The sequence below is a fragment of the Paraburkholderia kururiensis JCM 10599 = LMG 19447 genome, assembly GCF_003986935.1.
GTDB classification, from domain to species: Bacteria; Pseudomonadota; Gammaproteobacteria; order Burkholderiales; family Burkholderiaceae; genus Paraburkholderia; species Paraburkholderia kururiensis.
Window position 1 is genome coordinate 55,294 of the sequence record NZ_RJZE01000019.1, and the last position, 114,485, is coordinate 169,778.

Consider the following 114,485-nt stretch of genomic DNA (forward strand, 5'->3'; position numbering starts at 1 on the left):
GACGGCCATTATGCCGTGGGCGGTTTGTCGCTGCAGGGCAAGCTGCGCCTCGACCAGCTTGCGAACGGCTGACGGATCAACTGACTGAACTGCTGACTGCGCCTGACGTGCGCGGACACGACTGACACGGCTCATTGTCAGTCCGCAGCCGGCTACGAAACAATCATCCGGATGGCTGATGCGAGACCGGCACGCGACGCCGTTGCCGGCGGCATGTGCCGGGCACCTGCATTCAGAGATGCGACGACCCCATGCCGAAGATCCCGATGAGTCCGATGATGATGAGGTAGAGCGCCACGATGTAGTTCAGGAGGCGCGGCATGATGAGGATGAGAATGCCCGCGATCAGCGAAACGATGGGGCCCAGGCTCAGCGTGACATTCATGCAGACTCCCTCCCGGCGATAAGTTGGCGGACAGCGTCTGGCGGCGAGCGCCGGCGTGCACGGCGCAGCGCCTGCGCAATCCGGCGTGACCTTCTATACTTCGCCCAATAACCACAACGTGTCCAAGGCGCCTCGCAAACACATCTGGCCAACATTCCGTTAGCCGATTTGCCGATGTCTTTCCTTGCAGGCACGAGCGCACACTATATCCGCATCATTGCCGCTTGCGCTAACGGCCGCGCTGTAGACCAACCCGGCGACACCGTCAGAATCCAACAATCCGATGTCAAGGAGGTCCACATGCATCGTAGTGCCCGCGCCGCATCCGGCGTGCCCGCATCATCGAAAGCGTTCGTTGCCCAGCCGTACCGGTTCTCCCGTTCCTTTATCACGCTCATCAAGGGACTTGCCATCATGGCTTCCATTGCCACGACGCATGCACTCGCAGAAGAGTCGGCCGCCGTTCCCGCCGACGGCGTCTACGACCTGCTGATCGGCACCTATACCGGGCCAAAGAGCGAGGGCCTCTACGTCTACCGCTTCGATACGAAGACGGGCGACGCGACACGCGTTTCGGTGGCGAAGACGGTGAACCCCTCGTACCTCGTGGTGAGCCGCGACCGGCACTACGTCTATGCCGTGAACGAATTGCCCGGCGACAACGGGCCGGCCTCGCAGCGCGGCGGCATCAGCGCCTTTCGCTTCGATGCCGCGAGCGGCCAGTTGACCTTCCTGAACCGCGTCTCGTCGGAGGGCAACGACCCGTGCTATCTGAGCTTCTCGCCGGATGGGCGCTATCTGCTCACCGCGAACTACTCGGTGGCGGCGGACCCCGGCGGCAGCTTCGCCGTGTTCCCGATCCAGCCGGACGGCCAGCTGGGCAGCTCCGTGCTCACCGTGCATCATGAAGGCGGTGGTCCGGTGAAGGGTCGCCAGGACAACGCGCACGTGCACTCCACCGTGTTCTCGCCGGACGGCAAGTACCTGTTCGTTCAGGACCTCGGCGCGGACAAGATCTACGCTTACCACTACACGCCCGACGGCAGCCGCGGTCTTTTGAGCCCGACGCAGACGCGCTACATCCCCATGAAGGCAGGCAGCGGCCCGCGTCATCTGGTGTTCGGCACCGACGGCCGCTACGCGTATCTGACGAGCGAACTCGCGGCCACCGTGACGGTGCTTCGCCATGAGGACGGCAAGCTCGCGCCCGTGCAGACGCTGCCGCTCGCAGCGCCCGGTTTCAAGGGCAAGCAGGGCGCGGCGGCGATCCACCTGTCGCCCGATGGACGCTTTCTCTATGCGTCCAATCGCGGCGACGCGAACGAGATCGTGATCTTCGCCGTCGATGCGGCCAACGGCCATCTGAAAGAGGTGGGGCGGCAGTCCAGCCTCGGCCAGGCGCCCCGCGAATTCACGATCGACCCGACCGGGCACTGGCTCATCGTCGGCAACCAGAACAGCGATACGGCGTACGTGTTCCGCCGCGATCCACAGACCGGCCTGCTTGGGTCCGATCCGAAGCGCATCGACGTGGGTTCGCCGGTCGACTTCAAGCTGGTGTCGCCGTCGTGAGCGGGTGGCGGCGCATGTGAGGCAATGGTGTGCGGGCGCGCGCCTCGCGCGGCGCCCGCGGAGGGAAGGCCGCCGAGGTAGGGATCGGCGCAATCGGCAGGATGGAACGCGCGATGGGAGCGAAGCAGGCAAGCAGAACGTTCGGCGCGGCAGCGGGGCTGGCAACGCTTGCGCTGCTTTCGCCGCTCGCCGCGAACGAGGCGCACGCGAGCTGTCCGTCTTCGTCGGCGCTTCTCGAGGCCGCATGCAATCGTGCGGCGCGCGTGGCCGAAGAGGGTACGTGGGATCTCTATCTCACGGGCTATGGCTGGCACATCGACGGCTATAGCGCCGACGACCGCCGCCATCTCAACGCGCAGTCGTGGGGCGGCGGCGCGGGCAAGCACTTCACGGACACGAACGGCAACGAAGACATCCTGTTCGCGCTCGTCTTCATGGATTCGCACAACAACCCCGAACCCATCGCCGGCTGGGCGCGCCAGTGGTACACGTCGCCCGTGCTGGGCGGTCTTTCCGTTGGCGGCGGGTACTTTGCGGGCTTCACCGCGCGCAGCGACATCCTGCATTACCTGCCGGTGCCGCTCGCGCTGCCGGTGGCGTCCATCCGCTATGCGAAGGCGTCGGTGATGGGCGCCTTCATTCCGCGCATTCCGGGCGTGAGCAAGGGCGACGTCGCGTTCTTCTGGGCGCGCTACGAGTTTTGACTGCCTTGTGCCAACTGCTCGCTCAGGCGATGCGTCATTCCGCGGGCCCGGGCGCGAGCACTTCGCGGCTGCCGTTGACCCCCATCGGCGAGACGAGCCCGGCGGTTTCCATCTGCTCGACGAGCCGCGCCGCGCGGTTGTAGCCGATGCGCAACTGACGCTGCACCGACGAGATCGACGCACGCCGCGTACGCACCACGAAGGCGACCGCTTCGTCGTAGAGCGGGTCGGCTTCGGCGTCCGGCGCGTCGCCGAAGAGGTCTTGCTGGCCGCCTTCCGATGCCGGGCCGTCGAGAATGCCTTCCTCGTACTCCGGCTCGCCGAACTGCTTCAGGTATTCGACGACACAATGCACTTCCTCGTCGGCCACGAACGCGCCGTGCACGCGCTGCGGATAGCCGGTGCCCGGCGGCAGGAACAGCATGTCGCCCTGGCCCAACAGCGATTCGGCGCCCATCTGGTCGAGAATCGTGCGCGAGTCGATCTTCGACGACACCTGGAACGCGACGCGCGTGGGAATGTTGGCCTTGATAAGACCCGTGATGACGTCCACCGAGGGCCGCTGCGTGGCGAGAATCAGATGGATGCCCGCCGCGCGTGCCTTCTGCGCGAGCCGCGCGATGAGTTCTTCGATCTTCTTGCCCGCCACCATCATGAGGTCGGCGAGTTCGTCGATCACCACGACGATGAGCGGCAGCGGCGAGAGCGGCTCGGGTGCTTCGGGCGTGAGCGAGAACGGGTTGCCGATCTTCTTGCCCTTCGCGTCCGCGTCGCGAATCTTCTGATTGAAGCCCGCGAGATTGCGCACGCCCACGGCCGACATCAGCTTGTAGCGCTTCTCCATCTCGCCCACGCACCAGTTGAGCGCGTTGGCCGCGAGCTTCATGTCGGTGACCACGGGCGCGAGCAGATGCGGAATGCCCTCGTAGACCGAAAGCTCCAGCATCTTGGGGTCGATCATGATGAGCCGCACTTCCTCGGGCGTTGCCTTGTAGAGCAGCGAGAGGATCATCGCGTTGATGGCGACCGACTTGCCCGAGCCCGTCGTGCCGGCCACGAGCATGTGCGGCGCCTTGGCGAGATCGGCGACGACGGGGTGTCCCGTGATGTCCTTGCCCATCGCGATGGTGAGCTTCGAATGCGAGTGCTGATACAGGCTCGATTCGAGAATCTCGGAGAGGCGAATCATCTGGCGGCGCGCGTTGGGCAACTCCAGGCCCATGCATGTCTTGCCCGGAATGGTTTCCACCACGCGAATCGACGTGAGACCGAGGCCGCGTGAAAGATCCTTCATGAGACCGACGATCTGGCTGCCGCGCACACCTAGCGCGGGCTCCACTTCGAAGCGCGTGATGACGGGCCCGGCCGACGCGCCCACCACGCTCACCGGCACCTTGAATTCCTGCAGACGCTGTTCGATCAACTGGCCGGTTTGCGCGAGTTGGGCGTCGGATACGGGCTCGATGCTCGCATCGGCGGGCTCGAGCAGATCGAGCCCGGGCAGTTCGACCCGCGAGGCCGACGGCGCGCGGAATTCGAAGGTGGCGTGCGCGTGGCCGCGCAGCGGCGAACGGGTGGCAGAGGTGGCAGAGGCGGCAGATTCCGGTGTGGCGGCGGGGTCGCTCGTGGTTGCGGCTTGTGCCGTGGTGTTCCCTGACGCGGTGAGCGTGGCGGCGCTTTCCAAGGCAGGGCGGGTCACCGGAGCGAGCGTCGTGATGTCAGGCGCAGCGGGATGGCCCGGCGACGGCGCGGTCTGCCCGACCGGCGGCGTGACTTCGACGACGGTCGCGGCGGGCGCAGCCAGGGCAGCGGCAGGCGGCGCAAGGTCCAGGGCGACGGTACTGGCCGGCGCCCCGACCGCTTCGTGATGCCGTTCCGGTTCGGGCTCGGCGAACGAGAATGCCGGACGCACCGGTGCCGACGGCATGTCCTGCCAGGGCGCGAGCGCTGGCTCGGCGGCGACGTTGCCGTGAGCGATAGCGGGGCCGGGAAAGCGCACAACGTTGGACGAGACGGAGAGCGGCAACGACGCGGCCGAGACAGCCTCGTCCCCGGCCGATGCACTCGCCGAGACGCCGAGGGCCGGCGGGGCCTCGGCCGACGGCGATTGGGCGACGTCATTAGCGAGCACCGCAAGCGGGTTCGTCGTCGTGTCGGATGCGGGCGTGGCCGGCACCGGCGTCACGAGCGGCTGCGGCGCGGCGGCTGTGAGCGAGCGTTCCGTTGCGGCGGTAGTCGCCATGAGTTGGCCGGATGCGGCGGGCGCAAGCGGCGAGGGAACGGCTTGCTCCGCGACTGCATCGGTCGAGTCCATTGCAGTCGGCGCATCCATTGCACTCGACACATCTGCTAGCCGCGAACGTTGCTCCGCTTGCCCTTCGCTCTGCGGCTGCGGGGTTGCGTGGCCCGTGCCGTCGCCATTCACCGCTTCCACGTTCCCGCGACGCGCGAGACTCGCGCCGGCGAGCGAAGTCCATCGCGCGGTGTTCTCTTCGATGCTGCGCAGCGTTTCCTGCACCGTGGAGGAGAGCGGCTGCCGCTCGGATTCGTCGATGCGCGCGGGGCGCGAGTAAGCCGGCGCGGGCGTGCGGCCAGGGCGCGTGGGCGTGCCGATGGAAGGCGCGCTGGCGTGGGTAGTCGTGGGCATTGCGGTGTCGTGCGCGCCAGCCACCCAAACGGGTTGCGCTGACGACTCACCGGACGACGGAGACGCCGGGTCCGAAGCGGAACCCAACGCCGATGCAGACGCCGTGTCCAGACCCACGTCCGATGCAACAGCGCCTGTTGCCGCCACGCCGCTCGTGCTCGCTGCTTCACCTTGCGGCGCGACCGAAGACGACTGCCAGGGCCGCGTCCCAGGATGCTTCGCGTCCTGAATGGCCGGTCCTGGTGTGGCGGCGGTCGTCGGTTCGCGCCGCACCGGCCCATACGGCGGAATGCCGCGTGCGGCAAGCAGTTTCGAGGTGGCCGCCGTGGCACCCAGCGCGCTGCCCGCGCGTGGCGCCACCGACCCCGGCGTCGACATGACGGGGTTGTTCGCGAAGCCGCTCGCCGCCGCGCTTTGACTTGGGTTTGCGCTCACGCGCGACGTGGCGGACCGTGTTTCCGCGACGGTGGGATCGACAGTAGGGCGACGCGCAGGGGACACGTGACCCGGCGCTGTCTGTTCGCGCAACCGCCCGGCACTAGCAGGTGCAGACGGCGGAACTCGCGGCGGAACAGACGGCAAAGCGGGTGACGAGGCGAGCGAAGAAGCGGGTGAAGAAGCGGGCGACGAAACAGACGGCGAAGCGGACGCAGACAACGGGGCGCCCGGTACCCGAGACGCCGTCGCGCCTACCGCCCGCGCCGCAGGTGCAGCAGATACCGCAGATGCGGCAGTCGAAACCGCTGCCCCCGCAGCCGTGACGGTCTGCCGGGCGGGAGTCGGAATACCGCGCTCCATCGCAGCAGCGGACGGTGTGGCAACGGCGCCGGCCGTCACCGCCCCTGCAGACCCCGCGCCGCTCGCGGTCGAGGCTGCCGTCGCCGCACGTCCCGTCGAGGCCGGTCGCCAGACCGTGGGTCGCGCGTAGCGGCCGGTGCTGCGCGGCGCCATCGTGTTGACGGCGGGCGCGGTGTGCGAGGTGAGCGGTTCGTCAGGCTCGGCGCGTCGCATCCGTGGCTCTGCGCCGCGGCCTTCTCGCGTTCGTGGCTCACGCGGTTTGCGCGGTGCCCGGCTACCACCGAGGCCCAGTCCGAAAGCTGCGTCGGCCCAGGCAAACGCGTCGCGCCAGCGAAAGTCCAGCAGCCAAGGCAGGCTCGCGAGGAACAGCACCGCCATCGCAACCGGCGTGCCGATGTGGCCCAGCAGCTTTCCGAAAGCTCCGGCGAGGCCCTGGCCCAGCGCATCACTGCCCGCGATGCCGACAAGCGCCGCGTCGAGCGTCATGCTCGCAACCAGCACGCCCATGAAGCCGAGCCACAGTCGAATCGTTCCGGGTCCGCGCAGCCCGGCGCCGCCCGGCAGCACGGATTTCGCAAGACGCCAGAAAAGAGGGAGAAACCACAGGGCCGATGCGCCGAACCAGCCGAAAACCGTGTGCATGCCAGACATCAACGAATAAGGGGGAAACCAACTTGCCGAGTTTAACCGCTGAAGCCGGACGCTTCTGAGACAACCCGCGGCGAATCGCCGAAGCGTTGCGCCGCGGCGGCGCGACCACTGATATCACTGATACCGCTGATACCGTTAATACCCGCGCGCCTTACTTTGCGCGTCGCGCGAAGGTCAGCGTGCTGCCGTCGTCGAGCACGAGCATGAGTTGTTGCGGGTCACGCATCTGTACGCCCGAACGGTCGATGTGCGAGAGGGCAGCGAGGTACTCGCCCTCGATTTGACCGCCAGGCGTTGCGCAGGCCATGCGTGTGCCGGCGAGCGGTCCGAAGCCGAGCTTGCCGTCCTTCAGCGTGTAGGTGCCCATGTAGCGGTTGCAGCCGGAAAAGCCGCTCGCGTGGCGCTGTCCGGTTGCCGTCGAAAGATCGAGCGTGATGGGCTTGGCGCCTTCGCCCTGCGGAATGTCGCGTGCCGTGCCGTCCGCGTTCTTCCAGTTCGCGAGTTCCCACTGGGTGTCGTCGAGCAGTTGCGTTGCCGCAGGGTTGAACGGATCGGGCGCAGGTGCGGATGCATCGGGATGTTTGGGCAACGCGCAGGCCGCGAGCGCGACGCACACGACAGCGGCGAGCGCCGCCCTGCGCGACACGGTGGCCTGAACGGCCAGGCGCGCAACGCTTCGCGCGCGGAACATGGGGACCATGAAGCTGTTCCTCTTCGAACGGACGAAGGTGTAAGAGTACCCTGGCGGCCTCGCGGCACGCGAGCCGCACCCGTGCCGGAGCAGCGCGGGCGCCGCGCCGGACGGGCCAGCGCCGTGCCGCGCGGCGGACCATCGCACGGGTTTCGTGCGGGGCGCGCATGTTAACATCGGTGGCACTTTCTTTCACATCCGCTTCACACTCTCTGGAGACTTCATGCAGATCGGTCAACGGATCGGCACGCCGCTTTCGGCAACGGCCACGCGCGTCATGCTGCTCGGCGCGGGCGAACTCGGCAAGGAAGTGATCATCGCGCTGCAGCGGCTCGGCGTGGAGGTGATCGCGGTCGACCGTTATCCCAACGCGCCTGGGCATCAGGTCGCGCACCGCGCGCACGTGATCGACATGACGGACCCACAGGCGCTGCGCGCACTGATCGAGCGGGAAAAGCCGCATCTCGTGGTGCCGGAAATCGAAGCCATTGCCACAGACGCGCTTGCCGCCGTCGAAGCCGACGGTCTCGCGGAAGTCATTCCCACCGCGCGCGCCACCCAGCTCACCATGAACCGCGAGGGCATCCGGCGCCTTGCCGCCGAGGAACTCGGCCTGCCCACGTCGCCGTACGCCTTCGCCGACTCGCTCGAAGAACTGCGCGCCGGCATCGCGAAGGTCGGCTACCCGTGCGTCGTGAAGCCGGTGATGTCGTCGTCGGGCAAGGGGCAGTCGGTGCTGAGGAGCGACGCCGACGTGGAACCGGCCTGGCAGTACGCGCTGGCGGGCGGGCGCGTGAACCGGGGCCGGGTGATCGTCGAAGGCTTCATCGACTTCGAGTACGAGATCACGCAACTGACCGTGCGCGCCGTGGACCCGGCGACGCAAACCGTCAGCACGTATTTCTGCGACCCGATCGGTCACGTCCAGGTGGCGGGCGACTACGTGGAATCGTGGCAGCCGCAGCCGATGAGCGAAAAGGCGCTGGCGCGCTCGCGCGAGATCGCGCAGAAGGTGACGACCGCGCTCGGCGGCCGGGGCATCTTCGGTGTCGAGCTGTTCGTGCGCGGCGACGAGGTGTGGTTCTCCGAGGTGAGTCCGCGTCCGCACGACACGGGGCTCGTGACGCTCGCCTCGCAGCGCTTCTCGGAGTTCGAGCTGCATGCGCGGGCCATTCTTGGGCTGCCCGTGGATACGGCGCTGCGCGCGCCGGGCGCCTCGGCCGTGATCTACGGCGGGCTCGAAGAGCCGGGCATTGCGTTCGAGGGCGTTGCCGAGGCGCTTGCCGTGCCGGGCACGGACCTGCGCCTCTTCGGCAAACCCGAGAGCTTCGTGAAACGCCGTATGGGCGTGGCGCTGGCGACGGGCGCCGATATCGGCGAGGCGCTCGAACGCGCCAAAGAGGCTGCGGCGCGCGTGCGGCCGGTGTCGGGAGAGAGCAGTCAGTAAGCGGCTGCGCGCGGCGAACGAATGAGGCAGCAAGGCAGCCGTGCCCGCCAGGGCTGGGGACGAGGAGGGGAATCGATGAAGCAGGCATCCTGCAACGCCGGCGGCTATAGCCAACCAACTCGCCAACCAGCTCGCCAAATGACCCGCCGAACAGCTCCCCACGCGCCTCGCGTCCTGCGTTTTCTTCGCCTCGCCGGGCGCGCTGTGGCCTGTGCGGCGCTCGGCTTCGGGCTTGCGGCTGGGCTGGGTGGATGCGGACTCGCGGCGGCGCCGTGCCGCATCGCGTCCGCGGGTTTGAAAATCGTACCGGTGGTGGGGCATGCCGCAGCCGCGCCCACCGACGCATGCGCCGACGTCATCGATCCGTAACGATGGATGGCCACGGCATACAGGCGCCGCATTGGCGCGAGCGGGCGGAGAACGACATGAAGAAGAACCACAAGCCATCTGTAGCACGGGCCGCAGCGCTCGCGACCACGCTGGTGCTGACCGCCGCGAGCGGCAACGCCGTGGCCGGGCCGCTCAACATCGGCGAGATCCAGACCCAGGCACGTCATACGTTCCGCTACACCTGCTCGAGCGGGCGCACCTTCAAGGTCTCGTATCTGAGCGCGGCCAACGGACAAAGCTTCGCGGTTTTGCCGGTCAACGGCCGCGCCATGCTGTTCGTCAACACGCTCGCCGCTTCGGGCGCGAAGTACCAGGCCGACCGCTACACCTGGTGGACCAAGGGTCGGCGCGCCGATCTCTACGACGCCACGGCGGGCGAGAACGCGCCGCCCATACTCGCCGACTGCGTCACGATCCAGCGCTGACCTGCGCGGCCTCGAGGTTCGGCCTGGAGGTTTCGGCCGAGAGGTACCACCAGGCGGTAACGCCAGGAAGCCCACCCTGCCGCCCAACGCGCACCATTTCCCGCCCGGTAGTAATCTGTGACGCGCCGCGTGCCGATGCCAACCCGCATCGGCACGCGGCGCTGCACGGTTTTCTCCTTTTTCGATCGTCCGGTTGCGGACTCCCGGCGCGGGCATGGGCACGTGGACTGCTGCCTCCTGCGGGCGAACGCGCCGTCACTGACGCGAGACTCCCCATGAAAGCATCGGATCTGTTCGTCAAGGCACTGGAAGCAGAAGGCGTCGAGTACGTGTTCGGCATTCCCGGCGAGGAAAACCTCGACCTGCTCGAATCGCTGCGCCGCTCGAAAATCAGGCTCGTCGTGACGCGCCACGAGCAGGCGGCGGGCTTTATGGCGGCCACTTACGGGCGCCTCACCGGCCGCACGGGCGTGTGTCTCGCGACGCTCGGCCCCGGGGCCACGAACTTCGTGACCGCGGCCGCGTACGCCCAGCTGGGCGGCATGCCCATGCTGATGGTCACGGGCCAGAAGCCGATCAAGACCAGCAAGCAGGGGCATTTCCAGATCGTCGACGTGGTGCGCATGATGGAGCCGCTCACCAAATACACGCGGCAGATCGTTTCCATCGGCAACATCCCGGCGCTCGTGCGCGAAGCGTTCCGGCGCGCCGAGGAAGAGCGTCCGGGCGCCGTGCATCTCGAGCTGCCTGAAGACGTGGCCGACGAGGAAGGCGACGGCAAGCCCATTCCGAAGAGCTTCAGCCGCCGCCCGGTTGCCGAGGAAAAAGCGGTGACGCACGCGGTGAGCGCCATTGCGCAGGCGCGTCATCCGCTGCTGATGATCGGCGCGGGCGGCAACCGCAAGACCACGCGCAAGCAGTTGCGCGAGTTCGTCGACCAGATCGGCATTCCGTTTTTCACGACGCAGATGGGCAAGGGCGTGATCGACGAATCGCATCCGCTGTGGCTCGGCAACGCCACACTCTCGGACGGCGACTTCGTGCACCGCGCAATCGATCACGCCGACTGCATCATCAACGTCGGGCACGACGTGATCGAGAAGCCGCCGTTCTTCATGCGCAGCGTGGATGCGGGCGAGAAAACGGTGATCCACGTGAACTTCCTCGGCGCCGAAGTGGACCCGGTGTACTTCCCGCAGATCGAGGTGGTGGGCGACATTGCCAACACGCTGTGGCAGATGAAGGAGAACCTGAAGGCGCGGCTGGAACGCGGCGAGCCGCAGTGGGACTTCGCGCGCTTCGCCGAGATCAAGCAGCACTTCGAGGAACACCTCGTGCGCGGCCAGCACGACGAGCGCTTCCCGATGTACCCGGTGCGCGTGGTGCACGACGTCTACGAGACGATGCCGGTGGACGGCATCATCTGTCTCGACAACGGCATGTACAAGATCTGGTTTGCGCGCTACTACCGCGCGCACGAACCGAATTCGCTCCTGCTCGACAACGCGCTCGCTTCGATGGGCGCGGGGCTGCCTTCGGCCATCGCGACGAAGATCGTCCACCCCGAACGCAACGTGATGGCCGTGTGCGGCGACGGCGGCTTCATGATGAATTCGCAGGAACTCGAAACGGCGGTGCGGCTGAAGCTCGACCTCGTCGTGCTGATCCTGCGCGACGACGCGTTCGGGATGATCCGCTGGAAGCAGGAGAACATGAATTTCCCCGACTACGGCATGACGCTGCACAACCCCGATTTCGTCGAGTACGCGAAGAGCTACGGCGCGCTCGGCCATCGCATCGCATCCGCGGACGAACTCGCGCCGCTCGTGCGCGAGTGCTTTGCGGCGCCGGGCGTGCACGTAATCGACGTGCCGATCGACTACTCGGACAACGAGCGCGTGCTGAACCGCGAGATCAAGCGGCTGTCGGCACAGATCTAGGTGCAGATCAAGGCGTGGGGGCATCCCCACGCTGCTCCTTCAACCCAGGCGTCAAGGAGACATCGACCATGCTGAAACCGGCTTATCCGTATTACCTCGCCAACGAGGCGGTGGCGGCCAACACCGACCTCGAAGTCACCGACAAGTACAGCGGCGAAGTCGCCACGCGCGTCGCGCTTGCGGATGCGAAGGCGATCGACGCGGCTATCGGCGCCGCCGTCGCCGCGATGCCCGCGCTGCGCGCGTATGCGCCGTTCAAGCGCCAGGCGGTGCTCGAACATTGCGCGAAGCGTTTTCGCGAGCGCTTCGACGAACTCGCGATGGCGTTGTGCATTGAGGCCGGCAAGCCGATCAACGACTCACGCGGCGAAGTGACGCGGCTCATCGATACCTTCAAGGTGGCTGCCGAAGAGTCGGTGCGGATCGACGGCGAGATCGTGAATCTCGAAATCTCGCCGCGCGCGAAGGGCTACCGCGGCTACGTGAAGCGCGTGCCGATCGGTCCGTGCTCGTTCATTTCGCCGTTCAACTTTCCGCTGAATCTCGCCGCGCACAAGGTGGCGCCCGCGCTTGCCGCAGGCGTACCGTTCGTGCTCAAGCCCGCGAGCCGCACGCCGGTGGGCGCGCTCATCATCGGCGAAGTGCTGGCTGAAACAGACCTGCCGAAAGGCACGTTCTCGATCCTGCCCGCGCATCGCGATGGCGCGGACCTCTTCACGACCGACGAGCGCTTCCGCCTGCTCTCGTTCACGGGCTCGCCGGCGGTGGGCTGGGACCTCAAGCGCCGGGCGGGCAAGAAGAAGGTGATCCTGGAGTTGGGCGGCAACGCGGCGGCCATCGTGGACGCCGACCAGCGCGACAAGCTCGACTACGTGGTGGATCGGCTCGCCTTCGGCGCGTTCTACCAGTCCGGCCAGAGCTGCATCGGCGTGCAGCGCATCCTCGCGCACGATGCGATTTACGACGCGCTGCGCGAGAAGCTGATCGCGAAGACGAAGTCGCTCAAGATGGGCGACCCGAAGGACGAGCAGACCTTCGTCGGGCCGATGATCTCGGAATCCGAGGCGCGGCGCCTCGCGGGCTGGATGGACGCGGCCGTGAAGGGCGGCGCGAAGATCGTGGCGGGCGGCCGCGTGGACGGCGCGATGTTCGAGGCGACGCTGCTCGAGAACGTGGCGCGCGCAAGCGACCTCTACCGCAAGGAGGCGTTCGGGCCGGTCGCGATTCTGGAGCGCTTCCAGGACTTCGGCGAGGCGCTGGATACCGTGAACGACAGCGATTTCGGCCTGCAGGCCGGCGTGTTCACCGATTCGCTCGCCCATGCTCACCGCGCGTGGGACGCGCTCGAAGTGGGCGGCGTGGTGATCAACGACGTGCCGTCGTTTCGCGTCGACAACATGCCGTATGGCGGGGTGAAGGACTCGGGTCTGGGTCGAGAGGGTGTGCGCTATGCCATCGAAGACATGACCGAACTGCGGCTGATGGTGATGCGCGAGACGTGGTAAGGGCGGCGAGAGCGGTGAGCGCTGGAGAGGGCGGCAAGAGTATGGCAAGTGGGTGGCAAGCGCGCGGTGATTGCGGCATGGGCGCCGTCCGGGTCCACACGGGGCACCCCGAGCCGTAGGCGGACGGCTCGGCGCGACGACCGTGGGCCGGCGCCGCGCCCGCCGCCACAGCCGCCTCCCTTGGCCATCCGGCCAGGCGGTGGCACGCGCGCTGCGGTGCTACAATGTCGGCCTTTGAGCGTGCCTGCCGGGATCCCGGGGCCCCGGAGCCTCAGGCTCCGCAGAAAGGCCGCCGCCCGAAGCTTTCGGGCCACGCATGCGCGCTTCACATCCGATTCATGCCTGATTGGCCCGCGCGGGAATTTCGCGGCAGCGAACGGTTCCACCTTCATTCCGATGCTTCGAGCGGCTTCATGCCGCCACGTAGCGGCCGAGGCCCGAGCGGCCGCCGCGCGCCCAAAAGGGGCGCCTTTTTAGCGAAAGCCACCATGTCCGACACAGCTGTCCAGCCCAGCACCTCGACCTTCGACCAGTTCGGCCTTGCGCCCGACATCCTCAAGGCGATTGCCGACCAGGGCTACACGACACCCACGCCCATCCAGGTGCAGGCGATTCCGGTCGTGCTCGCCGGGCGGGACGTCATGGGCGCGGCGCAGACCGGCACCGGCAAGACCGCCAGCTTTTCGCTGCCCATCATCCAGCGGCTGCTGCCGTCGGCCAGCACGAGCGCGTCGCCGGCGCGCCATCCGGTGCGCGCGCTGATTCTCACGCCCACCCGCGAACTTGCCGACCAGGTGGCCGCCAACGTGCGCGCCTACGCCCAGCACACGCCGCTGCGCAGCGCCGTGGTGTTTGGCGGCGTGGACATGAATCCGCAGTCGGCCGAGCTGCGGCGCGGCGTGGAAATCCTGATCGCGACGCCCGGGCGCCTGCTCGACCACGTGCAGCAGAAGACCGCCAACCTGGGCCAGGTGCAGATGCTCGTGCTCGACGAAGCCGACCGCATGCTCGACATGGGCTTCCTGCCGGACCTGCAGCGCATCCTGAACCTGCTGCCGAAGGAGCGCCAGACGCTGCTCTTCTCCGCCACGTTCTCGCCCGAAATCAAGAAGTTGGCGGCCACTTACCTGCGCAACCCGCAGACCATCGAGGTGGCGCGCAGCAATTCGACGGCCACGAACGTCACGCAGATCGTCTACGAGGTCGCCGAGGGCGACAAGACGGGCGCGGTGGTCCAGCTGATCCGCGAGCGTGGCCTCAAGCAGGTGATCGTGTTCTGCAACAGCAAGATCGGCGCGAGCCGCCTTGCGCGCCAGTTGGAGCGCAGCGGCGTGGTGGCCACGGCCATTCACGGCGATCGCACGCAGAGCGAGCGCATGCAGGCGCTTGACGCCTTCAAGCGCGGCGAGATCGAAGCGCTCGTGGCCACGGACGTCGCGGCGCGGGGGCTCGACATCGCGGAACTGCCGGCCGTAATCAACTTCGACCTGCCGTTCAACGCCGAAGACTACGTGCACCGCATCGGCCGCACGGGCCGCGCGGGCGCGTCGGGCGATGCCCTGTCGCTGTGCAGCCCGAACGAGCGCAAGCAGCTGGCCGACATCGAAAAGCTCATCAAGCGGCCCATCGAGGTGCAGCGTCTGACCGTGGACGTGCCGGTTGCGCATCATGAGGAACGCGGCGGACGGCGCGAGCGCGATGGCCGCGGCGAACGGACGGGGCATCGGCGTACCGCGTCGTTCGACCGGCCTCACCATCGGCAGGCGGCGCCCGTCGATGACTTCTTCCTCAAGCCTTACGAGCCGCCGGCCTCTGCGAGCCAGCCCGAAGAGAAGCCGGCCCCGGCGCCGCAGAAGAGCGCGTCGAAGCAGCCGCTCGCCGCGCTGCTGGGCGGCTTCGGCATGGCGCGCAAGGGTTCTTCGTCCTGATCCTGAGATAGGGCAAAGCCGGATCACGTCGGCTCGCCCTGGTTTTTGCCGGCTTCATTCGTCGTGTGGTCCGGTCGTCACGCCGTTTACCAGCCACATGCTACCAGCCACATGCGGCGCGGCCGGCCCGAGAGCCGTCACGAGATCTTCATCAGCCGCGCCCACGCTGCCGTGGCGCCGGCCAGAAACGCCGCTGTCGATGCATAGCGCGTCTCGTCCAGATCCAGTCCCAGATGGTTTGCCGCCGCGTGCAGCGCGTCGAGCGGCCGGCTTGCGTCCAGCGCGGTGGCGCCGGTCTGCTTGCTGAGCTTTTCGCCTTCGTCGTTCGTGACGACCGGCACGTGCAGATACGCGGGCGTCGGCACGCCCAGGCACCGCTGCAGGTAGATCTGCCGCGCGGTGGAATCCAGCAGGTCGGCGCCGCGCACGATGTGCGTGATGCCTGCGTCGGCGTCGTCCACCACCACCGCGAGCTGATACGCCCATTGCCCGTCCGCGCGCAGCAGCACGAAGTCGCCGACTTCCGTCGCCAGATTCTGCGTTTGCAGCCCTTGCCAGCGGTCCACGAACGAGATCACGGCGGGGTCGTCCGCCATGTTTTTTTCATTCACCACGCTGGGTGCGCCGTCCGGCACACGCAGGCGCCACGCGCGCGGCGTCTTGCCGTGCAAACCTTGGCGGCAGGTGCCCGGGTAGATCAGCGTGGTGTGACGCGTATGGGTATGCAACTGCGAGTCGGCAATTTCCTTGCGCGTGCAGCCGCACGGGTAGACGAGTCCGGCTGCCTGCAACTGATCGAACGCCTGCTGGTAGCGCGCCGTGCGCTGGCTTTGCCAGACGGGCGGTTCGTCGGCGCGCATGCCGAATTGCGCGAGCGTGTCGAGGATGTCATCGGCCGCGCCCGGCACGGTGCGCGGCCCGTCCACGTCTTCGATGCGCACGAGCCAGGCGCCGCCGTGCGCACGCGCATCCGCCCAGCTCGCGAGTGCTGCCACGAGCGAGCCGAAGTGCAGCGGTCCGGTGGGCGACGGGGCGAAGCGGCCGCGGTAGGCCATGGTGCGGGCCGCTGTGGTGGGTTGTGGGCGGGTGCTCAACGCGCAGAAGGGGCTTGGCGGCTTAACGGACTCGACCGGCTAGACGGGCTCGGCTGGCTCGATAGGCTCGATAGGCTCAAGCAGCCTGCGAACGCTCACCGACAGTCGCCGCCGTGTGCGCCCCGGCTTGAGCGCCGCCGTTAGCACGCGCCGGATGGCATGCGGGACAGCTCTTGCCCGGCGTATAGAGCGGCGAGCGCTGATCCTCGGCGCTCACCACGGCGCGGCACGCGAAGCATTGCGCGATGTCGGCGGGCTTGAGCGCGGGGTCGAGCGCCGTGCGGTGGTCGAACACGAAGCAGGCGCCGTGATAGTGCGCGCCGCCCACTTCCTCGAAATACTTGAGGATGCCGCCTTCGAGCTGATAGACATGTTCGATGCCCGCTTCCTTCATGTGGATGGCCGCCTTCTCGCAGCGGATGCCGCCCGTGCAGAACGACACCACCGTCTTGCCTTCCAGGTCCGCGCGATGCGCCTCGATCACGGCGGGGAATTCGCTGAACTTCGCGATGCGGTAGTCGAGCGCGTCGTCGAACGTGCCCACGTCCACTTCGAACGCGTTGCGCGTGTCGAGCATCACGACCGGGCGGCCTTCGTCGTCGTGACCGCGGTCGAGCCATGCCTTCAACGTACGGGCGTCCACGGCGGGCGCGCGGCCCAGCTCGGGCTGGATCGCGGGCTTCTTCATCGTGATGATCTCGCGCTTGAGGCGCACGAGCATGCGGTTGAACGGCCGGTCCTCCGAGAAGCTTTCCTTGAACTGCAGGCTCGTGAACTTGCCTTCGAAGAGCGGGTCGTGGCGCAGGTAATCCATGAACGCGCGGGCGTTGTCGGGCGTGCCGGCGACGAACAGGTTGATGCCTTCGGGCGCGAGCAGGATGGTGCCGCGCAGGTCGAGCGCCTTGCAGCGTTCGAGCATGAGCGGGCGCCATTCGGCGGTCTTGTCGAGCGTGACGAAGTAGTAGGAAGCGAGATTCAGGATGGACATGGCGTTCTGCGATAAGACAGGCCTGCGCAGCGGTGCGGCGGCGAGGTTGCCGCGACGGCGTTACAGCTGCCGGACGCAAGCGGCGCGGGCGCAAACCGCTATTATCCCTCAACTGCGAAGGGGCTCTTCTGCATCGGCCTGGATGCCCCGGGAGCACCTCGTGAGGCCTGTCCGCCACGCAGCTTTTCGCCTCTCTCGCCGCCCCAAATTAGCCGAAGGCCGCAGGCGCCCGGTTGTACAATGTCGCGCATGTCAGATCCCCGCTTCGTTCACCTCCGCGTCCACTCGGAATTCTCGATTGCCGACGGCATCGTGCGCCTTGACGACATCGTCGCGGCGGCGGCCAAAGACGGTCAGGGCGCACTCGCGCTCACCGATCTCGGCAACGCCTTCGGTCTCGTTCGTTTCTACAAGGAAGCCCGCGGCAAAGGGGTCAAACCCATTGCCGGCTGCGACGTCTGGATCATGAATCCGGACGACCGCGACAAGCCTTCGCGTCTTTTGCTGCTCGTGAAGGACCGACGCGGTTACCTGAATCTCTGCGAGCTGCTCACGAAAGCGTGGCTCACGAACCAGTACCGCGGCCGCGCCGAAGTGGATGCGGCGTGGCTCGAAGGCGAGCTTGCCGAAGGGCTGCTTGCGCTGTCGGGCGCGCAGCACGGCGACATCGGTCTTGCGCTTGCCGCCGGCAACGACGAAGCGGCGAAGCGCCATGCCGAGCGTTGGGCCAAGGTCTTTCCGAACGGGTTCTACATCGAGTTGCAACGTGGCGGCCATCCCGGCGCGGAAGCCTATGTGCAACAGGCGGTGACGATCGCGGCGCAACTGAAGCTGCCGGTGGTTGCCACGCACGCCGTGCAGTTCATGACGCCCGACGACTTCACGGCACACGAGGCGCGCGTCTGTATTTCGGAAGGCGACATCCTCGCCAATCCGCGTCGCCCGAAACGCTTCACCACCGAGCAGTACTTCCGCACCCAGGACGAGATGGCGAAGCTCTTCGCCGACATTCCGTCCGCGCTCGCCAACACCGTTGAAATCGCGAAGCGCTGCAATCTCACGCTCGAACTCGGCAAGCCCAAGCTGCCGCTCTTTCCGACGCCGGATGGCCTCTCGCTCGACGACTACCTCGTGCAGCTCTCGAAAGAAGGGCTCGAGAAGCGCCTCGTGCAGCTCTATCCGAACGAGGCCGAGCGCGAGCAGGAACGCGAGCGCTACTACCAGCGCCTCGACTTCGAGTGCGGAACCATCATCAAGATGGGCTTTCCGGGCTACTTCCTGATCGTTGCGGACTTCATCAACTGGGCCAAGAACAACGGCGTGCCGGTGGGGCCGGGCCGCGGTTCGGGCGCGGGCTCGCTCGTCGCTTACGCGCTCGGTATTACCGACCTCGATCCGCTGCGCTACAACCTGCTGTTCGAACGCTTCCTGAATCCGGAACGCGTGTCGATGCCTGACTTCGACATCGACTTCTGTCAGCACGGCCGCGACCGCGTGATCCAGTACGTGAAGGAAAAGTACGGCGCGGACGCCGTCTCGCAGATCGCCACCTTCGGCACCATGGCGGCGAAGGCGGCGGTGCGCGACATCGGCCGCGTGCTCGACCTCGGCTACAACTTCACGGACGGCGTGGCGAAGCTCATTCCGTTCAAGCCCGGCAAGCACGTCACGATTGCCGACGCGATGAAGGAAGAGCCGCTGCTGCAGGAGCGCAACGACAACGAAGACGAAGTACGCCAGCTGCTCGAACTCGCGCAGCGCGTGGAAGGCTTGACGCGTAACGTCGGCATGCACGCGGGCGGCGTGCTGATTGCGCCCGGCAAGCTCACCGACTTCTGTCCGCTCTACACGCAGGGCGACGAAAGCGGCGTGGTGAGCCAGTACGACAAGGACGACGTGGAAGCCGTCGGCCTCGTGAAGTTCGACTTTCTGGGTCTCACGACGCTGACCATTCTCGACTGGGCGGAGCGCTACATTCGCCGGCTCGATCCGTCGAAGGAGAACTGGTCGCTCGCGCAGGTGCCGCTCGACGACCCGGCGTCGTTCTCGATCCTCAAAAAGGCCAACACGGTTGCCGTGTTCCAGCTGGAAAGCCGCGGCATGCAAGGCATGCTGAAAGACGCCCAGCCCGACCGCTTCGAAGACATCATCGCGCTCGTGGCGCTGTACCGTCCAGGCCCGATGGACCTGATCCCCAGCTTCTGCGCGCGCAAGCACGGCCGCGAGATGGTGGAGTACCCGGACCCGCGCGTCGAGCCCGTCCTGAAAGAGACCTACGGGATCATGGTCTATCAGGAGCAGGTGATGCAGATGGCGCAGATCATCGGCGGCTACTCGCTGGGCGGCGCCGACCTGCTGCGTCGCGCGATGGGCAAGAAGAAGCCCGAAGAGATGGCGCAGCACCGCGAAATCTTCGCCGAAGGTGCCGCGAAGAACGGCCTCTCGCGCGCGAAGTCCGACGAAATCTTCGACTTGATGGAGAAGTTCGCGGGCTACGGCTTCAACAAGTCGCACGCCGCGGCCTACGCGCTGCTCGCGTACTACACCGCTTGGCTGAAGGCGCACCATCCCGCCGAATTCATGGCGGCCAACATGTCGCTCGCGATGGACGACACGGACAAGGTCAAGATCCTGTTCGAAGACTGCATCGCCAACGGCATGACGGTGCTGCCGCCCGACGTCAACTGCTCGGCCTATCGCTTCGAGCCGGTGGGCGAGCCCGACGGCAAGCGCGCGAAGACCATCCGCTACGGCCTTGGCGCCATCAAGGGCAGCGGCCAGAACGCGATCGAGGAAATTCTGCGGGCGCGCGAAGACGGTCCCTTCACGGACCTGTTCGATTTTTGCGCGCGCGTGGATCGCCGTATCGTCAATCGCCGCACGGTGGAGGCCATGATCCGCGCCGGCGCGTTCGACGCGCTGCACGCCAATCGCGCGCAGCTCATCGCGTCGGTGCCGCTCGCCATGGAAGCGGCCGAGCAGGCCGCCGCGAATGCCTTGCAGGCCGGCCTCTTCGACATGGGCGACGCGCCCTCGCAAGGCCACGAACTCGTGGACGAGTCGGCGTGGCCCGAAAAGCGCAAGCTTCAGGAAGAGAAGGGCGCGCTGGGCTTCTATCTCTCGGGCCACCTCTTCGATGCCTACAAGGACGAGGTGCGCCGCTTCGTGCGGCTCAAGATCGGCGAACTGAAGGAGGGCCGCGACCGGCTGATTGCGGGCGTGATCGCGTCACTGCGCACGCAGATGACGCAGCGCGGCAAGATGCTGATCGCACTCGTGGACGACGGCACAGGCCAGTGCGAAGTGACCGTTTTCAACGAACAGTTCGAAGCGCACAAGCACCTGTTCAAGGAAGACGAACTGCTCGTCGTGCAGGGCCAGGCGCGCAACGACGCGTTCACGGGCGGCATCCGCTTCACGGCGGAGACGGTGATGGACCTCGAGCGCGCGCGCAGCCGCTATGCCCAGGCGGTGAAGGTACAGATGAACGGCAACGCTGACGCGCTTGCGCTGCGCCGCGTGCTGGAGGCGCATTGCGCCCGTGCCGACGAGGCGCAGGCCGCGGCTGCGCCGGCATCGGCGCCCGCGGGCAGGGGCGGCAACGGCGGGTATGGCCGCAATGGGGCGAACGGCGGGGGCTATGGAGGCAACGGTGGCGGTCACTCCCGCGCAGCGTCCGCGCCGATTCCCAACGGCCTCGCGGTGCAGATCGTCTATCGCAGCGACAACGCCGAAGGCGAAGTGCGCTTAGGCGACGCGTGGCGCGTGAAGCCCACCGACGAACTGCTCTCGGCGTTGCGCGGCGAGTTCGCGGGAAGCTCGATCGAAATCGTTTATTGAACGGACTTGCCGGCGTCCTGCGGGGCGGGCCGGCGGTCCGCTTCGTCCAGATGGGCGAGCTTGAGGAAGCGGTAGTAGACCGTTTCCGCATTGAAGACGGCGATCATGAAACCCGCGCGGCCGTCGAGGAACCCTCGCCGCAGAATCCAGGTACGCACGAAGGCCCACAGGCCGCGCGCCACCGCCTTGCCGAAGCTGCCGCGCTGCCCCGCTGCGTGCCGCTGGGCAGCGCCGGCGCTGGAGTAGGCGTCGAGCTTGCGCAGCACGCTCTCGAAGTCTTCGTACGAGTAGTGCAGTAGCCGGCCGTCGAGCCGTTGCGTCGGCCCCTCGAAGACGAGCCGCTCGTGTACGAGGTCGCCGGAAAAGCGCGCCGCGCCGCGCCGGAACAGGCGCGGAATCCAGTCCGGATACCAGCCGCTGTGGCGTACCCACTGGCCGCAGAAGCTCGACAGCCGGTCGATTTCGTAGACGTCCGCGCGCGGCTCCGCGATTGCGGCGTGTATGGAGGCGGCCAGTTGCGGCGAGACGATCTCGTCGGCGTCGATGGAAAGCACCCAGGTCGTGGCAAGCGCATCGAGCGCGCGGTTCTTCTGCGGGCCGAAGCCGGGCCAGTCGAGGTGCTCGATGACGCGGGCGCCGTGGGCGCGGGCGATCTCGAGCGTGGTATCGGTGCTGCCGCTGTCCACCACGACGATCTCGTCGGCGAAGGCCACGGAGGCAAGGCACTCGGCGAGCCGTGCGGCGGCATTGCGGGTGATGATGGCGACGCCGAGCGTAGGCGGGTTCATGCGTGAGTAGCGGGCGGTAGAGGTGAGTGGAGAAGGCGTCGGAAAAGCTCGCGAAAGTATACACAGCGCGCGCGGCCGAGCCGTCGGCACGGTTGAACCCTGATGCTGCAATGCGCACGAAACGCGCGCAAAACGCGAACAGAACGCGAACAGAACGCGTGCAAGCGAATGTATCGGCGCTGCTGTGCGGTGCCCCGTGGCCGGCGGTTTACAATGCTGGTCTTTCCGATCGGTCCGCGGCGCAACTGCCCCGGACGCCTGTTTGTCCGTATTTCCCGAGGAACTCTTGAGCGCGAAGCCCACGTTAAGCAAGCCCATAGGCGGTTCCGGCGACGCTTCTTCGCCCGTCGTCGTGTTGCGGCGGTTGCTGCCGTACCTGAAGCCGTTGTGGTGGGTGTTGATTGCCGGCATCGCGGCCATGGCCGTCAGCTCGGCCACCGACGCCGGCATCCCCGCGCTCTTGAAGCCGCTGCTCGACCACGGCTTCGGCGCCAAGGGCAGCCCCAGCGCGAAGTGGTACGTCCCCGCTGCCGTGATCGGCCTCGCGTTCGTGCGTGGCGTCTCGCAGTATGCGTCCGGCTACCTGCTGCAGTACGTGTCGAACCGCGTCCTGCTCGAACTGCGCATGAAGATGTTCGACCGGATGATCCATACGAGCGTCGCATTCTTCCAGCGCGAAACCGCGAGTACCGTCATCAACGCCATCGTGTTCGAGGTCAACCAGATCCTCAACGTGCTGGTGAGCGTGATGGTGACGCTCGTGCGCGACTCGCTCACCGTGCTGTTCCTGCTGGCGTACCTGTTCTATCTCAACTGGCGCCTGACGCTGATCGTGGCCGTGCTGCTGCCGGGCATCGGCTGGCTGGTGGGCAAGATCAACCGGCGCCTGCGGCGCCTGAACCGCGAGCACCAGGCGCTCACCAACGAACTGTCGTACATCGTCGAAGAGACCGTGGGCGGCTACAAGGTCGTGAAGGTCCACAACGGCGAGCGATACGAGACCGACCGCTTCAACGCGCTGAGCCGCCGGCTGCGCGGCTACTCGATGCGGATGACCATCTCGGGCGGGCTCGCGCAGCCGCTCACGCAGTTCCTGTCGTCCATTGCGCTCGCGGTGGTCATCACGATCGCCGTGGTGCAGTCGTCGCACGACCAGACCACGGTGGGAGGCTTCGTCGCGTTCGTCACGTCGATGCTGCTCATCATTTCGCCGCTCAAGCATCTGATGGACGTGAACCAGCCGCTGCAACGCGGCATGACCGCGGCCGAGCTGATCTTCGGCCTGATCGACGAGCCGCCCGAGCCCGAAGGCGGCGGGCTGCCGCTCGAACGCGCGACCGGCGAGGTCGAGTTTCGCGACGTGTCGTTCACCTATGGCCTCGCCGGTCAGCCCACGCTCGACCGCGTGTCGTTCAAGGTGGCGCCGGGCGAGATGGTGGCGCTCGCGGGGCCGTCGGGCAGCGGCAAGACCACGCTCGTGAACCTGCTGCCGCGCTTCTTCGACCCGACGGGCGGCGAGATTCTCGTGGACGGCGTCGCGCTGCCCGACTACAACGTGCACGGGCTGCGCAGCCAGATCGCGATGGTGAGCCAGGACGTGACGCTCTTCAACGACACGATCGCGAGCAACGTGGCCTACGGCGAGACCCCCGACCGCGAGCGCGTGGCCGCGGCACTGAAGGCGGCGAACCTGTGGGACACCGTCACGGCGATGCCGGACGGCATCGATACGCTCGTGGGCGACAACGGCATGCGGCTGTCGGGCGGACAGCGGCAGCGCCTCGCCATCGCGCGAGCCATCTACAAGGACGCGCCGATCCTGATTCTGGACGAAGCCACCTCGGCGCTGGACTCCGAATCGGAGCGCCACGTACAGGCCGCGCTGGAAACGCTGATGCGCGGGCGCACGACGCTCGTGATCGCGCACCGGCTTTCCACCATCGAGCGCGCCGACCGGATTCTCGTGATGGAAGCAGGGCGCATCGTCGAGCGCGGCAGCCATCAGCAATTGCTGGCGCAGGGCGGGCTTTACGCGCATCTGCACCGGATCCAGTTTCAGCAGGCGGCGGCGTAGGGCAGGGGGTGGTGTTCCCGCCGGGCCTCTCCGCCGCCCGCAAGTGCGCCGACGCCACAATTGATCGCCCGAGTTGTAACGAATTGTTGCAATTTTCGAATCTGTCCCTCATGCTGCGCGCTGGTCTGTGCAACGATGCGGCGCGAGACGCCGCGGCTTCCCGGCATGCTCGCTCACACACGCTTTCCGCTCGTTTCAGTCGCGCTCGCAACCTATAACGGCACGCTGCATTTGCCCGAGTTCCTGGCCTCCCTCGAAGCCCAGACCTGGCCGAATCTCGAAGTCGTCGTCTCCGACGACGGCTCCACCGACGGAACCCCCGATCTGCTCCAGTCCTACCGCGGCCCGCTTCGCATCCGGGTCGTGGCGGCCGGCGAGCGCGTGGGCATTGCGCGCAACTTCGAACGGGCGATGGCCGGTTGTGAAGGCGAGTTCATCACGCTAGCCGACCAGGACGACGTCTGGGCGCCGGAGAAAATCGCCGACGCCGTTGCGGCGCTGCAGGCCGTGGCCGCGCGGCGCGGCGCCGACACCCCCGCGCTGGCCTTCTGCGACATCGAACTGGTCGATGCGCGTCTTGCCTGCCTGTCCAGGTCGCTGTTTCACATCACGACGAAGTCGGCCAACGCCGCGCGGCTGCGCGACTTCCTTCTGAGCAACCACATTCCCGGCTGCTCGATGCTGCTGAATCGGGCTGCGGTCGAACGCGCGTTGCCGATGCCGCCACAGGTCGTGATGCACGACTGGTGGCTGGCGATGGTGGCGGCTGCGTTCGGCGAGATCGTGCATGTTGCGAAGCCGCATCTGAAGTACCGGCAGCATGGGGGCAACGCGGTGGGGGCAGCCGCCACGGGCAGCTGCCAGGTCGTACGCGACCCGGCTCTCGCGGCGCTTTCATCGGCCGAGCGGCGCGAGCGCGGCCGCCGCCGGCAGATCAATGGCGTGGCGGCGCAGTTGCAGGCATTCGCCTTCCGTTTCGGCGATGAACTGCCGCCGCGCGCTCAGGCCGACATGGCCGCGCTTTCGCGGGGCCTTGCGAACATGGCGGGCGCGTTGTGGTTCGTCACAAATACGCACACCGGCGAGACCTTCCTGCGTTCCCTCAAGATGCTGCGACGCCTGCGGCTCAGCGTGCTGCGCTTCGGCATGGACGCCGGCCGCCGGCGCGGCGGACGTACTGCCGCCGGACTGTCCCGCGTCTGAGCCGGCTTCGCGCTATCCCTTTCTGAAGGTGCGCTTGGCCCAGAGGAGCGGCGCGTAGACGGCGGGGCAGGTGGTGTGGAGGAACATCCTGATCCTGAGCCCCCACTTGACGTCCCGTTGACCAAAGACGAGCGCCAGACGCTCGCCGATACCCCGCGCCTCGAACATCGCGCGGATGAACTGTTCACGGGCGATCTTCGGCGCGAGCGTGCGCCGCATCCGGTCGCCAAGACCCGCCACCTCCGCATCTCGCTGCAACTGCGCCGCCTCCGACAGCGCGAAGCGATTGCTTTGCTGCACGCGCGCGAGCATCTCAGCCACCGAGCGGTAGCGCCGCTTGCCCGAAAGGCCGCCGCGCCGGTAGCGCACGAGCGGCTCGTGCAAGCTCATGGCGCCGCCCGTGGCGATGGCGCGGAACGTCATGATCTGGTCCTCGGCGGCCGTGCCTGGCTGCATCGGGCCGAAGCGCTCGAAAAGACGACGCGACCACGTGTGTGCCGCGCCCACCAGGAAGGGCCGCTTCTCGAACCAGTCGTCGATGCGGTAGCGGCCGAGGTCGTCGGGCGTGACGCGCCCGTGTGCATCGCCGGCGTCGTCGATGCTCGTGAGATCCGTTGCGATCAGATCCGGTTGGCGGCCGTGCTCGAGCCAGAACTGCACGACGCGCTCGCAGCGGTCGGGGGCCGAAAGATCGTCGCCGGCGGCAACGAACAGTAGTTCGCCGTGAGCCATGCCGGCGAGGCGCGAAAGGTGCGCGCTGATGCCTTCGTTGACCGTATTGCGGCGCGTGATGACGCGATGCGGGCCGGTGTAGTCGCGCACCGTCGCTTCGATGGCGGCGTACGTCCCGTCGCGCGAGCAGTCGTCGGAAATGATGATCTCGACCGGCTGCCAGGTCTGCGCCAGCACGCTGCGCACGGCATCGGCAATCACGCGTTCCTGGTTGTAGGCGATCAGCAGGACGGAGACAAGCGGTCGCGCAGCGGATGCTGTCGTGCCGGCGTCTGCGGGGGCGGCGGGCGATGCCTCAGGTGTGTTCATAAGCGGGTGTCGAAAGGCGAACCGGCAGATTCTACTGGGTCGAGCGTCTCGCGGTTCCATTACAATCGCGCTGGTTCGCCGCGGCGCTTCCACGCGCTCGCGTGACCATTCAATCCATCCCGAACGAGATGCCGTCCTTGCCTGAATCCTCGTCAGATCCCCGCGCCGATGCCCTGACGCATGCGCCCAACGATTCCTTGCGGCTGACCGACATCGCGCTCACGGCTCAGGCGTTGAAAGCGAGCGGCGGAGCGGAGCGTTACACGCGTGACGTCATCGCGGGCTTTCATCGCATGGGGCTGCGGCCCACGCTCTACGCACGCGAGATTGACCGCGCGATGGAGGAAGCTCGCTGGATCGACGCCCAGCCGCTCAACGTGCGCTGGGCACCGCGCAAGCTGCGCAATCTGGCATTCAACTGGCGGCTCGCGCGGCGGCTGCGGCAACACCGGCCGCAGTGCCTCTTCGCGATCAACCATTCGCCATTCGCCGACGTGGCGTTGTGCGGCGGCACCCACCCGGGCTCGCTGGAAGCGGCAGGACGCAGCGAGCGGCGCAGCGACCGCTGGCAGATCGAACTGGAGCGACGCACCTACACGAACGCGCGGGCGATCGTGGCGCACTCGAAACTGATGGGCCGAGAGTTGCAGCGGTTCTATGGCATCGCGCCCGGGAAGATCTCGGTGATCTATCCGCCCGTCGATACGGGCCGGTTCAAGCCGCTCGCGAACGACGCGCGCATGGAGGCGCGGCGCCGTTTCGGCTTGCCCGAAGACCGCGTGGTCTTCGTGTTCTCGTCCACGAGCCACGAACGCAAAGGGTATGACCTGCTCGAAGCGTTCTTTGCCCAGACGACATTGCCGGTGTGCCTTGCCGTGGCGGGGCGTCCGGTGCCTCGCACGAGCGACACGATTCGCTACGTGGGCTACTGCCGCGACATCGAGACGTTGTTCGCGGCGGCGGACTACACCGTGGTGGCGTCGGCTTACGAGCCCTTCGGCCTCGTGGGCGTGGAGTCGGTGATGTGCGGCACGCCGCTCGTCATCGCGGATAACGTCGGGTCGGCCGAAGCCGTCGCGCAGGGTGGGAAGATCGAGTTCTCGCGCACCACGCCCGGCAGCTTCGAGCACGCGATTCAGGCGGCCATCGAGCAGGTGCGCGCAGGCCATGCGCGTCTCGAACGTCCGCTGGAGAACCTCGTCTACGACCCGGGCGTGGATGCGCACGTGGCCGCGCTTTATCGCCTGATGTCAGCCGTTTGAGCCGCGGTGGGCGAAGGGTAGGTACCGGCCGCTTCAGCTGCCCGACGCGATCTCCCGGCCGCGCACCTCGATCATGGCAAGCAGCGTCGCCGTGAGCAGCGCAAGGAGCACCGTCACCATGATGGGCACGAGTACGTCGATGGTGAGCCCGAAGATGATGGTGCTGAACGACACGGCGAGCCCCGCATGGGCGGCGGCCCGGATGGTGGGGTCTGCGGCGCGGCGATGACGCCAGAAGTAGACCAGGGTGCCGAAATAGTAGAGCGCGAGGCAGAGCACGCCGACCGTTCCCATCTCCGCGAGCGTCGAGAAGAAGTCGCTGTGGGCGCGTTCATTGACGATCTCGCTCTTCACTTCGCCGCGTTTGGCCATCTCACCGAGCGCATCGACCAGCCGGCCTTTACCCACGCCGTAGACCGGGTGCTGCGAGAAAATCCTCAGTGACGCCTGCCAGAGTTGCAGCCGCAAGCCGACTGAGGTGTCGTCGTTGCCGCGCTGCATGAGTGTGACGTCGGTCGTGGCTTCGTCGAAGCGATGTCGCATGCGCTCCGTCGACAGCAGCGCCGCGGCACAGGCCACCACCACCACCGTGGCGATCGCGAGCCGCTTCCAGTGGGCAAACCAGCCGTATTGCGTGCCGAGCAGTACGACGAAGATCGGCACGGCGAGCCAGCCGCCGCGCGTCCCCGAAAGGTAAGAGACAAACCCGCCAGCCACGAGCGCGAGCAGCTTGATGGCGAGCGTGCGCCAGTCGCGCCGCGGGTCCCAGCCGAAAGTGAAAATGGAGAGGAAAGCGAGCAGCAGTGCGGTGTCGCCGAACGGAATCGCATTCGTGTAAGAGTTGTTGAGGCGCGTTGCGTCGGTCCAGCCGCCGGGCGGGCGCGCCACGATGGCCCACACCGCAACGGCGAGTGCCCCCGCCACGCAGCCCCAGCCCACGGCGCGCAGATACCGCGGCGGCATGCGACACAGCATGAGGAACAGCGGCAGCGCCAGCGCGAAACGCGAAAGGGCGTCGAACTGGCGAGGCAGCCAGTAATGTTCGACCGCTTGCTGGAGCGCGATGGCGAGCGTGAACACCAGCATGCTCGCCGTGTACCACGGGTACTTGCGCAGCGGCGCGAAGTACTCGCGGGAATGCCGGTTGGCGAACGCGACGTACAGCGAGATCGCGACGAGGAGGAAGAAGCAGTAACCGGTGCCGCCACGCCAGACGAGATTCACCGCGGGGGCGAGAAACAGCAGGGCGCCGACAAGCCGCACAAGGCGAGGCGATAAAGTCATAGGGACGAATCAGGGCGGCCACGCCGGCCGGTTTGCGAGCGATGAATCGACGGGTGGCGTGGCGTCAATTTTGATATACGAAGGCGAGCGGCATTATAACCGGCCCTCTACGGGCCACAGCGCTTAGGGCGGGCCGGTGGAGCGGAAAGCGCGGCGCCTGGGCAATCCGCACCGACTGGCGGCGGAGGGTACGAGCGCCAGGGACAGAAGGGACGGTATGCACGGGTACAATCGCACCTTCAGTGCGAGGCACGTGCCGCCGATGCGGCGCAACACAAGGATTCCCACTCCCGATGTTCTCCATCATCATCCCCACCTGGAACAACCTGCCCTACCTGCAACTCGTGATCGCAAGCCTGCGGCGGCATTCCGCCCACGCGCACCAGATCATCGTCCACGTCAACGACGGGTCGGACGGCACGCTGGCGTGGGTGCGGGAGCAGGGCATCGAGCACACCGCATCGCCCGCCAACATCGGGATCTGCCATGCCGTGAATCTTGCGGCGGCGCGCGCCAGAGAAGACTACGTCGTCTACATGAACGACGACATGTATTGCTGCCCGGGCTGGGACGTGGCGCTTGCCCGCCGGATCGCGCAGATGCCGTCCGACCTTTTCCTGCTCTCGGGCACGATGATCGAGCCTGTCGATACGGGCAATCCGTGCGTCGTGGTGCGCGACTTCGGCCGCGAGGCCGCAAGCTTCGACGCGCATGCCCTGGTGGAAGCCGCTCCCACGCTCGTGCGCGGCGACTGGCGCGGCGCCACGTGGCCGCCGACGCTCGTTCATCGTGACTGGTGGTTCAAGGTGGGCGGCTACAGCAGCGAGCTGAGTCCGGGCATGAGCAGCGACAACGATTTCTCGATGAAGCTGTGGGATGCCGGGTGCCGGATTTTCCTCGGCGTGGGCGACAGTCTCGTCTATCACTTCCAGCAGAAGAGCACCGGCAAGGTCGTCAAGAACGACGGACGCCGCCAGTTCCTGCACAAATGGGGCATGACCCAGGCGACCTTCGACCGCTTCTATCTGCGGCGCGGTCAGCCCGTCGAGGGCGCGGTTGCGGTGGAGGAACCGCAGCCTCACGCGAAGCTCAGTCGCGCACTGTTGAAGTCGCGCATCAAACGCGCGCTGAGCTAGGACGTCCTTCTCTGCTGGCCGCGCTGCTGGCCGAATTTGCTGGCCTGGCCGCTGGCCGCCGGCCGATGAGCGGCTCACACCCCGCTCGTCACGAGGCCCAGCACCGAAAGATCGGGATGCGAGCCTTCCACGATGCTGCGTCCCACGTGCAGGGCTTCGTGCAGCGCATCATCGGCGCTTGCGAACCACTCTTCGCCGTCTGCGTGGAACGGCACCGTGTGTCCGGGCAGCGCCGGATCCGCGCCGGGATGGCAGACGTAGCCCTCATAGGTGTATCGCGCGGGCCGCGCCACGGTGCCGGGCGTCACTTGCTGGACGTCTTCCGGTACGGGACGCACGTGAATTTCGAAGCCCTCGTAATCGGCCTGATGCCAGGCCTCGTGGGCGCGGGGTAGGTCGGACATGATCGCCTCCGTGGGTTGCATCGTCGATTACCGCTGTTCAACCTGCATTCGACGGTTCAGTGACGATGCCGCTCGCGCTCCCACCAGCGGTGTCCATCCATGCGGCTCAGCATCCGCTCCCGGTGAATATCGTGCCGGTACCGCGAGGTGAGCATGATGGCAACCAGCGCCAGCACCAGCAACCCGACAACGACGCTTACCATCGACTCAGCCATGGCAGCCTCCGTAGTGTTCAACCCGATAGTTCGATTCTAGGCGATGGGGCGGGAGAAGCAGGTTCGCGCTTTCGGGCCGTGCTTTGGTTTCGCGTTTTTTGGCTCGCGTTTTGCTGCCGCGCGCAGGAGAGCCGCGAAGCGGCTATGCCGACAGATTGCGCATGGGCTGCCGTTCGCGTGGCGCCGGGAGGCGTAGAGCCGTGACGCGGCTCACATCAGCACGATGTCGTACTGCTCCTGGCTCAGATTCGATTCGACCTGCAGCGACACCGGTTTGCCGATGAAATCGATCAGCATCGCCAGATGCTGCGACTCCTCTTCGAGGAACAGGTCGATCACCTGCTGCGATGCCACCACGCGGAATTCGCGCGGATTGAACTGGCGCGACTCGCGCAGAATTTCGCGCAGCACGTCGTAGCAGACGGTACGCGAGGTCTTCACCTGGCCCTTGCCCTGGCACACCGGGCACGGCTCGCACAGCACGTGCGCAAGCGATTCGCGCGTGCGCTTGCGGGTCATTTCCACGAGCCCCAGCTGCGAGAAGCCGTTGACCGTCACGCGCGTGCGGTCGCGCGAGAGCGCCTTCTTGAGTTCACCGAGCACGGCGTCGCGATGCTCGGCGTTTTCCATGTCGATGAAGTCGATGATGATCACGCCGCCCAGGTTGCGCAGGCGCAGTTGCCGCGCGATGGTGTGCGCCGCTTCCAGGTTCGTCTTGAAGATCGTGTCGTCGAAGTTGCGCGCGCCGACGTATCCGCCGGTGTTCACGTCGATCGTCGTCATCGCCTCGGTCTGGTCGATCACGAGATAGCCGCCCGACTTCAGGTCCACGCGCCGCGACAGCGCCCGCTGGATTTCGGCCTCGATGTTGTAGAGGTCGAAGAGCGGCCGCTCGCCCGTGTAGTGATGGAGTTTCGACGACACCGCCGGCGTGAATTCCGCGGCGAACTCGGTGAGCATCTGGAACGTTTCGCGCGAGTCCACCTGGATGCGCGTCGTTTCGTCGTTCACGAAGTCGCGCAGCACGCGCTGCGCGAGGTTGAGGTCCTGGTAGAGCAGGCTCGTGGCCGGCATGCGCTGCGCCTGCGCGAGAATGGTCGCCCACGTTTTGCGCAGATAGGCGACGTCGCCGGCCAGTTCCTCGCTCGTGGCGTCTTCGGCGATGGTGCGCACGATGTAGCCGCCTTTCTCGTCCGCGGGCAGCACGGAGGTGAGCCGTGCGCGCACCGCTTCGCGCTCCGCTTCGCTTTCGATCTTCTGCGAGATGCCGATGTGCGGCTCCTGCGGCAGATACACCAGCGTGCGGCCCGCAATGCTCACCTGGGTGGAAAGCCGCGCGCCCTTGGTGCCGATGGGGTCTTTGACGACCTGCACCATCAACGTCTGCCCCTCGAACACGATCTTCTCGATGGGCTGATGCGGCACGGGCTGCTGCGGCTCGCCCGCTACGCGCGGATGCCAGATGTCGGCGACGTGGAGGAACGCGGCGCGTTCAAGCCCGATGTCGATGAAGGCGGACTGCATGCCTGGCAGCACGCGCACCACCTTGCCGAGATAGATGTTGCCGACGCGCCCGCGCGACAGCGTGCGTTCGACGTGAAGCTCCTGCACTGCGCCCTGCTGGACCAGCGCAACGCGCGTCTCCTGCGGCGTGACGTTGATCAGGATCTCTTCGTTCATGATGTTGTTCTAGATGTTCTAGAAATCGAGGCGCGCCGTGCGCAACAGCGCGGCGGTTTCGTAAAGCGGCAAACCCATGATACCCGAATAGGACCCTTCGATATGCTCGATGAACTCGGCGGCGCGTCCCTGGATGCCGTACGCGCCGGCCTTGCCGAACGGCTCGCCGCTCGAGACGTAGCGCGCCAGCGCCTCGGTCGTCGCCGTGACGAAGCGCACGCGCGAGCGCGAGAGCGCCGTGGGCAGCAACGCACCGCCTGCGTCGATCACGGTCACGGCGGTGAGCACTTCGTGCTCGCGGCCGGCAAGGCGCGCGAGCATGGCGAGCGCGTCGTCGGCGTCGGCGGGCTTGCCGAGAATCGCGCCGTCGATCGTGACGGTTGTATCGGCAACGAGGACCGGCGCCGCGGCATGGCCGCCCCGTTCGAGGCGCAGACGGGCGGCCTCGGCCTTGGCTTCGCAGACGCGCACGACGTAGGCGTCGGCGGCTTCGTCCGGCAGCGTGGCTTCGAGCGCTTCGGCGTCTTCATCGGGACGCGGCAACAGCAGCTCGAAACGCACACCGAGTTGCTGGAGCAGTTCCTGGCGGCGCGGGCTTTGCGAGGCGAGATAGACGAAGGGCCAGACAGATGTGGACAGCGTGGGTGACGTGGACGGCGAAGTCATGAACAGATTCCGGGAAGTAGGCGGGGGCGTTCGGTGCGTGCGGCTGAGGTTGATGCCGGCTTTGATGCTGAGATTGCCCGAGGATCAGGACGCTTCGGGCGAGACGCGAGTTGCGTGGGGCGTGTTACATAGCCACTTCACTACCCGCAGCATCGCCGGCGAGCGCCCTGTCACGCATCGACTGCGAATCATCGGCATACGGCTCATCGGCGTCCGGCGCGCACTGCGCGTCCGCGCCGACCCGCGCGTCAACATTCACGCGCGATGATACGGGTGATTCTGCGTGATGGTCCAGGCGCGGTAGAGCTGCTCGGCGAGCAGCACGCGCACCATGGCGTGCGGCAGCGTGAGGCTCGAGAGGCGCAGCAGCAGATCGGCACGGGCCTTGAGCGCCGGGTCCAGCCCGTCTGCACCGCCGATCAGGAAGGCCACGTCGCGACCGTCGCGCTGCCAGTCGGGCAGGGCGGTGGCGAGCTGCATCGTGGTCCAGTCCTTGCCGCGTTCGTCGAGGGCGACGATGCGCGCGTTCTTCGGCAGCGCCGCTTCGATCTTTTGCCGCTCGGCTGCCATCACACTCTCCGCGGAACGGCCCGACGCGCGCTGCTCCGGCTTCAGTTCGCGCAGTTCGATACGCAGTTCCGGCGGCATGCGCTTCGCGTATTCGTCGAAGCCCGCGGCGATCCAGTCGGGCATCTTGTGGCCGACGGCAACGATGTGCAGTTTCATCGCAACGGTAGCAAGGCGGGAGCGGGGAAGAAGCGTGCAGGACGGCTACGCCGCCCTTAGCTGCGGCGCGCGGCGCTCTTGCGCGCCGGTGTCTTGCGCGGTGCCGGCGCGGCCGCCTCGTCTTCTTCGTCCTCGTCTTCCATCGGCTCTTCGGCGCGCGCACCGCCGAAGCCGCCGCGGCCCGTGAGCTTCACGCGCACCGGCTTGTCGCCCCAGATTTCCTCGAGGTTGTAGTACTGGCGCAGCGCGGGCTGCATGATGTGGACCACCGCGTCGCCGCAGTCCACGAGCACCCATTCGCCGATGTCTTCGCCTTCCGTGCTGATGATCTCGCCGCCCGCTTCCTTGACTTTCTCGCGCACGCTCGATGCGAGCGCCTTCGTCTGTCGGTTCGACGTGCCGCTCGCCACGATCACGCGATCGAAGAGTCCGGTCAGATGGGTGGTGTTGAACACCTTGATGTCTTGCGCTTTCACGTCTTCAAGACCGTCGATGATGGCGCGCTGCAGTTTGCGGATGTCCATGATTACCCGTGGTACAGATGATGTTGAAGAATATAGGTCCAGACTTCGGCGGGCACGAGGCTCGCCTCCGGCATGGCCGCTGTGCCGCCGGCGTCCGCGTGCTGGGCGAGGTGTTCGCGCAGGTGCTTGCGGATGTCGGTGGCCGATACGTCGAACGCGAGCGCCGCGTCGATCAGCAGATGGCCGTGCGGCGTGGCACGCAGCGTGGCCGCATCGGCCTTGCGCATCGCGATTTCGGCCGCAACGGCCGGTGCCGCGGACGCCGGTTCGAAGCCGGGCCGCGTCTCCGCGCAGACGTGCGCGTAGTCGAAAAGACGCCGCCAGTCGTGCCAGGAGTCCAGATGCACGAGCTGGTCCGCGCCGATCAGCAGCGAAAGCGAGGCCGGCGTCCCGGACGCCCCGATTTGCTTTGCTTCGCGCGCGCGCCAGCGTTCGAGCGTGTCCACCGTGTAGGTGGGGCCGCCGTGATCGATCTCGTCGGTGGCCACCGTCACCGTGACGCCGGGCAGCACAAGCGAGCCGGCCGCGGCGCGCGTCATCGCAAGGCGATGTTCGGCCGCCGACACGTCCGCCTTCTGCCACGGCTGTCCCGCCGGCAGCAGCACCACTTCCGTGAGTTGCAGCAGTTCGGCAAAGCGCCTCGCAAGCGCAAGATGCCCGTTGTGAATCGGATCGAACGTGCCGCCCAGGAGGCCGACGCGCCGCGGCAGCGGCTGCTGCGTCACACCCATTCGCGGGGCACCAGGAAGTCGGTGTAAAGGCGCGCTTCCGGCGTGCCCGGCTGCGGCTTCCAGTCGTAGCGCCAACTGGCGACAGGCGGCATCGACATCAGGATCGACTCCGTGCGTCCGCCGCTTTGCAGGCCGAACAGCGTGCCGCGGTCGAACACGAGGTTGAACTCGACGTAGCGGCCGCGCCGGTACGCCTGGAAGGCCCGCTCGGCTTCGCCGAAGGGCAGCGCGCGGCGTTTCTCGATGATCGGCACGTAGGCTTTCAGGAATGCCTCGCCCACGCTTTTCAGCATGGCGAACGAGCGCTCGAAACCGCCTTCGGCGTAATCGTCGAAGAAGATGCCGCCAATGCCGCGCGGCTCGTTGCGATGCTTGAGGAAGAAGTACTCGTCGCACCAGCGCTTGAAGCGCGGGTAAAGATCTTCGCCGTGGGGCGCGAGCGCGTCGCGGCACACGCGGTGGAAGTGCGCGGCGTCTTCCTCGAAGCCGTAGTAGGGCGTGAGGTCCATGCCGCCGCCGAACCAGAACACCGGCGCTTCGCCAGCCTTCGTTGCGATCAGCATGCGCACGTTCATGTGCACGGTGGGGCAGTACGGATTGTGCGGGTGCAGCACGAGCGAGACGCCCATCGCCTCGAAGCCGCGCCCGGCCAGCTGCGGACGCGCAGCGCTTGCCGACGGTGGTAGCGCGTCGCCCGCGACGTCGGAAAAGCCGATGCCGCCGCGCTCGAAGAAATCGCCGCCTTCGAGAATGCGCGTGCGGCCGCCGCCGCGCAGGCGTTCGCCGGGCGGGCGCTGCCAGTCGTCGGTGGCGAACGGCTTGCCGTCGAAGGCGCCGAGCGTGTCGGCAATCTGCGTCTGCAGTCCTTGCAGCCAGGTGCTGACGGCCGCGCTGTCTTGAGTCGAGTCGGTCATCGGTATTGAGGGGCGGCGCGCTGCGGCTACCGCGAAGTGGCTCTGTGAGGGTTCGGGCCGTGCCCGCTCTGTGTAGGGCGCCCGATAGCGGGAGTGTAGCGCCATCGCCGCCTGGTGGCTGGTGCGGTAAGGCTCGTCTGCGCGGCCGGTACGTGGCGCCTTGCGGATGCGTCGAGCCACGTGTCCTTCTGTTTCAGCCGATGAATGGCCCCGGCGCCGGGTGCAATGTTCCGCGATGTTCTGCAATGTCGGGCGATGCCGCGCCATACCTTGCGATGCCGCGCGACCTCGCAGCGTGCTCACGCGGGATGCCGCGACGTTCCGGCCGCACGTGGCTCGCCGTCAGGCCACAGGCGGCAGCTTACGCAGCGGCGGGTCACATCGCCCGTGCCCGCGCTCTCCGCCCGCCTGTGCCGCCTCACCCGTGCTTGCGATTTACCGCGCGATACCCGATGTCGCGGCGGTACTGCATGCCGTCGAACGAGATCTGGTTGATCGTCTCGTAGGCGACCGACTGCGCGCTGCGCACCGAGTCCGCGAGTCCCACCACGCACAGCACGCGGCCGCCCGAAGTGACCAGCTTGCCGTCGACGATCGACGTGCCCGCATGGAACGTGACGGAATTTTCCGTCTCGGCCGGAATGCCGTTGATGCGATCGCCCTTGCGCGGCGTGTCCGGATAGTTGTGCGCCGCGAGCACCACGCCGAGCGCCGTGCGGCGGTCCCACTCGAGTTCGACGGTATCGAGCGTGCCGGCGATGGCGTGCTCCACCACCTTCGAGAAGTCGCCCTTGAGACGCGCCATGATGGGCTGCGTTTCCGGGTCGCCCATGCGGCAGTTGAATTCGAGCGTTTTCGGGTTGCCTTGCGCGTCGATCATGAGGCCCGCGTAGAGGAAGCCCGTGTAGCGGATGCCTTCCTTTTCCATGCCGCGCACGGTGGGCAGGATGATCTCGCGCATCACACGCGCATGCAGTTGCGGCGTGACGATGGGCGCGGGCGAGTAGGCGCCCATGCCGCCCGTGTTCGGGCCTTCGTCGTTGTCGAGCAGGCGCTTGTGGTCCTGGCTGGAGGCGAGCGGCAGCACGTGCTTGCCGTCCACCATCACGATGAAGCTGGCTTCCTCGCCCGCGAGGAATTCTTCGATCACGACTCGCGCGCCCGCGTCGCCCAGCTTGTTGTCGGCGAGCATCATGTCGATGGCCGCGTGTGCTTCGTCGGCGCTCATGGCCACCACGACGCCCTTGCCCGCGGCGAGCCCGTCTGCCTTGATGACGATGGGCGCGCCTTTGGCGTCGATGTACGCGTGGGCGGCGGCGGCATCCGAGAAGGTCTCGTATTCGGCGGTGGGAATGGCGTGGCGCTTCATGAACGCCTTGGCGAAGTCCTTCGAGCTTTCCAGCTGGGCGGCTTCCTTCGTGGGGCCGAACACTTTCAGGCCGCGCGAGCGAAACAGATTGACGATGCCCGCGGCGAGCGGCGCTTCCGGCCCCACCACGGTGAAGGCGACCTGCTCTTTCTCGACGAAATCGGCCAGCGCGTCCGGCGCCGTGATGTCGACGTTGGCGAGCCGCGCGTCCTGCGCGGTGCCGCCGTTGCCGGGCGCGACGTAGACGAGCTGCACGCGCGGCGATTGCGCAAGCTTCCATGCGAGGGCATGTTCGCGGCCGCCAGAACCGACGACGAGTAACTTCATTTGAATCCCCGAAGACTGAAAAACCGTGACGGCCGATGCCAGCGCATCAGCCGTGATATCCGCAAGGTTCGCACGGGGCGAACGTCAGGCCTGTGACACGAAAGGCGCGCGGCGAACGACGACGCATAACACAGGCACGTGGGGCGGACATGGCATACGTCGCAGGCGAGATTGCCGCGCCTTTATGCCTTGTCCTTGCGCGTGGCCCGTGGCGCGTCGTGGCCCTTACGCCTCGTCGATCACCGCGTTGGTGTACACCTGCTGCACGTCGTCGAGATTCTCGAGCGCGTCGAGCAGCTTCTGCATCTTCACCGCGTCTTCGCCGGTGAATTCGACTTCCGTCTGAGGCTTCATGGTCACCTCGGCGTCCTCCGCCTTGAAGCCCGCGGCTTCGAGCGCGGACTTCACCTTCGGGAAGTCGTTGGGCGGGCAGATCACTTCGACGCTGCCGTCGTCGTTGGTCACGACGTCGTCGGCGCCCGCTTCGAGCGCGGCGTCCATGAGCTTGTCTTCGGGCGTGCCCGGCGCGAACAGGAACTGGCCGACGTGATCGAACATGAACGACACCGAGCCGTCCGTGCCCATGTTGCCGCCGAACTTCGAGAACGCGTGGCGCACTTCGGCCACGGTACGCGTGCGGTTGTCGGTCATCGTGTCCACGATGATCGCCGCGCCGCCGATGCCGTAGCCCTCGTAGCGGATTTCCTCGTAGGTGGCGCCGTCCACGCCGCCCACGCCGCGCTGGATCGCGCGGTTGATGTTGTCCTTGGGCATGTTGGCGTCGGTCGCCTTGTCCACGGCGAGCCGCAGGCGCGGGTTGGTGTCGATGTCACCGCCGCCGAGGCGCGCCGCCACCTGAATTTCCTTGATGAGCCGCGTCCAGACCTTGCCGCGCTTGGCGTCCGCTGCTGCTTTTTTATGCTTGATGTTGGCCCATTTCGAATGACCCGCCATACCTTTCTCCGTGGCGCTCGCCGGCAAGGCGCGCGCATTGTGCAATTGTCTTTGCGTCGTTGCGATTTCGGGCGCGGCCGGCAGCCGTAGGGCACTGGCCTTGCGCGCCTCGATGTCTGTTCGTGCGTTCGCGTGATCGCGCCGTCGTGCGGGGGCGTGGCCGCTTGGCCTTCGTGTCCGTCGTGTTGTTACGCGCCGCCCGGCGGGAAAGAAGCCGACCGGTCAGGCGACCCGTCTGCCCGCCGTTAGTTTGCCGCCGTTAGTCCGCCGCCGTTAATGCGTTCTTGGCCGCCCACCAGCCCGCTGAAGCGAACATCGATTTTACCACGCCGGGGCGGGCCGACAGCCGCCGTCCGGTGGCCTGAGCGGACGCGGGAAGGACAGAAGAGCGGCCGGATGGCGGGGGTGTGGGCCTTGAATGGCGGGGTGGTCCGCCCGATCAGGGCAACGCGGGCGGGATAGTTTGCGGACCCGGGAGGGCCGCTGCACCCTGCGGCGACCCCGGCGCACGCGAACGTCGGGGCCGTCGTTCTTTCAGTTCTTCGTACCGAACAACCGGTCACCCGCGTCGCCGAGACCCGGCACGATGTAGGCATGCTCGTTCAGATGCGAGTCGAGCGACGCCACGTACAGCTTCACGTCCGGATGCGCTTTCTGGAACACCTCGACGCCCTCGGGCGCCGCGACGAGCGCGAGGAACAGAATGTTCTCGCCGGCCACGTTGCGGCGCTTGAGCACGTCCACGGCGTGCACCGCCGAGTAGCCCGTGGCGACCATCGGGTCGCACAGGATGAAGATGCGGTCTTCCAGGTCGGGTAGCCGCACGAGGTATTCGACGGGGCGGTGCGCGTCGTCGCGATAGACGCCGATATGGCCCACCCGCGCCGACGGAATCAGCTCCAGCAGCCCGTCCGACATCCCGACGCCCGCGCGCAGCACCGGCACGATGGCGAGCTTCTTGCCCGCGATCACCGGCGCGTCGATCTCGACGAGCGGCGTCTGCACGCGCCGCGTGGTGACGGGCAGGTTGCGCGTGATCTCGTAGCCCATCAGCAGCGTGATTTCGCGCAGCAGTTCGCGGAACGTGCGGGTGGACGTGTCCTTGTCGCGCATGTGCGTGAGCTTGTGCTGGATCAACGGGTGATCGAGGATAAAAAGGTTCGGAAAGCGGCTGTCCTGTTTCATGACGAAGGCACAAGGCGGCAAGGGGAAATCGGCCGGGCCGGCAGGGCGGGCTCAGCGCCCTGACCGCAGCCCGGTGAAAAGACGCGCCGCGGTCCGGCAAGGGTCCGGCAGGCGCGCCACGGCTGCAAGTTTACCGACAAAGCGTGCGGTGGCGATATGGACGGATGCCGCGGCCAACGGCGCCGCGCCGATTCTTCTAGAATCGGCTACTCGGCACCCACCCACGGCACCCCGCCGCACCCCGCGGGCGAAGCGGCCGGCCGGCAAGCACACCAAAGAGGATACATACCGATGGACATGGGCATCGCAGGACGCACCGCGCTCGTCTGCGCGGCGAGCAAGGGACTCGGGCGCGGCTGCGCAGAAGCGCTGGCCGCCGAAGGCGTGAATCTCACCATCGTCGCGCGCACGCAGGAGACGCTCGACGCCACGGCGGCCCAGATTCGCGCGAAGACCGGTGTCGAGGTGAACGCGGTCGCCTGCGACATCACCACGCCCGAAGGCCGCGCGGCGGCGCTCGCCGCGTGCCCGCGCCCGGACATCCTCGTCAACAACGCGGGCGGCCCGCCGCCGGGCGACTTCCGCCAGTTCAGCCACGACGACTGGATCCGCGCGCTCGAAGCCAACATGCTCACGCCGATCGAGCTGATTCGCGCCACCGTGGACGCCATGATCGAGCGCGGGTTCGGCCGCATCGTGAACATTACGAGTTCGTCGGTGAAAGCGCCCATCGACGTGCTGGGGCTCTCCAACGGCGCCCGCTCGGGCCTGACGGGCTTCGTGGCGGGCGTGGCGCGCAAGGTCGCTCCGCACGGCGTGACGATCAACAACCTGCTGCCGGGCCTCTTCGATACCGACCGCATCGTCAGCACGATGGCGGCGCAGGCGAAGGCCGCCAACGTTTCGATCGACGAAGCCCGCAAGCACCGCATGGCATCGATTCCGGCGGGCCGCTTCGGTCAGCCCGACGAGTTCGGCCGCGCCTGCGCTTTCCTCTGCAGCGTGCACGCGGGCTACATCACGGGGCAAAATCTGCTGATCGACGGCGGGGCTTATCCGGGTACCTTTTGACAGGTACCTTTGACGAGCGCCTTCTGTCGGCCGCCGCCCGCTCGCCACGACCCGAACCGCCCACCTCATCCATCACATTCGACCAGATCAACCAAAGGGAGACCCACCTCATGTCCACACGCGTCGCACTCATTGCGCACGACCACAAGAAAGACGACATCGTGAAGCTGGTCGGCGAGTATGCCGACACGCTGCGCCGCTGCCACCTCATCGCCACGGGCACCACGGGTTCACGCATCGCGACGGCGCACGGGCTCGAAGTGGAGCGCATGCTCTCGGGCCCGCACGGCGGCGACCTGCAGATCGGTGCGCAGCTGGCCGAGGGCAGGGTGGACATGGTGATCTTCCTGCGCGACCCCATGACGCCGCAGCCGCACGAACCGGACATCAACGCGCTCGTGCGCGCCTGCGACGTGCACAACGTGCCGTGCGCGACCAACATCTCGACCGCGCGCATGATTCTCGACGTGCTGGCGCTGCGACTCGCCCAGGAAGGCGAGTGACCTCAGCGGAAGGCGGATGAGGCCAATCCGCCTTCCCGCTTCGAATGCGGCTTCGAATGCGGCTTCGAATAACGACTGAACAGGAGACAGAACGAGATGAGCAAGGCAATCCGATTCGAACGCACGGGCGGCCCGGAGGTGATGAAGTGGGTCGATGTGCCCGTGGGCGCCCCCGGCGAGGGCGAGATCCGCATCCGTCAGCACGCGGTCGGGCTCAACTACATCGACGTGTACTTCCGCAGCGGGCTCTATCCGCTGCCATTGCCCGGTGGGCTCGGCATGGAAGCGGCGGGCGAGGTCGCGGCCGTGGGGCCTGGCGTGACGAGTCTCGCCGTAGGCGACCGCGTGGCCTATGTCGCGCGCCCGCCCGGGGCCTATGCCGAAGAACGCGTGCTGGGCGCGGCGCAAGTCGTGAAGCTGCCGGACGCGCTCTCGTACGAACAGGCGGCCTCGGTGATGCTGCAGGGCCTCACGGCGCAGTACCTGCTGCGCCGCACATACAGGGTGAAGCCCGGCGACACGATCCTGATCCAGGCCGCCGCGGGCGGCGTGGGCCTGCTGGTGTGCCAGTGGGCCAAGGCGCTGGGCGCCACCGTGATCGGCACCGTGGGTTCGGACGACAAGGCCGCCATCGCGAAGGTGCACGGCTGCGACTACCCGATTGTCTACACGCGCGAGAACTTCACGAAGCGCGTGCGCGAGATCACCAACGGCGCGGGCGTGCCCGTGGTCTACGACTCGATTGGCCGCGACACCTTCACCGGCTCGCTCGACTGCCTTGCGCCGCTCGGCCTCTTCGTGAGCTTCGGCAACGCGTCGGGGCCGCTGCCGCCCATCGACTCGTCCGAATTCGCGGGCCGCGGCTCGTTGTTCTTCACGCGCCCCACACTCTTCACGTACATGGCCAAACGCGCCGACTACGAAGCGATGTCGGCCGAACTGTTCGACGTGCTCGCCTCGGGCAAGGTGAAGACGAGCATCAACCAGCGTTATGCGCTTGCCGAGGTCGCCCGCGCGCATGAGGACCTCGAAGCGCGCAAGACGACGGGCTCCACGGTGCTGATGCCCTGAGCGGCGCAAGCTTTCCTTTCCCGTAAAGGGCGGCAGACGTGCCGCCTTTTTTTCGCGTTCCGGCCGCCCGACGAGCGCCGCGCACCCCGCGCATCCCGTGTTTACGCGCTTTTTACACCCGCGCCCCCCACCTTTAACCCGCCCTTTACATCCAACCGACTAACGTTGCATCCATCCGTAATCCATCATCGGAGAACACAAACATGGATGCGCTGTACGTCGGGGGAATCGTGGCTTTCGCCGCGCTGACCTACGCCCTGATTGCCGGTTGCCAGAAGCTCACGCAATACCGGCGCGGCCAGGGGGCACGGTCATGACCTGGATGCTTTGGCTCTCCGGAGCGGCCACGCTGTTGCTGTTCGCCTATCTCATCCATGCGCTGCTGCGCGCGGAGGATCTGGAATGAACCTCGACAACATTCAGCAACCGCTCGTCTATCTCGTCGTTCTGCTGCTGCTCGCCGTGCCCGTTTCGCGTTATCTGACGAAGGTGATGGACGGCACGTCGCGCGTCGTGCGCGTGTTCGCGCCGCTCGAACGGTTCCTGTTCCGCGCGGCCGGCGTCGATGCTCAGGCCGAGATGGGCTGGAAGCAGTACGCGGTGGCAACCATCGCGTTCAACCTGCTGGGCGCGCTGTTCCTCTATTTGCTGCTGCGTGTGCAAGGCTGGCTGCCCGGCAATCCGCAGGGCTTCGGTCCCATGACCGTGGACGGCGCGTTCAACACGGCCGTGAGTTTCGTCACGAACACGAACTGGCAGGACTATTCGCCGGAGCAGACCGTGAGCTATCTCACGCAGATGCTCGGCTTCACCGTGCAGAACTTCCTCTCCGCGGCGACCGGCATCGTCGTGGTGATCGCGTTGATTCGCGGCTTCGCGCGTCACACCGCGAAGACCATCGGCAACTTCTGGGTCGACGTGACGCGGGTCACGCTCTACGTGCTCGTGCCGATGTCGGCGCTCATCGCCGCGCTGCTGATGAGCCAGGGGATGATCCAGAACTTCCGTGCGTACGAAGACGTGCCAGTGCTCCAGACCACGACCTACGCGGCGCCGAAGCTCGATGCGTCAGGCAATCCGGTGAAGGACGCGAAGGGCAACCCCGTGACGGTCGACACGAAGGTCACGTCACAGACGCTCGCCATGGGTCCGGTCGCCTCGCAGGTCGCGATCAAGATGCTCGGCACGAACGGCGGCGGCTTCTTCAACGCCAACTCGGCGCATCCGTATGAGAACCCCACGCCGTTCGCCAACTTCGTGGAAGTGATCGCGATTCTCCTGCTGCCCGCGGCGCTGTGCTTGACGTTCGGCCAGATGGTGCTGGATCGCCGCCAGGGCGTGGCCGTGCTCGCCGCGATGACGATTGCGTTCGCCATCGGCGTGTGGGGCGAAATCAGCGCCGAGCAGGCGGGCAATCCGCTTTACGCGTCGCTCAACGTCGATCAGCAGGCGAGCGCGCTGCAATCGGGCGGCAACATGGAAGGCAAAGAGACGCGCTTCGGCATCGCGCAGTCCGGCATCTTCACGGTGGCCACCACCGCTGCGTCGTGCGGCGCCGTGAACACGATGCACGACTCGCTCACGCCGTTGGGCGGCCTCGTTCCGCTGCTGCTGATCCAGTTGGGCGAGGTGATCTTCGGCGGCGTGGGTTCGGGCCTCTACGGCATGCTCGTGTTCGCGCTGCTCGCCGTGTTCGTGGCGGGGCTCATGATCGGCCGCACGCCGGAATACGTCGGCAAGAAGATCGAGTCGTACGAGATGAAGATGGTCTCCATCGTCGTGCTGCTCACGCCGCTGCTCGTGCTGGTCGGCACCTCGATCGCGGTGCTCACCAGTGCCGGCACCGCGGGTATCGCCAACCCGGGCCCGCATGGCTTCTCCGAAATTCTCTACGCGTTCAGCTCCGCGGCGAACAACAACGGCAGCGCGTTCGCGGGCCTTTCGGTGAACACGCCGTTCTATAACACGCTGCTTGGCATTGCGATGTGGTTCGGCCGCTTCGGCACCATCGTGCCGGTGCTCGCCATCGCGGGGTCGCTCGCGGAAAAGAAGCGCATCGGCGTGACGGCCGGCACGCTGCCCACGCATGGCGCGCTCTTCGTCGTGCTGCTGCTCGGCACCGTGGCGCTGGTGGGTGCGCTCACGTATGTGCCGGCGCTCGCGCTCGGCCCGGGCGTCGAGCATCTGATGATGGTGGCGGGCCACTGACACGCATTCGGGAACTCAAGAACCATGAATCAACATTCCGCAACCCGTTCCATGTTCGATCCGGCGCTCGTGCGCCCGGCCATCGTGGAGTCGTTCAGGAAACTCGATCCGCGCACGCAGCTGCGCAACCCGGTGATGTTCTGCGTCTACGTGGGCAGCGTGCTCACCACGATCCTCTGGATCGCCGCGCTGGGCGGCGAGGCCGAGGCGCCCGCGGGCTTCATTCTCGCCGTCGCACTGTGGCTGTGGTTCACGGTGCTCTTCGCCAACTTCGCGGAGGCGCTCGCCGAGGGCCGCTCGAAGGCGCAGGCCGCTTCGCTGCGTCAGGCGAAGAAAGACGTGATGGCCAAGAAGCTCAACGAGCAGCCGCATCCGAAGGCACCCGTGCGCATCACGACGGCCACGGACCTGCGCAAGGGCGACGTCGTGCTCGTCGAAGCGGGCGACGTGATTCCCGCGGACGGCGAAGTGATCGAAGGCGTCGCCTCGGTGGATGAGTCGGCCATCACGGGCGAATCCGCGCCGGTGATCCGCGAGTCGGGCGGCGATTTTTCGTCGGTGACGGGCGGCACGCGCGTGCTTTCGGACTGGATCGTCGTGCGTGTTTCGGTGAATCCGGGCGAGGCCTTTCTGGACCGCATGATCGCGATGGTGGAAGGTGCGAAGCGCCAGAAGACGCCGAACGAAGTCGCGCTCACCATCCTGCTCGTCGCGCTGACCATCGTGCTGCTGCTTGCCACGGCCACGCTGCTGCCGTTCTCGATGTTCTCGGTCGCGGCCGTGAAGGCGGGCCACGTCGTGACGATCACGGCGCTCGTCGCGTTGCTGGTGTGCCTGATTCCGACCACCATCGGCGGGCTGCTCTCGGCTATCGGCGTGGCGGGCATGAGCCGCATGATGCAGGCCAACGTGATCGCCACCTCGGGCCGCGCCGTGGAAGCCGCGGGCGACGTGGACGTGCTGCTGCTCGACAAGACCGGCACGATCACCCTCGGCAACCGCCAGGCGTCGACCTTCCTGCCTGCGCCGGGCGTTTCCGAAGAAGCGCTCGCGGACGCGGCGCAGCTTTCGTCGCTCGCAGACGAAACGCCGGAGGGCCGCAGCATCGTCGTGCTCGCGAAGCAGCGCTTCAACATCCGCCAGCGGGACATGGCCGTGCTCAACGCGGTGTTCATCGCGTTCAGCGCGCAGACGCGCATGAGCGGCGTGGACCTCGCACCCACGGCTCCCGGCACGCCACCGCGCGAGATTCGCAAGGGCGCGTCCGACGCCGTGAAGCAGTACGTCGAAGCGAACGGCGGCCACTATCCCGCCGAGGTGAATCACGCAGTGACCGAAGTGGCCCGCCGCGGCAGCACGCCGCTCGTGGTCGCGGAAAAGAGCGGCAACGGCACGCGCGTGCTCGGCGTGATCGAACTCAAGGACATCGTGAAAGGCGGCATCAAGGAGCGCTTCGCCGAGCTGCGCAAGATGGGTATCAAGACCGTGATGATCACGGGCGACAACCGTCTCACGGCGGCGGCCATCGCGGCGGAAGCGGGCGTGGACGACTTCCTCGCTGAAGCCACGCCCGAAGCGAAGCTCAAGATGATCCGCTCGCATCAGGCCGAAGGCCGGCTCGTGGCGATGACGGGCGACGGTACCAACGACGCGCCCGCGCTCGCCCAGGCCGACGTCGCGGTGGCGATGAATACGGGCACGCAGGCCGCGAAGGAAGCGGGCAACATGGTCGACCTCGATTCGAACCCGACCAAGCTCATCGAGATCGTGGAGATCGGCAAGCAGATGCTCATGACGCGCGGCTCGCTCACCACGTTTTCCATTGCGAACGACGTGGCGAAGTATTTCGCCATCATTCCGGCGGCCTTTGCCACGACCTACCCGCAGTTGCGCGTGCTCGACGTGATGCATCTGAGTTCGCCGTCGTCGGCGATCATGTCCGCGGTGATCTTCAACGCGCTCATCATCGTCGCGCTCATTCCGCTCGCGCTGAAGGGCGTGAAGTACCGGCCGCTCGGCGCGGCTGCCATCCTGCGCCGCAATCTGCTGGTCTATGGTCTGGGCGGCCTGTTGCTGCCGTTCCCGTTCATCAAGCTCATCGACATGGCGCTCACCGCGTTCGGGTGGGTGTGAAACATGCCGGACATCGAAGGATCGACCCTCATGAAATCGCTGTTTCGTTTGCTTCGCCCGCTCGCTGTGATCTTTGCCGTGCTCACGGCGCTCACGGGGCTCGCGTATCCCGCCGTGATGACGGCGTTCGGCCAGGCCGTGTTTCCGCACGAGGCCAACGGCAGCCTGATCGAAGTGAACGGTAAGCCGGTGGGCTCGGAATTGATCGGCCAGCAGTTCGACGCGCCGCAGTACTTCTGGGGGCGGCTCTCGGCTACGACGCCCATGCCGTATAACGCTCAGGGCTCGTCAGGCTCGAATCTGGGGCCCACCAACCCCGCACTCGCCGACGAGATCAAGGGGCGCCTCGACGCGCTCAAGGCGGCGGGCACCGATATGTCGAAGCCCGTGCCCGTGGATCTCGTGACGTCGTCGGCGAGCGGCCTCGACCCCGAGATCTCGCCGGCCGCCGCCGCGTACCAGGTGGAACGCGTGGCGAACGCGCGCCACCTGAACGCGAACGACGTGCAGGCGCTCGTGGACCGCTATACCGCAGGCCGGCAGTTCGGTCTCTTCGGCGAGCCGCGCGTGAACGTGCTCAAGCTCAATCTCGCGCTGGACGCTGCGCAGCGCGGTTGACGCCGCGGGTGAGGCTTCGGCGCAAGCTGGCCCACGCCAGCTCCAGCCGGCACGCTCAGGCAGACAGGCGGCGCCCCCAAGGCGCCGCCGCGTTGCCATTTTCGCGGCGCGGTGCGACGATGGCCGCGGCGATGCGCCTGCGCCATACGACTCAAGAAGCCTGACGCACGCACCCGCTCACGCATCCGCTTAACGGCGGGCCACCCCTCGACCCCCCTCGCGTATGAACCGACCCGATCCCGACGAACTGCTCGACCGCCTGCAGCGCGACGAAGAGAAGCGCCAGCGCGGCAAGCTGAAGGTGTTCTTCGGCGCGTCGGCGGGCGTCGGCAAGACGTACGCCATGCTCCAGGCGGCGCGTCGGCGCAGGGAGGAGGGCGCTGACGTCGTAGTGGGCATCGTGGAAACGCACGGGCGCCACGAAACCGCGGCGCTGACGGAAGGGCTCGACGTGCTGCCGCTCCAGCAGATCGAGTACCGCGGCCGCACGCTCGGCGAGTTCGATCTGGACGCTGCGCTCGCGCGCAAGCCGCAGCTCGTGCTGGTGGACGAACTCGCGCATTCGAACGTGCAGGGCGCACGCCACCTCAAGCGCTGGCAGGACGTCTACGAACTGCTCGACGCGGGCATCGACGTCTATACGACGGTCAACGTTCAGCACCTGGAAAGCCTCAACGACGTGATCGGGCAGATCACCGGCATCCGCGTCTGGGAGACCGTGCCCGACCGCGTGTTCGACCGCGCGGACGAAGTCACGCTCGTGGACCTGCCCGCCGAGGAACTGCTCGACCGCATGCGCGACGGCAAGGTGTATATGCCCGCGCAGGCCGAACGCGCGGTGCGCAACTTCTTTCGCAAGGGCAACCTGATCGCGTTGCGCGAACTCGCACTGCGCCGCACGGCCGACCGCGTGGATGCGCAGATGCGCGAGTACCGCGCCGACCGCTCCATCCAGCGCATCTGGCAGGCGCGCGAACGTCTGCTGGTGTGCATTGGGCCGGGGCCGGAGGCGCCCACGCTCGTGCGCGGCGCGGCGCGTCTTGCGGCGAGCCTGAAGGCCGACTGGATCGCCGTCTATGTGGAAACGCCGAAGCTGCAACGGCTGCCCGACGCGCGCCGCGAACGCACGCTCGCCGCGCTCAAGCTCGCGGCGGACCTCGGCGCCGAAACGGTCACGCTCGCCGGTGACGACGCCGTGGATACGCTGCTCGGCTACGCGCGCGTACGCAACGTCTCGAAGCTGGTAGCGGGCGGCTCGCTGCGTTCGGGCTTCTCGCGCCGCCTGCGGCGGCCGTTCGGCGAACGTCTCGCGGAACGGTCGGGCGACCTCGATCTCACGCTGATCCGCGCCGCTGCTGACGAACATGGCCGCGACCGCGACGCCCACCCCGACACGCTCGCCAGCGCCTGGCGCGACGCGCTCTCGGCGGCACGCGAGCGCCGCTCGCCGCCGCGCGCCTATGCGATCGCGTTCGCCATCTGCGTGGCCATCACGGCGGTGGCGAGCCAGTTGAGGACGCACATCGACCTCACGAACCTCGTGATGCTGTATCTGCTCGGTGTGATTTTCGCGGCGGCGAAGCTGGGCCGCGGGCCGGGCGTGCTGCTCTCGTTCGCGAGCGTCGCGGCGTTCGACTTCTTCTTCGTGCCGCCGCGCATGTCGTTTTCGGTGTCGGACACGCAGTACCTGCTGACCTTTCTCGGCATGCTGCTCACGTCGCTCGTGATCAGCCATCTCACGTCGAGCCTGAGTCGCGAGGCGGCGGTTGCCCAGCGTCGCGAACAGCGCACCGGCGCCATGTACGCGATGGCGCGCGAACTGGCGGCGGCGCTCACGATGGAGCAGATCGTGGCCATCGGCAGCCGGCATGTGAGCGAGGTGTTCCGCGCGCGCGTGGCGCTGCTTTTGCCCGACAGCCAGGACAAGCTGCAGCAGAAGGTGGAAGAGCCGGACCCGGCCATCATGCTGGAAGGCGAGGCGCTCGACATCGACGTGGGGCAGTGGGTGTACGACCAGCAGCAGCCGGCCGGACGCGGCACCGACACGTTGCCCGCGGCCCGCGCGCTGTATCTGCCGCTGAAGGCGCCCATGCGCACGCGCGGCGTGCTCGCGGTGGAAACGCACGATGCACACGAACTCGACGTGCCCGAACAGCAGCGCATGCTGGAAGCGTTCGCGGCGCAGATCGCGCTCGCCGTGGAGCGCGTGCACTACGTGGAAATTGCCCGCGACGCGCTCGTGAACATGGAGTCGGAGCGGCTGCGCAACTCGCTGCTCTCGGCGATCTCGCACGACCTGCGCACGCCGCTCACGGCAATCGTCGGCTTTTCGTCGATGCTCGCGCAGATGCATGAGGCGAGCGTTGACGGCGATATGCCTGATGTGGCCCATGCAGCCGACCCGCGCGCCGAGAAGTCCGGTGAACTCGTGGAAGCGATTCACGACGAGGCGCTGCGCATGACGGGCATCGTCACGAACCTGCTCGACATGGCTCGGCTGCAGGCGGGCAGCCTCAATCTGAACCGCCAGTGGACGCTGCTCGAAGAGACCGTGGGCGCTGCGCTGCGCGCGTGCCGCCGCGTGTTGCAACGGCATCCGGTGCAGACGAAGCTGCCGGCTGACCTGCCGCTGCTGCAGCTCGATGCCGTGCTGATGGAGCGCCTCTTCTCGAACCTCTTCGAGAACGCGGCGAAGTACACGCCGCTCGATACGCCGCTCGTGATCGGCGCCGAGCGCATCGAGGAGGGCGGCCGGCCGTTCGTGCGCGTGACGGTTGACGACGCGGGGCCGGGGCTGCCCGTGGGCATGGAAGCGCGCGTGTTCGAGAAGTTCACGCGCGGCGAGAAAGAGTCGGCGAAGCCGGGCATCGGGCTCGGGCTTGCGATCTGCCGCGCGATCGTGGAGGCGCACGGCGGCGCGATCGGTGCGTTCAACCGGCTTGCCCCGGACGGCCATGTGGAAGGCGCGCGCTTCTGGTTCACGCTGCCGGTGGAGACGCCGCCCGCGACGATGGAGGCGTTGGAGGCGGAAGAGGCGGAAGAGGCGGAAGAGGCGGGGCAGGAGGTCGTTCGGGAAACGGTGCAGGAGGCGACTCGGGCAGCCACTCAGGCAGCCACTCAGGAAGCCACTCAGGAAGCGCTTCGCGAAGCAACACAGCAAACGCACGGGCCCCGCGCCGGTGAAGCCGCTGCCCCGGCGACGGGCGGCGGCACAGAACAAGCCGCTGAACAAACCCGATCCGCCGCGCCGCCCACGGAGATGCCCGGGGGCTCATCCTCTACCTCGCCATCTGGCCCCGTGCCGGGCGATACTACGGCCTCCGGCGCCGGGGTTGCATCGCCCGCCGCCGACCGCTCGCCCAACCTGGACCGGCCGGACCGGCCGGACCCGCTTTCGGGGCCCACGCCCTCTCCCCACTCTCATTCATGAACGAGCCGCGCATCACCGTCGTCCTGATCGAAGACGAAAAGCAGATTCGCCGCTTCGTGCGCGCGACCCTGGAAGCCGAAGGCATCGCCGTGCACGACGCCGACACGGGCCGCCAGGGTCTCGTGGAGGCAGCCACGCGCAAGCCCGACCTCGTGATCGTGGACCTCGGGCTGCCCGACACCGACGGGCTCGACGTGATCCGCGAGCTGCGCGGCTGGAGCGACCTGCCCGTGATCGTGCTCTCGGCGCGCAGCCAGGAAAGCGAGAAGGTGGCCGCACTCGACGCGGGCGCCGACGACTACCTCACGAAGCCGTTCGGCGTCTCCGAACTGCTCGCGCGGATTCGCGCGCATCTGCGCCGCCGCAACCACGGCGGCTCGAACGAGACGCCGCAGGTCCATTTCGGCGGCGTGACCGTGGACCTTGCGCTACGCCAGGTCTCGCGCGACGGGGCGCCCGTGCATCTCACGCCCATCGAGTACCGGTTGCTCGCCACGCTGGTGCGCCACGCCGGCCGCGTGCTGACCCACCGGCAACTGCTGCGCGACGTCTGGGGGCCGTCGCACGTGGAGAGCAGCCACTACCTGCGCATCTACATGGCACACCTGCGCCAGAAGCTGGAACGCGATCCCGCCCAGCCCGAGCACATCGTCACCGAGACGGGCGTGGGGTATCGGCTCATCGGCACGAGCTGAGGCCGCAGCGGGTTCGCGCAACCACGCGGCGGAACGCGAATGTCCGTGGCTATAATGCAGCGATCCGGTCTTGAAATTGGCTCGCGCCCCATGCGGCGCGGGTTCGGCGGTTCGATACGCGCTTGATGCGCGTCCGATGCATCCTTGATGCCCCGCTTGAGGCCCCGCGTGAGGCCCAATTGACACCCGATTGATACGCGATTGATACGCGATCGATACCCGATTGATACGCGACGCCTCGCCTCGATTGGCCGGTCCGCTCCATTCGAGGACGCGCTCGCGAACAGCCGCAGCCGCGCCGGCCGCGCGCAAGGAGGGGGCAATGCTTGAACCACTATCGCTGGCAGCAGGCCTTGCCTGGGGCAGCGGCTTGCGCCTCTATCTCACGGTGCTGATTGCGGGCGTTCTGGAGCGCCTCGGCTTCATCCATCTGCCCGACACGCTCGCGGTGCTCGCTTCGCCCTGGGTGCTGACGGCGGCGGCCGTGCTGACCATCGCTGAATTTCTCGCCGACAAGATTCCCGCCTTCGATTCGCTCTGGGACGCCGTGCACACCTTCATCCGCATTCCCGCGGGCGCGGTGCTCGCGGCGGGCGCGCTCGGTCACGCCGACCCGGCGCTGCTCACGGTGGCGGCGCTCGCGGGCGGCACGCTTGCCGGCACGACCCATCTCGCCAAGGCGGGCACGCGCGCACTGATCAATCTTTCGCCGGAACCGGTGTCGAACGTCGTGACCTCCACGGCCGAAGACGGCCTCACGTTCACGGGCGTGCTGCTCGCGCTTTTCGTGCCGCTGCTCTTTCTGGTGCTGCTTGCGGGCTTCCTCGCCGTGGCGCTGTGGGCGTTGCCGCGGCTGTGGCGCGGCGTGCAGGGCGGTTTCAGGGGGATGGCGACGCATATGGTGTCGCGTTTCGGAACGTTGAGGAGCCGACACGATTGAGCGAAGCACAGAAGGTCGAGGCAAGCCTGCCGAAAGACGCGGCGCCGCGCCGCTACCGATGGTTCGACGTGGTCCGCCAGGCCGCGCGCATGACGGCCCGCGACTGGCGCGCGGGCGAACTGACCATGCTTGCGCTCGCGCTGGTGCTGGCCGTCACCGCGCTTTCGAGCGTCGGCTTTCTCGCTGACCGGCTGCAACAAGGGCTCGAACGCGACGCGCGACAAATGATCGCGGCCGACTTCATCGTGCGCGCCGACCATCCCGTCGATCCCCAATTCGCCCGCGAGGCCGAGACGCTCGGCTTGCGTACCGCATCGACAGCGATTTTTCCGACGATGGTGAGCGGCGGTGCGGCTTCGGCATCGGGGGCGGCTGCATCTACGGGCGAGGCTTCGGGCTCAACTTCGGGTTCAACTTTGGGCTCAACTTCGGCCTCAAGCCCGGCTGCGGCCGCGACGCGCGCGCGGCGGGGCGGCGACGTCGCGCAGTCGCAACCGGCAGCCGAGGCCGCCCAGCCTGCGCCCACCCTCGCACGCCTCTCCGCCGTGAAGGCCGTCTCGCCGGGATATCCGTTGCGCGGCGCGCTGCGCATCGCGTCCGGGCCCAACGCGCCGGATCACGCCGCAACCGGCATCCCCGCGCCCGGCACCGTCTGGGTGGACGAACAATTGCTCGATACGCTCAACCTGCGCGTGGGCGACACGGTGCTGGTGGGCGGGCGCACCTTCAAGGTGGCCGCGATGATTACCCGCGAGCTGGATCGCGGCTTCTCGTTCGTCAATTTCTCGCCGCGTCTCATGATGCGCGCCGATGAGCTTTCGTCCACCGGCCTGATCGGCTACGGCAGTCGGGTCACCTGGCGGCTGCTCGTGGCGGGGCCCGATGACGCCGTGGCGCGTTTTGCCGGGTGGGCCCATGCGCGCGTGGACGGCGGCAAGATGCGCGGCGTCGCGCTCGAATCGTTGCAGGACGGGCAGCCGCAGGTGCGGCAGACGCTCGATCGCGCGGGCCACTTCCTCACGCTCGTCGCGCTGCTCACGGCCTTGCTCGCGGCGGTCGCCATCGCCATGACCGCGCACCGCTACACGCGCCGCCATCTGGACAGCTGCGCGCAGATGCGCTGCCTCGGCGTGAGCCAGCGCACGTTGCGCGTGCTGTTCACGCTCGAGTTCCTGACGGTGGGGCTCGTGGGCGGCATCGCGGGCCTCGCGCTCGGTTTCGGCGGACACCTCGCTTTGCTCGCGTGGCTCGGCAGTCTGATCGACGTCGCGCTGCCGTATCCGCGTGTGTGGCCCGCGCTCGAAGGGCTGGCGGCCGGCCTCGTGCTGCTGCTCGGCTTCGCGCTGCCGCCGCTGTTGCCGCTCACACGCGTGCCGCCGGTGCGGGTGCTGCGTCGCGAGTGGGGCGAGGCGGGGCGCACGGCGTGGGCCGCTTACGCGCTCGGCATCGCGCTCTTCGCCGGCCTGCTCGTGCTTGCCGCAGGCGAACTCAAGCTGGGCGGCATCGTGGCGGGCGGCTTCGCGGGCGGGCTGCTGCTGTTCTCAGTCGTCGCGCGGCTCGCGCTCTGGGCCGCCGCGCACGTGGCGCGCAGCGAGCGCGTGAACGCGAGCGTCGGCTGGCGTTATGCGCTTGCTTCGCTGGAGCGGCGCGCGGGCGCGAGCGCACTGCAGATTACGGCGCTCGGCATCGGGCTGATGTGCCTGCTGCTCATCGCGATGACGCGCAACGACCTGATCGACGGCTGGCGCAAATCGACGCCGCCCGACGCACCGAACGAATTCATCATCGACATTCAGCCCGACCAGCGCGCAGGCGTGCTCGACTACCTGAAGGCGCACGGCTTTGCCGACGTGACGCTCGAACCGATGGTGCGCGCGCGGCTCGTCGCCATCAACGGCAAGCCGGTCAATCCGGACAGCTACAAGAGCGAAGACGCGCGGCGCCTCGTTGATCGCGAATTCAACCTCTCGTACACGACGAAGCTGCCCGACGACAATCGCATCGAGGCGGGCAAGTGGTATGGCGACTCGAAGGCGCCGCAGCTTTCCATGGAGCAGGGGCTTGCCAAAATCCTCAACGTGAAGCCCGGCGATACGCTGCGCTTCGACGTGACGGGCATGACTGTCGATGCGCCCATCACGAGCACGCGCAAGCTCGACTGGGGATCGTTCAAGGTGAACTTCTTCGTGCTGATGCCGCCCGCGCTGCTGCAGGATTTTCCGTCGATGTTCATCACGAGCTTTCACGTGCCGCGCGAGCAGCGCGGCGTGATCGACGGACTCGTTGCCGCGTATCCGAACGTCACCGCCATCGACACCGCGCCCATCCTCTCGCAGGTGCAGCGCGTGATCGGCCAGGTGATCGGCGCCGTGCAGTTTCTGTTCGCGTTCACGCTGGGGGCGGGGCTGCTCGTGCTGTACGCGGCGCTTGCCGGAACCCGCGACGAACGTGTGCGAGAATCCGCGCTGCTGCGTGCGCTGGGGGCCTCGCACCGCCAGGTGCTCACGGTGCAGTTCGCTGAATTCGCCGTGGTGGGCGCGCTCGCGGGGCTCATGGGCGCGGCAGGCGCGCAGGCCGTGGGCGTGGTGCTCGCCACGCGCGTGTTCGACTTCTATCTCGCCTTCGACCCGTGGCTGCTGCCGGCCGGCGTGGTGGCCGGCGTGGCGTGCGCGGCGGTGGGCGGCTGGCTCAGTCTGCGCAACGTGCTGGCGCGGCCGGCGCTGCAATCGCTGCGGGACGCGTGAGACGCGATGCATCAGGGGCGTGATGCGGCCTTATCGACGAGGCTTCATTGAAGCCGCATCAATGAAGCCTTGCTTTCCCGCCCGCATTTTTTTCCGACTTCCTTTCTTGACCGTATGACCGATCCGAACGACGAAGCGCCGACCCAACCCACGGCCTTCGAACTCGTGGGCGGCGAGGCGCGCGTGCGCGAACTCGTCGACCGCTTCTATGACCTGATGGACCTCGAGCCCGAATTCGCGGGCCTGCGCGCGCTGCATCCGCCAACGCTGGACGGCTCGCGCGACAAGCTCTTCTGGTTCCTCTGCGGCTGGCTGGGCGGCCCGGACCACTACATCAGCCGCTTCGGGCATCCGCGGCTGCGTGCGCGGCACCTGCCGTACGCCATCGCATCGGACGAGCGTGACCAGTGGCTGCGCTGCATGGCCTGGGCGATGGAGGACGTCGGTTTGCCCGAGCCGCTGCGCGAGCGTCTGCTGCATTCGTTTTTCGAGACCGCCGACTGGATGCGCAATCGTCCGGGTTGATCTCCGGGTTGATGTGCTGGTTGATGTGCAGGCTGAGGTCCTGGCTGATGGCGCGCTGCGCCGGCGGTTCAGTGCTGGCCTGTTCGTCGGACCAGTACAGTCCGGTGACAGTTGGCCTGGAGGCAGCCTGTCCCCCGCAGCGCGGGCGACGCAATAATGGCCGCCATGCCGCATGGTTGGTGTGGCGCGCTGGCGGGATGCATGCCGCACGCTTATGGCACCTTGAGCGCCCGCCGCCTCCATGAAGCCCCACGAAACCGACAGGAAACGATCATGACCACGAAGGCGCTCTTTCGCGACGACGCTTATCTCACGCAATGCGACGCGTTGATCACCGCGATCGACGAGCAGGGCATTCATCTCGACCAGACGGTGTTCTATCCGCTCGGCGGCGGCCAGGCGGGCGACACGGGCGCGCTCACGCTCGAAGACGGCACGCGCATCGCGATTGCGGACACGCGCAAGGCGAAATTCGAAGGCGCCACACCGGACGATGCCGTCCACGTGCCCGCGCCGGAACAGGAGGCGCTGCTAGCGCGCCTGCGTGTGGGCGAACGCGTGCGCGCGGAGATCGACTGGGCGCGCCGTTACCGGCACATGCGTCTGCACACGGCAAGCCACCTGATGTGCGCGGTGCTGCCGTATCCCGTGGATGGTTGCAGCATCACGGCGGACTACGCGCGGCTCGACTTCGCGACCGTGGAGCCGATCGAACGCGACAGGGTGGAGGCGCGCCTGGGCGACCTGGTGGAAGGCTCGCATGCGGTGGCCACCGTCTGGATCACCGACGACGAAATGCAGCAGCGTCCCGAGCTGGTGCGCACGATGAGCGTGAAGCCGCCCATGGGACTGGGCCGCGTGCGGCTGCTGCGCATCGAAGACGTAGACCTTCAGCCCTGCGGCGGCACGCACGTGCGCAATACGAGCGAGATCGGCGCGCTGCGCGTGGCGAAGCTCGAAAAGAAGAGCGCGCGTACGCGGCGGCTCGTGCTGGAGTTCGCATGAGCGCGTCAGTCGCTGCAGGCAGCGACTGGAGCCGCGATTACGCGCAGCTCGATGCCCGCGCGAAGGCGGTGCTCGACTTCTGGTTCGGCGAGCCGGATTCGCCCGGCTACGGCGCGAAGCGAAAGATCTGGTTCGCACGCGACGAAGCGTTCGACAGCGAGCTTCGCGAGCGCTTCGGCGAACTGATCGTGCCGGGCCGCGAAGGCGCGCTCGATGCGTGGACCGCCACGGCGCCCGGCGCGCTGGCGCTCGTCATCGTGCTCGACCAGTTTTCGCGCAACTGCCATCGCGGCACGCCGCACGCGTTCGCGGGCGATCCAAAGGCGCTCGCTGTCGCGCGGCAGATGGTGGCGAGCGGCGCGGACCGTCTGCTGCCCAGCGTGCATCACCGCGCGTTTGCGTACCTGCCGTTCGAGCACGACGAGTCGGATGCGAGCCAGCACGAATCGCTGCGGCTCTTTCGCGGGCTCGCCGACGAACCGGGCGGTGACGACTACTACCGGTACGCGGTGCGGCACGCGCAGGTGATCGAGCGCTTCAGGCGCTATCCGCATCGGAATGCGGTGCTCGCGCGGCCCTCCACGCAGGAGGAAGAGGCGTTCCTGCGCGAGCCGGGGTCTTCGTTTTAGGGGTTTCGGCGGGTTTGCGGTGGTGGTGGCCCGCGGTGGCGGATTCGCGGGCCAGCAGCGCTTCACACTGGACTCAAACGATATTCAATCGAGTGGCGGCATCGCATCGGGCGTGCGCACGAACACGCGCAGCAGTTCGTCCGTATCGCCGGGACGCGCGCCCGACCAGAACAGCTGCCAGCCGTCGCCGGGCGAGCGCGCGTCGTTCCTGCGGCTCTCCACGATGAGCCACGTGCACTCGGTGGTCGCCGGGTCGGTGGGCACGTGTTCGATGCCCGCGAAGTAATACAGCATGGGCGCTTCGGATTCGCCGAGCCCGCTGCTCGCCATGCAGTCGCCCTCGTTCCATTCGACGGCGAGATGCGCCGAGAGGTCTTCGAACACCGAGCGGTAGCTCTTCGCTTCATCGAGCCACGGCAGCAGCAGCGTGCTGATGAGCCCCCACACGGCGGTCGCGCCGAGGCACCAGCTGAGCGCGCCGCGCCAGCGGCCGCTGTGCTTGAGCGCGGGCAGCAGCCAGAGCCAGCCCGCGGTCAGCGCGATGCCGGCGGCGACGAGCGTCGGTCGCACCGGCATCGTCCAGTCGAGCGGCAGCCAGCGGCCGAGCCGTGCGAGCGAGGCGTGCGTGCCGACCGGGCCCGTCATCGTCGACCAGATGATCCACGCGAGCAGCACGAGGGAGCCGAACAGCACGCGGCCCGTCATGTCCCAGATCACGGCAAGACGCGCGGGCAACCGGCGGATGCCGTCGGCGGCGAGCACCGCGAGCGCCGGCATGAACGGCAGGATGTACAGCACGCGCACCGTGGCCGACGTCTGCAGCACGGCCACGCCGACGCCTGCGAAAAGCGTGGGCAGCGCCACCTGGGGCTCGCGCCAACGCCGCCAGGTGCCCGTTGCCAGCGCGACGAAGGCGAGCGGCCCCGCCGGGAAGCCCGCCGTGAGCAGCGCGCGCAGGGCGAACAGATGTCCGTCGTTTTCCGAGCCCAGTTCGGGCACCGAAAAACCGAGGAAGCGGCCGACGTTGTTGTCCCAGAACCAGACCTTGAAGAGCGCCTCGGAGCGCAGATAGAAACAGACCGGCCAGATCAGCGCGAACGGCGCGCACACCAGCGCGGCTACGGCAAGCGAGCGCATGAACGCGCGGCTGCGGCAGGCCGGATAGAGCGCGAGCACGCCGCAGACGGTGGCGCCGAACACGAGCGGCAGGAACAGTCCCTTGGTCATCAGCGTGATGCCCACGCCTGCGCCGAGCAGGGCGGCGGGCACGCGCGTGTTGGTCTGCGTGTCGGGTTGCGACCATGTCTTTGTCCGTGCCTTTGTCCGAGCTTCTGTCTGTACCCCGGCCGTGGCTGTGCCGCCGTTCGTTTGCGCCTGATTGGCCGCGCGGGTGGCCAGATGCGCGGCCAGATGCGCGACCACCAGCTCGTAGAGTCCGCACAGACCCATCGCCGCGCCGGCCATCAGCGCGACGTCGGTCATCATGTCGTGAACGTGCTTGATGACGACGAGGCTGCCCGCAAAGAGCGCGACCGTACCGATCACGCGCAGGTCGAGCCAGCGGGCGGCGCCGGTCGTGCGCTTCGCGAGGCGCGCCGTGAAATAGAGCGCCAGCGCGGCGAACAGCGCACTCGCGAGGCGAGCCGCGTCGTGCAGGGGCAGATACCGTCCGAGGCTCCACGCGAGTCCCGCTGCGACCCAGTCGTAGAGCGGCGGCTTTTCGACGAACGGCTGTCCCGCGTTGGTCGGCACGACGAGGTCGCCCGTTTCCAGCATGTGCTGGACGATGCCGAACGTGTAGGTCTCGTCCTGCTTCCACGGGTCGTGGCCCAGCGTGCCGGGCAGCAGCCAGGCGCAGACGAGCGCAATGGCGATGAGCCAGATCAGCCGACGCGACCATGCGAGCGCCTGCGCGCCCGAAGCGGGCGCGAGCGGCGGACCGAGTGGATCGGCAGGAACGGGCGCGACGGCTTCGCCTTGCGAGGCGAGCGCAATGGGTCGTGCGGGGGACGCCGTGCCTTCGGCGGATGGCGTGCCGGCAGACGCTTCGGGGGCCATGGCCGTTGATGCCGCGACCGGAAGGACGGCTGCGGCCAGACCGGACGCCGGCGAGCCGGCATCGGGCGTACCCGCCGCCGGCCCTCCCACAAGCCCGGCGACGGGGTGATTCGGTTGACGCATCTAAAGATCTCGCTCTCGCTCCCGGCTGCTTTGGCGAGGAGCTGTTGTGCATAGGGTCTTGTCCGCCGGCGGTGCGCGTGTGGCGCGCAGGTCCGTGTCGCGCGGCGGACAAGCTGTCCCGCGATTCTATAGGGGGATTATTACAGCAGGTTACGAAAAGCGAAGAACAGTCGTAATCAAGCGACGGTGGGAATCTAGGCCGGGCGAGAGGTGATTGGAGCGGGGCGCGTAGACCGGGTCGCGCCAGACCGGGTCGCGTAGACCGCGTCTGCTTGCGCAAGACGCGGGCGTGGAAGACCGGTGGGAGTGACGCAGCCCGTCAGCGGCCGGCGCTGACGTCGAGCAGGGCGCCCGTTACGTAGGAAGCGGCGTCGCTGAGCAGCCAGACGATGGCTTCGGCCACCTCGTCGGCGGTGCCGGGCCGGCCCAGCGGCGTCTGCGCGCCGAGCACCGCGGCGCGCTCGGGGCGTCCGCCGCTCGCGTGAATGTCGGTGTCGATCAGGCCAGGCCGCACCGCGTTGACCCGCACGCCTTGCGGCCCGAGTTCCTTGGCGAGGCCGATGGTCATGGTGTCGACCGCGCCTTTCGACCCTGCGTAGTCGACGTATTCGTTCGGCGAGCCAAGGCGCGCCGCAGCCGACGACACGTTGACGATCGCACCGCCGTCGCCGCCGCGGTCCTTCGACATGCGGCGCGCCGCTTCGCGCGCGCAGAGGTAGGCGCCGTAGACGTTGACGTCGAACATACGCCGCAGGCGCTCCGCGCTCATGTCGGCGAGCGGCAGGGAGGGCGCGACGATACCTGCGTTGTTGACGAGCGCATCGATGCGGCCGAACGCCTTTTCGAGCGTATCGAACATGGCGATGACGTCGGCCTCGTTCGCCACGTCGCCGCGTATCAGGCGGGCGTGGCCGCCGGCGCGGCCCACTTGCGCGGCGACTTCCTGGGCGGCGGCTTCGTTGTGGGCGTAGTTGACGCCCACGGTCCAGCCCCGCGCGCCGAGCAGCCTTGCCGTCGCGCGGCCGATGCCGCGGCTCGCGCCCGTGATCAGAACGACTTTCGACATTGCGGCCTCCCGCCAGTCAGGTTCACGACGTCACATCGCGTGATTGCAGAAGCTTCGGACGGGTTCAAACGGCTTCGCGCGCCGTCGTCCATTTGTCGGCGACGGGCGGCTGGTAGCGCTGCAGTTTCGCGATCAGCGCATGCGGATCGGCTTCGACCTGCAGGATGTCGAGCCAGTTCTGCCGCATGAAGCCTTCCTGCACGGTGTGCCGGAGCAACGCCATCAGCGGGTCGTAGAACCCTTGAATGTTGAGCAGCGCCACCGGCTTCTGGTGATAGCCGAGCTGCGCCCACGTGAATACCTCGAACAGTTCCTCGAGCGTGCCGGCACCGCCGGGCAGCGCGACGAAGGCGTCGGCGAAGTCGGCCATCATCTTCTTGCGCTGGTGCATGTCGGGCACGACGTGCAGTTCGGAAAGGCCCGTGTGGCCCACTTCCTTGTTGACGAGCAGCTCCGGAATCACGCCGATGGCGCGGCCGCCCTGGGCCAACACTTCGTCGGCGATGGCGCCCATCAAGCCGACCTTGCCGCCGCCGTAGACGAGCGCCAGATCCGCTTCCACGAGCGCGCGCCCGAATGCCCGCGCCGCCTCCTGATAATCGTTCCTCACGCCGAATGAGGAGCCGCAATAGACACAAACCGACTTCATTGCCGAACGTTCCTGTTTTCGTTGCCGTCGAGCGGGCGGGCCGCACCGGCCGCCGCGCCCATGGGTGTCATGCGCCGCCGGCCGCGTTTTCGCGTGGCGGCAGGTAGTCGTAGAACTCGCGCCGCGGCAGACGTCCCGAGACGAGGTCGTCGAAAATCTGGCGCGAGCGGCCGCGCAGGTACGGCGCCATCAGCGACACGATCTGCACGCTCACCTGGTGCAGCTCGGCGCGGATCGCTTCCTGATCGTTGTACTTGCGCGGGTTCATCACGAACTGATACGACAGCCAGTAGGTGCCGATAAGCCCGATGTTGGTGCCGATGACGTTGATCTCGTCGGGCGTGGCGACCATCTCGCCGTCCGAGACCAGTTGCTCGCAGAACTGGCCGGCGAAGCGCACCTTGTGGCTGATGATCTGCTTGAAGTGCATCTCCAGCGTGCGGTTGCGCGCCAGCAGGTCGTTGAGGTCGCGATAGAGGAAGCGGTAGCGCCACATGAAGTCGACCATGTACTGAAGGTACGACCACATTTCGTCGATGGTGACCCGATGGTCGTCGGGAAAGCGCAGCCGCTTTTCGATCTCCTGCTCGAACTGGCTGAAGATGCTGTTGATGATGTCGTCTTTGTTGCGGAAGTGGTAGTACAGGTTGCCTGGACTGATCTCCATTTCCTCGGCGATCGTCGTCGTGGTGACGTTCGGTTCACCGATCTCGTTGAAGAGTTTCAGAGAGAGCTCGAGAATCCGCTCACGGGTGCGGCGGGGAGGTTTGGCTTCCATGTCGTCCGGCCCTGGTTCTTGCCGGGCAGGCGCGGCGGCGGGCCGTTCGCGCGCCTGCCCGGACACGGTTGGTCTTTTTTAAGACTATCGTTCGATTATAAACCGACCATTTCCCGCCGAAGCTCAGGGTTCCCACGCAGTGCGGCGATGCGCCGTCCGGTGCACGCGAGCGTCTTTTCCACCGTTTTGCGCCACTTTTGCGCGGCGCTTCGGCCCGCCTTCTACCGTGCGCCTACGGCAGCGCCGCGAGCCAGCGCGAGAGCAGCGGGCCGACGAGCGGGGCCAGGATCAGCACCCACGTCATCACGCAGACGAACAGCGCCACCATCACGGCGGCGCTGCCCAGGTCCTTGGCGCGCCGCGACAGCTCGTGACGCTCGAGCGAAATCCGGTCGATGGCCGCTTCCAGACTCGAATTGAGCAGCTCGACGATCAGCACCAGCAGCACGGAGCCGAGCAGCAGCACGCGCGCGACCGGCTCGACGGGCACCAGCAGCCCGATGGGCAGCAGGATCGCGGCGAGCGTGAGCTCCTGGCGAAATGCGCTTTCCACGCGGATGGCCACGCGAAAGCCAGCCAGCGAGTTCTTGAGCGCATGCCACGCGCGCGTCACGCCGCGGTTGCCCTTGTACGGGTTGAATGGCAGCGGGGCGAGCGGATCGTCGGGGCCGAGCGGCTCGTGCATCTCGGCGTGGTCCGCGTGATTAGCCTCTACGCGGTGGGCGGGCTGGGCGGGGGAGGGGCGCATGGTGTGCCGCGAGGGCGCGTGCTCGTGGTCGGGTTGCCCAGCATGATACGCGCCGGGCTTGCCGCCACCCGGCTTGCGGCCGGACATCGGCGGGTCACGCCGAACGCCGGGGCTGGCCGATGCGTCAGCTGCCGCCGCATTGGCCGCGGCAGCCGTGGCGTCCGGTGCCTCGCGTTCGCGCTCCTCGCTTGCGGAAGAAGGCATGGGAGAAGGCACAGGAGAAAGTCGTCGCATGGTGGAAGGTTGGCGGCAGTAGCAGGGCCGCCGTCACGCGGTGGCGCTGCGCTCCTCGACGGTCGCGCGCGGCAGCGGTTTCAGGTGTGCCGCGAACTGCGCCGACGCGGCGCTCCACGAGAACCGCTCGGCCCACGCGCGCGCCGCGTTCCGGTCGATCTTCAGCGCTTCGAGGCAGGCTTCGCGCAGGTCTTCGTTCATGGCGCCCGCGCCGCCGTCGCCGAGCACGTCGATCGGCCCCGTCACCGGGTAGGCAGCGACCGGCGTGCCGCATGCAAGCGCTTCGAGCAGCACGAGGCCGAAGGTGTCGGTGCGGCTCGGGAACACGAATACGTCGGCGGCCGCGTAGACCTTCGCGAGCTCGGCCTGGCTCAGCACACCGAGGTAGTTCGCCTGCGGGTAGCGCGACTTCAGTTCGCCGAGCGCCGGACCTTCGCCCGCCACCCACTTCGAGCCGGGCAGATCGAGCTTGAGAAATGCCTCGACGTTCTTTTCGACGGCGACACGACCGACGTACAGGAAGATCGGCCGCGCCGTGTTGAGCACCTTCGAGTCCATCTGATGAAAGATGTCGAGGTCGACGCCGCGCGTCCACAGCACGACGTTCGTGAAGCCGAACTTTTCGAGATCGGCCTTGACGACCGGCGTAGGCGCCATCACGGCAAGCGATGGCTTGTGGAACCAGTGCAGGAAGCGGTAGGTGGCCGCGAGCGGAATGCCGAAACGGGCCTGCACATATTCGGGAAAGCGCGTGTGGTACGCGGTCGTGAACGGCAGCCGATGCGTGATCGCGTAGCGGCGCGCTGCGAGGCCGAGCGGACCTTCGGTCGCGATGTGCAGCGCGTCGGGTGCGAAGTCGTCGATGCGACGGTGCAGCTTGCCCTTCGGGAACAGCGACAGGCGGATTTCCGGGTAGGTGGGACACGGTACCGTGCGGAACTCCAGCGGCGTGACGATCTCCACGCGGTGGCCGAGCGCGGTGAGCTCGCGCGTCGTGTTCTTCAAAGTGCGCACGACGCCGTTTACCTGCGGCTCCCATGCGTCCGTCACGATCATGATCTTCATCGGTGTCTGGCCCTCTCGAGTGTCTTGCGCGTGCTGCGCCGGTGGTGGCTGCTGCGGGTGCCCGTGGGGCGCGTGGATCATGCCGCGGCCTTCGCCTTGCCGGTCTTCGCCGGTACGCCTTGCGGGCTGCGCATCACGGTCCAGTAGATGACCTTGAGTTCGCCCTCGAAGGTCTCGACGAGCGCCGAGAGGCTCTCCACCCAGTCGCCGTCGTTGCAATAGAGCACGCCGTCGATGTCGCGGATCTCGGCCTTGTGAATGTGTCCGCACACCACGCCGTCGCAGCCTCGGCGGCGCGCTTCCTCGGTCATGACACGTTCGAACGACGAGATGAAGTTCACCGCGTTCTTCACCTGGTGCTTCAGATACTGCGAGAGCGACCAGTACTGGAAGCCGAGCCGGCTGCGGATGCGGTTGAACCAGCGGTTGAGCACGAGGATCAGCGTGTACAGCGTGTCGCCCAGGTAGGCGAGCCACTTCGCGTGCTGGATCACGCCGTCGAAGAGGTCGCCGTGCACGATCCACAGGCGCTGGCCTGCGATGGTGGTGTGAAATGCCTCGCCGCGCACGTGGATGTCGCCGAACGCGAGGTCGCAGAATTGCCGCGCGCCTTCGTCGTGATTGCCGGGGATGTAGACCACGTGCGTGCCCTTGCGCGCCTTGCGCAGGATCTTCTGCACCACGTCGTTGTGCGCCTGCGGCCAGTACCAGCCCTTTTTCAACTGCCAGCCGTCGATGATGTCGCCCACGAGATAGAGGTATTCGGACTCGTTGTGACGCAGGAAGTCGAGCAGATAGGGCGCCTGGCAGCCGTTCGAGCCCAGATGGATGTCCGAGAGCCAGATGGTGCGGTAGCGGTGCGACGCGGGGTGGTCGTCATCGTGCTGCGGTGCATCCGGTGCGTTCTGGTGCGTGAGCGGATGCGGCGGCTGAGGCGGCAAGGGCAGGGAGCCTGCCGGCGCGCCTGGCGTGAAGGCGACGGGTTCGCCACCCTGGCCGGTCTGACGGAAAAAGGAACTCACGGACGTCTTCGGGGCCATGGCTCGCGCGGCGTGTTTCGGTATGCGAATTCGGCCACGCGCGCGTGACCGAGCCGTGACAGTCACGAGAATTTCTTATTACGCGGCGGGAAGTGCGGCTGGGTTTGCCGCGTGTGTGTGGCGCGTTGTGCGCCTCGTGGTCATCACGCATCGAGCGGCTCGATCCGCCCGACGACGGCGAGGCGCTTAGCGTACGACCGCGACGATGCGGGTGCCGGCGAGCCGGTCGTGCAGGAACTGGCGGCTCGCGCCGATGCGGCCCGTTGCGGTCCACAGCACGAACCAGAGCGCGGCGACGAGGAGGGTGTGCGGCAGCGTGAGGCCCGCGGCAGGATGCAGCGCAAGCGGCGGCAGGAACCACAGCAGCGCAAGCAGATAGCGCGCGATGGCGCGCGGCACGGAGAGGGGCGTGTTGTTCGGGCCGACGACGCGCAGGCGCCAGGTCTTCATCGGCAGCGTCTGTCCGCCGTGCGTCCAGAACCAGACGAAGTAGATGCCCACGACAAGGCCGATCCACGCGGCAAGCAGGTTGTGATGCGTGAGCCCGTTGCGCTGCTGCGTGAGCGTACTGAAGAGATAACCGGCGAAGAAAACCACGCCGAAGAGAATCATGGCCTCGTAGAGGAGCGCGGCGAGGCGGCGGCGCACGGTGGGGGGGACGTCGCCGGCCGCGATGCCCTGCGGCGAAGGCGATTCAGTGACGGTCGGGGAGCGGGAGGTGTTCAGGCCGGACACGATGGCGGGTCGATCACGTCGGAGAGCGATGGCCGCTCAGGAGCCGTTGAAAACCGACGGCGCTTCAGAGGGCGAGACGGGCACCGGTGTGGGCGGCAGGCTGCTGCTCGATGGAAGCGGCATGGCCGGTGTGGCGGGCGATGCACTCGCCGCCTGCGAGGTCGCGGCGGCCGGCACGGCGCTGCCCGGCTGCACGGCGCTCGCTGCGCGCTCGCGGGCGCTCAGCAGCCGGTTGATGCCGCGTATTTCGCTCTTGCCGCTCGGCGGGGCGCTCACCACGGTCGGGCGACGCTTGCGTTCGGTGGCGGCGAGCCGCTCCTTCTGCTCCTCGGAGAGCGCCTGATACGCCTTCCAGGCGTTCTGCCGCGCCTGCGGCGGCAGCTCCTTCGATACCTGATAGTTTTCGCGTGCCACGCGCCGCTGCTCGGGCGTCATGCGGACCCACTCGCTCATGCGCTCCTGGAGTCTTTCTTGCGCTTCCGGCGACATCTTCGCGTAGCGGGACGCAATCTTGAGCCACTTGCGCTTGCGTTCCTCGCTGAACCGATCCCATTCGCCGGCGAACGGCGCGAGCGCCGTGTGCTGCGCGTCGCTAAGGCGCGCCCACGAGAGCGGGCTGGTGCTGGTATTGAGCGGCGGAAAGTCGACAGTGAGCGACGGCTCGCCCGCGCCGGCCTTGGCCGGCGTGCTGAGGGCCGGCGCGGCGGCGCCCGGATGGAACCGTGGGTAAGTTGCGGCGTACGACACGAGCGCCGCGATCACGCACCCGAAGACTACGGCGAGGCCGCGCTTGTAACTCACCCGATCGGTCCCCCGGTTAGCGTGCGCGCGAAAGATAGGCGTTGAAACCGTGGTCGAGATACGCGTTGAGCGGCAGGTCGTCGCTCAGCATGGCGGCGTCGATGTCCGCGAGTTCGGCCGTGCGCTGGTAGTCCTCCCAGTACGCAATGGCGACGAGACCCACGACGAGCGCGACGAGCGGCCATGCGAATGCGAAGCGGCGCAGCCGCGAACGCTGGCGCGGCGCCAACGGAGCGGGCATCGCCCCGGGCATGCCGGCCGGGACGAGCACAGGCGCGACGACGCGCACTTCGGCCGGTTCGGCTTTTTTGCGGGCGAGGGCGGCGTGGCGGGCCGCGGCAAGGCGATCGACAGTAACGGGCGGGATGCTGGCGGCGTTTTCGTCGAGCGCACGGCGCAGCTGCCGCGCAAACTCGAGTTCTTTAGTTTCGAGAGCGGAGCTCATAGCGTGATTCCTTTGGCCTTGAGCGCCTGCGCCAGCGTGTGGGTGGCCCGCGAGCAGTGCGTCTTTACGCTACCCTCGGAGCAGCCCATGGCGGCGGCAGTCTCGGCGACATCCATATCTTCCCAGTAACGCATCAGAAACGCCTCCCGTTGACGTGCCGGCAGTTTCTGGATTTCCTCCTCGATCAGCTTGAGCACCTGCTCGCGCTCGAGCTGTTGTTCGCCGCTCTCCGCGCCGCTCGGGCTGCCTTCGGCCTCGAATGTCTCCAGCGGATCGAATTCCTCGTCTTCGGCGTTGCCGAGCGAGGAAAAGAGTGTCACCCACGTATTGCGTACTTTTTGCCGACGGAAAAAGTCGTGCGTCGCATTCTGAAGAATACGCTGAAACAAAAGTGGCAGTTCGGCCGGGGGACGGTCGCCGTATTTCTCGGCGAGCTTGATCATCGCGTCCTGCACGATGTCGAGTGCCGCGTCGTCGTCCCGCACGGCGTAGACCGTCTGCTTGAACGCGCGCCTTTCGACGCCCGCCAGAAAATCGGCGAGTTCCTTGTCTGATGCCATCCGCTGAAGGTCGGCGCAGCCAGCGTGCGCGTAATCGTTCGAAAAATGTCGTAAAACCCGCGGATGCTAGCAAATTTTCGCGCCTTCCAGGGGACAGACGGGCCGCTTCCGTGCCGCCGGCGCGCCTCTGACGGCCGCCCAGACGGGACGGGCCGGGCCGGGCAAAAACGCTTGTCTGGAGCGAGTGCAGGAAGGATTTACTTGACCGCGCGCGCGCCAGCAGATATCGTCGCTGGTTCGCAACATAAGTGACTTGTCTCAATTGAGGCGTGGCCCACAAAGCTCGCCTGTCAACTGGACGCGCCGCTTGAACCCGAGCCACAAGCCCGGCAGAGAGCACCCGATCAATTTTTTGCCGAAAATTTGAAAGGTGAATAATGAATATGCCCAGCGCGGAATTCTCCACGTCGGATACCTCTACTCTCCCTGAAACCGACTCTATCGGCGCCACCGTGCTCATGAAGGCACTGGCCGACGAAGACGTCGAATTCGTGTGGGGCTATCCCGGCGGCTCGGTACTCTACATCTACGACGAACTCTACAAGCAGGACAAGGTTCAGCACGTCCTCGTGCGCCATGAGCAGGCCGCGGTCCATGCGGCGGACGCCTATGCGCGCTCCACGGGCAAGGTCGGCGTATGCCTCGTGACCTCGGGTCCGGGCGTCACCAACGCGGTGACCGGTATCGCCACGGCCTACATGGATTCGATTCCGCTCGTCATCATCAGCGGCCAGGTGCCTACTTCCGCCATCGGGCAGGACGCTTTCCAGGAGTGCGACACGGTCGGCATCACGCGGCCTTGCGTCAAGCACAACTTCCTCGTGAAGGACGTGCGCGAGCTTGCGGCCACCGTGAAGAAGGCGTTCTACATTGCGCGCACGGGCCGGCCGGGTCCGGTGCTGATCGACATTCCCAAAGACGTCTCGAAGACGCCGTGCGCCTACGAGCCCGTCAAGACCGTTTCGCTGCGCTCGTACAACCCCGTCACCAAGGGCCACTCGGGACAGATCCGCAAAGCCGTGGCGCTGCTGCTTTCGGCCAAACGCCCGTACATCTACACGGGCGGCGGCATCATCCTCGCCGACGCATCGCGCGAACTCAATCAGTTCGCGGATCTGCTCGGCTACCCCGTGACGAACACGCTGATGGGGCTGGGCGGCTACCGCGCCAACGATCGCAAGTTCCTCGGCATGCTCGGCATGCACGGCACTTACGAAGCGAACATGGCCATGCAGCACTGCGACGTGCTGATCGCCATCGGCGCGCGGTTCGACGATCGCGTGATCGGCGACCCGGCGCATTTCGCGTCGCGTCCGCGCAAGATCATTCACATCGACATCGACCCGTCCTCCATTTCGAAGCGCGTGAAGGTGGACATTCCGATCGTCGGCGACGTGAAGGAAGTGCTGAAGGAATTGATCGAGCAACTCCAGCACGCCGAGCATGGCCCGGACACCGAGGCGCTTGCCGCGTGGTGGAAGGACATCGAAAGCTGGCGTGAGAAGAACTGTCTCAAGTACGACCGCGCAAGCGAGATCATCAAGCCGCAGTACGTCGTCGAAAAACTCTGGGAACTCACCGACGGCAACGCATTCGTCTGTTCCGACGTGGGCCAGCACCAGATGTGGGCCGCGCAGTTCTACCGCTTCAACAAGCCGCGCCGCTGGATCAACTCGGGCGGGCTCGGCACGATGGGCTTCGGGCTGCCCGCGGCGATGGGCGTGAAGATGGCGCATCCGGACGAGGAAGTGGTCTGCATTACGGGCGAAGGCTCCATCCAGATGTGCATCCAGGAGCTGTCCACCTGCAAGCAGTACGACACGCCGGTCAAGATCATTTCGCTCAACAACCGCTATCTGGGCATGGTGCGCCAGTGGCAGCAGATCGAGTACAGCAAGCGCTATTCGCATTCCTACATGGACGCGCTGCCGGACTTCGTGAAGCTCGCCGAGGCGTATGGCCATGTCGGCATGCGCATTGAAAAAAGTTCGGAAGTGGAGCCGGCGCTGAAGGAAGCGCTGCGTCTCAAGGACCGCACGGTATTTCTCGATTTCCAGACCGATCCCACCGAAAACGTCTGGCCGATGGTTCAGGCGGGCAAGGGCATCACCGAGATGCTGCTTGGCGCGGAGGATCTGTAGCGGCAGCGGGCGGTGAGCCTCGTGCCGGCCCTGCCGCACACGCCTTCACGAAAGGCGAACGCGCGGGCAGCGGCGGCACCGCTGCGCTGCGCGCCATGCAGTGCGCTCGATGAAGAGCGAGGCGCGCAACTCGACTAACTGGAAAACGAAGCGGGAAACACCATGCGACACATCATTTCCGTTCTGCTGGAAAACGAGCCGGGCGCGCTTTCGCGTGTGGTCGGTCTCTTTTCCGCACGCGGCTACAACATCGAAACCTTGACGGTGGCGCCGACCGAAGACCATTCGCTGTCGCGCATGACCATCGTTTCCATTGGCTCGGACGACGTGATCGAACAGATCACGAAGCATCTGAACCGCCTGATCGAGGTGGTGAAAGTGGTCGACCTGACCGAGGGCGCCCACATCGAACGCGAGCTGATGCTGATCAAGGTGAGGGCGGTCGGCAAGGAAAGGGAGGAGATGAAGCGGATGTCGGATATCTTCCGCGGCCGCATCATCGACGTCACCGAGAAGACCTATACGATCGAGCTGACGGGCGCGAGCGACAAGCTCGACGCGTTCATCGAGGCGCTCGACGCAACCGCGATTCTCGAGACAGTCCGCACGGGCGGCTCGGGCATCGGACGCGGCGAGCGCATTCTGAAGGTGTGATGCGCCGGACTCGCACCAGACAACCCACCGGTTTTTTTTGAATACCCTGAATATCGTCAAGGAACAGACATGAAAGTTTTCTACGACAAGGACGCCGACCTCTCCCTCATCAAAGGCAAGCAGGTCACGATCATCGGCTATGGCTCGCAAGGCCATGCGCACGCGCTGAACCTGAAGGAAAGCGGCGTGCACGTCACGGTCGGCCTGCGCCGCAACGGCGCGTCGTGGAGCAAGGCGGAAAACGCCGGCCTCACGGTGAAGGAAGTGGCCGAAGCGGTGAAGGGCGCCGACGTCGTGATGATGCTGCTGCCCGACGAGCAGATCGCCGAGGTCTACAAGAACGAAGTGCACGCCAACATCAAGCAGAACGCGGCGCTCGCGTTCGCACACGGCTTCAACGTGCACTACGGCCAGGTGATTCCGCGCGCCGACCTCGACGTGATCATGATCGCGCCGAAGGCCCCGGGCCACACTGTGCGCGGCACCTACACGCAAGGCGGCGGCGTGCCGCACCTGATCGCCGTGGCGCAGGACAAGTCCGGCGCGGCGCGCGACATCGCGCTCTCGTACGCGGCGGCGAACGGCGGCGGCCGTGCCGGCATCATCGAAACGAACTTCCGCGAAGAAACGGAAACCGACCTGTTCGGCGAACAGGCCGTGCTGTGCGGCGGTACGGTGGAGCTCATCAAGGCCGGCTTCGAAACGCTGGTCGAAGCGGGCTACGCGCCGGAAATGGCGTACTTCGAGTGCCTGCACGAACTGAAGCTGATCGTCGACCTGATCTATGAAGGCGGCATCGCGAACATGAACTACTCGATCTCGAACAACGCCGAATATGGCGAGTACGTGACGGGTCCGCGCGTCGTCACCGAAGAAACCAAGAAGGTGATGAAGGATGTGCTGAAGGACATCCAGACGGGCGAGTACGCGAAGAGCTTCATTCTCGAAAACCGCGCCGGCGCGCCGACGCTGCAATCGCGTCGCCGCATCACGGCCGAGCACCAGATCGAGCAGGTGGGCAGCAAGCTGCGCGCGATGATGCCGTGGATCGCGAAGAACAAGCTGGTCGACCAGTCGAAGAACTAAGCCGGCCGCATGTGGGGACAGCGGGCGGCCTGGCGGGACGGTTGCAGGTCCAGTCTGCTGCCCGTTTGCCCGGCATGGCGCGCACGCATGTGAAGCGCATGAAGTACCCGGAAGCCGCCCAGGTGTGCAGAACCCTGGGCGGCTTTTGCTATCCTACGGTTTTACAAAAATACCGAAGCCATCAATGAATTACCCTCATCCGATCATCGCGCGCGAAGGCTGGCCGTTCATCGCCATCGCCGCCGTCGTTGCGTTGTTGATCCACGCCATCGCGGGGCTCGCCCTCGCATGGCCGTTCTGGTTGATCCTCGTTTTCGTCGTCCAGTTTTTCCGCGATCCGCCGCGTCCCATTCCGCAGCAGGCGAACGCCGTGCTGTGCCCGGCCGACGGCCGGATCGTCGCCGTCGAAACGGCGCACGACCCCTATGCGAATCGCGAGGCGCTCAAGATCAGCGTGTTCATGAACGTGTTCAACGTGCACTCGCAGCGCTCGCCCGTGGATGGCGTCATTTCGAAGGTCGAATATTTTCCCGGCGCGTATCTGAACGCGGCAGTGGACAAGGCATCGCTCGAAAACGAGCGCAACGCCCTCGTGATCAATACGGCGAGCGGGCATACGGTGACCGCGGTGCAGATCGCCGGCCTGATTGCGCGCCGCATTCTCTGCTACGTGCGTGCAGGCGAACCGCTCACGCGCGGCCAGCGTTACGGCTTCATCCGCTTCGGCTCGCGCGTCGATGTGTACCTGCCCATGGGAAGCCGGCCGCGCGTGTCGATCGGCGAGAAGGTTTTCGCGTCGTCGACCATTCTGGCCGAGCTCTAACGCGGCATAGGGAGGTTCTTCGATGGCCGCATTCAAACGCCGACCTCGCAACAGCGGCGGCGCACCTCTGCCGCGTTCCTTTCGCCGCAACAAGAGCGTCCAGGAAACGGTCGCTGTGGACGCGGGCCGGCGGGCCGCGCGTCAGCAGTTCCTGAGAAAGCGCGGCATCTACCTGCTGCCCAACGCATTCACCACGGCCGCGCTGTTCTGCGGCTTCTTCGCCGTGGTGCAGGCGATGAACGTGCGCTTCGAAGTGGCGGCCATCGCCATTTTCGTCGCGATGGTGCTGGACGGCATGGACGGACGCGTCGCCCGCATGACGCATACGCAGAGCGCTTTCGGCGAGCAGTTCGACAGCCTCTCGGACATGGTCTCGTTCGGTGTGGCTCCGGCGCTCGTGATGTACGAATGGATTCTCAAGGACCTTGGGCGCTGGGGCTGGCTTGCAGCGTTCGTCTACTGCTCCGGCGCTGCGCTGCGGCTCGCGCGCTTCAACACCAACATCGGTGTGGTCGACAAGCGCTTCTTCCAGGGCATGCCGAGCCCGGCAGCGGCCGCGCTCATTGCCGGCTTCGTCTGGCTTGCCACCGACAACCGCGTGCCGCTCAAACTCGGCTGGCTGCCGTGGGTGGCGTTCGCGCTTACCGTCTACGCCGGCGTCACGATGGTGTCGAATGCGCCGTTCTACAGCGGCAAGGCGCTCGACGTGCGGCACCGCGTGCCGTTCGCGGCCACGCTGCTCGTCGTGGTGGCGTTCGTGCTGGTGTCGTCGGACCCGCCGCTGATGCTGTTCGGCCTCTTCGTGCTGTACGGCCTTTCCGGCTACGTGTTCTGGGCATACCAGACGCTGCGCGGCCGCACCAACCCGGCGCGTTCGCTGCCTCGCGAACGCTGAGCGGCGCGGGCATTTTCGGCCTCGCGCGGTCCGGCAACAGACGTATGCCGGGCCGCGGTTTCGGCCCCCGGATCGCCCACAGACCGGTGCCGGCGCCAATTGCACGTTTGGCTGAATCCCGCTATAGTCGCCGGCATGGTGACCTTCAAGTTCCCCCTCCTTTCCCTTCTAGCCGGCGCGCCGCTACGCGTGCTAGCGCTAGCGCGCCTGCCGCGCTGATCGTTTTCGCCCTCCGTCTGCCCGTACGTTGTCAGCGTCGCCAGCGGTGGCGCAAACAACCGTATTCCGTACTCCCTTTCCGTTCCTGAGCGAATCCCTGGAGACCCAAGATGGCAGACAAGCTGATTATTTTCGATACGACGTTGCGTGACGGCGAGCAGTCGCCCGGCGCGTCGATGACGAAAGAAGAAAAAGTCCGTATCGCGAGGCAGCTCGAACGCATGCGCGTAGACGTGATCGAAGCAGGCTTCGCCGCGAGTTCGAACGGTGATTTCGATGCCATTCATACGATCGCGTCGATGGTGAAGGAAAGCACGGTTTGCTCGCTCGCCCGCGCGAACGACAAGGACATTCAGCGTGCCGCCGACGCGCTCGCGCCCGCGAACCGCTTCCGCATTCACACGTTCATCGCCACTTCGCCGCTGCACATGGAGAAGAAGCTGCGCATGACGCCGGATCAGGTCTACGAACAGGCTCGGCTCGCCGTGCGCTTCGCGCGCAAGTTCACCGACGACGTCGAGTTCTCCCCCGAAGACGGCAGCCGCTCGGACATGGACTTCCTGTGCCGCGTGCTCGAAGCCGTGATCGCCGAAGGCGCCACGACCATCAACATCGCGGACACCGTCGGCTACGGCGTGCCCGAGCTGTACGGCAATCTCGTGAAGACGCTGCGTGAGCGCATTCCGAACTCGGACAAGGCGATCTTCTCGGTGCACTGCCACAACGACCTCGGCATGGCCGTGGCGAACTCGCTTGCCGGCGTGAAGATCGGCGGCGCGCGTCAGGTGGAATGCACGATCAACGGGCTCGGCGAGCGCGCGGGCAATACATCGCTCGAAGAAGTCGTGATGGCCGTGAAGACGCGCAAGGATTACTTCGGGCTCGACGTCGGTATCGATACGACGCAGATCGTGCCGGCTTCGAAACTCGTCTCGCAGATCACGGGTTTCGTGGTGCAGCCGAACAAGGCGGTGGTGGGCGCCAACGCATTTGCGCACGCGTCGGGCATTCACCAGGACGGCGTGCTGAAGGCGCGCGACACCTACGAGATCATGCGCGCCGAAGATGTGGGCTGGAGCGCGAACAAGATCGTGCTCGGCAAGCTGTCGGGCCGCAACGCGTTCAAGCAGCGCCTCCAGGAACTCGGCATCACGCTCGACAGCGAGACCGATCTCAACAATGCGTTCGCACGCTTCAAGGAACTGGCCGACCGCAAGGCTGAAATCTTCGACGAAGACATCATCGCGATCGTCAGCGAAGAGTCGGCCGAGGCGCAGGAAAAAGAGCACTACAAGTTCATCTCCCTCGCGCAACATTCGGAGACGGGCGAGCGTCCGCACGCGCGCATCGTGTTCACGGTGAACGGCAAGGAAACCACGGCCGAGGCAAACGGCAACGGTCCCGTCGACGCCACGCTCAACGCGATCGAAACCGAAGTGGGCAGCGGCTCCGAGCTTATGCTGTATTCGGTGAATGCCATCACGACCGGCACGCAGGCGCAGGGCGAAGTGACCGTGCGACTCTCGAAGGCCGGGCGCATCGTGAATGGTGTGGGCACGGACCCGGATATCGTCGCGGCTTCGGCGAAGGCCTACATCTCGGCACTCAACAAGCTGCATGCCGATACGGACAAGCTCAATCCGCAAAGCGGCGGCATCTGACTCACCGCTCCTGTGACGAGGACGCTGCCAGGCGTCCTCGTCGTATTCCTCTTCACGCTTCTCGCGCGGCCGCTTGTAGTTTCAGCGGCCGCTTTCTATTTCAGCGCCCGCCTGTCTGCTGTGCGAGCCCACGGTTCCAGCTCCAGCCGCGCGTCGCGGTGGGCAGCACCGGCGTGGCGTGCCGCATCTCGACCGCGATCGCGCGTTCCGGCGCGTCCTCAATGAAGCGGTCGAGCAGTTCCCGTACGTCGTGATCGATGAAGTCGGCACGCGTCGTGTCCACGATCACCGTGGCGCGATCCGGAATGCGCGAAAGCATCTGCTTGAGCGGTACCTTGCCGAGAAACGAAACGTCTTTGCGAAACGACAGCAGAAAATGATCGTCGTGCTGCGCAAGCGCGATGGGCCGATGCAGATTCGCCCACAACGCGAGCGCGACGCTGCATGCCACGCCAAGCAGGATGCCCATCAGCAGATCGGTGGCGAGCACGCCGCCCACCGTCGCGACGAACGGCACGAACGGCGCCGCACCTTGCTTCGCCATGGCGACGAATAGCGACGGCTTCGCGAGCTTGATGCCCGTGAAGATCAGAATCGCCGCGAGGCAGGCGAGCGGAATCAGATTGATGACGTCCGTGAGCGCAAACAGGCTGACGAGCAGCAGCACCCCATGAAAGATCGCCGACAGACGGCTCTGCGCGCCGGCATGCACATTGGCCGAACTGCGCACGATGACCGACGTGATCGGCAGCCCGCCGATAGCGCCCGCGACCAGGTTGCCCACGCCTTGCGCTTTCAGCTCGCGGTCAGGCGGCGCAGGCCGGCGCTGCGGATCGAGCTGCTCCACGGCTTCGAGGCTCAACAGCGATTCGAGGCTCGCGACAACGGCCAGCGTGATCGCGACGATCCATACGGCAGGGTCGGCGAGCCGGGCGAGGCCCGGACCGAAGTCGATGAAGCTGAGCGCGTTGCCGAGTGCCGCAAGCGACGCGAGTTCGGGAAGTGCGACGCGATGCTCGACGGGCAGGGAGAACGAGGCGCCAAGCGCTTCGCCCGCGAGCGTTGCCGCGATGCCGATCACCACGACGGCAAGCGGCGCCGGCACGAGCCGCACCAGCTTGAAGCGGCGCAACGCGCGCGTTTCCCAGCCCGCAAGCAGCGCGAGCGACAACACCGCGACGGCGCACGCCATGGGCGAGACGGCGCCGAACGGCGTGGCGATAGAGCCAGCTTGCGCGACGGCAGATGCCGCGTCGCCTCCAGCACCCGAGGCGAGCCCGAGCGCGAGCGGCAACTGCTTGATGATGAGCAGCAGCCCGATGGCCGCGAGCATGCCTTTGATGACGGGCGAGGGCACATAGGCCGCAAGCCGTCCGGCCTTGAGCATGCCGAAGACGAACTGGATCACGCCCGACAGCAGCACGGCGACGAGAAACGCCGAAAAGCTGCCGAGGCGCGCGATACCGTCGATCACGATCACGACGAGGCCCGCGGCCGGGCCGCTCACGCTCAATCGCGAACCGCTCAGCGCGGCAACGACGAGTCCGCCGACGATGCCCGACACGAGTCCGGCGAAGGGCTCCGCGCCGGAGGCTTTGGCGATGCCGAGACAGAGCGGCAGCGCAACGAGGAACACGACGGTGCCGGCGGCAAGGTCGCGCGGTAGCGAAGATAGATGGTCTTTCGGGGTCATGGCGAAGTGGGCGGTGAAAGGTGGTGTGCATGATGCGGTGAGCGGCTGTGCGCGCTGAAAGTCTCGAGAGAACTCAAGCCCGTTTGAGCGCGAGCTCGAGGTCGGCCGTGGCAGACACGTGTTCGTATCCCGATTCGAGTTCGCGCAACTGGCCGTCTGCGAGCGAAAAAATCCAGCCGTGCACGAGCGGTGGCGGCTCGCTTCGCGCGACGATGGGATGCTCGCGCAGGCGCTGCACCTGAGCGATCACGTTCAGTTCGGCGAGCCGGTCGATGCGTGCCTGCTCCGGCGCAATACCGTCGAGCTCCGTGCGATGTGTCTGCGCGAGTTCGCACAGCGGCCGGATGCGCCGGTTCACGTGCGGCAGATGCGGTGCCGGGGGCATGAGCGAGGCGCGTACGCCGCCGCATCCGTAATGTCCGCAGACAATGATGTGCTTCACGCGCAACACCTCGACGGCGTATTCGAGCACGCTCATGGAGTTGTCGTCGGCGGCGTCGAACAGGTTGGCAATGTTGCGATGGACGAAGAGGTCGCCGGGTGCGCAATGCGTGACGCTTTCGGCGGGCACGCGGCTGTCGGAGCAGCCGATCCACAGCACTTGAGGATTCTGGCCCTGAGCGAGCGTGGCAAAGAATTGCGGGTCGCGCCGGGCGATTTCCTGCGCCCAGGCGACGTTCGCAACGAGCATGCGTTTCGGAAGGTTCATAGGAAGTGACTCCACGTTGAGCGGGAGCGCTGCTGACCATTACAAAACGCTTTCTATCAGAAAAAATTCAGACAAAATCCGAAAAAAATCGGTTTCATGCCGGGCGAATAAAAAATGCCGCCCGGTGGGCGGCATTTGGCGGTGTGGTGAAAGACCGCGGGTGACGCGGTGAAGGGCGCGCCGTGCAGGTGTCAGAACAGATTGCGGCGGTCGGGATCGTGGAGCGGATCCGGCGTCTTCTGCGTGAGGCGCAGTGTGCCGTTGTCGTCGAAGTAGAAGCTGTAAAGCATGTACCAGACGTTGTCTTCCAGGTAGCGGTAGGTCCACACCTCGCGTTTCATCAGCGGGAAATACGACGTTTCCACCGGCCGGCCGAAATTCACGAGCACGTCGGCGCGGGTCCACTTGCCGATCTCGGCGCGATAGAACTCGTTGGGTTGCAGGACCTGGCGCACGCTCACGATCTTGCCCGAGGCGTCGATGTCCGCCGCGGTGGTCGTTTCGCCCATCGGCTGGGTCGGCCACATCAGGCGGTGTCCGCCATTCGGGAGATCGTAGACTTCGCGCGGCGCGCCGAGTCGTGCAACGATCGTCGACTGGTCCGCCCCCGGCTGCACCTGCTGCCAGGGCTGCGCGCAACCCGCGAGCGTCAGCGTGCCGAAGCAGACTGCAAGCGCTGCAAGCAAGGTGCGCGGTCGCGCGGTGGTCGTTGAAATACGCATGAAAGCCTCCGGGAGCATGGGCAGAACGTGTGGCGTCGAACCTCGTCATTTTGACACGGGCCCCGTTGGAGGGGCGGCGGCGCGGGCTGCCCGGACGTGCCGCCGCCGCACTTGCCGCTCGCCTGCCTGCGGCCTATGATCCGCGCTTCCAACGCTTTCCGGGAGTCGCGATGAGGTACGGTGGGACAGGGTCGAGTGTGGCGCCGAGGGTGGCACTGAAGGTGGCGGTTGCCGCCATGGCGTTCGTTGCATCGCTGGCAACGTGGCCGGGCGTCACCGCAGAGGCGGCAACGCCGGTGCCGGGAGCCACCCATGCCGGCGAGCCGATCCGCCTTGCCCTGATCGAAGGCATGTCGGGTCCGTTCGCAAATGCCGGCGCGGCCGTGGAGCGCAATCTCCGGTTCGGCGTCGAGCGCGTGAACGCACGCGGCGGTGTGCAATTGGCCGACGGCACTCATCCGCTCGAACTCGTCGTGCTCGACAGCAAGGGCAGTGCCGAGGCCGCGCTCGTCCAGCTGCGCGCGGCGGCCGACCGGCACATCGGCTTCATCCTGCAGGGCAACAGTTCGGCGGTGGCGGCCGCGCTCCTCGATGCGATCGAGAAGCAGAACAGCCGCAATCCCGACAATCGCGAGCTGTTTCTCAACTACTCCGCCGACGACCCCGCGCTCACGAACGCCAATTGCAGCTTCTGGCACTTCCGTTTCGATGCCCACGCCGGCATGCGCATGGACGCGCTCGCCGACGTGATCGCGCGTGACGCCTCCGTGAAGAAGGTGTACCTGCTGAATCAGGACTACAGCTTCGGCCACGACGTGAGCGCGCTTGCCCGAACCGCGCTGGCGTCGAAGCGGCCCGACATCGCGGTGGTGGGCGACGAGTTCCACGCGATTGGCCGCATCAAGGATTTTTCGCCCTATATCGCCAAGATCCGCGCCAGCGGCGCGGACGCCGTCGTGACGGGCAACTGGGGCAACGACCTCACGCTGCTCGTCAAAGCGGCACGCGAGCAGGGCCTCGACACGAAGTTCTACACGTTCTATGGCAACAGTCTCGGTGCACCGGCGGCCTTGGGCGATGCCGGCGTCGGACGCGTATTCGCGGTTGCGGACTGGCATCCGAATGCAGGCGGTGCGCAGTCGGATGCCTGGTACGCGGCGTTTCGCGCGCGTTATCCCAACGCCGCCGACGACTACCCCGTGCTGCGCATGAGCCTGCTTGTCGAGATGCTGGCCGACGCGATGGGGCGAGCCCGTTCCGCCGATCCGGCGGCCGTGGCGCACGCGCTGGAAGGCATGAAGTTCGACAACGGCTTTCACGCCGAATGGATGCGCGCTGAGGATCATCAGCTGATCCAGCCCCTTTACGTGATGGCCATGGAGAAAGCCGGTGTGCCGGGCGTGCGCTACGACAACGAGGGCTCGGGCTACGGTTTTCGCACGGTGCTGGCACTGCCCGCACAGCGTACTGTGCCGCCCACCACGTGCCAGATGAAGCGTCCATGATTGGGGTTTCGGTTTGGCGCGGTCGCTGTGCTACAATATCGCCCTTGCTGTAACCCCCACGGCACGGCCTTTCTTCCGTGACCGCCCGTTCGATTCAAAGGAAATCAAATGTCTGTAGCAGATATCAAGAAGTCCGACGTAGTCGCGCAATTCGCGCGTGGCACCAACGACACGGGTTCGCCCGAAGTTCAGGTGGCGCTTCTCACGTCCCGTATCAACGAACTCACCGTTCACTTCAAGTCCCACGCGAAGGATCACCACAGCCGCCGCGGCCTGCTGCGCATGGTGAGCCGCCGCCGCAAGCTGCTCGACTACCTGAAGGGCAAGGACGCTGATCGTTACCGCGCGCTGATCGAAAAGCTTGGTCTGCGCAAGTAACCGGACGGTTTTTCAACAAGATGCCTGTGTCAGTCAGCTGATGCAGGCATTTTGTTTTTGAACGGTGCGCTTCATGTGCTGCGCACCGGCAGGCCACTGGGTAGCACCAGGCAGTACGCCTCGATGACCGGGCTTTCTGGGTAGAGCTTTGTGTCATTCCAGCGGTTCATGCGATCGCGGTTCGCCCGCCTCGCGCGAACGTGATCCGCTGGAATGGCATAACACTCCTCTAGCCATGCGGTGCCGGTCCTCGCGTAGCCGCGCCCGAGGGTGCGCGGTATAACAACGAACGAGTCAAGGAGTGACTTCTATGTCCATGTTCAACAAAGTCGTGAAGGAATTCAAATGGGGCCAGCATAACGTTCGCCTCGAAACGGGCGAAATCGCCCGTCAGGCGAGCGGCGCCGTCCTCGTCGACGTCGAAGATACGGTCGTGCTCGCGACCGTGGTCGGCGCGAAGTCGGCCAAGCCCGGCCAGGATTTCTTCCCGCTCACCGTCGACTACATCGAGAAAACGTATTCGGCCGGCAAGATTCCCGGCGGCTTCTTCCGCCGCGAAGGCCGCCCCTCGGAAGGCGAAACGCTCATTTCGCGCCTGATCGACCGTCCGCTGCGCCCGCTTTTCCCTGAAGGCTTCTACAACGAAGTGCAGGTCGTCATTCACGTGTTGTCGGTGAATCCGGACATTCCGTCGGACATCCCGGCCCTGATCGGCGCATCGGCTGCACTCGCGGTGTCGGGCCTGCCGTTCAACGGCCCGGTGGGTGCCGCGCGTGTTGCGTACATCAACAACGAATACGTGCTGAACCCGACGCGCGCGCAGATCAAGGAATCGCGCCTCGACCTCGTCGTGGCGGGTACGGAGCGCGCCGTGCTGATGGTGGAATCCGAAGCAGACCAACTGCCGGAAGACGTGATGCTGGGCGCAGTCGTGTTCGGCCACGAACAGATGCAAACCGCGATCGACGCGATTCACGAACTCGTGCGCGAAGGCGGCAAGCCGGAGTGGAACTGGCAGCCGGCACCGAAGAATGAGCCGCTGATCGCTCGCGTGACGGAACTCGCGCTGGCCGACCTGCAGGCGGCCTACCAGATTCGCGAAAAGCAGGCCCGCTCGGCGAAGGTCAAGGAAATCTACTCGGCCGTGACGGCGAAGCTGGCGGAAGACGCCGTGACGTCGGCTGGCGAAGCGCCGGATGCCGCGACTGTCGGCAACATCCTGTTCGACCTGGAAGCGAAGATCGTTCGCGGCCAGATCCTGAACGGCGAACCGCGCATCGACGGCCGCGATACGCGCACCGTGCGTCCGATCGAAATCCGCACCGGCGTGTTGCCGCGTACGCACGGCTCGGCGCTCTTCACGCGCGGCGAAACGCAGGCGCTCGTGGTGGCGACGCTCGGCACGAAGGGTGACGAGCAGATCATCGACGCGCTCGAAGGCGAGTACCGCGACCGCTTCATGCTCCACTACAACATGCCGCCGTTCGCGACCGGCGAAACCGGCCGCGTGGGCTCGCCGAAGCGCCGCGAAATCGGCCACGGCCGTCTTGCCAAGCGCGCGCTCGTCGCGTGCCTGCCGAGCGCCGAAGAGTTCGGCTACTCGATTCGTGTGGTGTCCGAAATCACGGAATCGAATGGTTCGTCCTCGATGGCTTCGGTGTGCGGCGGCTGTCTCGCACTGATGGACGCCGGCGTGCCGATGAAGGCGCACGTCGCGGGCATCGCGATGGGGCTGATCCTCGAAGACAACAAGTTCGCGGTGCTGAGCGACATTCTCGGCGACGAGGACCACTTGGGCGACATGGACTTCAAGGTGGCCGGTACGGCCGACGGCGTGACCGCGCTGCAGATGGACATCAAGATCCAGGGCATCACGAAGGAAATCATGCAGGTCGCGCTCGCGCAGGCGAAGGAAGGCCGCATGCACATCCTCGGCAAGATGACGGCCGCGGTGTCGGGTGCGAACACGGAACTGTCGGCGTTCGCGCCGCGCATGATCACTGTGAAGATCAACCCGGAGAAGATCCGCGACGTGATCGGCAAGGGCGGTTCGGTGATCCGCGCGCTGACCGAAGAAACCGGCACGACCATCGACATCTCCGACGACGGCGTCGTGACGATTGCGAGCACGAGCAGCGAAGGCATGGCCGAAGCGAAGCGCCGCATCGAAGCGATCACGGCGGAAGTCGAGGTCGGTCAGATCTACGAGGGCACGATTCTCAAGCTGCTGGACTTCGGCGCGATCGTGAACCTGCTGCCGGGCAAGGACGGCCTGCTGCACATCTCGGAAATCGCCAACGAGCGCATCAAGGACATCAACGACTATCTGAAGGAAGGCCAGGTCGTGAAGGTCAAGGTCATCCAGACGGACGAGAAGGGCCGCGTGCGCCTGTCGGCCAAGGCGTTGCTCAACGACTCGCCCTCCGGCGCGCCGCAGGGCGAGCCGGCTCCGCAGCAGTAACGCGGTAGCACGACGACGGCCGGCAGCGCGCAAGCGCGCCGGCCGTTTTTCTTGATGGCACGCGAAACGCGAGCGCGGATCGCGCTGCATGCAACGTTAATCCAGGGCATGCTGTCTGCCGTTTGCAGTGCAATCCAGACTCAGGGGAACGCGGATGAAAGCGATCGAAATTACGGAGTTCGGCGCGCCTGACGTGCTCAAGCTTGCCGAGCGGCCCATGCCGGAACCCAAGGCCGGTGAGGTCTTGATCAAGGTGGCGGCTTCGGGCGTGAACCGTCCGGACGTCTTCCAGCGCAAGGGCGCTTATGCGCCGCCGCCCGGCGCTTCGGACTTGCCGGGCCTGGAGGTGGCGGGTGTGATCGCCGGCGGCACGATCGATCCCAAACGCAATCCGTTCGGCCTGAAGGAGGGTGACCGCGTATGCGCGTTGCTCGCGGGCGGCGGTTATGCCGAGTACGCCGCGGTGCCGCTCCAGCAATGTCTGCCGGTGCCGGGCGCACTGTCGGACGTCGAGGCCGCGTCTTTGCCCGAGACGTTCTTCACGGTGTGGAGCAACGTCTTCATGCGCGCGCAACTGGGCGCGGGCGAGGGCGGTGCGAACGAGACGCTGCTCGTTCAGGGCGGCTCGAGTGGCATCGGCGTGGCGGCCATCCAGATTGCGCACGCGCTGGGCTTTCGCGTCTTCGCGACGGCGGGTTCCGAAGACAAGTGCCGCGCATGCGAGCAACTGGGTGCCGAGCGCGCCATCAACTACCGGACCGAAGACTTCGTCGAAGTACTCAAGTCGCTCACGAACGATCGTGGCGTCGACGTGATTCTCGACATGGTGGGCGGGAGCTACATTCCACGCGAGCTTTCGGCACTCGCGGATGGCGGACGCATCGTGCTGATCGCCATGCTCGGCGGCGCGAAGGCGGAAGTTAACCTCAACGAAATCCTGCGGCGCCGGCTGACCATCACCGGCTCGACGCTGCGCCCGCGTCCCGTGGAGTTCAAGGCGCAAGTGGCTGCGCAACTGAAGGAGCGCGTGTGGCCGCTGATCGACGAGGGTCGCATCAAGCCGGTCGTCTACCGCGTGTTCGAGGCCGCGCGGGCGGCCGAGGCGCATGCGCTCATGGAGAGCAGCGAGCACATCGGCAAGATCGTGCTGAACTGGCAGGGGGCTTGACATGTGCGGTTTGACCGGCTTGGCGGTCGCACAGTAAAATTGCGCGTTTTTGCTTTCGCTGCCCCGGCAACGGACCGCGGGCTGCCCGCGACACGAGAGGACACGACGAGACGATGTCGAAACAACGAGCGAAACTGGTAGTCGGTAACTGGAAGATGCACGGTCGCCTCGAAGCGAACGCCACGTTGCTGCAGGCGATCGCAAAGCGGGCCGCAGCGCTTCCCGCCGATGTCCGCGTTGGTGTTTGCGTGCCGTTTCCGTATCTCGCGCAGGTGCAGTCCCTGCTCGAGGGCAGCCGCGTCGCGTGGGGCGTGCAGGACGTGTCGGCCAACGTGCAAGGCGCCTATACCGGCGAAGTGGCTGCCGAGATGGCGCGCGAATTTGGCGCGTCGTTCGCGATCGTCGGGCATTCGGAGCGCCGTGCATATCACTACGAAAGCGCGGAACTCGTGGCGGTGAAAACGCAGCGCGCCCTCGAGGCGGGTTTGACCCCAATCGTGTGTGTGGGCGAAACGCTCGAGCAGCGCGAAGCCGGGACCACCGAGCAGGTGGTGGACGTGCAGCTTGGCGAAGTGCTCGCAAAGCTCTCGTCCGACGAGGCGGCGCGAATCGTCGTGGCCTATGAGCCGGTGTGGGCGATTGGTACCGGGCGCAGCGCTACGGCGGCGCAGGCTCAGCAGGTGCACGCGTTCCTGCGCGTGCAGCTGGCGGCGAAAGGCGCCGCCGTGGCGGACGTGCCGCTGCTGTATGGCGGTAGCGTGAAGCCCGACAACGCGGAAGAGTTGTTCCGCGAAAGCGATATCGATGGTGGCTTGATCGGCGGCGCTTCGCTCAAGGAGGCCGATTTCATCGCGATCTGCGAGGCCGCTGCCGCGGCGAGCGCCGCTCAGGCTTCGTAAGGCGTTTCGGTTGCCGCGGCATCGCGGCACCCATGCTTCCATGCGCGTGACGGCTTGATGTCACCGCTTTAACAGAACCTCAGGTGAGTGTAATGCTGTATTTGAAGACGTTGATCATTGTCGTCCAGCTGCTGTCGGCGCTTGGCGTTATCGGCCTCGTGCTGCTACAACACGGCAAGGGCGCGGACATGGGCGCCGCGTTCGGCAGCGGCGCGTCGGGCAGTCTGTTCGGTGCAAGCGGTTCCGCGAATTTCCTTTCGCGTACAACCGCCGTGCTTGCAACAGTCTTTTTCGTATCGACGCTGGCGCTTACTTATCTCGGCTCGTATCATTCGAAGCCTTCAGCGGGTGTGTTGGGCGCCGCAACAAATGCGCCTGCGGTTGCCTCCGCTGCGTCGGTTGTTGCGCCGGCTTCGTTGCCTGCCGCGGCTTCGGCTGCATCGACTCCGGGCCAGGACGTGCCGAAATAAATTTTCGACAGACCCGCTTTGATGCGTTGAACAATCTGTTTAGACAGGTTAGAATTCAAGTCTTGAAGCGATTCGCGGGTTTCAACAAGTTGTTTTCCCGGATTGCATACAGTGCCGACGTGGTGAAATTGGTAGACACGCTATCTTGAGGGGGTAGTGGCGAAAGCTGTGCGAGTTCGAGTCTCGCCGTCGGCACCAATGTTATCTAATGCCAGCCGCTGCTTCGCTTCGGCTGGCATTTTTACTTCTGGCGTCGTATTTGTTCGTTTGGCGGCGTCCGTCAAGCTTCTGAAGTAATATGCCGCGGGCCGCACAGCGCTCGCGGAATCCAGAACCAACCGATTGAGGATAGTCTTGAACCTCGCAGCCTATTTCCCCGTCTTGTTGTTCCTCCTTGTGGGCACCGGTTTGGGTATAGCGCTGGTCAGCATTGGCAAGATTCTTGGTCCCAACCGGCCTGACGCCGACAAGAACGCGCCGTACGAGTGCGGCTTCGAAGCTTTCGAAGACGCCCGCATGAAATTCGATGTGCGGTACTACCTCGTGGCCATCCTCTTCATCATCTTCGATCTCGAGACCGCATTCATGTTCCCGTGGGGCGTTGCCCTGCGCGACATCGGCTGGCCGGGCTTCATCGCGATGATGATTTTTCTGCTCGAATTCCTGCTGGGCTTCGCCTATATCTGGAAGAAAGGCGGCCTCGACTGGGAGTAACGGGTTAATTGCCGGTTTGCATGGGTGGCAGCGCCATGCCGCCCGCCTGGAGTGGAAAGCAAATGAGTATCGAAGGGGTCTTGAAGGAAGGGTTTGTCACCACCACGGCTGACAAGCTGATCAACTGGACGCGCACCGGCTCGCTGTGGCCGATGACGTTCGGTCTTGCATGTTGCGCGGTAGAAATGATGCATGCGGGCGCAGCCCGCTACGACCTCGACCGCTTTGGCGTGGTGTTTCGCCCGAGCCCGCGTCAGTCGGATGTGATGATCGTGGCCGGTACGCTGTGCAACAAGATGGCACCGGCTCTGCGCAAGGTGTACGACCAGATGGCCGAGCCGCGCTGGGTCATCTCGATGGGCTCGTGTGCCAACGGTGGCGGCTACTATCACTATTCGTATTCGGTGGTGCGTGGCTGCGATCGCATCGTACCTGTCGATGTGTACGTGCCGGGCTGTCCGCCTACGGCCGAAGCCCTGGTCTACGGGGTGATCCAGCTGCAGGCGAAGATCCGCCGCACCAACACCATCGCCCGTCAATAAGGCCTGAGCCTCCCCCACAATATGGCAAGCAAACTCGAGACCCTGAAAGCGAACCTCGAGACGGCCTTTGGCGGCCGCCTCGTAAGCATTACCGAGGCGATCGGCGAGCTGACGATCGTCGTGAAAGCAGGCGAATACCTCGACGTGGCGAAGCAGCTGCGCGACGATCCGAAGCTGCGTTTCGAACAACTGATCGATCTGTGCGGCGTCGACTATCAGGCGTACGGCGACGGTGCCTACGAGGGCCCGCGTTTTGCAGCCGTGCTGCATCTGCTCTCGGTGACGAACAACTGGCGTCTGCGCGTGCGCGTGTTCGCACCGGACGACGAAGTCCCCATTGTCCCCTCCGTCGTGGATATCTGGAACTCGGTGAACTGGTACGAGCGCGAAGCGTTCGACCTTTATGGCATTGTGTTCGAGGGCCATCCTGACCTGCGCCGCATCCTCACCGACTACGGCTTCATCGGCCACCCGTTCCGCAAGGACTTCCCGGTTTCCGGCTTCGTCGAAATGCGCTACGACCCGGAAGAGAAGCGCGTCGTCTATCAGCCGGTGACGATCGAGCCGCGCGAAATCACGCCGCGCGTGATCCGCGAGGATCGCTATGGCGGTCTGAAACACTAAGAGGGTGCCATGGCAGAAATCAAAAACTACACGCTCAATTTCGGCCCGCAGCACCCGGCAGCGCACGGTGTGCTGCGCCTCGTGCTCGAGCTCGATGGTGAAGTGATCCAGCGTGCCGATCCGCACATCGGCCTTCTGCATCGCGCGACCGAAAAGCTCGCCGAAAGCAAGACGTTCATTCAGTCCGTTCCGTACATGGATCGTCTCGACTACGTGTCGATGATGGTCAACGAGCACGGCTACGTGATGGCGATCGAAAAGCTGCTCGGCATCGACGTGCCGGTTCGCGCCCAGTACATTCGCGTGCTGTTCGACGAAATCACGCGCGTGTTGAACCACCTGATGTGGATCGGCGCGCACGCGCTCGACGTGGGCGCGATGGCGGTGTTTCTCTACGCGTTCCGCGAGCGTGAAGACCTGATGGACGTGTACGAAGCCGTGTCCGGCGCACGGATGCACGCGGCGTACTATCGTCCTGGCGGCGTCTATCGCGACCTGCCGGATGCGATGCCGCAATACAAGGCGTCGAAGATCCGCAACGAGAAGGCGCTCGCCAGAATGAACGAAGCGCGCCAGGGTTCGGTGCTCGACTTCATCGACGATTTCTTCACCCGCTTCCCCAACTGCGTCGACGAATACGAAACGCTGCTCACCGATAACCGCATCTGGAAGCAGCGTCTCGTCGGCATCGGTGTGGTGAGCCCCGAGCGTGCGCTGCAGATGGGCCTCACGGGTCCGATGATCCGCGGCTCCGGTATTGAATGGGATCTGCGCAAGAAGCAGCCGTACGAGGTGTATGACCGCCTCGACTTCGACATCCCGGTCGGCGTGAACGGTGACTGCTACGACCGCTACCTGGTACGCGTCGAGGAAATGCGCCAGTCCACCCGCATTGCGAAACAGTGCATTGAATGGCTGCGCAAGAATCCGGGTCCGGTGATGACCGACAATCACAAGGTTGCGCCGCCGTCGCGCGTGAACATGAAGTCGAACATGGAAGAGCTGATTCACCACTTCAAGCTCTTCACGGAAGGCTTCCACGTGCCGGAAGGCGAGGCCTACGCTGCCGTCGAGCATCCGAAGGGCGAGTTCGGCATCTATCTCGTCTCCGATGGCGCGAACAAGCCGTACCGGCTCAAGATCCGCGCTCCCGGCTACGCGCACCTGGCGGCACTCGACGAAATGGCGCGCGGCCACATGATTGCCGATGCCGTGACCATCATCGGCACGCAGGACATCGTGTTCGGGGAAATCGACCGGTAAGCGGTTTCGCAACACGGCGCGTGCCTCGGGGCAGCAGCAGTCCGGCGCGCGCTGCGCATCATGCAAGGAACGCCACGTCTGTCGCAGCAAGCGGTTCGCGACAGGTTTTCGTTCGGTAGGAATTGAAAGAGTCGTGTCTGAAAATGATCTCAGCTGAAGGCCTGAAAGAAATCGATCGCTCGATCGCGAAATATCCCGCCGACCAGAAGCAGTCCGCGGTGATGGCGGCGCTGGCCGTCGCGCAGGAAGAGCACGGCTGGCTGTCGCCCGAACTCATGCAGTTCGTCGCCGACTATCTGGGCATGCCGGCGATCGCCGTGCAGGAGGTCGCGACCTTCTACACGATGTACGAGACGAAGCCCGTCGGCAAATACAAGATCACGCTCTGCACGAACCTGCCGTGCCAGCTGGGCCCGGACGGCGGCTCGGAGAGCGCGGCCGAATACCTGAAGCAGAAGCTCGGCATCGACTTTGGCGAAACCACGCCGGACGGCAAGTTCACCCTGAAAGAGGGCGAGTGCATGGGCTCGTGCGGTGACGCGCCCGTGATGCTTGTGAACAACCATCGCATGTGCAGCTTCATGAGCCGCGAGAAGATCGACCAGCTGCTCGAGGAACTTTCGAAATGACGTCTTTGCACGATCGGCACATCAAGCCGCTGATTCTCGCCGGGCTGAACGGCGACAACTGGCATCTCGAAGACTACGTTGCGCGCGGCGGTTACAAGCAGCTGCGCCGTATTCTCGAAGAGAAGATTCCGCCCGAGCAGGTCATTGCGGACGTGAAGGCGTCGGGTCTACGCGGCCGCGGCGGTGCGGGTTTCCCGACCGGCCTCAAGTGGAGCTTCATGCCGCGTCAGTTTCCCGGCCAGAAGTATCTCGTCTGCAACTCGGACGAAGGCGAACCGGGCACGTTCAAGGATCGCGACATCCTGCGCTGGAATCCGCATTCGCTGATCGAGGGCATGGCCATCGGCGCGTACGCGATGGGCATTACCGTGGGCTACAACTACATCCACGGCGAGATCTGGGAAGTCTACAAGCGCTTCGAAGAGGCGCTGGAAGAAGCGCGCCGCGCGGGCTTTCTCGGCAAGAACATCCTGGGGACGGACTTCTCGTTCGACCTCTTCGCGCACCACGGTTACGGCGCGTACATCTGCGGCGAAGAAACGGCGCTGCTCGAGTCGCTGGAAGGCAAGAAGGGCCAGCCGCGCTTCAAGCCGCCGTTCCCGGCGAGCTTCGGCGTGTACGGCAAGCCGACCACGATCAACAACACCGAAACGTTCGCGGCCGTGCCGTTCCTGCTGGCCATCGGTCCGCAGAATTACCTCGAACTCGGCAAGCCCAACAACGGTGGTACGAAGATCTTCTCGGTGTCCGGCGACGTCGAACGTCCTGGCAACTACGAAGTGCCGCTCGGCACCCCGTTTGCCACGCTGATGGAGCTTGCGGGCGGCATGCGCGGCGGCAAGAAGATCAAGGCGGTGATTCCGGGCGGCTCGTCGGCGCCGGTGATCCCGGGTGACATCATGATGCAAACCGACCTCGACTACGATTCGATCGCGAAGGCCGGTTCGATGCTCGGCTCGGGCGCCGTGATCGTGATGGACGAGACGCGCTGCATGGTGCGCTCGCTGCTGCGTCTGTCGTACTTCTATTACGAAGAGTCGTGCGGTCAATGCACGCCGTGCCGCGAAGGCACGGGCTGGCTCTACCGCGTGGTGCACCGTATCGAGCATGGTCTTGGCCGCAAGGAAGATCTGGATCTCCTGAACTCCGTGGCGGAAAACATCATGGGCCGTACGATCTGCGCGCTCGGCGATGCAGCCGCCATGCCGGTGCGCGGCATGCTCAAGCACTACTGGGACGAATTCGAATATCACGTGGCCAACAAGCGTTGCCTCGTTGGCGGTCATGCCGGTGCACCGGCGGCGCCGGAGACGGTGGCTGCGTAAGCGGGTTCCTGAGGCCGCCGCGAAGCGAGCGGTCGCAGGGGCGGGCCAGTGAGCGGCCGGCGGGAACAGCAACGAATGCAACGCGCGCAGCAGACACGGCCAGCGCGCCACACCGCAAATTCATCGCTGCAGCAGGCGATGGACGGGGCGAACGATTGAGCGGTAACAGGTTAAGGATGATTGACCATCATGGTTGAACTCGAAATAGACGGCAAGAAGGTCGAGGTGCCTGAAGGCAGCATGGTGATCCAGGCTGCGCACAAGGTCGATACCTACATTCCTCACTTCTGCTATCACAAGAAGCTGTCGATTGCGGCCAATTGCCGGATGTGTCTCGTCGAAGTCGAGAAGATGCCGAAGGCCGTGCCCGCGTGTGCCACGCCGGTGTCGCCCGGCATGGTCGTGCGCACCACCTCCGACAAGGCCGTGAAGGCCCAGCAGTCGGTGATGGAATTCCTGCTCATCAACCACCCGCTCGACTGCCCGATCTGCGATCAGGGCGGCGAATGCCAGTTGCAGGATCTCGCAGTGGGCTACGGCAAGTCGTCGTCGCGCTACAGCGAAGAAAAGCGCGTGGTGTTCCACAAGAACGTCGGTCCACTGATCTCCATGGAAGAGATGACGCGCTGCATCCACTGCACGCGTTGCGTCCGCTTCGGCCAGGAAGTTGCCGGCGTAATGGAACTCGGCATGCTGGGCCGCGGCGAGCATTCGGAAATCACGTCGTTCGTCGGCAAGACCGTGGACTCGGAACTGTCGGGCAACATGATCGACCTGTGCCCGGTAGGCGCGCTCACGAGCAAGCCGTTCCGCTACAGCGCCCGCACGTGGGAACTGTCGCGCCGCAAGTCGGTGAGCCCGCACGATTCCGTCGGCGCAAACCTCGTGGTGCAGGTGAAGAACAACCGCGTCATGCGCGTGCTGCCGCTCGAAAACGAAGCGATCAACGAGTGCTGGATTTCGGACAAGGACCGCTTCTCGTACGAAGGCCTCAACAGCGACGAACGCCTCACGCGCCCGATGGTGAAGCAAGGCGGCCAGTGGATCGAGACGGACTGGCAAACGGCGCTCGAATACGTGGTGAAGGGTCTGAAGGGCATCGCCGCCGACCATGGCGCGAATGCGCTCGCCACGCTCGCGAGCCCGCACAGCACGGTTGAAGAGCTTTATCTGCTGAAGCAACTGGCCAACGCCGTCGGTACGCCGAACGTCGATTTCCGTCTGCGCCAGTCGGATTTCTCGGCCCCGCTCGCGGGCGCACCGTGGCTAGGCACGAAGATCGCCGACCTCTCGACGCTCGACTCGGCGTTCGTGATCGGTTCGTTCCTGCGTCGCGATCATCCGCTGCTGGCCGCGCGTCTGCGCCAGGCCGCCAAGGGTGGCGCAAAGCTCACGCTGCTGCAGGCCACGAACGACGACTCGCTCATTCCGACCGCACAGCGCATCGTGGCGGCACCGTCGGCATGGCTCGACGAGCTGGCCGGCATCGCGGCAGCCGTTGGTCAAGCGCGCGGTGTGAGCGTGCCCGAAGCGTTCGCGGGCGCCCAACCGTCCGAGGCGGCAAAGCAGGTTGCGGCATCGCTCGCAGCCGGCGAACGGCGTGTCGTGCTGCTTGGCAACAGCGCCGTGCAGCATCCCGAATTTGCACGCCTGCACGCCGCAGCACAGTGGATTGCGGAGAACACCGGCGCAACGCTCGGTTTCCTCACCGAGGCGGCGAACACCGTGGGCGCGTACCTGGCCGGCGCGCTGCCGGGCGAGGGCGGCCTGAACGCGCGCGAAGCGTTCGAGCAGCCGCGCAAGGGCTATGTGCTGCTCAACGTCGAGCCCGAGTTCGATACGGCCAATCCGGCAGCGGCGCTGTCTGCGCTGAATCAGGCCGAGATGGTCGTCGTGCTGTCGCCGTTCAAGACCGGCGCGGAATACGCCGACGTCCTGCTGCCTATCGCGCCGTTCACGGAAACGTCCGGCACGTTCGTCAACGCCGAAGCCACGGTGCAGTCGTTCAACGGTGTCGTGCGTCCGCTTGGCGACGCCCGCCCGGCCTGGAAGGTGCTGCGCGTGCTCGGCAGCCTGCTTGGCAAGCCGGGTTTCGAGTTCGATACGTCCGAAGAAGTGCGCACGGCTGCGCTGGGCGACGGCGACCTCACGTCGCGTCTGTCGAACAAGGCAAACGGCGCGATCGCACGTGCCGCAGGCGGTTCGGCGGCGAAGCCGGCCAACGGCGGCTTCGAACGCGTGTCCGATGTGCCGATCTACCACGCCGACCCGCTCGTGCGTCGTGCGCCGTCGCTGCATCTAACGATGGCGGCGAAGGCGGCCGGGACGGTGGGCCTGCCGGCAGCGCTCTTCGATCAGCTGGGTTTGAAGGACGGCGACGCGGTGCGCGTGCGCCAGGGCGATCGCTCGGTGCAGGCACCGGCGGTGCGCGACGCGAATCTTGCGCAGACGGTGGTGCGCGTGCCGGCGGCAACGCCCGCCGGTGCGGCGCTGGGCAGCCTGTTCGGTGAACTGCTGGTGGAGAAGGCGTAAATGAGCTTGTTCGATACGATCAACGCAGGCGGCAGCCAGTTGCTGGGTGTGGCGTGGCCCACGGTGTGGGCACTCGTGCGCATCCTGGTGGTGGCGGTGGTGATCCTGCTGTGCGTCGCGTACCTGATCCTCTGGGAGCGCAAGCTCATCGGCTGGATGCATGTGCGTATTGGCCCGAACCGTGTGGGTCCCGCAGGTCTTCTGCAGCCTATCGCAGACGTGCTGAAGCTGCTGCTGAAGGAAGTGATCCAGCCCGCGCAGGCAAGCCGCTGGACTTACCTGATTGCTCCGATCATGACCGTGGTGCCGGCGTTCGCCGTGTGGGCCGTGATTCCGTTCCAGGCAGGCGCTGTGCTCGGCAACATCAACGCGGGTCTGCTGTACGCAATCGCAATCTCGTCGATTGGCGTCTACGGCGTGATTCTCGCGGGCTGGGCGTCCAACTCGAAGTACGCCTTCCTTGGCGCCATGCGTGCCGCAGCGCAGATGGTCTCGTACGAAATCGCCATGGGCTTCGCGCTCGTGGTCGTTCTGATGACCTCGGGCAGCCTCAACCTCTCGGACATCGTCAACTCGCAGGAACGCGGTTTCTTCGCCGATCACGGCGTGGCACTGCTCTCGTGGAACTGGCTGCCGCTCCTGCCGATGTTCGTCGTGTACTTCATCTCGGGCATCGCCGAAACGAACCGCCACCCGTTCGACGTGGTGGAAGGGGAGTCGGAAATCGTCGCGGGCCACATGATCGACTACTCGGGTATGGCGTTCGCGCTGTTCTTCCTCGCCGAGTACATCAACATGATCGTGATCTCGGCCTTGGCTTCGACGCTGTTCCTCGGCGGCTGGAGCGCACCGTTCGGCTTCCTGTCGTTCATCCCGGGCGTGTTCTGGCTGGTGCTGAAAGTCTTTTTCCTGCTGTCGGTATTCATCTGGGCGCGTGCCACGTTCCCGCGCTACCGCTACGACCAGATCATGCGTCTCGGCTGGAAGGTGTTCATTCCGGTGTGCTGTGTCTGGCTGGTGGTGGTCGGCTTCTGGATCATGTCGCCGCTGAATATCTGGAAATAAAGGGCGGATGAACCCATGACCGCAATCCAAAACTTCTTCAAGACCTTCTTTCTCACCGAGCTGCTCAAGGGCCTCGCGCTGACGGGACGTTACACGTTCCGGCGCAAGTTCACGGTGCAGTTCCCCGAAGAGAAGACGCCTATTTCGCCGCGCTTTCGCGGGCTGCACGCACTGCGCCGCTACGAGAACGGCGAAGAGCGCTGCATCGCGTGCAAGCTGTGCGAAGCGGTGTGCCCGGCGCTCGCCATCACGATCGAGTCTGAAACGCGCGCGGACAACACGCGCCGCACGACGCGCTACGACATCGACCTGACCAAGTGCATTTTCTGTGGCTTCTGCGAAGAGAGCTGCCCCGTCGATTCGATCGTCGAGACGCACATTCTCGAATATCACGGCGAGAAGCGCGGCGATCTGTATTTCACGAAAGACATGCTGCTGGCCGTGGGCGATCGCTATGAAGCGCAGATCGCCGCGAACAAGGCAGCGGACGCGCCGTACCGTTGATTTCAGTTTGATGCTCGATCGGCCCGCGGTCCGGGCCGGCTGCAGGGCCCGCGCGGTGTAGCTCACGCGCGAAGCCTCAGCCCGACCGCCGCGGCGCGGTGCCCCTGTGCCAGCCCGTGCCGCGCGTCCGACGACAACAAGCCTCACGATGGCCTAACGATGAACCGGTAATCATGGAATTCACGACCGTACTGTTCTACATCTTCGCGCTGCTCCTGACGGTGTCAGGGCTGAAGGTGATCACCTCGCGCAACCCGGTGTCCTCCGCGCTGTTCCTCGTGCTCGCGTTCTTCAACGCGGCCGCGATCTGGATGCTGCTCGAGGCCGAATTCCTCGCCATCCTGCTGGTGCTCGTCTACGTGGGCGCGGTGATGGTGCTGTTCCTGTTCGTCGTGATGATGCTCGACATCAATCTCGACGTACTGCGGCGCGACTTCCGGCGCTTCGTGCCGATGGCCACCGTGGTAGGCGCGATCATCGTGATCGAGACCGCGCTGATCCTCTGGCACGGCTACGGTGCCACGACCACGCCGGTGCGCGATACGGCTGCGGCTGCCGCTCTGGGCTCCATGCCGAACACGCGCCTGATCGGCCGGATCATTTACTCGGAATACATCTTCGCATTCGAAGTGGCGGGCCTCGTGCTGCTCGTGGCGATCATTGCCGCGATCGCGCTGACCGCGCGCCATCTCAAGACCCGCAAACGTCAGGTGGTGTCGGAGCAGGTGCACGTGCGGCGTGAAGACCGCGTGCGCCTTGTGAAGATGCCGGCCGAGAAGGCCGCACCCGAACCGGTTGCGGGAGAAACTGCGCCCGGCAGCAACAGCTGAGCGAGGAGGAGAAAAACATGTTGACCCTTGCCCATTACCTCGTGCTCGGCGCGATCCTGTTCGCGATCGCTGTCGTCGGCATTTTCCTGAACCGTCGCAACATCATCATCATCCTGATGGCGATCGAGCTGATGCTGCTGGCGGTGAACACCAATTTCGTCGCGTTCTCGCATTACCTCGGCGACGTGCATGGCCAGATCTTCGTGTTCTTCGTGCTGACAGTGGCAGCAGCGGAGGCGGCGATCGGTCTCGCCATTCTGGTGACCCTGTTCCGTAGCCTCGACACGATCAACGTCGAGGACCTCGATCAGCTCAAAGGTTAATTTCAGGCAAGGCTGTTATGTCCACGACACTCAATGAAAACCTGCTGCTGGCCATCCCGCTCGCGCCGCTTGTCGGGTCGCTGATCGCGGGTCTGTTCGGGAAGACAGTGGGGCGGGCGGGTGCCCACACGGTCACGATTCTCGGCGTCGCGATCTCGTTCGTGCTTTCGGCCATCGTGTTCCTCGACGTACTGAACGGCGCAAGCTTCAACGCGACGATCTACGAGTGGATGTCGGTGCATGGCCTGAAGTTCGAGATCGGCTTCCTCGTCGATTCGCTCACGGCGATGATGATGTGCGTGGTGACCTTCGTGTCGCTGATGGTGCACATCTACACCATCGGCTACATGGCGGAAGAAGACGGCTACCAGCGCTTCTTCTCGTACATCTCGCTGTTCACGTTCTCGATGCTGATGCTCGTCATGAGCAACAACTTCCTGCAGCTGTTCTTCGGCTGGGAAGCGGTGGGTCTTGTGTCGTACCTGCTGATCGGCTTCTACTTCACGCGTGAAAGCGCGATTTACGCGAACATGAAGGCGTTCCTCGTGAACCGCGTGGGCGACTTCGGCTTCCTGCTCGGCATCGGCCTGCTGCTCGCGTTCGCGGGCTCGCTCAATTACGGCGACGTGTTCGCGAAGCGCAACGAACTGGCCGCACTCGCGTTCCCGGGCACGCACTGGGGCCTCCTGACCGTCGCCTGTATCTGCCTCTTCATCGGCGCGATGGGTAAGTCGGCGCAGTTCCCGCTGCACGTCTGGCTGCCGGACTCGATGGAAGGCCCGACGCCTATTTCCGCGCTGATTCACGCGGCGACCATGGTGACGGCCGGCATCTTCATGGTGACGCGCATGTCGCCGCTCTTCGAACTCTCGGATGCGGCGCTCTCGTTCATCACGGTGATCGGTGCCATCACGGCGCTCTTCATGGGCTTCCTCGGCATCGTGCAGAACGACATCAAGCGTGTGGTGGCGTACTCCACGCTTTCGCAGCTCGGCTACATGACGGTCGCGCTGGGCGTGTCGGCCTACCCGGTCGGCGTGTTCCACCTCATGACCCACGCGTTCTTCAAGGCGCTGCTGTTCCTTGGCGCCGGTTCCGTGATCATCGGCATGCACCACGATCAGGACATGCGCAACATGGGCGGCCTGCGCAAGTACATGCCGATCACGTGGATCACGTCGCTGATCGGCTCGCTCGCGCTGATCGGTACGCCGTTCTTCTCGGGCTTCTACTCGAAAGATTCGATCATCGACGCGGTCAAGCTCTCGCATCTGCCGGGCTCGGGCTTTGCCTACTTCGCCGTGACGGCGAGCGTGTTCGTGACGGCGCTGTACTCGTTCCGGATGTACTTCATGGTGTTCCACGGCGAGGAGCGTTTCCGCCATCCGAAGGACTACGGCAATGGCCATGGCGCTGAGTCGTCCGCGCACGGCCACGAGCATGAGCACCACGTTCACGTGCCGCACGAAACGCCGTGGGTGGTGTGGCTGCCGCTCGTGCTGCTGGCGATTCCGTCGGTGGTGATCGGCGCGATTGCGATTGGCCCGATGCTGTACGGCGACTTCTTCCAGCACGGCGTGGCGTTCGACAAGGTGATCGAAATTTCGTCGAGCCACCCGGCGCTGGCCGAGATGGCCGAAGAATTCCACGGCTGGCTGGATCTGGGTCTGCACGCGGTGACGGGGCTGCCCATGTGGCTCGCGCTGGCCGGCGTGGTGGTGGCCTGGTTCCTGTACCTGAAGCGTCCTGATCTGCCGGCGGTGATCCGCAGCAAGTTCGGCCCGATCTACACGCTGCTGGACAACAAGTACTACATGGACAAGATCAACGAAGTCGTGTTCGCGCGGGGTGCGGTGGCGATTGGCCGCGGACTCTGGAAAGAGGGCGACGTCGTGGTCATCGACGGTCTCGTCAACGGGAGCGCGCGTTTTATCGGCTGGTTTGCGAGCGTGATCCGTTTCCTCCAATCCGGCTACATCTATCACTACGCGTTTGCCATGATTATCGGCATGTTGGGGCTCCTGACCCTGTTTGTAACGCTTAGCGGCAAATAAGGCGAGGGACACGAATGCATACTTATCCGCTTCTCAGTATCGCCATCTGGATGCCGATTGTTTTCGGGCTCGTCATCCTGGCGATCGGGTCCGACAAGAATCCGGGGCCGGCGCGATGGATCGCGCTCGTGGGGTCGATCCTGAGCTTCATCGTCACGATTCCGCTGTTCACGCAGTTCGACGCCAGCACGGCGGCGATGCAGTTCGTCGAGCAGTCCACCTGGATCGAACGCTTCAACATTTCGTACCACCTGGGCGTGGACGGCATCTCGATGTGGTTTGTCGTGCTGACCGCGCTCATCACGGTGATCGTCGTGATCGCCGGGTGGGAAGTCATCACGAAGAACGTCTCGCAGTACCTGGCGGCCTTCCTGATCCTCTCCGGCATCATGGTGGGCGTGTTCAGCGCGCAGGACGGCATGCTGTTCTACGTGTTCTTCGAAGCCACCCTGATTCCGATGTACATCATCATCGGCGTGTGGGGCGGCCCGAACCGCGTCTATGCCGCGTTCAAGTTCTTCCTGTACACGCTGGCCGGCTCGCTCCTGATGCTGGTCGCGCTGCTGTACCTGTACACGCAGACGGGCACGTTCGACCTCGCCTCGTGGCAGGCCGCGAAGATCGCGATGACGCCGCAGATCCTGCTCTTCATTGCCTTCTTCCTTGCCTTCGCCGTGAAGGTGCCGATGTGGCCGGTGCACACGTGGTTGCCTGACGCCCACGTGGAAGCGCCCACGGGCGGCTCGGTCGTGCTGGCGGCGATCATGCTGAAGCTCGGCGCCTACGGTTTCCTGCGTTTTTCGCTGCCGGTCACGCCGGACGCGAGCCACTTCCTCGCGCCGGTCATCATCACGCTTTCGCTGATCGCGGTGATCTACATCGGCCTCGTGGCGATGGTGCAGGCCGACATGAAGAAACTGGTCGCGTATTCGTCGATCGCGCACATGGGCTTCGTTACGCTCGGCTTCTTCATCTTCAGCCAACTGGGTGTGGAAGGCGCGATCGTGCAGATGATCTCGCACGGCTTCGTGTCGGGCGCCATGTTCCTGTGCATCGGCGTGCTCTACGACCGCGTGCACTCGCGTCAGATCGCGGACTACGGTGGCGTCGTGAACACGATGCCGAAGTTTGCGGCGCTCGCCATGCTGTTCTCGATGGCCAACTGTGGCTTGCCGGGTACCTCGGGTTTCGTGGGCGAATTCATGGTGATTCTGGCCGCTGTCCAGTTCAATTTCTGGATTGCGTTCGGCGCAGCGTTCACGCTGATTCTCGGCGCGGCCTACACGCTGTGGATGTACAAGCGCGTCTACTTCGGCGCCGTGGCCAACGATCACGTGAAGGAACTCAAGGACGTGAACCGCCGCGAGTACTTCATGCTGGCTATCCTCGCGCTGCTGACGCTGTATATGGGCATCTATCCGAAGCCCTTTACCGATGTGATGCACGTCTCCGTGGATAACCTCCTCTCCCACGTGGCGCAGTCGAAACTGCCGTTGTCGCAGTAATACAGAGCGGAGGATCTAAGACATCATGCAAAACGCACCTATGACCGTTCTGTTGCCCGACGCGCTGCTGATGGTCGCCGTCATCGTCGCGTGGCTGAACGACACGTTCGTCGGCGACAGCGGCCGGCGCACGACCTACTTCATCGCCTTGCTGTCGAGCCTCGTGGCCGGCATCTGGTTCGCGGTGAACGCGGCCGACAACAACGTCTATTACTTCTTCTCGCACATGTACGTGGTGGACGCGTTCGCCAGTGCGATGAAGGCCGTCGTGACGCTGGGCTTCGCCGTGTCGATCGTCTACTCGCGTCGTTATCTGGAAGAGCGCGACCTGTTCCGCGGCGACTTCTTCCTGCTCGGCATGTTCTCGCTGCTCGGTCAGCTGGTGATGATCTCCGGCAACAACTTCCTGACGCTGTACCTCGGTCTGGAACTGATGTCGCTGTCGCTCTACGCCGTGATCGCCCTGCGCCGCAGCGCCTCGACGTCGAACGAAGCGGCGATGAAGTACTACGTGCTGGGCGCGCTGGCTTCGGGCTTCCTGCTCTACGGCATTTCGATGCTGTACGGCGCAACGGGCTCGCTCGACCTCAACGATGTGGTGAAGGCCATTGCTTCGGGCCGCATCAACGACGTCGTGCTGCTCTTCGGCGTGATCTTCGTCGTGGCCGGTGTGGCGTTCAAGATGGGCGCGGTGCCGTTCCACATGTGGGTACCCGATGTGTATCAAGGCGCCCCCACGGCAATGACGCTGCTCACGGGCGGCGGCCCCAAGGTGGCCGCGTTCGCGTGGGCTCTGCGCTTCCTCGTGATGGGTCTGTTGCCGCTCGCAGTCGACTGGCAGGAAATGCTGGTGATTCTCGCGGCGCTCTCGCTGATCGTCGGCAACATCACGGGTATCGTGCAGCGTAACGTAAAGCGCATGCTCGCGTACTCGGCGATCTCGAACATGGGCTTCGTGCTGCTGGGGCTGCTCTCCGGCATCGTGGACGGCAAGGCGAGCGGGGCGGCCGGCGCCTACGGTTCGGCCATGTTCTACAGCATCGTCTACCTGATCACGACGCTGGGCACGTTCGGCATGGTGATGCTGCTCGCGCGGCGCGACTTCGAAGCCGACACGATCGACGACTTCAAGGGTCTCAATCAGCGCAGCCCGGTGTTCGCGTTCGTCATGATGGTGATGATGTTCTCGCTCGCCGGCATCCCGCCGACGGTCGGCTTCTACGCGAAGCTTGCCGTGCTCGAGGCCACGGTGAATGCCGGTCTCACGTGGCTTGCCGTGCTGGCCGTGATCACGTCGCTGTTCGGCGCGTTCTACTACCTGCGTATCGTCAAGCTCATGTACTTCGACGCGCCGCAGGACACCACGCCGATCCAGTCGGGTATGTGCAACCGCGCGCTGCTTGCGCTCAATGGCCTCGCCGTGCTGGTACTCGGCCTCGTGCCGGGGCCGTTGATGACCGGCTGCCTGCAGGCTATCTCGCACACGCTCTCGCTCTGATGTCCGCAGCGGGCTGGTTTATCGTGTTGTTGGCGCTCGCGGGCGCCAACCTGCCTTTTCTGAACCAGCGCCTCTTCTGCGTGGTCCCACTCAGGGCGGCGAAGAAGAGCGCCTGGTGGCGGATCGGCGAATTGATCGTGCTCTATTTCGTGGTCGGCGCACTCGGGTTCATGCTCGAATCGCGCGCAGGCAATCGCTTCGACCAGGGCTGGCAGTTCTACGCGATCACGTTCAGTCTCTTCATCGTCTTCGCCTTTCCAGGCTTCGCCTGGCAGTATCTCGTCAAACGACACTGACGGCGCGAGCCATCGCGCCCCGGTCTTCCAGCGTTGCACAGAGGGTTTGCATATGGCCGCCGAACTCCCCGATCACGACGACGCGCTCTACGAGCGATGCGTCGAAAGCACCACGATCCACAACGGCAAGTTCCTCACGCTCAAGTGCGATACGGTGGAATTGCCGGACGGCAAGCACGCCACGCGCGAATACGTGCAGCATCCGGGCGCGGTCATGGTGATTCCGCTGTTCGACGACGGCCGCGTGCTGATGGAAAGCCAGTACCGCTACCCGATCGGTAAGGTGATGTACGAGTACCCGGCGGGCAAGCTCGATCCGAACGAAGGCGCGCTTGCGTGTGCAAAGCGCGAACTGCGCGAGGAAACGGGCTATACGGCGCGCGAATACATCTACGTCACGCGTATCCACCCGATCATTTCGTACTCCACCGAGTTCATCGACATTTATCTGGCACGCGGACTCACCGCGGGCGAGCGCAATCTGGACGACGGCGAATTTCTCGAGCTTTTCACGGCGACTGTGCCCGATCTCTCGGAGTGGGTGCGCACGGGCAAGATCACGGACGTGAAGACGATCATCGGAACGTTCTGGCTCGAAAAGGTGCTCTCGGGTGCCTGGCCGCTCGGGCCGGCGGAGCCGGGTGACGACGCGTAAGCGTCGCGCTTCAGTCCGCGTTCCGTTGCAACAGATGAAGGCAGCGGAAAGACCGCTATCTCCACTGCGAATCATCGTCTGTGTTGGCGCGTCGCGCAGACCTCAGGCACCGGCTTTTGACTACCTCAGCGGCACGCGGCCCGAGGCGCTACAATCGCCGGACACGTCATGCGTCGTTCATAAACAGGCCGATTTTTTGCCGGCACGAGAGAACACCCCGTGCCGCGCGGTAGCGCGTCGCCGCCACACCGCGAACACCTAACCGCTATTTTTCGAACGATCGTTCATAAAACAGCGAATTGCGCTAAACTCGCACGTAAGCCCCGATTCCACATGAAGGTCCTCGATCTACAATGCCCGGGCGGCCATCGCTTCGAAGGCTGGTTTGCCTCGGCAGACGACTTCGAATCGCAGCTGTCCCGCAAGCTCGTTGAATGTCCGATTTGCGGTGCCACCGAAGTGAGCCGCCTGCCGTCCGCGCCTCGCCTGAATCTTTCGGGAGCGGCCGAGCCGGCGCAGCAAGGCACACCGGACATGAACGAACTGCAGGCGCGGGTCATGCGCGCGCTGCGCGAGGTCCTCGACAAGACCGAGAACGTGGGCGACCGCTTCGCCGAGGAAGCCCGGCGCATCCACTACAACGAGGCGCCCGCACGCAATATTCGCGGGGTCACGACGCCTGAGGATGCACGCGCGCTCGTCGAAGAAGGCATCGACGTGATGCCGCTGCCGATCCCGGCCGCGCTGAAGGAGCCGTTGCAGTAACGCGGCGTCTTCCTTGCGGCGGCGCTCGCTGCGGCAAGGAGACACTGCGCATGGACCTCGATTATTCCGCCGCCGACGGCGCCTTTCGCGCCGACATTCGCGCCTGGCTCGAAGCGAATCTGCCTTCGTCGCTGCGCGACAAAGTCCTCAATCACAAACGTCTGAATCGCGACGACTTCGCGCGCTGGCACAAGCTGCTCGGCGCGCGCGGTTGGTCCGCGCCCGCATGGCCCGTCGAATACGGCGGACCCGGCTGGAACGCAACACAACGCCATATCTGGGAGGAGGAGTGCGCGCGGGCCGGTGCGCCGATGGTGCTGCCTTTCGGCGTGTCGATGGTTGCGCCCGTCCTCATGAAGTACGGCAGCGAGGCGCAGAAACGCCACTACCTGCCGCGTATTCTCGATGGCACCGACTGGTGGTGCCAGGGCTACTCCGAGCCCGGCTCAGGGTCCGATCTGGCTTCGCTGCGAACACGCGCCGAACGCCACGGTGACCACTATGTCGTGAACGGGCAGAAGACCTGGACCACGCTCGGCCAGCACGCCGACATGATGTTCTGCCTCGTGCGCACCGACTCGTCCGCGAAAAAGCAGGAAGGCATCTCGTTCCTGCTGATCGACATGAAGACGCCAGGCATCACGGTTCGTCCCATCATTACGCTCGACGAAGATCACGAAGTCAACGAGGTGTTCTTCGAAGACGTGCAGGTGCCGGTCGAAAATCGGGTTGGCGAGGAAAACCGCGGCTGGACGTACGCGAAGTATCTGCTCGGGCACGAGCGCACCGGCATTGCGCGCGTGGGCCAGTCGAAACGCGAACTGCTCTTTCTGAAGCGCTTCGCACTCGCGCAGCAAAAGAACGGCAAGCCGCTGCTGCATGATCCGCTGTTCGCCGCGAAGGTGGCGGCGCTCGAGATCGAACTCATGGCGCTCGAAGTCACGGTGCAGCGCGTGGTGAGCAGCGAAACTGGCGGACGTGGACCGGGGCCTGAAGCATCGATGCTGAAGATCAAAGGCACCGAGGTCCAGCAGGCGCTCACCGAACTGATGTTCGAAGCCGCCGGTCCGCTCGCCGCGCCGTTCGACGTGCCGTTCCTCGAAGGCGAACGCGAACACAGCATCGCCGGCGACGACGACGCGGCGCCGCTCGCCGCCTACTACTTCAACTTCCGCAAGACGTCGATCTACGGCGGCTCGAACGAAATCCAGAAGAACATCATCGCGCAGATGATTCTGGGCCTTTGAGGAGCAGCGCATGGACTTCACCTTCACGGACGAACAACAGCAATTCGCCGACGCGCTGCGCCGCTATCTGGACCGGCAATACGGCTTCGAAGCGCGTCAGGCGATCGTGCGCTCCGAGGCCGGCGTATCGGATACCCACTGGCAGGCGCTCGTCGAGCTGGGTCTCACGGCGTTGCCCGTGCCGCAGGCGCAAGGCGGGTTCGACGGCACGCCGTTCGACATGCTCGTCGTCATGCAGGAACTGGGCCGCGCGCTGGTCGTGGAGCCCTACTGGGCAACCGCGGTGGGCATCGAGGCATTGAAGCTTGCCGGTTCGGGCGATGGCGAAGATGCGACGCTGCTCGAACGTGCCGCGGCGGGCGAGATCAAGCTCGCGGTGGCGTTTAATGAGCCTGCTGCGCGATACGACCTGTTCGCGGTCGAGGCGGTCGCGACACCGCGCGATGGCGGCTTCGTGCTGAGCGGCAGCAAATCGGTGGTGCAGCACGGCGCGCAGGCGGACTACTGGATCGTCCCGGCGCGGCTTGCAGGCGGCGAAGCGCCCGGCGAGCTGGCACTCTTCGTCGTGGCACGCGATGCAGCGGGTGCGACCGCTACGGACTACCGCACCATCGACGGCCAGCGCGCCGCAACGCTGGTCTTCGACGCCACACCGGCACGCCGGCTCGCTGCCGATGGCTCGCATGAAGTGGGTGCCGCCACGCTCGAACGCATCGCCGACTACGGCATCGTTCTGCTCTGCGCAGAGGCAATCGGTGCGCTCGACGCGCTCAACCATGCTACCGTCGAGTACACGAAGACGCGCCAGCAGTTCGGCGTGCCCATTGCCCGTTTTCAGGCACTGCAGCACAGGATGGTCGAGATGCTGATCCACACGGAACAGGCGCGCTCGCTCACTTATCTGGCCGCGGCGCGCTACACGAGCGCGGACACCGACGAGCGGCGCCGCGCGATAAGCGCGGCGAAGGTGCGGGTCGGGCAGGCCGCGCGCTTCGTGGGACAGCAGGCGGTCCAGCTGCACGGCGGGATGGGCGTCACCAACGAAGTGGCCGCGGCGCATCTGTTCAAGCGGCTCGCGATCATCGAAACGACGCTCGGTGACGTCGACCATCACCTGGCGCGCTTTACTGCGTTACCTGGCTTCACCGCCTGCGACGCGTGAACATCAACAAAAGACGTTTGCCAACGAGGATCAAGCGATGGGATTGAGCTACGAGGATATAGAAGCGGGCACGACGGCCGAAATCGGTTCGCACACGTTCGGGCATGCCGAGATCGTGGAGTTTGCGCAGCGGTTCGATCCCCAGCCCTTCCACGTGGACGACGAGGCGGCGAAAACGTCGCCCTACGGCAAGCTGATCGCAAGCGGCTGGCATACGTGCTCGGTGATGATGGGGCTCTTCGTGCGCAGCACGCTGGCGGGATCCACTTCGATGGGCTCGCCCGGCGTGGACGAGATTCGCTGGCTCAGGCCCGTCGCGGTTGGCGACACCATCACGATGAAAGTCTCCGTGCTCGATAAGCGCGTGCTGGCAAGCCGGCCGGATCGCGGCATCGTCTCGATGCAGTGGGAAGGCATCAACCAGAACGGCGAGACCGCCATCATCGTACGTTCGAAGGGCATCTTCGGTCTGCGTCATCCGGGCGCGAGCGGGGCGGTAGCATGAGCGAGGTCGCCCCGCAGATCGATGCAGACGCGCTGCGTGCACTCGTGGGTGCGCCGGCACTCGTCAGCGAGTGGATCGAGGTCGATCAGGCGCGGGTGGACCGCTTTGCAGCCGCAACAGGCGACCATCAGTGGATACATGTCGACCCGGAACGTGCGCGGCGCGAGTCGCCGTTCGGCGGGCCGATCGCGCACGGGTTCCTCACGCTCTCGCTCATCCCCGCGCTGCTGGAACGGACGGTTGCGCTACGTCAGCGCATGGGTCTCAACTACGGGCTCAATCGCGTGCGCTTCACATCGCCGTTGCCCGTTGGCGCCAGGGTGCGCGCACATTTCGCTGTGGTCGAGGTCTCCGACGTGGACGGCAACGGCGTGCAGGTCATCTGGAAGGTGACGCTCGAACGTGAAGGAAGCGAGCGGCCTGTGTGCATCGCGGAATTCATCACGCGCCACTACTTCTGAGCATCCGGGGGCCGCCATCGAGCGGCGGCCCCCGGTAACGTCCACGTCTTTCGCGAGATTCAGTGCGTCAGTGCTTCGCGTACTGCGTCGCGCCGAACAGCACTTCCTTGGCCTTCTCGTCGATGAGCGGCTTGCGCGCGGCGGCGAGCACCTCCACGCCGCGCTGCACCGCGGGCCGTGCGGCGATTTCTTCGTGCCAGCGCTTCACATGCGGGAAGGCGTCGAGATCGATGCCCTGGTTTTGCCAGGAGCGCGTCCACGGGAACGCGGCGATGTCGGCAATCGTGTACTTGTGGCCCGCGAGATACGCGGTTTTGGCGAGCTGCGTGTTCATCACACCGTAGAGGCGCTTCGCTTCATTCGTGTAGCGCGTGATCGCGTAATCGATCTGCTGTGGCGCATAAATGCGGAAGTGATGCGCCTGGCCGAGCATCGGGCCGAGCCCGCCCATCTGGAACATGAGCCACTGAAACGTTGCATACCGTTCTGCCGGATCGGTAGGCAGGAAGCGGCCGCTTTTCTCCGCGAGATAGATCAGGATCGCGCCGGATTCGAACAGCGAAAAAGGCTGGCCGTCGGCGCGCTTCGGGCCTTCGGAATCGACGATCGCGGGAATCTTGTTGTTCGGGCTGATGGCGAGAAACTCGGGCTTGAACTGATCGCCTGCGCCGATATCGATGGGGTGCACGCGGTACGCGAGCCCGGTCTCCTCCAGCATGATGTGGACCTTGTGGCCGTTGGGTGTCGCCCAGCTGTAGACGTCGATCATCGTGGCTCCTTTCGTGCTTGAAGGCGGCGCCGCGTCTTTCTGGTGCGGCGCCGGAACAGGCAAAAATTAGAGCATAGATCGTGCGACGGTGCAGGGCGCCATCCTGCGCGCCCGCACGCTGCGGCGGATGTGCGGGCCAGATGTGGCTCCGGGGCGACTCAGGTGCGGCTTCAGGTACGAGTAACCGGCATCTCGACGCGCGAGGCCGCATCCATGTAGCGCGCGAGTTCGAGCTTCGCGATGGCGTTGCGATGCACCTCGTCGGGACCATCGGCGAAGCGCAGCGTGCGTGCCGACGTGTACGCATAAGCCAGCGGGAAGTCGTCGCTCATGCCCGCCGCGCCGTGCACCTGCATCGCCCAGTCGATCACCTGGCAGGCCATGTTGGGTGCGACCACCTTGATCATGGCGATCTCGCCGCGTGCGCCCTTGTTGCCGACGGTGTCCATCATGTAGGCGGTCTTGAGCGTGAGCAGCCGCGCCTGCTCGATGAGGCAGCGCGCTTCGGCAATGCGCTCCTGCGTCACGGTTTGCGACGCGATGGGTTTGCCGAACGCGACGCGCTGCAGCGCGCGCTTCGTCATCAATTCGAGCGCACGTTCGGCGAGCCCGACGAGCCGCATGCAGTGGTGAATGCGGCCCGGCCCAAGCCGTCCCTGTGCGATTTCGAAACCGCGTCCTTCGCCGAGCAGCAGGTTCGTCGCGGGCACACGCACGTTCTCGAGCGTGATGTCCATGTGGCCGTGCGGTGCGTCGTCGTAGCCGAACACGGTGAGCGGGCGATGCACGGTGATACCGGTGGCGTCGGCGGGCACGAGGATCATCGACTGCTGGCGGTGCCGCGGTGCGTCGGGATCGGTCTTGCCCATCACGATATAAACGGCGCAGCGCGGATCGCCCGCACCCGACGACCACCACTTGTGGCCGTTGATCACGTAGTGGTCGCCGTCGCGTTCGATGCGCGTCTGGATGTTGGTGGCATCCGATGAAGCGACCTCGGGCTCCGTCATGAGAAAGGCCGAGCGAATCTGGCCGTCGAGCAGCGGGTCGAGCCATTGCCGCTTCTGGCTCTCGGTGCCGTAGCGTTCGATCGTTTCCATGTTGCCCGTGTCGGGCGCGTTGCAGTTGAAGACCTCAGGCGCCCACGGCACGCGTCCCATGATCTCGCACAGCGGCGCGTATTCGAGATTCGTGAGCCCGGCGCCGCGCGCCGAGTCGGGCAGGAACAGGTTCCACAGGCCCGCGGCGCGCGCCGTTTCCTTGAGCTTTTCGACGATTTCGGTGGGCACCCACGCGTTGCCGTTCGCGCGATTGCGCGCGACCTCGGCCAGAAAGACCGACTCGTTCGGGTAGATGTGCTCGTCGAAGAACGCGAGCAGCTTTTCGCGCAACGCCTGAACCTTGGGGGTGTAGTCGAAATTCATCGGATACCTCGCGAAAGGGAAAGGGATGGCTCAGCGCACTTTCTGCGCGTAGCGCCAGGCCAGTTCGGCCATGGGCCGCGCGCGGCGGCCGGCGTCCGCGGCCTGGGCGCTCGCGGCCGTGCCGTCCACGACGCGTTTCATGATGCCTTGCAGGATAGCGGCGATGCGGAACATGTTGTAGGCCAGATAGAAGTTCCAGTCGCCGCGAAGATCGAGCCCCGTGCGCTCGCAATAGCGCCGCACATAAGCGGCTTCGTCCGGAATGCCGAGCGCCGCGAGGTCGAGGCCCGCAATGCCGCGGAACTGCGCGGGGTCGACGTGCCACGCCATGCAGTGGTAGGCGAAGTCCGCGAGCGGGTCGCCCAGCGTGGAAAGCTCCCAGTCGAGCACGGCCAGCACGCGCGGCGCGTGACGGTCGAAGATGAGATTGTCGAGCCGGTAATCGCCATGAACGATGGTGGTTCGCGCAGCGTCGTCGTCGGGCATGTGCTGCGGGAGCCATTCGATGAGGTGTTGCATGGCCTCGATGGGCTCGGTCTCCGAGGCCTGATACTGACGGCTCCAGCGGTCGATCTGGCGTGCGAAATAGTTGCCTGCCTTGCCGTAATCGGCGAGGCCCACGTCGGCCGGCACCACGTTGTGCAGCGTGGCGATCACGCGATTCATCTCGTCGTAGATCGCGGCGCGCTCGTCAGTCGACATGCCGGGCAGCGAGGGGTCCCAGAGCACCCGGCCCTCGACGAACTCCATCACGTAGAACGCCCTGCCGATCACCGCTTCGTCCTCGCACAGCGCGAGCATCTTCGCGACCGGCACACCGGTGCCTGCGAGCGCATCCATCACGCGGTATTCGCGTTCGATCGCGTGTGCGGAAGGCAGCAGCTTCGCCTTCGGCCCAGGCTTCGCGCGCATCACGTAGCTGCGCGACGGAGTGACGAGCTTGAACGTGGGGTTCGACTGACCGCCAGCGAACTGCTCGACGGTAAGCGGGCCGGCGAATCCGTCGACATGGCCTGCGAGCCACGCTTCGAGCGCAGCCGCATCGAAACGCTGGCGCTCGGCCACGGGCCGCGTGCCTTCGAATGCCGAGTAGTCCGCCTGTTGTGCTGTGTTTTCTGCCGGGGTGGCGTGTGCCATTGTCTCCTCCAGGTCGGGCGCCTTGCGTTGTGTATCTTGGGTGTGTTGGGCGCGCTAGCGGTGCTTCATGTATTCGACGTATTGCGCGTAGAGCATCTCCATCGTCGTGTGGCGCACGTCGCGGTGCAGCGGCGAGGGAGGCGAATGGTTGAGCGCGCGAATGACCCAGTCGCGTGGCTCGGCGCCGACGTCGAGCGCATTGATGCAGCCGGTGGCCTGCGCAAGGTGGCCGAAGAATGCGCGGCCGCCCGCGGTGATCGCGTGCGAAAGAATTGCGCGGTTCACGCCGCCGTGCAGCACGAGCAATACGGTGTCCCAGGCGGCATCGCGGCGCAGGGTATCGATGGCGGGCAGCACGCGGTCAAGCAGTTCGCCAATGCTCTCACCGCCCAGAAAGCGCGTGCTTTCCGCGACCACGCCGTCGAACACGCTGAGAAACGAGGCCTCGATGTCTTCGGGCGCGAGATGAGCCAGCTTGCCGCCGCGAATTTCCTCCCACGCGGGCTCGATCTCGGGCTCGATGGTCTGGCCGGTCTGCGCGAGCACACGTCGCGCCGTCTCCAGCGTGCGCGGCAGGCCGCTCACGATCACGCGATCGAAGCGGATGCCTTGCGCCGCGAACAGATCGCCCGCGGCCGTGGCCTGGACGCGGCCATTCGCGTTGAGCGGCACGCTTTCGGGATCGATCGCGCGGCCCGATGCATCGAAGTACGTCACGTCGCCGTGACGCATCAGATAGATGCGGCGGCGTTTGGGCAGGGTGAATCCGCTCATGGCGTGGCCTCGCTCACTTGTAGACGGGGGCGCGTTTCTCGAGAAACGCGGTGATGCCTTCCAGCCCGTCGCGATGATGCAGCGACGCCACGAAGCTGTCGCGTTCGGCCACAAGGTGCGCTTCGAGCGTCTGCGTGCCCGCTGCATCAATGAGCGACTTGATGCGCGCGGTCGAATTCGGCGAGAGCTTGCCGAGGTCGTCGGCCCAGTCGATGGCGGTGTCGAGCGCGCTGCCCGGCTTCGCGAGCCGGTTCACCACGCCGACTTCGGCGAGGCGCGTCGCGCCGATCGGCTTGCCTTCGATCAGCACCTCGGTGGCGAGCGGGCGCGGCAGCGCCTGCGCGAGGAACCAGGAGCCGCCGCCGTCGGGCGTGAGGCCGACACGCGCGTACGACATCACGAACTTCGCGTCGTCGGCGGCGACGAGCAGGTCGCACGCGAGCGCGAGCGAAAAACCCGCGCCGGCCGCGGCGCCTTCCACGGCCGCGATCACAGGCTTGCTCGACTGGCGCAGTGCCGTGATCCACTCGGCGAGCAGGTCGATGCTTTCGGCCTGCACGGAGGGATCTTTCGCGCGGTTTTCCAGCAGCCGGTTGAGATTGCCGCCGGCGCAGAAAAAGTTGTCGGCGCCGGTGATCACGATGGCGCGCAACGACGAATCGCGTTCGGCCGAATCGAGCGCTTCGATGCCCGCCGCGTACATGTCGGGATGCAGCGCGTTGCGCGCGCCTGGGTTCGACAGCGTCATCACGAGCGTGGATTCGCTGCCGGCCGGCCGCGATGTGAGCAGTTCGGCGGTCATCGGGCGGCTCCTGCGGCTTGGGCGCTGTCGGCGGCGTCGGGTTGCACGAGCGACATGCCGAGTTGTGCGCGTCGCGCGAGCCAGGGCGACGGCCGGTAACGCGGATCGCCGAGTACGCGATGGATGTTCTGGAGAATCGTGAGGATCGTCTTTGCGCCCAGCGCGTCGCCCAGTGCGAGCGGCCCGCGCGGGTAGCCGAGGCCCAGCGTGACGGCGAGGTCGATGTCTTGTGGAGACGCGATCTGTTGCTGGGCAATGTCGCAGCCGATGTTCACGATCGTCGCGACCACGCGCTGCGCCACGAAGCCCGTCGAGTCGCGGATCACGGTGACCGGTACACCGTCCGACGCAAAGAGCGCGTGGCCGGCATCGCGTGCCTCGCGCGTGGTAGCGGGCGTGGTCATGACCGTGCGCCGCTGGGCGCTAACGAGCGGGAAGAGTGCGTCTACGGCTACGACGCGGCTCGCATCGAGCCCTTCCTCGACGGCTGCGGTGGTGGCGTCGAGCCCGAACGGCGTGACGACGAGCAGCGAGTTGGCGGCGGGGTGTGCGCCGTCGTCGAGTGCGACATTGGCTTTGGCGAGAAGCTGCAGTACGGCCTCCCGCGCTTCGGGGTGGCTTCGGCTCACCCACACGCGTTGCGGTAGCGTGGAGGGCGCAGGCGCTTCTTCAGGAGCCTGCTGCTTGCCATCCGCGTAACGATAAAAGCCCTCGCCGGCCTTGCGCCCGATGAGCCCACCGGCCAGCCGCACGCCCGTGATCGGCGACGGCGTGAAGCGCGGCTCCTCGTAGAACTGGTGGTAGATGGACTCCATCACGGGATGCGATACGTCGAGCGCGGTGAGGTCGAGCAGCTCGAACGGTCCCAGCCGAAAGCCCGCTTGCTCGCGCATGATGCGATCGATCTCGACGAAGCTCGCCACGCCTTCGCTCGCCACGCGCAGACCTTCGGTGTTCATGCCGCGGCCCGCGTGGTTCACGATGAAACCGGGCATGTCCTTCGCGCGCACCGGCGTGTGTCCCATGCGGCGGGCGAGGTCCATCAGCGCGTCGCCGACGGCCGGGTTCGTGCGCAGTCCGTCGATCACCTCGACCACTTTCATCAGCGGCACGGGATTGAAGAAGTGATAGCCGGCCACGCGCGAGGGATCGGTGCACGCCGCGGCAATCGCCGTAATGGAGAGCGACGACGTGTTCGACACGAGGATGCAGCGGCCGCTCACCACCGCTTCGAGATCGCGGAACAGCTTGCGCTTCACTTCGAGGTTTTCGACGATGGCTTCCACGACGAGGTCGCAATCCGCGAGGCCTTCGATGGACGGGGTACCCGTCACGCGTTCGAGCGCCGCGCGGCCTTCAATGTCGTTGAGCTTGCCTTTGGCCGAGAGCTTCGCGAACGTTTCGCCGAGGTAAGTGCGTGCCGCCTCGATAGCCTCGGGATTCGTGTCGAAAAGACGGACCGTGAGGCCCGCGAGCGCGGCGATCTGCGCGATGCCGCGGCCCATGGCGCCGGTGCCTACGATTCCGATGGTCTCGATGTTGACGTGCGGTGAATTCATCTGATGCTCGACTCCATGTCCGGTTTAGAATAGCACGCTCGTGCATTTTTATGATGTGAGGGCCAGCCCTGGCCATAGACACTAACAGGCACGATTCGCAGAGCGGTTCCGGCCGTCCTGCCCAACCGGAAGGAAACCCTATGATTCGCCTGCATGGCTTTGCGCTGTCCAATTACTACAACAAGGTGAAATTCGTCCTGCTCGAACACGACATCCCGTTCGAGGAAGTGTTCGTGCAGCCGTCGCAGGAAGCGGCGGTGCTCGCGCACTCGCCGCTCGGCAAGGTGCCGTGGCTCGAAACCGCCGAGGGCGATCTGTGCGAGTCGGCGGTGATCGTCGAATACCTCGCGGCGCGCTACCCGGACCGGCAGATTTTCTCCGCGGACCCGTGGGAGGCGGCGAAGGAACGTGAACTCATTGCGTTCGTGGAGACGCATCTCGAACTCGTCGCGCGCAATCTCTACAAGGAGGCGTTCTTCGGCGGCACGATCACAGACGCCACGAAGGCGCGCACCGAGAAACTGCTGACGCATCACATCGCGGGCTTCATGCGACTGGCGCAGTTCGCGCCTTATTTGCGCGGCGAGCGGTTCTGCGTGGCCGATACGGCGGCGTTCGTGAGCCTGCCGCCCGTCGGCATGGCCACGCAGACCATCTACGGGCGTGACTTCCTGCTCGATGCGGGCATCGACTGGAAGCGCTATGTGAAGGTGGTGGGCGAGCGCCCGGCGGCGCAGCGGGTCAGCGCGGACCGCAAGGCCTATGTGGAGGCCATGCAGCAGCAACGTACGTGAAGGGGCGCTGCGCGACGGCGGGAACGGCAGGGCCGGTCTGATCGTCGTCGCGCTCATTGCATCGGGCCGGCGTCAGAGCCGCGCGAGCCGCTCGAGCGCCGTCGCGAGCGTGCTTTCCTTCTTCGCGAAACAGAAGCGCACGACGCCCGATTCGTGCGGCTCGTGATAGAAGGCCGAGACGGGGATTGCGGCCACGCCGATCTCGGTCGTCAGCCACTTCGAGAATTCCGCTTCGGGCAGATCGCTGATCGCGGAGTAATCCACGCACTGGAAGTAAGTGCCTTCGCAGGGCAGCAGGCGAAAGCGCGTGTTCGCGAGCCCGGCGCGGAAGAAGTCGCGCTTGCGCTGGTAGAACGCGGGCAGCTCGAGATAGGGCGCCGGATCGCGCAGGTACTGTGCAAGGCCGATCTGCATCGGCGTGTTCACCGTGAACACGTTGAACTGGTGCACCTTGCGGAACTCGGCGCTGAGCGCGGCGGGCGCCGCGACGTAGCCCACTTTCCACCCTGTCACGTGATAGGTCTTGCCGAAGCTCGACACGATGAAGCTGCGCGCGGCGAGCTCCGGGTAGCGGGCGACGCTCTCGTGCGGCTCGCCGTCGTACACCATGTGCTCGTAGACCTCGTCGGAGAGGATCAGCACGTTGGTGCCGCGCACGATCTCCTGCAGCCGCTGCATGTCTTCAGCACGCCAGACGGTGCCCGTCGGGTTGTGCGGCGTATTGATGAGGATGAGCCGTGTCTTCGGCGTGATGGCGGCGGCGAGCCGGTCGAACGGAATCGCGTACTCCGGCGCCTCGAGCGTGACGAACACCGGCTTGCCGCCCGCGAGTTCGATGGAGGGCAGGTAGCTGTCGTAGGTCGGCTCGATCACGATCACTTCGTCACCGGGATGAACCGTGGCGAGGATGACCGTGAGCAGCGCCTGCGTGGCGCCGGCCGTGACGGTGATCTCGGTGGCCGCGTCGTAGCGGCGACCGTAGACGTTCGCGATTTTGTCCGCGATCGCTTCGCGCAGCGGTGCGACGCCGGCCATGGGCGGGTACTGGTTGTGACCGTCGCGCATGGCCGTTGCGACGGCGTCGACGATGCGTGAATCGCAGTCGAAGTCGGGAAATCCCTGGCCCAGGTTCACCGCGCCTTTTTCTGCGGCGAGCGCGCTCATCACGGTGAAGATGGTCGTGCCGACATTCGGCAGGCGGGACGGGAAGACGGGCGTCGTCGGCGGCGTGTCGTGCGGTGCGTTCATGGCGCGGTGTGGCGGATGGCTCGGGGTGGAAAGTCGGTGGAAAGCAACGTCGATTGTAGGGAATCGCCGCGCATCGTGCGCTGCCGTCCCCGTGCGGCGCTCATGCCGGCACGGGCTCGCTGGGCCCGGTGGACTCGACGACCGCAAGACAGGCCGCGACGAACTGCGCGGGGGGAGCGATCTGCAGGCCGAAGTCGCGCGTCATGCGTTTGGCGAGCTTGAGCACGGCGCGGTCCTTCGAGACCAGCCATGCGGCGCCGCTGCCATGCGCGAGTTCGAGAAACTTCTGATCGTCACGGTCTTTGCATTGCGGCAGCGGTTTTGCGCCTTCCACTGGCGAGGCACGCTCGACACGCAGCGTCAGCCGCTCGACGATGGCGAGCGCGGCTGCCTTGTCGACCGCACGCTGCGCGAACTGCGGATACTTGAGCACGCGTGCCAGTTCCGCGAAGCAGCGTCCGTCCACGACGGCTTGCAGTGCGCCTGCTTCCAGCGCGGCATGAATGGGCCGCGTGTGTGGGTCGTCGAATACGAGGATGTCGATCCAGACGTTCGAATCGAGTACGACGCGCGGCGGGCGAGTCGGGTGGGTTGGAGTCGGATCTTGGGAACCGGGCATTCGTCACATTCGCT

General features: G+C 65.8%; 104 protein-coding genes and 1 tRNA gene (1 of these 105 running past the window's edge). 64 read left to right on the plus strand and 41 right to left on the minus strand.

Annotation, left to right across the window (positions count from 1 at the left end):
- Positions 1–72, plus strand: the 3' portion of a protein-coding gene (locus PKKP23_RS22310) for a hypothetical protein (protein WP_017774334.1). It extends 168 nt beyond the left edge of the window; the window shows 72 of its 240 coding nt (coding positions 169–240); the start codon falls outside the window, past its left edge; its stop codon occupies positions 70–72.
- A gap of 160 nt (positions 73–232) precedes the next feature.
- Here PKKP23_RS22310 and PKKP23_RS22315 read toward each other — a convergent pair whose 3' ends face one another.
- The gene (locus PKKP23_RS22315) at positions 233–385 is read right to left on the minus strand and encodes a DUF3096 domain-containing protein (RefSeq protein ID WP_017774335.1); all 153 of its coding nucleotides are present in this window, start codon (positions 383–385) and stop codon (positions 233–235) included.
- A 300-nt stretch (positions 386–685) separates the two neighbouring features.
- On the opposite strand from PKKP23_RS22315, the gene PKKP23_RS22320 reads away from it, so the two are divergent.
- Positions 686–1,957 carry a lactonase family protein gene (locus tag PKKP23_RS22320; protein WP_240659100.1) on the plus strand — a complete coding sequence of 424 codons (1,272 nt, stop codon included), beginning with the start codon at positions 686–688 and terminating at the stop codon, positions 1,955–1,957.
- A 113-nt stretch (positions 1,958–2,070) separates the two neighbouring features.
- On the plus strand, positions 2,071–2,661 hold the full coding sequence (locus PKKP23_RS22325) for an antimicrobial peptide resistance and lipid A acylation PagP (RefSeq protein WP_126878470.1): 591 nt from the start codon (positions 2,071–2,073) through the stop codon (positions 2,659–2,661).
- Between the two features lie 34 nt (positions 2,662–2,695).
- Here the strand turns inward: PKKP23_RS22325 and PKKP23_RS34615 are convergent, their stop codons facing one another.
- Both PKKP23_RS34615 and PKKP23_RS22335 read right to left on the minus strand, forming a co-directional pair.
- Positions 2,696–6,748, minus strand: coding sequence for an FtsK/SpoIIIE family DNA translocase (locus tag PKKP23_RS34615; RefSeq protein WP_126878471.1), 4,053 nt, complete (start codon positions 6,746–6,748; stop codon positions 2,696–2,698).
- 160 nt (positions 6,749–6,908) lie between these two features.
- Positions 6,909–7,457 (minus strand): META domain-containing protein, encoded by a 549-nt coding sequence (locus PKKP23_RS22335; RefSeq protein WP_126878472.1) that lies wholly within the window; start codon positions 7,455–7,457, stop codon positions 6,909–6,911.
- Positions 7,458–7,671: 214 nt separating this feature from the next.
- Between PKKP23_RS22335 and purT the strand changes: the two genes are divergently transcribed.
- The 6 genes from purT to PKKP23_RS22365 all read left to right on the plus strand — a co-directional run bounded on the left by purT (position 7,672) and on the right by PKKP23_RS22365 (position 15,083).
- Entirely contained in the window at positions 7,672–8,895 is a 1,224-nt protein-coding gene (gene purT, locus PKKP23_RS22340) for a formate-dependent phosphoribosylglycinamide formyltransferase (RefSeq protein WP_126878473.1), read from the plus strand.
- Positions 8,896–9,033: 138 nt separating this feature from the next.
- Positions 9,034–9,264 (plus strand): DUF6726 family protein, encoded by a 231-nt coding sequence (locus PKKP23_RS34185; RefSeq protein WP_126878474.1) that lies wholly within the window; start codon positions 9,034–9,036, stop codon positions 9,262–9,264.
- Between the two features lie 56 nt (positions 9,265–9,320).
- Positions 9,321–9,710 carry an MliC family protein gene (locus PKKP23_RS22350; protein ID WP_033350838.1) on the plus strand — a complete coding sequence of 130 codons (390 nt, stop codon included), beginning with the start codon at positions 9,321–9,323 and terminating at the stop codon, positions 9,708–9,710.
- A 275-nt stretch (positions 9,711–9,985) separates the two neighbouring features.
- Positions 9,986–11,650 (plus strand): acetolactate synthase large subunit, encoded by a 1,665-nt coding sequence (locus tag PKKP23_RS22355; RefSeq protein ID WP_126878475.1) that lies wholly within the window; start codon positions 9,986–9,988, stop codon positions 11,648–11,650.
- 68 nt (positions 11,651–11,718) lie between these two features.
- Positions 11,719–13,155 (plus strand): aldehyde dehydrogenase family protein, encoded by a 1,437-nt coding sequence (locus tag PKKP23_RS22360; protein ID WP_126878476.1) that lies wholly within the window; start codon positions 11,719–11,721, stop codon positions 13,153–13,155.
- Between the two features lie 488 nt (positions 13,156–13,643).
- A complete protein-coding gene (locus tag PKKP23_RS22365) occupies positions 13,644–15,083 on the plus strand; it encodes a DEAD/DEAH box helicase (RefSeq protein ID WP_017774345.1) in 1,440 nt (479 codons plus the stop codon).
- A gap of 137 nt (positions 15,084–15,220) precedes the next feature.
- On the opposite strand, the gene gluQRS is transcribed toward PKKP23_RS22365, so the two are convergent.
- Both gluQRS and PKKP23_RS22375 read right to left on the minus strand, forming a co-directional pair.
- The gene (gene gluQRS / locus PKKP23_RS22370; RefSeq protein ID WP_126878477.1) at positions 15,221–16,138 is read right to left on the minus strand and encodes a tRNA glutamyl-Q(34) synthetase GluQRS; all 918 of its coding nucleotides are present in this window, start codon (positions 16,136–16,138) and stop codon (positions 15,221–15,223) included.
- 115 nt (positions 16,139–16,253) lie between these two features.
- Positions 16,254–17,165, minus strand: a complete 912-nt coding sequence (locus tag PKKP23_RS22375; protein ID WP_126878478.1) for a sulfurtransferase — start codon at positions 17,163–17,165, stop codon at positions 16,254–16,256.
- A gap of 240 nt (positions 17,166–17,405) precedes the next feature.
- Between PKKP23_RS22375 and dnaE the strand changes: the two genes are divergently transcribed.
- On the plus strand, positions 17,406–21,005 hold the full coding sequence (gene dnaE, locus PKKP23_RS22380; RefSeq protein ID WP_126878479.1) for a DNA polymerase III subunit alpha: 3,600 nt from the start codon (positions 17,406–17,408) through the stop codon (positions 21,003–21,005).
- On the opposite strand, the gene PKKP23_RS22385 is transcribed toward dnaE, so the two are convergent.
- Complete coding sequence (locus PKKP23_RS22385; RefSeq protein WP_126878480.1) at positions 20,999–21,793, minus strand: glycosyltransferase family 2 protein; 795 nt, start codon at positions 21,791–21,793, stop codon at positions 20,999–21,001. The genes dnaE and PKKP23_RS22385 overlap by 7 nt on opposite strands.
- Positions 21,794–22,079: 286 nt before the next feature.
- Here PKKP23_RS22385 and msbA point away from each other — a divergent pair, with 286 nt between their 5' ends.
- Both msbA and PKKP23_RS22395 read left to right on the plus strand, forming a co-directional pair.
- Entirely contained in the window at positions 22,080–23,867 is a 1,788-nt protein-coding gene (gene msbA, locus PKKP23_RS22390) for a lipid A export permease/ATP-binding protein MsbA (protein ID WP_017774350.1), read from the plus strand.
- 165 nt (positions 23,868–24,032) lie between these two features.
- Positions 24,033–25,070: a glycosyltransferase family 2 protein gene (locus tag PKKP23_RS22395; protein ID WP_240659101.1), complete on the plus strand. Its 1,038-nt coding sequence runs from the start codon at positions 24,033–24,035 to the stop codon at positions 25,068–25,070.
- A gap of 12 nt (positions 25,071–25,082) precedes the next feature.
- On the opposite strand, the gene PKKP23_RS22400 is transcribed toward PKKP23_RS22395, so the two are convergent.
- Positions 25,083–26,111, minus strand: a complete 1,029-nt coding sequence (locus PKKP23_RS22400) for a glycosyltransferase (protein ID WP_126878482.1) — start codon at positions 26,109–26,111, stop codon at positions 25,083–25,085.
- 101 nt (positions 26,112–26,212) lie between these two features.
- On the opposite strand from PKKP23_RS22400, the gene PKKP23_RS22405 reads away from it, so the two are divergent.
- A complete protein-coding gene (locus tag PKKP23_RS22405) occupies positions 26,213–27,373 on the plus strand; it encodes a glycosyltransferase (RefSeq protein ID WP_413213415.1) in 1,161 nt (386 codons plus the stop codon).
- 33 nt (positions 27,374–27,406) lie between these two features.
- Here the strand turns inward: PKKP23_RS22405 and PKKP23_RS22410 are convergent, their stop codons facing one another.
- Positions 27,407–28,657, minus strand: a complete 1,251-nt coding sequence (locus PKKP23_RS22410) for an O-antigen ligase family protein (RefSeq protein WP_126878483.1) — start codon at positions 28,655–28,657, stop codon at positions 27,407–27,409.
- A gap of 293 nt (positions 28,658–28,950) precedes the next feature.
- Between PKKP23_RS22410 and PKKP23_RS22415 the strand changes: the two genes are divergently transcribed.
- Positions 28,951–29,793 (plus strand): glycosyltransferase family 2 protein, encoded by an 843-nt coding sequence (locus PKKP23_RS22415; protein ID WP_126878484.1) that lies wholly within the window; start codon positions 28,951–28,953, stop codon positions 29,791–29,793.
- Positions 29,794–29,867: 74 nt separating this feature from the next.
- Here the strand turns inward: PKKP23_RS22415 and PKKP23_RS22420 are convergent, their stop codons facing one another.
- The 11 genes from PKKP23_RS22420 to upp form a co-directional block, all read right to left on the minus strand.
- Positions 29,868–30,197, minus strand: coding sequence for a hypothetical protein (locus tag PKKP23_RS22420; protein ID WP_126878485.1), 330 nt, complete (start codon positions 30,195–30,197; stop codon positions 29,868–29,870).
- A 56-nt stretch (positions 30,198–30,253) separates the two neighbouring features.
- Positions 30,254–30,412, minus strand: a complete 159-nt coding sequence (locus PKKP23_RS34190; protein ID WP_017774357.1) for a hypothetical protein — start codon at positions 30,410–30,412, stop codon at positions 30,254–30,256.
- A 210-nt stretch (positions 30,413–30,622) separates the two neighbouring features.
- Positions 30,623–32,092, minus strand: coding sequence for a ribonuclease G (gene rng, locus PKKP23_RS22425; protein ID WP_017774358.1), 1,470 nt, complete (start codon positions 32,090–32,092; stop codon positions 30,623–30,625).
- Between the two features lie 18 nt (positions 32,093–32,110).
- On the minus strand, positions 32,111–32,758 hold the full coding sequence (locus PKKP23_RS22430) for a Maf family protein (protein WP_126878486.1): 648 nt from the start codon (positions 32,756–32,758) through the stop codon (positions 32,111–32,113).
- A gap of 255 nt (positions 32,759–33,013) precedes the next feature.
- The gene (rlmH, locus tag PKKP23_RS22435; RefSeq protein ID WP_017774360.1) at positions 33,014–33,484 is read right to left on the minus strand and encodes a 23S rRNA (pseudouridine(1915)-N(3))-methyltransferase RlmH; all 471 of its coding nucleotides are present in this window, start codon (positions 33,482–33,484) and stop codon (positions 33,014–33,016) included.
- A gap of 56 nt (positions 33,485–33,540) precedes the next feature.
- Positions 33,541–34,008, minus strand: a complete 468-nt coding sequence (gene rsfS / locus PKKP23_RS22440; RefSeq protein ID WP_126878487.1) for a ribosome silencing factor — start codon at positions 34,006–34,008, stop codon at positions 33,541–33,543.
- A 2-nt stretch (positions 34,009–34,010) separates the two neighbouring features.
- Entirely contained in the window at positions 34,011–34,739 is a 729-nt protein-coding gene (locus tag PKKP23_RS22445; protein WP_126878488.1) for a nicotinate-nucleotide adenylyltransferase, read from the minus strand.
- Positions 34,730–35,653: an oxygen-dependent coproporphyrinogen oxidase gene (hemF, locus tag PKKP23_RS22450; RefSeq protein WP_126878489.1), complete on the minus strand. Its 924-nt coding sequence runs from the start codon at positions 35,651–35,653 to the stop codon at positions 34,730–34,732. Before hemF ends, PKKP23_RS22445 begins: the two co-directional genes overlap by 10 nt.
- A 418-nt stretch (positions 35,654–36,071) precedes the next feature.
- Complete coding sequence (gene purD, locus PKKP23_RS22455) at positions 36,072–37,349, minus strand: phosphoribosylamine--glycine ligase (RefSeq protein WP_017774364.1); 1,278 nt, start codon at positions 37,347–37,349, stop codon at positions 36,072–36,074.
- A gap of 225 nt (positions 37,350–37,574) precedes the next feature.
- Entirely contained in the window at positions 37,575–38,303 is a 729-nt protein-coding gene (locus PKKP23_RS22460) for a YebC/PmpR family DNA-binding transcriptional regulator (protein WP_017774365.1), read from the minus strand.
- A gap of 534 nt (positions 38,304–38,837) precedes the next feature.
- Positions 38,838–39,488 carry a uracil phosphoribosyltransferase gene (upp, locus tag PKKP23_RS22465; protein WP_126878490.1) on the minus strand — a complete coding sequence of 217 codons (651 nt, stop codon included), beginning with the start codon at positions 39,486–39,488 and terminating at the stop codon, positions 38,838–38,840.
- A 291-nt stretch (positions 39,489–39,779) separates the two neighbouring features.
- On the opposite strand from upp, the gene PKKP23_RS22470 reads away from it, so the two are divergent.
- The 15 genes from PKKP23_RS22470 to PKKP23_RS22540 all read left to right on the plus strand — a co-directional run bounded on the left by PKKP23_RS22470 (position 39,780) and on the right by PKKP23_RS22540 (position 57,060).
- Positions 39,780–40,559: an SDR family oxidoreductase gene (locus tag PKKP23_RS22470; protein WP_126878491.1), complete on the plus strand. Its 780-nt coding sequence runs from the start codon at positions 39,780–39,782 to the stop codon at positions 40,557–40,559.
- A gap of 110 nt (positions 40,560–40,669) precedes the next feature.
- Positions 40,670–41,062 (plus strand): methylglyoxal synthase, encoded by a 393-nt coding sequence (locus tag PKKP23_RS22475; protein WP_126878492.1) that lies wholly within the window; start codon positions 40,670–40,672, stop codon positions 41,060–41,062.
- 96 nt (positions 41,063–41,158) lie between these two features.
- Positions 41,159–42,133, plus strand: coding sequence for a quinone oxidoreductase family protein (locus tag PKKP23_RS22480; RefSeq protein ID WP_126878493.1), 975 nt, complete (start codon positions 41,159–41,161; stop codon positions 42,131–42,133).
- A gap of 203 nt (positions 42,134–42,336) precedes the next feature.
- The gene (locus PKKP23_RS22485) at positions 42,337–42,450 is read left to right on the plus strand and encodes a potassium ABC transporter ATPase (RefSeq protein WP_081601790.1); all 114 of its coding nucleotides are present in this window, start codon (positions 42,337–42,339) and stop codon (positions 42,448–42,450) included.
- A complete protein-coding gene (locus PKKP23_RS22490; protein WP_017774370.1) occupies positions 42,447–42,539 on the plus strand; it encodes a potassium-transporting ATPase subunit F in 93 nt (30 codons plus the stop codon). Before PKKP23_RS22485 ends, PKKP23_RS22490 begins: the two co-directional genes overlap by 4 nt.
- Positions 42,536–44,341 (plus strand): potassium-transporting ATPase subunit KdpA, encoded by a 1,806-nt coding sequence (kdpA, locus tag PKKP23_RS22495; RefSeq protein WP_126878494.1) that lies wholly within the window; start codon positions 42,536–42,538, stop codon positions 44,339–44,341. Before PKKP23_RS22490 ends, kdpA begins: the two co-directional genes overlap by 4 nt.
- A 24-nt stretch (positions 44,342–44,365) precedes the next feature.
- Positions 44,366–46,474 (plus strand): potassium-transporting ATPase subunit KdpB, encoded by a 2,109-nt coding sequence (gene kdpB / locus PKKP23_RS22500; RefSeq protein ID WP_126878495.1) that lies wholly within the window; start codon positions 44,366–44,368, stop codon positions 46,472–46,474.
- A 30-nt stretch (positions 46,475–46,504) separates the two neighbouring features.
- Positions 46,505–47,092, plus strand: coding sequence for a potassium-transporting ATPase subunit KdpC (kdpC, locus tag PKKP23_RS22505; RefSeq protein ID WP_126878496.1), 588 nt, complete (start codon positions 46,505–46,507; stop codon positions 47,090–47,092).
- 223 nt (positions 47,093–47,315) lie between these two features.
- On the plus strand, positions 47,316–50,522 hold the full coding sequence (locus PKKP23_RS22510) for a sensor histidine kinase (protein ID WP_126878497.1): 3,207 nt from the start codon (positions 47,316–47,318) through the stop codon (positions 50,520–50,522).
- A complete protein-coding gene (gene kdpE / locus PKKP23_RS22515) occupies positions 50,519–51,217 on the plus strand; it encodes a two-component system response regulator KdpE (protein WP_042301897.1) in 699 nt (232 codons plus the stop codon). Before PKKP23_RS22510 ends, kdpE begins: the two co-directional genes overlap by 4 nt.
- A 322-nt stretch (positions 51,218–51,539) precedes the next feature.
- Entirely contained in the window at positions 51,540–52,157 is a 618-nt protein-coding gene (locus PKKP23_RS22520; RefSeq protein ID WP_017774376.1) for a DUF4126 domain-containing protein, read from the plus strand.
- Complete coding sequence (locus tag PKKP23_RS22525) at positions 52,154–54,901, plus strand: ABC transporter permease (protein ID WP_126878498.1); 2,748 nt, start codon at positions 52,154–52,156, stop codon at positions 54,899–54,901. The genes PKKP23_RS22520 and PKKP23_RS22525 overlap by 4 nt, the downstream gene beginning before the upstream one ends.
- Positions 54,902–55,015: 114 nt before the next feature.
- Positions 55,016–55,426: a group II truncated hemoglobin gene (locus tag PKKP23_RS22530; RefSeq protein ID WP_126878499.1), complete on the plus strand. Its 411-nt coding sequence runs from the start codon at positions 55,016–55,018 to the stop codon at positions 55,424–55,426.
- A 273-nt stretch (positions 55,427–55,699) separates the two neighbouring features.
- Positions 55,700–56,431, plus strand: a complete 732-nt coding sequence (locus PKKP23_RS22535) for an alanyl-tRNA editing protein (RefSeq protein ID WP_126878500.1) — start codon at positions 55,700–55,702, stop codon at positions 56,429–56,431.
- The gene (locus PKKP23_RS22540; RefSeq protein WP_126878501.1) at positions 56,428–57,060 is read left to right on the plus strand and encodes a DUF924 family protein; all 633 of its coding nucleotides are present in this window, start codon (positions 56,428–56,430) and stop codon (positions 57,058–57,060) included. The genes PKKP23_RS22535 and PKKP23_RS22540 overlap by 4 nt, the downstream gene beginning before the upstream one ends.
- An 84-nt stretch (positions 57,061–57,144) precedes the next feature.
- Here the strand turns inward: PKKP23_RS22540 and PKKP23_RS22545 are convergent, their stop codons facing one another.
- The 11 genes from PKKP23_RS22545 to PKKP23_RS22595 form a co-directional block, all read right to left on the minus strand.
- Positions 57,145–59,118, minus strand: coding sequence for an ArnT family glycosyltransferase (locus PKKP23_RS22545; RefSeq protein WP_126878541.1), 1,974 nt, complete (start codon positions 59,116–59,118; stop codon positions 57,145–57,147).
- 442 nt (positions 59,119–59,560) lie between these two features.
- On the minus strand, positions 59,561–60,307 hold the full coding sequence (locus tag PKKP23_RS22550; RefSeq protein ID WP_017774382.1) for an SDR family oxidoreductase: 747 nt from the start codon (positions 60,305–60,307) through the stop codon (positions 59,561–59,563).
- A gap of 64 nt (positions 60,308–60,371) precedes the next feature.
- A complete protein-coding gene (locus PKKP23_RS22555; protein ID WP_017774383.1) occupies positions 60,372–60,956 on the minus strand; it encodes an LOG family protein in 585 nt (194 codons plus the stop codon).
- 67 nt (positions 60,957–61,023) lie between these two features.
- On the minus strand, positions 61,024–61,734 hold the full coding sequence (locus PKKP23_RS22560; protein ID WP_017774384.1) for a TetR/AcrR family transcriptional regulator: 711 nt from the start codon (positions 61,732–61,734) through the stop codon (positions 61,024–61,026).
- A gap of 232 nt (positions 61,735–61,966) precedes the next feature.
- Positions 61,967–62,686 (minus strand): diacylglycerol kinase, encoded by a 720-nt coding sequence (locus tag PKKP23_RS34620; RefSeq protein WP_240659103.1) that lies wholly within the window; start codon positions 62,684–62,686, stop codon positions 61,967–61,969.
- Between the two features lie 63 nt (positions 62,687–62,749).
- Complete coding sequence (locus PKKP23_RS22570) at positions 62,750–63,781, minus strand: glycosyltransferase family 4 protein (RefSeq protein ID WP_126878502.1); 1,032 nt, start codon at positions 63,779–63,781, stop codon at positions 62,750–62,752.
- Between the two features lie 77 nt (positions 63,782–63,858).
- Complete coding sequence (locus PKKP23_RS22575; protein WP_126878503.1) at positions 63,859–64,821, minus strand: UDP-2,3-diacylglucosamine diphosphatase; 963 nt, start codon at positions 64,819–64,821, stop codon at positions 63,859–63,861.
- Between the two features lie 186 nt (positions 64,822–65,007).
- The gene (locus tag PKKP23_RS22580; protein WP_126878542.1) at positions 65,008–65,496 is read right to left on the minus strand and encodes an RDD family protein; all 489 of its coding nucleotides are present in this window, start codon (positions 65,494–65,496) and stop codon (positions 65,008–65,010) included.
- A gap of 96 nt (positions 65,497–65,592) precedes the next feature.
- On the minus strand, positions 65,593–66,357 hold the full coding sequence (locus PKKP23_RS22585) for a DUF3106 domain-containing protein (protein ID WP_126878504.1): 765 nt from the start codon (positions 66,355–66,357) through the stop codon (positions 65,593–65,595).
- A gap of 16 nt (positions 66,358–66,373) precedes the next feature.
- Positions 66,374–66,802 carry a DUF3619 family protein gene (locus PKKP23_RS22590; RefSeq protein ID WP_042301907.1) on the minus strand — a complete coding sequence of 143 codons (429 nt, stop codon included), beginning with the start codon at positions 66,800–66,802 and terminating at the stop codon, positions 66,374–66,376.
- Positions 66,799–67,362, minus strand: coding sequence for an RNA polymerase sigma factor (locus tag PKKP23_RS22595; RefSeq protein WP_017774390.1), 564 nt, complete (start codon positions 67,360–67,362; stop codon positions 66,799–66,801). The genes PKKP23_RS22590 and PKKP23_RS22595 overlap by 4 nt, the downstream gene beginning before the upstream one ends.
- A 377-nt stretch (positions 67,363–67,739) precedes the next feature.
- On the opposite strand from PKKP23_RS22595, the gene PKKP23_RS22600 reads away from it, so the two are divergent.
- The 6 genes from PKKP23_RS22600 (at position 67,740) to PKKP23_RS22625 (ending at position 74,841) form a co-directional block, all read left to right on the plus strand.
- Positions 67,740–69,503: an acetolactate synthase 3 catalytic subunit gene (locus PKKP23_RS22600; RefSeq protein WP_026121352.1), complete on the plus strand. Its 1,764-nt coding sequence runs from the start codon at positions 67,740–67,742 to the stop codon at positions 69,501–69,503.
- Positions 69,504–69,665: 162 nt separating this feature from the next.
- Positions 69,666–70,157 (plus strand): acetolactate synthase small subunit, encoded by a 492-nt coding sequence (gene ilvN / locus PKKP23_RS22605; protein WP_017774392.1) that lies wholly within the window; start codon positions 69,666–69,668, stop codon positions 70,155–70,157.
- A gap of 69 nt (positions 70,158–70,226) precedes the next feature.
- Entirely contained in the window at positions 70,227–71,243 is a 1,017-nt protein-coding gene (gene ilvC / locus PKKP23_RS22610; RefSeq protein ID WP_017774393.1) for a ketol-acid reductoisomerase, read from the plus strand.
- Positions 71,244–71,427: 184 nt separating this feature from the next.
- The gene (locus PKKP23_RS22615) at positions 71,428–72,066 is read left to right on the plus strand and encodes a phosphatidylserine decarboxylase (RefSeq protein WP_017774394.1); all 639 of its coding nucleotides are present in this window, start codon (positions 71,428–71,430) and stop codon (positions 72,064–72,066) included.
- Positions 72,067–72,088: 22 nt separating this feature from the next.
- Complete coding sequence (gene pssA, locus PKKP23_RS22620) at positions 72,089–72,961, plus strand: CDP-diacylglycerol--serine O-phosphatidyltransferase (RefSeq protein ID WP_017774395.1); 873 nt, start codon at positions 72,089–72,091, stop codon at positions 72,959–72,961.
- 329 nt (positions 72,962–73,290) lie between these two features.
- Positions 73,291–74,841, plus strand: a complete 1,551-nt coding sequence (locus PKKP23_RS22625) for a 2-isopropylmalate synthase (protein ID WP_017774396.1) — start codon at positions 73,291–73,293, stop codon at positions 74,839–74,841.
- Between the two features lie 100 nt (positions 74,842–74,941).
- On the opposite strand, the gene PKKP23_RS22630 is transcribed toward PKKP23_RS22625, so the two are convergent.
- From PKKP23_RS22630 to PKKP23_RS22640, 3 genes are all read right to left on the minus strand, one after another.
- Positions 74,942–76,534 (minus strand): SulP family inorganic anion transporter, encoded by a 1,593-nt coding sequence (locus PKKP23_RS22630; RefSeq protein ID WP_126878505.1) that lies wholly within the window; start codon positions 76,532–76,534, stop codon positions 74,942–74,944.
- Between the two features lie 73 nt (positions 76,535–76,607).
- Entirely contained in the window at positions 76,608–77,243 is a 636-nt protein-coding gene (locus PKKP23_RS22635) for a carbonic anhydrase (protein WP_126878506.1), read from the minus strand.
- A 191-nt stretch (positions 77,244–77,434) separates the two neighbouring features.
- Entirely contained in the window at positions 77,435–77,965 is a 531-nt protein-coding gene (locus PKKP23_RS22640) for a hypothetical protein (protein ID WP_126878507.1), read from the minus strand.
- Between the two features lie 236 nt (positions 77,966–78,201).
- Here PKKP23_RS22640 and PKKP23_RS22645 point away from each other — a divergent pair, with 236 nt between their 5' ends.
- The 28 genes from PKKP23_RS22645 to PKKP23_RS22780 all read left to right on the plus strand — a co-directional run bounded on the left by PKKP23_RS22645 (position 78,202) and on the right by PKKP23_RS22780 (position 105,345).
- Entirely contained in the window at positions 78,202–79,470 is a 1,269-nt protein-coding gene (locus PKKP23_RS22645; RefSeq protein ID WP_126878543.1) for a branched-chain amino acid ABC transporter substrate-binding protein, read from the plus strand.
- Between the two features lie 108 nt (positions 79,471–79,578).
- A complete protein-coding gene (gene rpsO, locus PKKP23_RS22650) occupies positions 79,579–79,848 on the plus strand; it encodes a 30S ribosomal protein S15 (RefSeq protein ID WP_017774401.1) in 270 nt (89 codons plus the stop codon).
- Between the two features lie 310 nt (positions 79,849–80,158).
- On the plus strand, positions 80,159–82,309 hold the full coding sequence (gene pnp / locus PKKP23_RS22655) for a polyribonucleotide nucleotidyltransferase (protein WP_126878508.1): 2,151 nt from the start codon (positions 80,159–80,161) through the stop codon (positions 82,307–82,309).
- A gap of 154 nt (positions 82,310–82,463) precedes the next feature.
- The gene (locus PKKP23_RS22660; RefSeq protein WP_126878509.1) at positions 82,464–83,477 is read left to right on the plus strand and encodes an NAD(P)H-quinone oxidoreductase; all 1,014 of its coding nucleotides are present in this window, start codon (positions 82,464–82,466) and stop codon (positions 83,475–83,477) included.
- A gap of 113 nt (positions 83,478–83,590) precedes the next feature.
- Positions 83,591–84,376 carry a triose-phosphate isomerase gene (gene tpiA / locus PKKP23_RS22665; RefSeq protein WP_126878510.1) on the plus strand — a complete coding sequence of 262 codons (786 nt, stop codon included), beginning with the start codon at positions 83,591–83,593 and terminating at the stop codon, positions 84,374–84,376.
- A 92-nt stretch (positions 84,377–84,468) separates the two neighbouring features.
- Positions 84,469–84,846 carry a preprotein translocase subunit SecG gene (secG, locus tag PKKP23_RS22670; protein WP_017774405.1) on the plus strand — a complete coding sequence of 126 codons (378 nt, stop codon included), beginning with the start codon at positions 84,469–84,471 and terminating at the stop codon, positions 84,844–84,846.
- 113 nt (positions 84,847–84,959) lie between these two features.
- A tRNA-Leu gene (locus tag PKKP23_RS22675) sits at positions 84,960–85,044 on the plus strand.
- 156 nt (positions 85,045–85,200) lie between these two features.
- Positions 85,201–85,560 carry an NADH-quinone oxidoreductase subunit A gene (locus tag PKKP23_RS22680; RefSeq protein WP_017774406.1) on the plus strand — a complete coding sequence of 120 codons (360 nt, stop codon included), beginning with the start codon at positions 85,201–85,203 and terminating at the stop codon, positions 85,558–85,560.
- A gap of 62 nt (positions 85,561–85,622) precedes the next feature.
- Positions 85,623–86,102, plus strand: coding sequence for a NuoB/complex I 20 kDa subunit family protein (locus PKKP23_RS22685; RefSeq protein WP_006052903.1), 480 nt, complete (start codon positions 85,623–85,625; stop codon positions 86,100–86,102).
- A gap of 21 nt (positions 86,103–86,123) precedes the next feature.
- Entirely contained in the window at positions 86,124–86,726 is a 603-nt protein-coding gene (locus tag PKKP23_RS22690; RefSeq protein WP_126878511.1) for an NADH-quinone oxidoreductase subunit C, read from the plus strand.
- A gap of 9 nt (positions 86,727–86,735) precedes the next feature.
- On the plus strand, positions 86,736–87,989 hold the full coding sequence (locus tag PKKP23_RS22695) for an NADH-quinone oxidoreductase subunit D (protein WP_126878512.1): 1,254 nt from the start codon (positions 86,736–86,738) through the stop codon (positions 87,987–87,989).
- 143 nt (positions 87,990–88,132) lie between these two features.
- Positions 88,133–88,618 (plus strand): NADH-quinone oxidoreductase subunit NuoE, encoded by a 486-nt coding sequence (nuoE, locus tag PKKP23_RS22700; protein ID WP_017774409.1) that lies wholly within the window; start codon positions 88,133–88,135, stop codon positions 88,616–88,618.
- Entirely contained in the window at positions 88,615–89,943 is a 1,329-nt protein-coding gene (gene nuoF / locus PKKP23_RS22705) for an NADH-quinone oxidoreductase subunit NuoF (RefSeq protein ID WP_017774410.1), read from the plus strand. The genes nuoE and nuoF overlap by 4 nt, the downstream gene beginning before the upstream one ends.
- Positions 89,944–90,132: 189 nt before the next feature.
- Positions 90,133–92,475, plus strand: coding sequence for an NADH-quinone oxidoreductase subunit NuoG (nuoG, locus tag PKKP23_RS22710; RefSeq protein WP_126878513.1), 2,343 nt, complete (start codon positions 90,133–90,135; stop codon positions 92,473–92,475).
- Complete coding sequence (nuoH, locus tag PKKP23_RS22715; RefSeq protein ID WP_126878514.1) at positions 92,476–93,540, plus strand: NADH-quinone oxidoreductase subunit NuoH; 1,065 nt, start codon at positions 92,476–92,478, stop codon at positions 93,538–93,540.
- A gap of 15 nt (positions 93,541–93,555) precedes the next feature.
- On the plus strand, positions 93,556–94,044 hold the full coding sequence (nuoI, locus tag PKKP23_RS22720) for an NADH-quinone oxidoreductase subunit NuoI (RefSeq protein WP_017774413.1): 489 nt from the start codon (positions 93,556–93,558) through the stop codon (positions 94,042–94,044).
- Between the two features lie 173 nt (positions 94,045–94,217).
- Positions 94,218–94,874 carry an NADH-quinone oxidoreductase subunit J gene (locus tag PKKP23_RS22725; protein WP_017774414.1) on the plus strand — a complete coding sequence of 219 codons (657 nt, stop codon included), beginning with the start codon at positions 94,218–94,220 and terminating at the stop codon, positions 94,872–94,874.
- 17 nt (positions 94,875–94,891) lie between these two features.
- Positions 94,892–95,197 carry an NADH-quinone oxidoreductase subunit NuoK gene (nuoK, locus tag PKKP23_RS22730; RefSeq protein WP_017774415.1) on the plus strand — a complete coding sequence of 102 codons (306 nt, stop codon included), beginning with the start codon at positions 94,892–94,894 and terminating at the stop codon, positions 95,195–95,197.
- Positions 95,198–95,214: 17 nt separating this feature from the next.
- Entirely contained in the window at positions 95,215–97,251 is a 2,037-nt protein-coding gene (nuoL, locus tag PKKP23_RS22735; RefSeq protein WP_017774416.1) for an NADH-quinone oxidoreductase subunit L, read from the plus strand.
- Between the two features lie 14 nt (positions 97,252–97,265).
- Positions 97,266–98,756 carry an NADH-quinone oxidoreductase subunit M gene (locus PKKP23_RS22740; protein WP_017774417.1) on the plus strand — a complete coding sequence of 497 codons (1,491 nt, stop codon included), beginning with the start codon at positions 97,266–97,268 and terminating at the stop codon, positions 98,754–98,756.
- A 25-nt stretch (positions 98,757–98,781) separates the two neighbouring features.
- The gene (nuoN, locus tag PKKP23_RS22745; protein ID WP_126878515.1) at positions 98,782–100,254 is read left to right on the plus strand and encodes an NADH-quinone oxidoreductase subunit NuoN; all 1,473 of its coding nucleotides are present in this window, start codon (positions 98,782–98,784) and stop codon (positions 100,252–100,254) included.
- Positions 100,254–100,550, plus strand: coding sequence for a DUF2818 family protein (locus PKKP23_RS22750; protein ID WP_126878516.1), 297 nt, complete (start codon positions 100,254–100,256; stop codon positions 100,548–100,550). Before nuoN ends, PKKP23_RS22750 begins: the two co-directional genes overlap by 1 nt.
- Before the next feature lie 52 nt (positions 100,551–100,602).
- Positions 100,603–101,205, plus strand: coding sequence for an NUDIX domain-containing protein (locus tag PKKP23_RS22755; RefSeq protein ID WP_126878517.1), 603 nt, complete (start codon positions 100,603–100,605; stop codon positions 101,203–101,205).
- Positions 101,206–101,538: 333 nt separating this feature from the next.
- Positions 101,539–101,970 (plus strand): DUF1178 family protein, encoded by a 432-nt coding sequence (locus tag PKKP23_RS22760; RefSeq protein WP_017774421.1) that lies wholly within the window; start codon positions 101,539–101,541, stop codon positions 101,968–101,970.
- Between the two features lie 50 nt (positions 101,971–102,020).
- Positions 102,021–103,217: an acyl-CoA dehydrogenase family protein gene (locus PKKP23_RS22765; RefSeq protein WP_126878518.1), complete on the plus strand. Its 1,197-nt coding sequence runs from the start codon at positions 102,021–102,023 to the stop codon at positions 103,215–103,217.
- A gap of 10 nt (positions 103,218–103,227) precedes the next feature.
- Positions 103,228–104,379, plus strand: a complete 1,152-nt coding sequence (locus tag PKKP23_RS22770) for an acyl-CoA dehydrogenase family protein (RefSeq protein WP_126878519.1) — start codon at positions 103,228–103,230, stop codon at positions 104,377–104,379.
- 37 nt (positions 104,380–104,416) lie between these two features.
- Complete coding sequence (locus tag PKKP23_RS22775) at positions 104,417–104,884, plus strand: MaoC family dehydratase (protein WP_126878520.1); 468 nt, start codon at positions 104,417–104,419, stop codon at positions 104,882–104,884.
- Positions 104,881–105,345 carry a MaoC family dehydratase gene (locus PKKP23_RS22780; protein WP_126878521.1) on the plus strand — a complete coding sequence of 155 codons (465 nt, stop codon included), beginning with the start codon at positions 104,881–104,883 and terminating at the stop codon, positions 105,343–105,345. Before PKKP23_RS22775 ends, PKKP23_RS22780 begins: the two co-directional genes overlap by 4 nt.
- A gap of 67 nt (positions 105,346–105,412) precedes the next feature.
- Here the strand turns inward: PKKP23_RS22780 and PKKP23_RS22785 are convergent, their stop codons facing one another.
- From PKKP23_RS22785 to PKKP23_RS22810, 6 genes are all read right to left on the minus strand, one after another.
- The gene (locus PKKP23_RS22785; RefSeq protein WP_126878522.1) at positions 105,413–106,114 is read right to left on the minus strand and encodes a glutathione binding-like protein; all 702 of its coding nucleotides are present in this window, start codon (positions 106,112–106,114) and stop codon (positions 105,413–105,415) included.
- 170 nt (positions 106,115–106,284) lie between these two features.
- Positions 106,285–107,538: an acyl-CoA dehydrogenase family protein gene (locus PKKP23_RS22790; RefSeq protein WP_126878523.1), complete on the minus strand. Its 1,254-nt coding sequence runs from the start codon at positions 107,536–107,538 to the stop codon at positions 106,285–106,287.
- Between the two features lie 30 nt (positions 107,539–107,568).
- Positions 107,569–108,675: a phosphotransferase family protein gene (locus tag PKKP23_RS22795; protein ID WP_126878524.1), complete on the minus strand. Its 1,107-nt coding sequence runs from the start codon at positions 108,673–108,675 to the stop codon at positions 107,569–107,571.
- A 54-nt stretch (positions 108,676–108,729) separates the two neighbouring features.
- Positions 108,730–109,449 (minus strand): histidine phosphatase family protein, encoded by a 720-nt coding sequence (locus PKKP23_RS22800; protein WP_017774429.1) that lies wholly within the window; start codon positions 109,447–109,449, stop codon positions 108,730–108,732.
- A gap of 13 nt (positions 109,450–109,462) precedes the next feature.
- Positions 109,463–110,251 carry an oxepin-CoA hydrolase, alternative type gene (locus PKKP23_RS22805; protein WP_126878525.1) on the minus strand — a complete coding sequence of 263 codons (789 nt, stop codon included), beginning with the start codon at positions 110,249–110,251 and terminating at the stop codon, positions 109,463–109,465.
- Positions 110,248–111,810, minus strand: a complete 1,563-nt coding sequence (locus PKKP23_RS22810) for a 3-hydroxyacyl-CoA dehydrogenase (RefSeq protein WP_126878526.1) — start codon at positions 111,808–111,810, stop codon at positions 110,248–110,250. Before PKKP23_RS22810 ends, PKKP23_RS22805 begins: the two co-directional genes overlap by 4 nt.
- Positions 111,811–111,950: 140 nt before the next feature.
- On the opposite strand from PKKP23_RS22810, the gene PKKP23_RS22815 reads away from it, so the two are divergent.
- Complete coding sequence (locus tag PKKP23_RS22815; protein ID WP_126878527.1) at positions 111,951–112,604, plus strand: glutathione S-transferase family protein; 654 nt, start codon at positions 111,951–111,953, stop codon at positions 112,602–112,604.
- Positions 112,605–112,676: 72 nt separating this feature from the next.
- On the opposite strand, the gene PKKP23_RS22820 is transcribed toward PKKP23_RS22815, so the two are convergent.
- Complete coding sequence (locus PKKP23_RS22820; protein ID WP_126878528.1) at positions 112,677–113,852, minus strand: pyridoxal phosphate-dependent aminotransferase; 1,176 nt, start codon at positions 113,850–113,852, stop codon at positions 112,677–112,679.
- Between the two features lie 100 nt (positions 113,853–113,952).
- Positions 113,953–114,471 carry a putative toxin-antitoxin system toxin component, PIN family gene (locus PKKP23_RS22825; protein WP_126878529.1) on the minus strand — a complete coding sequence of 173 codons (519 nt, stop codon included), beginning with the start codon at positions 114,469–114,471 and terminating at the stop codon, positions 113,953–113,955.
- Positions 114,472–114,485: the final 14 nt, after the last annotated feature.

Coding starts and splice junctions, on each gene's coding strand:
- nuoH (WP_126878514.1), top strand. CDS start 92,476: ATGAGCTTGTTCGATACGATCAACGCAGGCGGCAGCCAGTTGCTGGGT.
- purT (WP_126878473.1), top strand. CDS start 7,672: ATGCAGATCGGTCAACGGATCGGCACGCCGCTTTCGGCAACGGCCACG.
- kdpE (WP_042301897.1), top strand. CDS start 50,519: ATGAACGAGCCGCGCATCACCGTCGTCCTGATCGAAGACGAAAAGCAG.
- PKKP23_RS22790 (WP_126878523.1), bottom strand. CDS start 107,538: ATGAATTTCGACTACACCCCCAAGGTTCAGGCGTTGCGCGAAAAGCTG.
- PKKP23_RS22355 (WP_126878475.1), top strand. CDS start 9,986: ATGAAAGCATCGGATCTGTTCGTCAAGGCACTGGAAGCAGAAGGCGTC.
- PKKP23_RS34620 (WP_240659103.1), bottom strand. CDS start 62,686: ATGCCTTCTTCCGCAAGCGAGGAGCGCGAACGCGAGGCACCGGACGCC.
- PKKP23_RS22725 (WP_017774414.1), top strand. CDS start 94,218: ATGGAATTCACGACCGTACTGTTCTACATCTTCGCGCTGCTCCTGACG.
- PKKP23_RS22590 (WP_042301907.1), bottom strand. CDS start 66,802: ATGAGCTCCGCTCTCGAAACTAAAGAACTCGAGTTTGCGCGGCAGCTG.
- PKKP23_RS22480 (WP_126878493.1), top strand. CDS start 41,159: ATGAGCAAGGCAATCCGATTCGAACGCACGGGCGGCCCGGAGGTGATG.
- PKKP23_RS22335 (WP_126878472.1), bottom strand. CDS start 7,457: ATGGTCCCCATGTTCCGCGCGCGAAGCGTTGCGCGCCTGGCCGTTCAG.
- PKKP23_RS22325 (WP_126878470.1), top strand. CDS start 2,071: ATGGGAGCGAAGCAGGCAAGCAGAACGTTCGGCGCGGCAGCGGGGCTG.
- PKKP23_RS22785 (WP_126878522.1), bottom strand. CDS start 106,114: ATGATCGACGTCTACAGCTGGGCGACACCCAACGGCCACAAGGTCCAC.
- PKKP23_RS22750 (WP_126878516.1), top strand. CDS start 100,254: ATGTCCGCAGCGGGCTGGTTTATCGTGTTGTTGGCGCTCGCGGGCGCC.
- PKKP23_RS22815 (WP_126878527.1), top strand. CDS start 111,951: ATGATTCGCCTGCATGGCTTTGCGCTGTCCAATTACTACAACAAGGTG.
- nuoN (WP_126878515.1), top strand. CDS start 98,782: ATGCAAAACGCACCTATGACCGTTCTGTTGCCCGACGCGCTGCTGATG.
- PKKP23_RS22775 (WP_126878520.1), top strand. CDS start 104,417: ATGGGATTGAGCTACGAGGATATAGAAGCGGGCACGACGGCCGAAATC.
- rpsO (WP_017774401.1), top strand. CDS start 79,579: ATGTCTGTAGCAGATATCAAGAAGTCCGACGTAGTCGCGCAATTCGCG.
- PKKP23_RS22445 (WP_126878488.1), bottom strand. CDS start 34,739: ATGGGTGTGACGCAGCAGCCGCTGCCGCGGCGCGTCGGCCTCCTGGGC.
- PKKP23_RS34185 (WP_126878474.1), top strand. CDS start 9,034: ATGACCCGCCGAACAGCTCCCCACGCGCCTCGCGTCCTGCGTTTTCTT.
- PKKP23_RS22395 (WP_240659101.1), top strand. CDS start 24,033: ATGCTCGCTCACACACGCTTTCCGCTCGTTTCAGTCGCGCTCGCAACC.
- hemF (WP_126878489.1), bottom strand. CDS start 35,653: ATGACCGACTCGACTCAAGACAGCGCGGCCGTCAGCACCTGGCTGCAA.
- upp (WP_126878490.1), bottom strand. CDS start 39,488: ATGAAACAGGACAGCCGCTTTCCGAACCTTTTTATCCTCGATCACCCG.
- PKKP23_RS22600 (WP_026121352.1), top strand. CDS start 67,740: ATGAATATGCCCAGCGCGGAATTCTCCACGTCGGATACCTCTACTCTC.
- PKKP23_RS22630 (WP_126878505.1), bottom strand. CDS start 76,534: ATGACCCCGAAAGACCATCTATCTTCGCTACCGCGCGACCTTGCCGCC.
- kdpC (WP_126878496.1), top strand. CDS start 46,505: ATGAAATCGCTGTTTCGTTTGCTTCGCCCGCTCGCTGTGATCTTTGCC.
- secG (WP_017774405.1), top strand. CDS start 84,469: ATGCTGTATTTGAAGACGTTGATCATTGTCGTCCAGCTGCTGTCGGCG.
- PKKP23_RS22820 (WP_126878528.1), bottom strand. CDS start 113,852: ATGAACGCACCGCACGACACGCCGCCGACGACGCCCGTCTTCCCGTCC.
- nuoI (WP_017774413.1), top strand. CDS start 93,556: ATGACCGCAATCCAAAACTTCTTCAAGACCTTCTTTCTCACCGAGCTG.
- PKKP23_RS22765 (WP_126878518.1), top strand. CDS start 102,021: ATGGACCTCGATTATTCCGCCGCCGACGGCGCCTTTCGCGCCGACATT.
- PKKP23_RS22660 (WP_126878509.1), top strand. CDS start 82,464: ATGAAAGCGATCGAAATTACGGAGTTCGGCGCGCCTGACGTGCTCAAG.
- PKKP23_RS22315 (WP_017774335.1), bottom strand. CDS start 385: ATGAATGTCACGCTGAGCCTGGGCCCCATCGTTTCGCTGATCGCGGGC.
- PKKP23_RS22740 (WP_017774417.1), top strand. CDS start 97,266: ATGCATACTTATCCGCTTCTCAGTATCGCCATCTGGATGCCGATTGTT.
- PKKP23_RS22415 (WP_126878484.1), top strand. CDS start 28,951: ATGTTCTCCATCATCATCCCCACCTGGAACAACCTGCCCTACCTGCAA.
- PKKP23_RS34190 (WP_017774357.1), bottom strand. CDS start 30,412: ATGGCTGAGTCGATGGTAAGCGTCGTTGTCGGGTTGCTGGTGCTGGCG.
- rsfS (WP_126878487.1), bottom strand. CDS start 34,008: ATGGACATCCGCAAACTGCAGCGCGCCATCATCGACGGTCTTGAAGAC.
- PKKP23_RS22360 (WP_126878476.1), top strand. CDS start 11,719: ATGCTGAAACCGGCTTATCCGTATTACCTCGCCAACGAGGCGGTGGCG.
- purD (WP_017774364.1), bottom strand. CDS start 37,349: ATGAAGTTACTCGTCGTCGGTTCTGGCGGCCGCGAACATGCCCTCGCA.
- PKKP23_RS22520 (WP_017774376.1), top strand. CDS start 51,540: ATGCTTGAACCACTATCGCTGGCAGCAGGCCTTGCCTGGGGCAGCGGC.
- PKKP23_RS22770 (WP_126878519.1), top strand. CDS start 103,228: ATGGACTTCACCTTCACGGACGAACAACAGCAATTCGCCGACGCGCTG.
- PKKP23_RS22545 (WP_126878541.1), bottom strand. CDS start 59,118: ATGGCCCCCGAAGCGTCTGCCGGCACGCCATCCGCCGAAGGCACGGCG.
- PKKP23_RS22810 (WP_126878526.1), bottom strand. CDS start 111,810: ATGAATTCACCGCACGTCAACATCGAGACCATCGGAATCGTAGGCACC.
- kdpA (WP_126878494.1), top strand. CDS start 42,536: ATGAACCTCGACAACATTCAGCAACCGCTCGTCTATCTCGTCGTTCTG.
- PKKP23_RS22485 (WP_081601790.1), top strand. CDS start 42,337: ATGGATGCGCTGTACGTCGGGGGAATCGTGGCTTTCGCCGCGCTGACC.
- PKKP23_RS34615 (WP_126878471.1), bottom strand. CDS start 6,748: ATGCACACGGTTTTCGGCTGGTTCGGCGCATCGGCCCTGTGGTTTCTC.
- rlmH (WP_017774360.1), bottom strand. CDS start 33,484: ATGAAACTGCACATCGTTGCCGTCGGCCACAAGATGCCCGACTGGATC.
- PKKP23_RS22570 (WP_126878502.1), bottom strand. CDS start 63,781: ATGAAGATCATGATCGTGACGGACGCATGGGAGCCGCAGGTAAACGGC.
- gluQRS (WP_126878477.1), bottom strand. CDS start 16,138: ATGGCCTACCGCGGCCGCTTCGCCCCGTCGCCCACCGGACCGCTGCAC.
- dnaE (WP_126878479.1), top strand. CDS start 17,406: ATGTCGCGCATGTCAGATCCCCGCTTCGTTCACCTCCGCGTCCACTCG.
- PKKP23_RS22695 (WP_126878512.1), top strand. CDS start 86,736: ATGGCAGAAATCAAAAACTACACGCTCAATTTCGGCCCGCAGCACCCG.
- PKKP23_RS22385 (WP_126878480.1), bottom strand. CDS start 21,793: ATGAACCCGCCTACGCTCGGCGTCGCCATCATCACCCGCAATGCCGCC.
- PKKP23_RS22805 (WP_126878525.1), bottom strand. CDS start 110,251: ATGACCGCCGAACTGCTCACATCGCGGCCGGCCGGCAGCGAATCCACG.
- PKKP23_RS22635 (WP_126878506.1), bottom strand. CDS start 77,243: ATGAACCTTCCGAAACGCATGCTCGTTGCGAACGTCGCCTGGGCGCAG.
- PKKP23_RS22640 (WP_126878507.1), bottom strand. CDS start 77,965: ATGCGTATTTCAACGACCACCGCGCGACCGCGCACCTTGCTTGCAGCG.
- rng (WP_017774358.1), bottom strand. CDS start 32,092: ATGAACGAAGAGATCCTGATCAACGTCACGCCGCAGGAGACGCGCGTT.
- PKKP23_RS22800 (WP_017774429.1), bottom strand. CDS start 109,449: ATGAGCGGATTCACCCTGCCCAAACGCCGCCGCATCTATCTGATGCGT.
- PKKP23_RS22625 (WP_017774396.1), top strand. CDS start 73,291: ATGGCAGACAAGCTGATTATTTTCGATACGACGTTGCGTGACGGCGAG.
- nuoK (WP_017774415.1), top strand. CDS start 94,892: ATGTTGACCCTTGCCCATTACCTCGTGCTCGGCGCGATCCTGTTCGCG.
- PKKP23_RS22420 (WP_126878485.1), bottom strand. CDS start 30,197: ATGTCCGACCTACCCCGCGCCCACGAGGCCTGGCATCAGGCCGATTAC.
- PKKP23_RS22350 (WP_033350838.1), top strand. CDS start 9,321: ATGAAGAAGAACCACAAGCCATCTGTAGCACGGGCCGCAGCGCTCGCG.
- PKKP23_RS22460 (WP_017774365.1), bottom strand. CDS start 38,303: ATGGCGGGTCATTCGAAATGGGCCAACATCAAGCATAAAAAAGCAGCA.
- PKKP23_RS22430 (WP_126878486.1), bottom strand. CDS start 32,758: ATGACTTCGCCGTCCACGTCACCCACGCTGTCCACATCTGTCTGGCCC.
- ilvC (WP_017774393.1), top strand. CDS start 70,227: ATGAAAGTTTTCTACGACAAGGACGCCGACCTCTCCCTCATCAAAGGC.
- PKKP23_RS22755 (WP_126878517.1), top strand. CDS start 100,603: ATGGCCGCCGAACTCCCCGATCACGACGACGCGCTCTACGAGCGATGC.
- tpiA (WP_126878510.1), top strand. CDS start 83,591: ATGTCGAAACAACGAGCGAAACTGGTAGTCGGTAACTGGAAGATGCAC.
- pssA (WP_017774395.1), top strand. CDS start 72,089: ATGGCCGCATTCAAACGCCGACCTCGCAACAGCGGCGGCGCACCTCTG.
- nuoE (WP_017774409.1), top strand. CDS start 88,133: ATGATCTCAGCTGAAGGCCTGAAAGAAATCGATCGCTCGATCGCGAAA.
- PKKP23_RS22365 (WP_017774345.1), top strand. CDS start 13,644: ATGTCCGACACAGCTGTCCAGCCCAGCACCTCGACCTTCGACCAGTTC.
- nuoL (WP_017774416.1), top strand. CDS start 95,215: ATGTCCACGACACTCAATGAAAACCTGCTGCTGGCCATCCCGCTCGCG.
- PKKP23_RS22320 (WP_240659100.1), top strand. CDS start 686: ATGCATCGTAGTGCCCGCGCCGCATCCGGCGTGCCCGCATCATCGAAA.
- PKKP23_RS22410 (WP_126878483.1), bottom strand. CDS start 28,657: ATGACTTTATCGCCTCGCCTTGTGCGGCTTGTCGGCGCCCTGCTGTTT.
- PKKP23_RS22645 (WP_126878543.1), top strand. CDS start 78,202: ATGGCGTTCGTTGCATCGCTGGCAACGTGGCCGGGCGTCACCGCAGAG.
- PKKP23_RS22760 (WP_017774421.1), top strand. CDS start 101,539: ATGAAGGTCCTCGATCTACAATGCCCGGGCGGCCATCGCTTCGAAGGC.
- PKKP23_RS22530 (WP_126878499.1), top strand. CDS start 55,016: ATGACCGATCCGAACGACGAAGCGCCGACCCAACCCACGGCCTTCGAA.
- PKKP23_RS22510 (WP_126878497.1), top strand. CDS start 47,316: ATGAACCGACCCGATCCCGACGAACTGCTCGACCGCCTGCAGCGCGAC.
- ilvN (WP_017774392.1), top strand. CDS start 69,666: ATGCGACACATCATTTCCGTTCTGCTGGAAAACGAGCCGGGCGCGCTT.
- nuoF (WP_017774410.1), top strand. CDS start 88,615: ATGACGTCTTTGCACGATCGGCACATCAAGCCGCTGATTCTCGCCGGG.
- PKKP23_RS22550 (WP_017774382.1), bottom strand. CDS start 60,307: ATGTCGAAAGTCGTTCTGATCACGGGCGCGAGCCGCGGCATCGGCCGC.
- PKKP23_RS22560 (WP_017774384.1), bottom strand. CDS start 61,734: ATGGAAGCCAAACCTCCCCGCCGCACCCGTGAGCGGATTCTCGAGCTC.
- PKKP23_RS22540 (WP_126878501.1), top strand. CDS start 56,428: ATGAGCGCGTCAGTCGCTGCAGGCAGCGACTGGAGCCGCGATTACGCG.
- PKKP23_RS22470 (WP_126878491.1), top strand. CDS start 39,780: ATGGACATGGGCATCGCAGGACGCACCGCGCTCGTCTGCGCGGCGAGC.
- PKKP23_RS22615 (WP_017774394.1), top strand. CDS start 71,428: ATGAATTACCCTCATCCGATCATCGCGCGCGAAGGCTGGCCGTTCATC.
- PKKP23_RS22555 (WP_017774383.1), bottom strand. CDS start 60,956: ATGAAGTCGGTTTGTGTCTATTGCGGCTCCTCATTCGGCGTGAGGAAC.
- PKKP23_RS22595 (WP_017774390.1), bottom strand. CDS start 67,362: ATGGCATCAGACAAGGAACTCGCCGATTTTCTGGCGGGCGTCGAAAGG.
- PKKP23_RS22490 (WP_017774370.1), top strand. CDS start 42,447: ATGACCTGGATGCTTTGGCTCTCCGGAGCGGCCACGCTGTTGCTGTTC.
- PKKP23_RS22685 (WP_006052903.1), top strand. CDS start 85,623: ATGAGTATCGAAGGGGTCTTGAAGGAAGGGTTTGTCACCACCACGGCT.
- PKKP23_RS22575 (WP_126878503.1), bottom strand. CDS start 64,821: ATGGCCCCGAAGACGTCCGTGAGTTCCTTTTTCCGTCAGACCGGCCAG.
- pnp (WP_126878508.1), top strand. CDS start 80,159: ATGTCCATGTTCAACAAAGTCGTGAAGGAATTCAAATGGGGCCAGCAT.
- nuoG (WP_126878513.1), top strand. CDS start 90,133: ATGGTTGAACTCGAAATAGACGGCAAGAAGGTCGAGGTGCCTGAAGGC.
- PKKP23_RS22795 (WP_126878524.1), bottom strand. CDS start 108,675: ATGGCACACGCCACCCCGGCAGAAAACACAGCACAACAGGCGGACTAC.
- PKKP23_RS22535 (WP_126878500.1), top strand. CDS start 55,700: ATGACCACGAAGGCGCTCTTTCGCGACGACGCTTATCTCACGCAATGC.
- PKKP23_RS22690 (WP_126878511.1), top strand. CDS start 86,124: ATGGCAAGCAAACTCGAGACCCTGAAAGCGAACCTCGAGACGGCCTTT.
- kdpB (WP_126878495.1), top strand. CDS start 44,366: ATGAATCAACATTCCGCAACCCGTTCCATGTTCGATCCGGCGCTCGTG.
- PKKP23_RS22780 (WP_126878521.1), top strand. CDS start 104,881: ATGAGCGAGGTCGCCCCGCAGATCGATGCAGACGCGCTGCGTGCACTC.
- PKKP23_RS22825 (WP_126878529.1), bottom strand. CDS start 114,471: ATGCCCGGTTCCCAAGATCCGACTCCAACCCACCCGACTCGCCCGCCG.
- PKKP23_RS22400 (WP_126878482.1), bottom strand. CDS start 26,111: ATGAACACACCTGAGGCATCGCCCGCCGCCCCCGCAGACGCCGGCACG.
- PKKP23_RS22375 (WP_126878478.1), bottom strand. CDS start 17,165: ATGTCCATCCTGAATCTCGCTTCCTACTACTTCGTCACGCTCGACAAG.
- PKKP23_RS22475 (WP_126878492.1), top strand. CDS start 40,670: ATGTCCACACGCGTCGCACTCATTGCGCACGACCACAAGAAAGACGAC.